Annotated in this window: 105 protein-coding genes, 1 pseudogene and 2 riboswitches (2 of these 108 only partly in view); of the genes and pseudogenes, 57 read left to right on the top strand and 49 right to left on the bottom strand. The window is 62.8% G+C overall.

All coding sequences use genetic code 11. The annotated features are described in order from the left end of the window. Together BUC08_RS06000 and BUC08_RS06005 are read right to left on the bottom strand one after the other, a co-directional pair. Window positions 1–554: the start of a tannase/feruloyl esterase family alpha/beta hydrolase gene (locus BUC08_RS06000; protein WP_037924846.1), read on the bottom strand. The gene continues 1093 nt to the left of window position 1, outside the view; only the first 554 of its 1647 coding nucleotides appear in the window; its start codon is at window positions 552–554; the stop codon falls past the left edge of the window. A 46-nt stretch (window positions 555–600) separates the two neighbouring features. Then, the gene (locus BUC08_RS06005) at window positions 601–1488 is read right to left on the bottom strand and encodes an amidohydrolase family protein (RefSeq protein WP_037924848.1); all 888 of its coding nucleotides are present in this window, start codon (window positions 1486–1488) and stop codon (window positions 601–603) included. Window positions 1489–1600: 112 nt separating this feature from the next. Here BUC08_RS06005 and BUC08_RS06010 point away from each other — a divergent pair, with 112 nt between their 5' ends. The 4 genes from BUC08_RS06010 (at window position 1601) to BUC08_RS06025 (ending at window position 5391) form a co-directional block, all read left to right on the top strand. Further along, window positions 1601–2389 carry a crotonase/enoyl-CoA hydratase family protein gene (locus BUC08_RS06010; protein WP_051694188.1) on the top strand — a complete coding sequence of 263 codons (789 nt, stop codon included), beginning with the start codon at window positions 1601–1603 and terminating at the stop codon, window positions 2387–2389. A gap of 47 nt (window positions 2390–2436) precedes the next feature. Continuing rightward, entirely contained in the window at window positions 2437–3465 is a 1029-nt protein-coding gene (locus tag BUC08_RS06015; protein WP_037924851.1) for a TRAP transporter substrate-binding protein, read from the top strand. Window positions 3466–3526: 61 nt separating this feature from the next. After that, complete coding sequence (locus BUC08_RS06020; protein ID WP_037924852.1) at window positions 3527–4060, top strand: TRAP transporter small permease; 534 nt, start codon at window positions 3527–3529, stop codon at window positions 4058–4060. Next, on the top strand, window positions 4057–5391 hold the full coding sequence (locus tag BUC08_RS06025; protein WP_037924854.1) for a TRAP transporter large permease: 1335 nt from the start codon (window positions 4057–4059) through the stop codon (window positions 5389–5391). Before BUC08_RS06020 ends, BUC08_RS06025 begins: the two co-directional genes overlap by 4 nt. 71 nt (window positions 5392–5462) lie before the next feature. On the opposite strand, the gene BUC08_RS06030 is transcribed toward BUC08_RS06025, so the two are convergent. The 3 genes from BUC08_RS06030 to BUC08_RS06040 are packed head-to-tail and all read right to left on the bottom strand — an operon-like array spanning window position 5463 to window position 8486. Beyond that, complete coding sequence (locus tag BUC08_RS06030) at window positions 5463–7232, bottom strand: feruloyl-CoA synthase (RefSeq protein ID WP_037924857.1); 1770 nt, start codon at window positions 7230–7232, stop codon at window positions 5463–5465. A gap of 11 nt (window positions 7233–7243) precedes the next feature. Further along, entirely contained in the window at window positions 7244–8011 is a 768-nt protein-coding gene (locus BUC08_RS06035) for an SDR family NAD(P)-dependent oxidoreductase (RefSeq protein ID WP_037924859.1), read from the bottom strand. 4 nt (window positions 8012–8015) lie between these two features. Beyond that, window positions 8016–8486, bottom strand: a complete 471-nt coding sequence (locus BUC08_RS06040) for a MarR family winged helix-turn-helix transcriptional regulator (RefSeq protein WP_037924862.1) — start codon at window positions 8484–8486, stop codon at window positions 8016–8018. A gap of 96 nt (window positions 8487–8582) precedes the next feature. On the opposite strand from BUC08_RS06040, the gene BUC08_RS06045 reads away from it, so the two are divergent. Further along, window positions 8583–9047: a DUF3237 domain-containing protein gene (locus BUC08_RS06045; RefSeq protein WP_037924864.1), complete on the top strand. Its 465-nt coding sequence runs from the start codon at window positions 8583–8585 to the stop codon at window positions 9045–9047. Between the two features lie 12 nt (window positions 9048–9059). On the opposite strand, the gene BUC08_RS06050 is transcribed toward BUC08_RS06045, so the two are convergent. After that, a complete protein-coding gene (locus BUC08_RS06050; protein WP_143186686.1) occupies window positions 9060–9524 on the bottom strand; it encodes an SH3 domain-containing protein in 465 nt (154 codons plus the stop codon). A gap of 152 nt (window positions 9525–9676) precedes the next feature. Between BUC08_RS06050 and BUC08_RS06055 the strand changes: the two genes are divergently transcribed. The 4 genes from BUC08_RS06055 (at window position 9677) to BUC08_RS06070 (ending at window position 16560) form a co-directional block, all read left to right on the top strand. Beyond that, the gene (locus tag BUC08_RS06055) at window positions 9677–10663 is read left to right on the top strand and encodes a 2-hydroxyacid dehydrogenase (protein ID WP_037924869.1); all 987 of its coding nucleotides are present in this window, start codon (window positions 9677–9679) and stop codon (window positions 10661–10663) included. A gap of 20 nt (window positions 10664–10683) precedes the next feature. Then, window positions 10684–12462, top strand: coding sequence for a gamma-glutamyltransferase (ggt, locus tag BUC08_RS06060; RefSeq protein WP_051694190.1), 1779 nt, complete (start codon window positions 10684–10686; stop codon window positions 12460–12462). Between the two features lie 6 nt (window positions 12463–12468). Beyond that, entirely contained in the window at window positions 12469–13872 is a 1404-nt protein-coding gene (locus BUC08_RS06065; RefSeq protein WP_037924873.1) for an FAD-binding oxidoreductase, read from the top strand. 192 nt (window positions 13873–14064) lie between these two features. Next, a complete protein-coding gene (locus tag BUC08_RS06070) occupies window positions 14065–16560 on the top strand; it encodes a GcvT family protein (RefSeq protein WP_037924876.1) in 2496 nt (831 codons plus the stop codon). A gap of 62 nt (window positions 16561–16622) precedes the next feature. Here BUC08_RS06070 and BUC08_RS06075 read toward each other — a convergent pair whose 3' ends face one another. The 6 genes from BUC08_RS06075 to BUC08_RS06095 are packed head-to-tail and all read right to left on the bottom strand — an operon-like array spanning window position 16623 to window position 20707. Further along, window positions 16623–17414 carry a glycoside hydrolase family 25 protein gene (locus BUC08_RS06075; protein ID WP_037924878.1) on the bottom strand — a complete coding sequence of 264 codons (792 nt, stop codon included), beginning with the start codon at window positions 17412–17414 and terminating at the stop codon, window positions 16623–16625. A gap of 18 nt (window positions 17415–17432) precedes the next feature. Next, window positions 17433–18497, bottom strand: coding sequence for an NAD(P)/FAD-dependent oxidoreductase (locus tag BUC08_RS06080; protein WP_037924881.1), 1065 nt, complete (start codon window positions 18495–18497; stop codon window positions 17433–17435). Then, a complete protein-coding gene (locus BUC08_RS06085; RefSeq protein WP_037924883.1) occupies window positions 18494–19426 on the bottom strand; it encodes an aldo/keto reductase in 933 nt (310 codons plus the stop codon). Before BUC08_RS06085 ends, BUC08_RS06080 begins: the two co-directional genes overlap by 4 nt. Before the next feature lie 52 nt (window positions 19427–19478). Then, window positions 19479–19673: a glutathione binding-like protein gene (locus tag BUC08_RS24915; protein ID WP_234973745.1), complete on the bottom strand. Its 195-nt coding sequence runs from the start codon at window positions 19671–19673 to the stop codon at window positions 19479–19481. Between the two features lie 17 nt (window positions 19674–19690). Continuing rightward, window positions 19691–20095 (bottom strand): glutathione S-transferase, encoded by a 405-nt coding sequence (locus BUC08_RS06090; protein WP_224769721.1) that lies wholly within the window; start codon window positions 20093–20095, stop codon window positions 19691–19693. Between the two features lie 57 nt (window positions 20096–20152). Then, the gene (locus tag BUC08_RS06095; protein ID WP_051694193.1) at window positions 20153–20707 is read right to left on the bottom strand and encodes a DUF4453 domain-containing protein; all 555 of its coding nucleotides are present in this window, start codon (window positions 20705–20707) and stop codon (window positions 20153–20155) included. A gap of 111 nt (window positions 20708–20818) precedes the next feature. Between BUC08_RS06095 and BUC08_RS06100 the strand changes: the two genes are divergently transcribed. Then, window positions 20819–21139 carry a hypothetical protein gene (locus BUC08_RS06100; protein WP_143186687.1) on the top strand — a complete coding sequence of 107 codons (321 nt, stop codon included), beginning with the start codon at window positions 20819–20821 and terminating at the stop codon, window positions 21137–21139. A 370-nt stretch (window positions 21140–21509) separates the two neighbouring features. Here BUC08_RS06100 and bluB read toward each other — a convergent pair whose 3' ends face one another. The 8 genes from bluB to xdhA form a co-directional block, all read right to left on the bottom strand. Then, entirely contained in the window at window positions 21510–22190 is a 681-nt protein-coding gene (bluB, locus tag BUC08_RS06110) for a 5,6-dimethylbenzimidazole synthase (RefSeq protein WP_037924890.1), read from the bottom strand. Between the two features lie 50 nt (window positions 22191–22240). Beyond that, a riboswitch (cobalamin riboswitch) is annotated at window positions 22241–22418 on the bottom strand. A gap of 88 nt (window positions 22419–22506) precedes the next feature. Then, window positions 22507–23580 (bottom strand): BMP family ABC transporter substrate-binding protein, encoded by a 1074-nt coding sequence (locus BUC08_RS06115; RefSeq protein WP_037924892.1) that lies wholly within the window; start codon window positions 23578–23580, stop codon window positions 22507–22509. 28 nt (window positions 23581–23608) lie between these two features. Beyond that, entirely contained in the window at window positions 23609–24529 is a 921-nt protein-coding gene (locus BUC08_RS06120; RefSeq protein ID WP_028954936.1) for an ABC transporter permease, read from the bottom strand. Then, a complete protein-coding gene (locus tag BUC08_RS06125; RefSeq protein ID WP_037924895.1) occupies window positions 24529–25611 on the bottom strand; it encodes an ABC transporter permease in 1083 nt (360 codons plus the stop codon). Before BUC08_RS06125 ends, BUC08_RS06120 begins: the two co-directional genes overlap by 1 nt. A gap of 69 nt (window positions 25612–25680) precedes the next feature. After that, window positions 25681–27195: an ABC transporter ATP-binding protein gene (locus BUC08_RS06130; protein ID WP_037924897.1), complete on the bottom strand. Its 1515-nt coding sequence runs from the start codon at window positions 27193–27195 to the stop codon at window positions 25681–25683. Beyond that, on the bottom strand, window positions 27192–28142 hold the full coding sequence (gene xdhC / locus BUC08_RS06135; protein ID WP_051694195.1) for a xanthine dehydrogenase accessory protein XdhC: 951 nt from the start codon (window positions 28140–28142) through the stop codon (window positions 27192–27194). The genes BUC08_RS06130 and xdhC overlap by 4 nt, the downstream gene beginning before the upstream one ends. Further along, the gene (gene xdhB / locus BUC08_RS06140; protein WP_037924900.1) at window positions 28139–30436 is read right to left on the bottom strand and encodes a xanthine dehydrogenase molybdopterin binding subunit; all 2298 of its coding nucleotides are present in this window, start codon (window positions 30434–30436) and stop codon (window positions 28139–28141) included. The genes xdhC and xdhB overlap by 4 nt, the downstream gene beginning before the upstream one ends. Next, window positions 30433–31806 carry a xanthine dehydrogenase small subunit gene (gene xdhA / locus BUC08_RS06145; protein ID WP_037924902.1) on the bottom strand — a complete coding sequence of 458 codons (1374 nt, stop codon included), beginning with the start codon at window positions 31804–31806 and terminating at the stop codon, window positions 30433–30435. The genes xdhB and xdhA overlap by 4 nt, the downstream gene beginning before the upstream one ends. A gap of 210 nt (window positions 31807–32016) precedes the next feature. Between xdhA and dnaE the strand changes: the two genes are divergently transcribed. Then, window positions 32017–35532: a DNA polymerase III subunit alpha gene (gene dnaE / locus BUC08_RS06150; RefSeq protein WP_037924904.1), complete on the top strand. Its 3516-nt coding sequence runs from the start codon at window positions 32017–32019 to the stop codon at window positions 35530–35532. A gap of 88 nt (window positions 35533–35620) precedes the next feature. After that, on the top strand, window positions 35621–36625 hold the full coding sequence (locus BUC08_RS06155; RefSeq protein WP_037924907.1) for a hypothetical protein: 1005 nt from the start codon (window positions 35621–35623) through the stop codon (window positions 36623–36625). A gap of 140 nt (window positions 36626–36765) precedes the next feature. On the opposite strand, the gene BUC08_RS06160 is transcribed toward BUC08_RS06155, so the two are convergent. Further along, complete coding sequence (locus tag BUC08_RS06160; RefSeq protein ID WP_028954929.1) at window positions 36766–36960, bottom strand: SlyX family protein; 195 nt, start codon at window positions 36958–36960, stop codon at window positions 36766–36768. Between the two features lie 128 nt (window positions 36961–37088). On the opposite strand from BUC08_RS06160, the gene hisS reads away from it, so the two are divergent. The 3 genes from hisS to hisG are packed head-to-tail and all read left to right on the top strand — an operon-like array spanning window position 37089 to window position 40362. After that, window positions 37089–38600, top strand: coding sequence for a histidine--tRNA ligase (gene hisS / locus BUC08_RS06165; protein WP_037924909.1), 1512 nt, complete (start codon window positions 37089–37091; stop codon window positions 38598–38600). After that, window positions 38597–39679, top strand: coding sequence for an ATP phosphoribosyltransferase regulatory subunit (locus tag BUC08_RS06170; RefSeq protein WP_028954927.1), 1083 nt, complete (start codon window positions 38597–38599; stop codon window positions 39677–39679). The genes hisS and BUC08_RS06170 overlap by 4 nt, the downstream gene beginning before the upstream one ends. Then, window positions 39676–40362 carry an ATP phosphoribosyltransferase gene (gene hisG, locus BUC08_RS06175; protein ID WP_037924911.1) on the top strand — a complete coding sequence of 229 codons (687 nt, stop codon included), beginning with the start codon at window positions 39676–39678 and terminating at the stop codon, window positions 40360–40362. Before BUC08_RS06170 ends, hisG begins: the two co-directional genes overlap by 4 nt. A gap of 65 nt (window positions 40363–40427) precedes the next feature. On the opposite strand, the gene BUC08_RS06180 is transcribed toward hisG, so the two are convergent. Next, window positions 40428–40862: a DUF1489 family protein gene (locus tag BUC08_RS06180; RefSeq protein WP_037924914.1), complete on the bottom strand. Its 435-nt coding sequence runs from the start codon at window positions 40860–40862 to the stop codon at window positions 40428–40430. 155 nt (window positions 40863–41017) lie between these two features. Between BUC08_RS06180 and BUC08_RS06185 the strand changes: the two genes are divergently transcribed. Beyond that, window positions 41018–43309 carry an adenosylcobalamin-dependent ribonucleoside-diphosphate reductase gene (locus BUC08_RS06185; protein ID WP_037924916.1) on the top strand — a complete coding sequence of 764 codons (2292 nt, stop codon included), beginning with the start codon at window positions 41018–41020 and terminating at the stop codon, window positions 43307–43309. A gap of 359 nt (window positions 43310–43668) precedes the next feature. Here BUC08_RS06185 and BUC08_RS06190 read toward each other — a convergent pair. After that, a pseudogene (locus BUC08_RS06190) lies at window positions 43669–44345 on the bottom strand (integrase core domain-containing protein); the annotation flags it as partial. Here BUC08_RS06190 and BUC08_RS24755 point away from each other — a divergent pair. Then, complete coding sequence (locus BUC08_RS24755; RefSeq protein WP_162179363.1) at window positions 44317–44595, top strand: hypothetical protein; 279 nt, start codon at window positions 44317–44319, stop codon at window positions 44593–44595. The pseudogene BUC08_RS06190 and the gene BUC08_RS24755 overlap by 29 nt on opposite strands. Window positions 44596–45028: 433 nt before the next feature. Here BUC08_RS24755 and BUC08_RS06200 read toward each other — a convergent pair whose 3' ends face one another. Then, window positions 45029–45949: a LysR family transcriptional regulator gene (locus BUC08_RS06200; protein ID WP_159436679.1), complete on the bottom strand. Its 921-nt coding sequence runs from the start codon at window positions 45947–45949 to the stop codon at window positions 45029–45031. A gap of 64 nt (window positions 45950–46013) precedes the next feature. On the opposite strand from BUC08_RS06200, the gene BUC08_RS06205 reads away from it, so the two are divergent. From BUC08_RS06205 to prfH, 8 genes are all read left to right on the top strand, one after another. After that, window positions 46014–46385, top strand: a complete 372-nt coding sequence (locus BUC08_RS06205; RefSeq protein ID WP_037924921.1) for a VOC family protein — start codon at window positions 46014–46016, stop codon at window positions 46383–46385. A 3-nt stretch (window positions 46386–46388) separates the two neighbouring features. Continuing rightward, a complete protein-coding gene (locus BUC08_RS06210; protein ID WP_037924923.1) occupies window positions 46389–47090 on the top strand; it encodes a glutathione S-transferase family protein in 702 nt (233 codons plus the stop codon). 263 nt (window positions 47091–47353) lie between these two features. After that, window positions 47354–49102, top strand: a complete 1749-nt coding sequence (locus tag BUC08_RS06215; protein WP_037924926.1) for a sigma-54-dependent Fis family transcriptional regulator — start codon at window positions 47354–47356, stop codon at window positions 49100–49102. 140 nt (window positions 49103–49242) lie between these two features. Then, window positions 49243–51042 carry an NAD(P)/FAD-dependent oxidoreductase gene (locus BUC08_RS06220; protein WP_037924929.1) on the top strand — a complete coding sequence of 600 codons (1800 nt, stop codon included), beginning with the start codon at window positions 49243–49245 and terminating at the stop codon, window positions 51040–51042. A gap of 73 nt (window positions 51043–51115) precedes the next feature. Beyond that, the gene (locus BUC08_RS06225; RefSeq protein WP_037924931.1) at window positions 51116–51889 is read left to right on the top strand and encodes an acetoin reductase; all 774 of its coding nucleotides are present in this window, start codon (window positions 51116–51118) and stop codon (window positions 51887–51889) included. Between the two features lie 26 nt (window positions 51890–51915). Next, complete coding sequence (locus BUC08_RS06230) at window positions 51916–52968, top strand: 2,3-butanediol dehydrogenase (RefSeq protein ID WP_037924932.1); 1053 nt, start codon at window positions 51916–51918, stop codon at window positions 52966–52968. A gap of 611 nt (window positions 52969–53579) precedes the next feature. Beyond that, window positions 53580–54680 (top strand): RNA ligase RtcB family protein, encoded by a 1101-nt coding sequence (locus BUC08_RS06235; protein WP_234973746.1) that lies wholly within the window; start codon window positions 53580–53582, stop codon window positions 54678–54680. Continuing rightward, a complete protein-coding gene (gene prfH / locus BUC08_RS06240) occupies window positions 54677–55321 on the top strand; it encodes a peptide chain release factor H (protein WP_037924938.1) in 645 nt (214 codons plus the stop codon). The genes BUC08_RS06235 and prfH overlap by 4 nt, the downstream gene beginning before the upstream one ends. 261 nt (window positions 55322–55582) lie before the next feature. Here prfH and BUC08_RS06245 read toward each other — a convergent pair whose 3' ends face one another. Continuing rightward, complete coding sequence (locus BUC08_RS06245; protein ID WP_037924940.1) at window positions 55583–56815, bottom strand: serine hydrolase domain-containing protein; 1233 nt, start codon at window positions 56813–56815, stop codon at window positions 55583–55585. A gap of 259 nt (window positions 56816–57074) precedes the next feature. Here BUC08_RS06245 and BUC08_RS06250 point away from each other — a divergent pair, with 259 nt between their 5' ends. After that, the gene (locus tag BUC08_RS06250) at window positions 57075–57794 is read left to right on the top strand and encodes a TetR/AcrR family transcriptional regulator (protein ID WP_081855359.1); all 720 of its coding nucleotides are present in this window, start codon (window positions 57075–57077) and stop codon (window positions 57792–57794) included. Between the two features lie 21 nt (window positions 57795–57815). On the opposite strand, the gene BUC08_RS06255 is transcribed toward BUC08_RS06250, so the two are convergent. Next, complete coding sequence (locus tag BUC08_RS06255; protein ID WP_037924943.1) at window positions 57816–58592, bottom strand: amidohydrolase family protein; 777 nt, start codon at window positions 58590–58592, stop codon at window positions 57816–57818. Window positions 58593–58673: 81 nt separating this feature from the next. Between BUC08_RS06255 and BUC08_RS06260 the strand changes: the two genes are divergently transcribed. Genes BUC08_RS06260 through BUC08_RS06275 form a run of 4 tightly spaced genes read left to right on the top strand, consistent with a single transcriptional unit; the run spans window position 58674 to window position 62333 of the window. Next, on the top strand, window positions 58674–59405 hold the full coding sequence (locus BUC08_RS06260) for a GntR family transcriptional regulator (RefSeq protein WP_037924945.1): 732 nt from the start codon (window positions 58674–58676) through the stop codon (window positions 59403–59405). 26 nt (window positions 59406–59431) lie between these two features. Next, window positions 59432–60382: a tripartite tricarboxylate transporter substrate binding protein gene (locus BUC08_RS06265; protein ID WP_037924949.1), complete on the top strand. Its 951-nt coding sequence runs from the start codon at window positions 59432–59434 to the stop codon at window positions 60380–60382. A gap of 3 nt (window positions 60383–60385) precedes the next feature. Further along, a complete protein-coding gene (locus BUC08_RS06270) occupies window positions 60386–60835 on the top strand; it encodes a tripartite tricarboxylate transporter TctB family protein (protein WP_037924951.1) in 450 nt (149 codons plus the stop codon). A 1-nt stretch (window position 60836) separates the two neighbouring features. After that, window positions 60837–62333, top strand: a complete 1497-nt coding sequence (locus tag BUC08_RS06275; protein WP_037924952.1) for a tripartite tricarboxylate transporter permease — start codon at window positions 60837–60839, stop codon at window positions 62331–62333. Between the two features lie 108 nt (window positions 62334–62441). On the opposite strand, the gene minE is transcribed toward BUC08_RS06275, so the two are convergent. From minE to BUC08_RS06310, 7 genes are all read right to left on the bottom strand, one after another. Beyond that, the gene (minE, locus tag BUC08_RS06280; protein ID WP_073194162.1) at window positions 62442–62753 is read right to left on the bottom strand and encodes a cell division topological specificity factor MinE; all 312 of its coding nucleotides are present in this window, start codon (window positions 62751–62753) and stop codon (window positions 62442–62444) included. Then, window positions 62750–63592: a septum site-determining protein MinD gene (gene minD / locus BUC08_RS06285; RefSeq protein ID WP_028954917.1), complete on the bottom strand. Its 843-nt coding sequence runs from the start codon at window positions 63590–63592 to the stop codon at window positions 62750–62752. Before minD ends, minE begins: the two co-directional genes overlap by 4 nt. Further along, the gene (minC, locus tag BUC08_RS06290; RefSeq protein ID WP_224769722.1) at window positions 63589–64374 is read right to left on the bottom strand and encodes a septum site-determining protein MinC; all 786 of its coding nucleotides are present in this window, start codon (window positions 64372–64374) and stop codon (window positions 63589–63591) included. The genes minD and minC overlap by 4 nt, the downstream gene beginning before the upstream one ends. 225 nt (window positions 64375–64599) lie before the next feature. Beyond that, window positions 64600–64968, bottom strand: a complete 369-nt coding sequence (locus tag BUC08_RS06295) for a nuclear transport factor 2 family protein (protein WP_037924958.1) — start codon at window positions 64966–64968, stop codon at window positions 64600–64602. After that, window positions 64965–65459, bottom strand: coding sequence for a VOC family protein (locus BUC08_RS06300; protein WP_037924960.1), 495 nt, complete (start codon window positions 65457–65459; stop codon window positions 64965–64967). Before BUC08_RS06300 ends, BUC08_RS06295 begins: the two co-directional genes overlap by 4 nt. Window positions 65460–65486: 27 nt before the next feature. Then, window positions 65487–65825 carry a glyoxalase/bleomycin resistance/dioxygenase family protein gene (locus BUC08_RS06305; RefSeq protein WP_037924963.1) on the bottom strand — a complete coding sequence of 113 codons (339 nt, stop codon included), beginning with the start codon at window positions 65823–65825 and terminating at the stop codon, window positions 65487–65489. Window positions 65826–65854: 29 nt separating this feature from the next. Then, entirely contained in the window at window positions 65855–66301 is a 447-nt protein-coding gene (locus BUC08_RS06310; protein ID WP_037924965.1) for an SRPBCC family protein, read from the bottom strand. A 49-nt stretch (window positions 66302–66350) separates the two neighbouring features. On the opposite strand from BUC08_RS06310, the gene BUC08_RS06315 reads away from it, so the two are divergent. Further along, entirely contained in the window at window positions 66351–66713 is a 363-nt protein-coding gene (locus BUC08_RS06315; protein ID WP_037924968.1) for an ArsR/SmtB family transcription factor, read from the top strand. A gap of 32 nt (window positions 66714–66745) precedes the next feature. Here the strand turns inward: BUC08_RS06315 and BUC08_RS06320 are convergent, their stop codons facing one another. The 3 genes from BUC08_RS06320 to BUC08_RS06330 all read right to left on the bottom strand — a co-directional run bounded on the left by BUC08_RS06320 (window position 66746) and on the right by BUC08_RS06330 (window position 70219). Beyond that, entirely contained in the window at window positions 66746–68035 is a 1290-nt protein-coding gene (locus BUC08_RS06320; RefSeq protein ID WP_037924971.1) for a capsular biosynthesis protein, read from the bottom strand. After that, window positions 68032–69474, bottom strand: coding sequence for a GumC domain-containing protein (locus BUC08_RS06325; protein ID WP_037924973.1), 1443 nt, complete (start codon window positions 69472–69474; stop codon window positions 68032–68034). The genes BUC08_RS06320 and BUC08_RS06325 overlap by 4 nt, the downstream gene beginning before the upstream one ends. Before the next feature lie 109 nt (window positions 69475–69583). Further along, a complete protein-coding gene (locus tag BUC08_RS06330; protein WP_037924975.1) occupies window positions 69584–70219 on the bottom strand; it encodes a response regulator transcription factor in 636 nt (211 codons plus the stop codon). A 245-nt stretch (window positions 70220–70464) separates the two neighbouring features. Between BUC08_RS06330 and BUC08_RS06335 the strand changes: the two genes are divergently transcribed. From BUC08_RS06335 to BUC08_RS06350, 4 genes are all read left to right on the top strand, one after another. Then, window positions 70465–71856, top strand: coding sequence for a WecB/TagA/CpsF family glycosyltransferase (locus BUC08_RS06335; protein ID WP_037924979.1), 1392 nt, complete (start codon window positions 70465–70467; stop codon window positions 71854–71856). Window positions 71857–71892: 36 nt separating this feature from the next. Beyond that, window positions 71893–72780, top strand: coding sequence for a UTP--glucose-1-phosphate uridylyltransferase (locus BUC08_RS06340; protein WP_037924983.1), 888 nt, complete (start codon window positions 71893–71895; stop codon window positions 72778–72780). A 103-nt stretch (window positions 72781–72883) separates the two neighbouring features. Further along, window positions 72884–73390 carry a putative pterin-binding protein gene (locus BUC08_RS06345; RefSeq protein WP_037924987.1) on the top strand — a complete coding sequence of 169 codons (507 nt, stop codon included), beginning with the start codon at window positions 72884–72886 and terminating at the stop codon, window positions 73388–73390. Window positions 73391–73533: 143 nt separating this feature from the next. Beyond that, a complete protein-coding gene (locus BUC08_RS06350; RefSeq protein WP_224769723.1) occupies window positions 73534–76008 on the top strand; it encodes a hybrid sensor histidine kinase/response regulator in 2475 nt (824 codons plus the stop codon). Between the two features lie 10 nt (window positions 76009–76018). On the opposite strand, the gene BUC08_RS06355 is transcribed toward BUC08_RS06350, so the two are convergent. Further along, on the bottom strand, window positions 76019–77215 hold the full coding sequence (locus BUC08_RS06355; protein ID WP_037924993.1) for a polysaccharide biosynthesis/export family protein: 1197 nt from the start codon (window positions 77213–77215) through the stop codon (window positions 76019–76021). A 215-nt stretch (window positions 77216–77430) separates the two neighbouring features. On the opposite strand from BUC08_RS06355, the gene BUC08_RS06360 reads away from it, so the two are divergent. From BUC08_RS06360 to BUC08_RS06430, 15 genes are all read left to right on the top strand, one after another. After that, complete coding sequence (locus BUC08_RS06360; protein ID WP_051694203.1) at window positions 77431–78669, top strand: oligosaccharide flippase family protein; 1239 nt, start codon at window positions 77431–77433, stop codon at window positions 78667–78669. A gap of 3 nt (window positions 78670–78672) precedes the next feature. Then, window positions 78673–79593, top strand: coding sequence for a glycosyltransferase family 2 protein (locus tag BUC08_RS06365; protein ID WP_037924995.1), 921 nt, complete (start codon window positions 78673–78675; stop codon window positions 79591–79593). Between the two features lie 19 nt (window positions 79594–79612). Next, window positions 79613–80611, top strand: a complete 999-nt coding sequence (locus BUC08_RS06370; RefSeq protein WP_037924996.1) for a glycosyltransferase family 2 protein — start codon at window positions 79613–79615, stop codon at window positions 80609–80611. Continuing rightward, a complete protein-coding gene (locus BUC08_RS06375; RefSeq protein ID WP_037924999.1) occupies window positions 80608–81597 on the top strand; it encodes a glycosyltransferase in 990 nt (329 codons plus the stop codon). Before BUC08_RS06370 ends, BUC08_RS06375 begins: the two co-directional genes overlap by 4 nt. A gap of 439 nt (window positions 81598–82036) precedes the next feature. Further along, window positions 82037–82222, top strand: coding sequence for a Flp family type IVb pilin (locus BUC08_RS06380; protein WP_037925589.1), 186 nt, complete (start codon window positions 82037–82039; stop codon window positions 82220–82222). 27 nt (window positions 82223–82249) lie between these two features. Further along, window positions 82250–83167: a Flp pilus assembly protein CpaB gene (gene cpaB / locus BUC08_RS06385; RefSeq protein ID WP_073194163.1), complete on the top strand. Its 918-nt coding sequence runs from the start codon at window positions 82250–82252 to the stop codon at window positions 83165–83167. Between the two features lie 21 nt (window positions 83168–83188). Beyond that, on the top strand, window positions 83189–84544 hold the full coding sequence (locus BUC08_RS06390; protein WP_037925003.1) for a type II and III secretion system protein family protein: 1356 nt from the start codon (window positions 83189–83191) through the stop codon (window positions 84542–84544). 2 nt (window positions 84545–84546) lie between these two features. Then, window positions 84547–85086: a hypothetical protein gene (locus tag BUC08_RS06395; protein WP_037925590.1), complete on the top strand. Its 540-nt coding sequence runs from the start codon at window positions 84547–84549 to the stop codon at window positions 85084–85086. A 21-nt stretch (window positions 85087–85107) separates the two neighbouring features. Further along, the gene (locus BUC08_RS06400; protein WP_037925006.1) at window positions 85108–86349 is read left to right on the top strand and encodes an AAA family ATPase; all 1242 of its coding nucleotides are present in this window, start codon (window positions 85108–85110) and stop codon (window positions 86347–86349) included. Beyond that, window positions 86342–87886 (top strand): CpaF family protein, encoded by a 1545-nt coding sequence (locus tag BUC08_RS06405; protein ID WP_037925008.1) that lies wholly within the window; start codon window positions 86342–86344, stop codon window positions 87884–87886. Before BUC08_RS06400 ends, BUC08_RS06405 begins: the two co-directional genes overlap by 8 nt. After that, complete coding sequence (locus BUC08_RS06410; protein WP_037925010.1) at window positions 87883–88851, top strand: type II secretion system F family protein; 969 nt, start codon at window positions 87883–87885, stop codon at window positions 88849–88851. The genes BUC08_RS06405 and BUC08_RS06410 overlap by 4 nt, the downstream gene beginning before the upstream one ends. Before the next feature lies 1 nt (window position 88852). After that, a complete protein-coding gene (locus BUC08_RS06415) occupies window positions 88853–89803 on the top strand; it encodes a type II secretion system F family protein (protein ID WP_224769724.1) in 951 nt (316 codons plus the stop codon). Further along, window positions 89800–90222 carry a TadE/TadG family type IV pilus assembly protein gene (locus BUC08_RS06420; protein ID WP_051694205.1) on the top strand — a complete coding sequence of 141 codons (423 nt, stop codon included), beginning with the start codon at window positions 89800–89802 and terminating at the stop codon, window positions 90220–90222. Before BUC08_RS06415 ends, BUC08_RS06420 begins: the two co-directional genes overlap by 4 nt. Beyond that, on the top strand, window positions 90212–91990 hold the full coding sequence (locus tag BUC08_RS06425) for a pilus assembly protein TadG-related protein (protein WP_037925014.1): 1779 nt from the start codon (window positions 90212–90214) through the stop codon (window positions 91988–91990). Before BUC08_RS06420 ends, BUC08_RS06425 begins: the two co-directional genes overlap by 11 nt. A 47-nt stretch (window positions 91991–92037) precedes the next feature. Beyond that, entirely contained in the window at window positions 92038–92844 is an 807-nt protein-coding gene (locus BUC08_RS06430; protein WP_051694247.1) for a tetratricopeptide repeat protein, read from the top strand. Between the two features lie 152 nt (window positions 92845–92996). Here BUC08_RS06430 and BUC08_RS06435 read toward each other — a convergent pair whose 3' ends face one another. From BUC08_RS06435 to BUC08_RS06445, 3 genes are all read right to left on the bottom strand, one after another. Then, window positions 92997–94070: an FAD-binding oxidoreductase gene (locus BUC08_RS06435; protein WP_037925016.1), complete on the bottom strand. Its 1074-nt coding sequence runs from the start codon at window positions 94068–94070 to the stop codon at window positions 92997–92999. Between the two features lie 4 nt (window positions 94071–94074). Further along, the gene (locus tag BUC08_RS06440) at window positions 94075–95301 is read right to left on the bottom strand and encodes an aromatic ring-hydroxylating oxygenase subunit alpha (protein WP_037925018.1); all 1227 of its coding nucleotides are present in this window, start codon (window positions 95299–95301) and stop codon (window positions 94075–94077) included. A gap of 119 nt (window positions 95302–95420) precedes the next feature. Then, window positions 95421–95619, bottom strand: a riboswitch (cobalamin riboswitch). 505 nt (window positions 95620–96124) lie between these two features. Next, the gene (locus BUC08_RS06445) at window positions 96125–96907 is read right to left on the bottom strand and encodes a DUF4394 domain-containing protein (protein ID WP_037925020.1); all 783 of its coding nucleotides are present in this window, start codon (window positions 96905–96907) and stop codon (window positions 96125–96127) included. Between the two features lie 260 nt (window positions 96908–97167). Between BUC08_RS06445 and BUC08_RS06450 the strand changes: the two genes are divergently transcribed. After that, complete coding sequence (locus tag BUC08_RS06450) at window positions 97168–97737, top strand: sigma-70 family RNA polymerase sigma factor (protein WP_051694249.1); 570 nt, start codon at window positions 97168–97170, stop codon at window positions 97735–97737. Beyond that, window positions 97734–98459, top strand: a complete 726-nt coding sequence (locus BUC08_RS06455; protein ID WP_037925022.1) for an anti-sigma factor — start codon at window positions 97734–97736, stop codon at window positions 98457–98459. The genes BUC08_RS06450 and BUC08_RS06455 overlap by 4 nt, the downstream gene beginning before the upstream one ends. Window positions 98460–98496: 37 nt before the next feature. Here BUC08_RS06455 and BUC08_RS06460 read toward each other — a convergent pair whose 3' ends face one another. The 3 genes from BUC08_RS06460 to BUC08_RS06470 are packed head-to-tail and all read right to left on the bottom strand — an operon-like array spanning window position 98497 to window position 101516. Further along, window positions 98497–99258, bottom strand: a complete 762-nt coding sequence (locus BUC08_RS06460; RefSeq protein ID WP_037925025.1) for an ABC transporter ATP-binding protein — start codon at window positions 99256–99258, stop codon at window positions 98497–98499. Next, window positions 99252–100319 carry a FecCD family ABC transporter permease gene (locus BUC08_RS06465; protein ID WP_037925594.1) on the bottom strand — a complete coding sequence of 356 codons (1068 nt, stop codon included), beginning with the start codon at window positions 100317–100319 and terminating at the stop codon, window positions 99252–99254. Before BUC08_RS06465 ends, BUC08_RS06460 begins: the two co-directional genes overlap by 7 nt. Window positions 100320–100379: 60 nt before the next feature. Further along, the gene (locus tag BUC08_RS06470; protein WP_037925027.1) at window positions 100380–101516 is read right to left on the bottom strand and encodes an ABC transporter substrate-binding protein; all 1137 of its coding nucleotides are present in this window, start codon (window positions 101514–101516) and stop codon (window positions 100380–100382) included. Window positions 101517–101669: 153 nt separating this feature from the next. Here BUC08_RS06470 and BUC08_RS06475 point away from each other — a divergent pair, with 153 nt between their 5' ends. The 3 genes from BUC08_RS06475 (at window position 101670) to BUC08_RS06485 (ending at window position 106095) form a co-directional block, all read left to right on the top strand. Continuing rightward, window positions 101670–102422, top strand: coding sequence for a class I SAM-dependent methyltransferase (locus BUC08_RS06475; RefSeq protein ID WP_037925030.1), 753 nt, complete (start codon window positions 101670–101672; stop codon window positions 102420–102422). 152 nt (window positions 102423–102574) lie between these two features. Further along, window positions 102575–104764: an NADP-dependent isocitrate dehydrogenase gene (locus BUC08_RS06480; RefSeq protein WP_037925032.1), complete on the top strand. Its 2190-nt coding sequence runs from the start codon at window positions 102575–102577 to the stop codon at window positions 104762–104764. A gap of 560 nt (window positions 104765–105324) precedes the next feature. Next, window positions 105325–106095 carry a hypothetical protein gene (locus BUC08_RS06485; RefSeq protein WP_037925034.1) on the top strand — a complete coding sequence of 257 codons (771 nt, stop codon included), beginning with the start codon at window positions 105325–105327 and terminating at the stop codon, window positions 106093–106095. Window positions 106096–106330: 235 nt separating this feature from the next. Here the strand turns inward: BUC08_RS06485 and BUC08_RS06490 are convergent, their stop codons facing one another. The 5 genes from BUC08_RS06490 to BUC08_RS06510 all read right to left on the bottom strand — a co-directional run bounded on the left by BUC08_RS06490 (window position 106331) and on the right by BUC08_RS06510 (window position 112690). Further along, window positions 106331–109384, bottom strand: coding sequence for an efflux RND transporter permease subunit (locus BUC08_RS06490; RefSeq protein WP_037925037.1), 3054 nt, complete (start codon window positions 109382–109384; stop codon window positions 106331–106333). After that, window positions 109381–110463: an efflux RND transporter periplasmic adaptor subunit gene (locus BUC08_RS06495; protein WP_037925038.1), complete on the bottom strand. Its 1083-nt coding sequence runs from the start codon at window positions 110461–110463 to the stop codon at window positions 109381–109383. The genes BUC08_RS06490 and BUC08_RS06495 overlap by 4 nt, the downstream gene beginning before the upstream one ends. Further along, a complete protein-coding gene (locus BUC08_RS06500; protein ID WP_051694207.1) occupies window positions 110460–111566 on the bottom strand; it encodes an efflux RND transporter periplasmic adaptor subunit in 1107 nt (368 codons plus the stop codon). The genes BUC08_RS06495 and BUC08_RS06500 overlap by 4 nt, the downstream gene beginning before the upstream one ends. Beyond that, window positions 111539–111979, bottom strand: coding sequence for a MarR family winged helix-turn-helix transcriptional regulator (locus tag BUC08_RS06505; protein WP_051694209.1), 441 nt, complete (start codon window positions 111977–111979; stop codon window positions 111539–111541). The genes BUC08_RS06500 and BUC08_RS06505 overlap by 28 nt, the downstream gene beginning before the upstream one ends. Window positions 111980–112123: 144 nt before the next feature. After that, complete coding sequence (locus BUC08_RS06510; protein ID WP_037925042.1) at window positions 112124–112690, bottom strand: hemerythrin domain-containing protein; 567 nt, start codon at window positions 112688–112690, stop codon at window positions 112124–112126. 228 nt (window positions 112691–112918) lie between these two features. On the opposite strand from BUC08_RS06510, the gene BUC08_RS06515 reads away from it, so the two are divergent. Together BUC08_RS06515 and BUC08_RS06520 are read left to right on the top strand one after the other, a co-directional pair. After that, the gene (locus BUC08_RS06515; RefSeq protein ID WP_037925044.1) at window positions 112919–113827 is read left to right on the top strand and encodes a lipid A-modifier LpxR family protein; all 909 of its coding nucleotides are present in this window, start codon (window positions 112919–112921) and stop codon (window positions 113825–113827) included. Window positions 113828–113939: 112 nt separating this feature from the next. Continuing rightward, window positions 113940–115004 carry a Hint domain-containing protein gene (locus tag BUC08_RS06520; protein WP_037925046.1) on the top strand — a complete coding sequence of 355 codons (1065 nt, stop codon included), beginning with the start codon at window positions 113940–113942 and terminating at the stop codon, window positions 115002–115004. Between the two features lie 53 nt (window positions 115005–115057). Here BUC08_RS06520 and BUC08_RS06525 read toward each other — a convergent pair whose 3' ends face one another. Continuing rightward, window positions 115058–115343, bottom strand: partial view of a sterol desaturase family protein gene (locus BUC08_RS06525; RefSeq protein WP_037925049.1) — the end only. The gene runs 632 nt beyond the window's last position; 286 of the gene's 918 nt are visible here — the last part of the coding sequence; its start codon lies beyond the right edge, outside the window; its stop codon occupies window positions 115058–115060.

Consider the following 115343-nt stretch of genomic DNA (forward strand, 5'->3'; position numbering starts at 1 on the left):
TAGCTGTGACCGATCTCATTGTCGTAATAGGCCTCGACGATCTGGCGGGCCAGCGGGTCCAGCACCGCGACGGCCTTGTATCCGTACATCTGCCGCGCTTCTAAATCGAAACCAAAACGCGCGCCACCGGCAAGGCCTGCGTCCGTCACCGCCTTGCCATCATGGCCCGCGTCCGAGGATACGACGGCAAAGCCGCGCGCCAGAGGTGTCTCGTCACCCGTGCCCGCGCCCAAGCCGCCGGTGGCCGGTTTGACCTCGCCGTCGTTGCCGCCGTTGAACTGATGGACGTAATCGCCGTTCCAGACATCCGGCAGGGCCAGCTCGAACTGCAGCGCATAGTCGCGCCCGTCGGTGCCGGTGCGTTCGGCGGTGACGGCGCGGATGCGGCATTGGGCGGCGGGGCTGTCCTCGCCTGCGGGCACCGGTGCGACTTCGGTAAAGGTGACGCCACTCAGCCCCAGTGCCTCGGGCGTCAAACCTTCGCATTGCATTTGTGCTGCGGCCAATGTGGCCGTGCTGCACAACAGTGCGGCCGTTCCCATTGTCTTGAACATCACAGTTTTCCTCCCAGATACTCTGTGTCTTAGTCTTGCGCGCGCCTCAGACGCTTTCTCCCAACAAGCGCATCGCATTTTCCTTCAGGATCAACGGGCGCACTTCGTCCTTGAACGGGGCGGCCTCGAAGTCGGCCAACCAGCGGTCGGGCGTGATCGCGGGCCAATCCGAGCCGAACAGCATCTTCTTTTTCAGGATCGAGTTTGCATAGCGTATGAAGGTTTCGGGGAAGTACTTGGGCGACCAGCCGGACATGTCGTAATAGACGTTGGGCTTGTGCTGTGCGACCGCCAGACCTTCTTCTGTCCAGGGGAACGACGGGTGGGCCAGGATGATCTTCATGTCGGGGAAATCGACCGCCACATCGTCCAGATACATCGGATTTGAATACTTCAACCGCATCCCCATGCCGCCACGCATCCCCGAACCGACGCCGGTCTGGCCGGTGTGGAACAGGGTGATCACCCCCTCTTCGGCGCAGGCTTCCAGCACGGTGTAACATGCCTCGCGGTCATTGGGGAAAAAGCCCTGCATGGTGGGGTGAAACTTGAACCCGCGCACGCCGAAATCGCGCACCAGACGGCGCACTTCGCGCGCACCGGCCTTGCCCTTGTGCGGGTCGACCGAGGCAAAGGGAATCAGGATGTCGTCATTCTCGGCGCAGATACCTGCAACCTCTTCGTTGGAATAGCGGCGAAAGCCGGTCTCGCGCTCGGCGTCCACCGGAAAGATCACCGCCGCGATGTTGCGTTCGCGATAATAGTTGGCGGTATCCTGCACTGTGGGCAACATGCCCTTGGCGCCTGCGGGATTCTTGAAATAGGCGGCCATGCCTGCCTGGAATTCGTTGTAACCATCATCACGGTGATCACAGCATGGCTCTTCCGCGTGCGTATGGAAATCGATCGCGCGAACGGATGCAAAGTCTACCAAGAATCAATCCTCCCTCGGGTTTTGAAGAAACTGTAGCACGAAAAACGCTATGCTGTGTAACAATTACAGTCTATAACACTTTTAACATTATTTTTACAGGAAGGGGATTCTCGTGGCCAAAGACTCAGCCAAGACGCACGTGACCCGCATCGAGATCGAAGACGACATCGCAACCATCATTTTTGACCGCCCTGACAAGCGTAACGCGATGAACGATGCGCTGGTGTCGGCGCTGGACGATTTCTTTTCCAATCCGCCAAAGGGTGTGCGTGCTGTGATCCTTTACGGTGAAGGCGGGCACTTCTGTTCCGGTCTGGACCTTTCCGAACACGAACACCGCAGCCCGGAAGAGACGGTATATCATTCGCGCAACTGGCATCGCGTGGCCGACCTGATCGAATATGGCGGCTTGCCCGTGATCGCCGCGATGACGGGTGCCGTGATTGGTGGCGGTCTTGAGATTGCCACCTCGGCGCATGTGCGCATTGCCGAGCCGTCGGTGCGTTTCCAGTTGCCGGAAGGACGGCGCGGGATCTTTGTCGGCGGCGGGGCCACCGTTCGCGTGGGGCGGATCATCGGTGCGGACCGTATGCGGGAAATGATGCTGACCGGCCGGAACTACGGCGCCGAGGACGGCCTGCGTCTGGGGCTGGCCCATTATTCCGTGGGCGAGGGCGAGGCGTTGCCGCTGGCGAAAAAGCTGGCGCGTGAGGTGGCGGATAATGCACCGTTCTCGAATTACCTGATGATTCAGGCCATCGGGCGCATCGGCGATATGTCCCGCTCGGATGGTCTGTTCACCGAAAGCCTGTCCGCCGCGATGTCGCAGACATCGGCAGGCGCACAGGAAGGTCTGCGTGCGTTCCTGGAGAAACGCCCGCCGGATTTCCACAAAAAGTAAGCCGGGAAAAAATCCGGTTCAGCGATCATCTTTAGGGAGGAAACAAGATGAAAAAACGGACACTACTGATCGGCGCGGCTGCGGCCGTTGCCATGTTGCCGGGGCTGGCATTCGCGCAAGAGGTCACATTGCGCCTGCACCAGTTCCTGCCGCCCGTGGCCACCGTGCCCGCGAAAATTCTCAAGCCCTGGGGCGAAGAGGTGACCGCCGCATCCGATGGGCGCATTGCCATTCAGCACTTTGACGCGATGGCCCTGGGTGGGCGTCCGCCCGAACTGCTGGACCAGGCGCGCGACGGTGTGGTCGATCTGGCGATGACCGTGGTGGGCTATACCCCCGGACGCTACCCGCGCACCGAGGTGTTCGAACTGCCGTTCATGATGAAAGATCCCGTTGGCACATCGCGTGCGTTCTGGGAAATGGTCGAAACCGACTTTCAGGAAAGCGAATATCAGGACGTTAAGGTCCTGGGCGCATGGGTGCATGGTCCCGGTGTGATCCACACCAAGGACCCGGTGACCAAGCTGGAAGACATGAAGGGCAAGACCCTGCGCGGCCCGACCCGTGTGATCAACGACATGCTGTCCGAACTGGGGGCCACCCCCGTCGGTATGCCCTTGCCCGCGATCCCCGAGGCGCTGTCCAAGGGTGTTGTCAACGGCACCGTGATCCCGTGGGAAGTGACCCCGTCGATCCGTCTGGCAGAGCTGGTCAGCAACCACGCCGAATTCTCGGGTGATGAGGCGCTGTACACCGCGACCATCGTTCTGGTGATGAACCGGGCAAAATACGACGCGCTGCCCGATGACCTGAAGGCCATTCTGGACGAGAAATCCGGCGCCGCCCTGTCCACGTTCGCCGCCGAGGTCATGTTTGAATACGACAAGCCGGGCCGCGACATCGCCGTGGAGAAAGGCAACACCATCGTGCAGCTGGACGAAGCCGAGGTCGCCCGCTGGAAAGAGGCCGCACAACCGGTTGTCGCCCGCTGGGTGGCCGACATGGACAGCAAGGGCATCGACGGTCAGGCCCTGATTGATCAGGCCAAAGGGCTGATCGACAAGTACTCGAACTGAGGTTCGGCGCGGCGTGCCCCCAAGGTCGGGGCACGCTGTTGCCGCGTGCGGGGCAGTTTTCATGTATGTGACACTTTATAAATTCGCCGAAGCGCTGGCGCGCTGGATGGCGTTGCTGTCGGGGCTGGTCCTGCTGGTGGTCGTGGCCTTGACCTGCGTGTCGATCGCGGGGCGGGCCTTGCTGCCGCTGGACATCGGCGTTGGTCCGATCAAGGGCATTTACGACCTGACGGAAATCGGCGTCGGGGCTGCGATCTTTGGCTTTTTGCCGTGGTGCCAGTTGCAGCGCAGCCATGCTGCCGTTGACCTGTTCCAACCGGTCTTTGGCGGTGCGCTGAACCGTGTGCTGAACGTGATTGTCGATCTGGGCATGTTGATCGCGGCGGTGCTGATCGCGTGGCGGCTGTATCTGGGCATGACCGACAAGCTGCGCTACGGCGAGACGACGTTCATCATGCAGTTGCCCGTCTGGTGGGGCTATGCCGCGAGCCTTGTGGGCGCTGTGGCCTTTGCCCTTGTCACGGCCTTTTGCCTGATCCGGTCGCTGCGTGCGCTGACCGGACAGCCCGATCCAACCGAGGAAACCACCGCATGAGCAACTTTGAACTGGCGCTGTGGTCGTTCCCGGTCCTGCTGATCCTGATCTTTATCCGTATCCCGATCGCGCTGGCGATGCTGGCCGTGGGCTTTGGCGGGTCCTATCTGGTGCTGGGCTCTCCGCTGATGATGATGAACCAGTTGAAGACGCTGACCTACGGCACCTTCTCGAACTATTCCTATTCGATCATCCCGCTGTTCTTGCTGATGGGTCAGTTTGCCACCCTGTCGGGCATGTCTGCATCATTGTTCCGCGCCGCCGAAAGCTTTCTTGGTCACCGGCGCGGCGGGGTGGCGATGTCGGCCATTGGCGCTTGCGCGGGCTTTGGTGCGATTTGCGGATCGTCGCTGGCGACGGCGGCGACAATGGGGCAGGTGGCGCTGCCGGAACTGCGCCGCTACGGCTATCCCGGATCGCTGTCCACCGGCGCGCTGGCGGCGGGGGGTACGCTGGGCATCCTGATCCCGCCTTCGGTGATCCTGGTGATCTATGCGATCCTTGCCGAGCAGAACATTGAAAAGCTGTTCGTTGCCGCGTTGATCCCCGGCATTCTGGCCGCTGCGGGCTATATGCTGGCCATCTCGATCTGGGTGCGCGTGTCGCCGAATGCGGCCACTGTGCGCCCGCGGGTTCCGTGGTCCGAGCGGATGGTGGCGCTGGGCAAGGTCTGGCCCGTGCTGACGATTTTCCTTGTGGTTGTGGGGGGCATCTATCTGGGCGTCTTCACCCCGACCGAAGCCGCCGCCGTGGGTGCGGCAGGCACCGGGTTGATCAGCGTCGCCTCGGGGCAGATGTCGTGGGACAAGCTGAAACAGGCGATCCTGTCCACGGCCTCGTCCACCGCGATGATCTTTCTGATCATCTTGGGGGCGGGCCTGTTCAACAGCTTTCTGGCGCTGACCCAACTGCCGCAACTGGCGTCGGCATGGGTGGCCGAACAGGGGTTGAACCCGTGGCTGGTGCTGACGGCGGTGCTGATCATGTACCTGGTCTTTGGCTGCATCATGGATTCGCTGTCGATGGTGCTCCTGACGGTGCCGATCATCTACCCAATTATGGTGGTGCTGGACTTTGGCATGTCGCCCAATGATTTTGGCCTGTGGTTCGGCATTCTTGTGCTGATCGTGGTCGAGGTGGGGCTGATCACGCCGCCAGTGGGGATGAACCTGTTCATCATCAACTCGATGGCGCGGGACATTCCCATTGGCCAGACCTATCGCGGGGCGATGCCCTTCGTGCTGACCGATATGATCCGCGTGGTGATCCTGACGGCGTTCCCGGCGATCACGCTGTCGCTGGTCTGGCTGATTGATTATCTGGTGCCCTGAGAGGTCCATCCTCTGAAATGCAAAACGCCGCGCTGATGAAGCGCGGCGTTTCTTTCTTCCGGGTGGACGGTTCAGGCGATCAACACGCCATCGCCACCGGCATAAAGCCGATCAACCAGCGCAGGACGCCCGGACCGCATTGCCCGCTGGTTCAACGATCCCTTTTCCGTGACCTCGCCCGCGTCGAGCCTGGGCAATTCGTCCAGCACAACGGCACGGCGGACACGGCTGGCCGAGCCGGTCGCATTGGCCGCTGCTGCACTCAGATGCTCTTGTAATTGCTGCGTCAGGTCATCGGCATCCATTGCGGCAGCCTTGTCCGACAACCACAACAGCGCACCCAATTGCGCCTGATCCTCGCCCACGATGACCGCGTCGCGGATCAACCCCTGCATCGCATCGACCAGTGCTGCACGCACAGCGCCCACGGCGACCCAAGTGCCGGTGGTCAGCTTGAAGTTCTCCGCCAGCCGTCCGTCGAAGAAGAACCCCTTGGAGAAATCATCGGGGTCAGCAGGGCGCAAGGCATCGCCAAAGCAGTAAAATCCCTCTTCATCGAAGACTTCGGCGGTTTTGGCGGCATCCCCGAAGTATCCGGGCATGATGTTCGGGCCTTTGACCCGCGCCTCGAGCTTGCCCGCGTTCGGCACCAGCTTCAGGGTCATACCGCGGGCCGGGACGCCGATGTTGCCAGAGCGGTCCTGAAGGTCGGTGATGGCCAGCGCGAAAGGCGAGGTTTCTGTCGCCCCCAACCCGGTGGCCAGCAGCACCTCGCGGCCCAGCACCTTGCGCCCCAGTGCCGACAACCGGTCCCACGTGCGTTGGGACATGCTGGCGCCTGCATAAAACAACATGCCCAGCTCGGAAAAGAAGGTGCGCGCCAGCGCGTCGTCTGCCTCCAGCGCGTCGATCAGCATGTCATAGCCGACTGGTACGTTGAAATACCACGTGCACGAGATTTCGCGCAGGTTGCGCAGCGTTTCATCGAACTTGCCCGGAACGGGGCGGCCATCGTCGATGTAATAGGTGCCGCCATTGGTCAGCACCAGATAGCTGACCTTGTTGCCAGCCGCCGTGTGGTTCCACGGTGCCCAGTCGAGGACCACGGGAGGCTGGTCGGTCAGAAAACGGTAACAGTCGCGCACCATCGCCTGGCTGGCACAGATCATCGCATTGGTGTTGATCACCGCCTTGGGCGATCCGGTCGAGCCGGAGGTGAACAGGTATTTCGCCACCGTCGCGGGCGTCAGTGCAGCGCGGGCGTTGGCCGCCCCTGCGGGGTGGTGGTCCAGAAGGGACGCAAACGATACGGCCCCCTCGACCATGTCATGGACATTGATCACTGTGCGGTCATCGGCTGCGATGGAGGCGATCGCCCCCGCATAGGCCGCACCATTATCGGCAAAGACAGCGCCGGGGTTCAGCGTGGCCGCGATGTCACGCAGTTTGCTGTGATCCTCGGACACCAGGGAATAGGCGGTGGCGACAGGCGCATAGGGCACGCCCACGTAAATTGCGGCCATCCCCAGCAACGCATGCTCAAGGCTGTTTTCCGACAGGATCAGCAAGGGCCGGTTCGGCCCCAACCCCATTTCCAGCAAGGCAGCCCCCAGCCTGCGGCACATGTCCTGTGCCAGGGCATAAGAGATGTGCCGCCAGTCGCCGCCATCGCTGCGGCGTGCGATCCATGTCTGCTCCGGTGTTTCTCTGGCCCAGTGGTCCAGGTAATCGGCCAGCAGTTGCGGATGCGCGTCCAGTGCTTCGGTCTGGCGCATCAGGATGGTGCCGTCGGGGCGGCTTTCATAGTCGAAGGTCGGGGCCCAAAAGCGCGGCATGTTCATGCGCAGATCCCTTAACGCGGTGCCATGCGGATTGCGCCGTCCAGACGGATGACTTCGCCGTTCAGCATCGGGTTGTCGACGATGTGGCACGCCAGCTTTGCGTACTCAGAAGGGTGGCCTAGACGCGACGGGAACGGGACCTGTTTGCCCAGCGAATCCTGCACATCCTGTGGAAGCCCTTCCAGCAAGGGGGTCAGGAACAGCCCCGGCGCAATGGTGCAGACGCGCACGCCCTTGTCCGCCAGATCGCGGGCCATGGGCAGGGTCATGCCGACGATGCCCCCCTTGGACGCGGAATAGGCGACCTGGCCGATCTGCCCGTCAAAGGCGGCGACCGAGGCGGTGTTGATGATCACGCCGCGCGCGCCGTCAGGTGCGACGGGGTCGGCGGCGACCATGCGGGCCGCGACCTGGCTGGCGCAGTTGAACGTGCCGATCAGGTTGACGCGGATGGTCTTGTCGAACACGGCCGGATCATGCGCTTCGCCGCGCGAGACGGTCTTGGCCGCGGGGCCGATGCCTGCGCAGTTCACCAGCACGCGGGGCGTGCCCAGTTGCGCCTGGACCGCATCCAGACCCGCGGTGACGCTGGCCGGATCAGACACATCCACGCTGTGAAACATGCCGCCCAATTCGGCGGCCAATGCGGTGCCTGCGTCCGTGTTCAGGTCGAACAAGGCCACTTTCATCCCTGTTTGGGCCAGTGCGCGCGCAGTCGCGGCGCCAAGCCCCGATGCCCCGCCGGTGACAACGGCAACGCTGTCGTTCCAAATGCTCATCTGATCACTCTCCAATTTCCCTGATCTTTTTCAGCAAATGCACAAGCTGTTCCCGCTCCTCTGCGTTCAGCATGTGCAGCATTCTGTCTTCGTGTTCGTTAATCAGCGCCAGCGCGGCCTCGTAGGCCTGCACGCCGGACTCTGTGGGCGCCAGCGCCTGAATGCGCCGGTCCTGTGGCACGGCCACACGGTTCAGATATCCGCGCGCTTCCAGTTCATCGACAATGGCCACCAGCCCCGACCGTTCAATCCCCAGCCGCCGCGCCAGATCGCTTTGCGTGAGGTTCGGCATTTCGACAACAAATGTCAGGGCGGAAAACACCCGTGGGCTGAGGCCGTGGTCGCCCATCACTGCGCGATAGTCATTTTGCAGCACGACATAGGCCCGCTTGAGATTGTATCCCACGAGCGTTTCCAGAGCCATTTCAGACACATCCATCGCGTCTGCGCGGGCTTTCCGTTGGGTCCGTGTCATGGCATCCTCATTTTATGGGGCGCGGCGCTGCCGGATATGGACAGACCACAGATCGTTTAGTAGGTTAACAATTATCGGAAGCGAAAGGCTCTGTCTATGAAATTGCTGAAGCCGGTGCTGGAACACGTCTGCAGGCTGAATGTCGAACTGGGTCCGATCCGTGAAATGGGGCAGGGCCGGGCCGGGGCGCGGCGGATCATCCCGATCATAGGCGGGACGGTTTCGGGACCGCGCCTGAACGGTAAAATCCTGAACGTCGGTGCGGACTGGCAAACGTTGTTTGGCAGCGGCATGGCCGAGCTGGACACGCGGTATGCGATGGAAACCGATGATGGTGCCGTGATCGAAATCATCAACTACGGATACCGCGACGGTCCGCCCGAGGTGCTGGCCGCGCTTGGCCGGGGCGAGGCTGTGCCGCCCGAGGATTACTATATGCGGACCCATGCGCGGCTGGAAACCGGGGATGGGCACTATGACTGGGTGAACCGCACGTTGTTCGTCGGCACCGGTGCGCGGAATGCATCTTCGGTCAATGTGGACCTCTACGCGCTGCGTTGATCGGCAGGTCGATCAGTCGCGAATCTCGTCGGGGGCCACACCCCACAGCCGCGATTTCGGCGCCCAGCCCTTGTAACCGTCGGCGTTGACCCAGCACCATTCGGGATTGCATTCGCCCAGCCGTGCGATCACGCCGTTCTCAAGCACTGCGGCCGTGGGCGCGTTCGGGTCGGGGCGGGTGTGGATCGGCATCATGTCCTGTTCGATGATCACGGTACGGGTGCCCGACAGCAGCGAATAATGCACCCAGCCGCCCAATCCGTCGCGGTCCTCGACGCGCCGCCAGTGGCCGTGTTCCGCGGTGATCTGCAGCGGCATGTCGCGCCGTTTAAACACCCAGTCGATCCGATGCGTCAGCGAGGGGCCGCGTCGGACGTTGCCCTCGGCGGCTTTCAGGGACACGAACCGGGGCAGAGGCAGGTTGGTAACCTGCCCTTTGTCCTGCGCGAGCACACTGCCGGCGGTGGTCAGCGACATCAAGAAAGCCGCACAGACCACACCTGTTTGAATTCTTTTCAGGAATCCTGCCATTGCTGCCTCATATAGTGGGCGCGGGTTCTTGTGCCTCGCGCTCTCATCGGCCACCATAGCGCGGCGCGATACTGTGCGCCAAGTCCGGGAGGTGCCGAATGGCAAAGGAACGTTTAAGTGTTGTCGTTACGCGACGGTTGCCCGAAGCGGTAGAAGCACGCCTGAGCGAATTGTTCGACACAACTTTGCGTGAGAATGACACGCCAATGACGCGCGAAGAGCTGTCCAAAGCGATGAAAAGCGCGGATGTTCTGGTGCCGACGATCACCGACCAGATTGACGCGGCCATGATCACGCAGGCTGGCGACCGGTTGAAGCTGATTGCGAACTATGGTGCCGGGGTCGACAACATCGACGTGGCCACTGCACGCCAGCGCGGTGTGTTGGTGTCGAACACGCCCGGTGTTCTGACCGATGACACCGCCGACATGACCATGGGGCTGATTCTCGCCGTGACGCGGCGGATGCCCGAAGGGCTTGCGGTGATGCAGTCCGGTACATGGGACGGCTGGGCGCCGACCGCCTTGCTGGGTGGACGCATCGGGGGGCGCCGTCTGGGAATTCTCGGCATGGGCCGGATCGGTCAGGCCGTGGCACGCCGTGCCGCTGCCTTTGGCATGCAGGTGCATTACCACAACCGCCGACGCCTGCGCACCGAGACAGAGGAAAGCCTGCAAGCGACCTATTGGGACAGCCTGGACCAGATGGTCGCGCGTATGGATGTGCTGTCGATCAACTGCCCTTCGACGCCTTCGACATTCCATTTGATGAACGCGCGGCGGCTGAAGCTGATGAAGCCGGACGCGGTTCTGGTGAACACCTCGCGCGGAGAGGTGGTGGATGAAAATGCCCTGACACGGATGCTGCGCGCGGGCGATATCGCGGGTGCGGGGCTGGACGTTTATGAAAACGGCACGAACATCAACCCGCGCCTGCGCGAGTTGCCCAACGTGGTTCTGCTGCCGCACATGGGGTCGGCCACGCTGGAAAGCCGGCTGGAGATGGGCGAAAAAGTCATCATCAACATCAAGACCTTTGACGACGGTCACCGTCCACCGGATCAGGTCGTGCCGTCCATGCTCTGAAATATCTCTAGGGGGACGTGATGCGTAAGATTCTGGCAGTGATGGCCGCTTTGGCGGCAGGGCCTGCTGTGGCCCAACAGGCCGCTGATGCGGTGCAACCCGAAGCGACCACATCGGGCGGGTTTGCCGCCATGTCCCCTCAGGTGGCCGCAGCCTTGCAGGCCAAGGAGGACGGCGTGCCGGTGCAGGGCAAGACGTGGATGGTGGCCGCCGCCAATCCCCATGCCGTGCAGGCGGGGGCCGACGTGCTGGCCGCGGGCGGGACGGCTGCGGATGCGCTGGTCGCGGTGCAGACGGTGCTGGGACTGGTCGAGCCGCAAAGCTCGGGCCTGGGGGGCGGTGCATTCCTGGTCTGGTACGATGCGGCCAGCAAGCAGCTGACCACATTGGACGGGCGCGAAACCGCCCCGCTGGCCGCGACGCCAAAGCGGTTTCTGGATGCGGAGGGTGAGCCGCTGAAATTCTACGATGCCGTTGTCGGCGGTCTGTCAGTTGGTGTGCCCGGCACGCCCGCGCTGTTGGCCACGGCTCAGGCGAAATGGGGCAAGGGTAACTGGGCCGACCTGTTGCAGCCCGCGATTACACTGGCGCAGGACGGTTTTGACGTGTCGCCGCGTCTGGCGGCATTGATCGCGGAGGATGCCGAACGTCTGGCGCGATTCGAGAGCACGGCCAGCTATTTCCTGCCACAGGGCCAGCCCTTGCAAGCGGGCGCGCGTCTGACCAACGTGGCCTATGCCGACACGCTGCGGACGCTGGCGGATGATCCGCGTGCATTCTACACAGGCGCAATCGCACAGGACATCGTGGACACGGTGAACGCCGCCGTACCTGCGGGCGGTTTGCTGTCAACGCTGGATTTCACTCTGTACGCGGCCCGCGAACGCGACGCTGTTTGCGCTCCGTTCCAAGGGCACGAGGTGTGCGGCATGGGTCCGCCGTCCTCGGGGGCGCTGACCGTGGGGCAGATATTGGGGATGCTGGACAACTACGACCTGGGCGCCCTTGATCCCGCGGACCCGCAGGCGTGGCGGTTGATTGGCGACGCCTCGCGTTTGGCCTTTGCCGACCGTGGGCGGTACATGGCGGACAGTGATTTCGTGCCGATGCCCACCGCCGGACTGGTCGATCCCACCTATCTGGCCGAACGTGCCAAGTTGCTCGGCGGTGACGATGCCCTGCCCGAGGTCAGCCCCGGCACGCCCGAATGGGACCACGCGATGCTGCTGTCCGACGACGAAAGCATCGAACTGCCCTCGACCTCGCACATCTCGATTGTGGACAGCTATGGCAACGTGGCGTCGATGACGACGACCATCGAGAACGGTTTCGGCTCGCGGCTGATGGTGCGGGGGTTCCTGCTGAACAACGAACTGACCGATTTCAGCTTTCGCACCCACAGCGACGGTGTGCCGATTGCGAACCGGCTGGAGCCGGGCAAGCGGCCGCGTTCATCCATGGCGCCCACTATCGTGATGAAGGACGGCGCCCCCGCTCTGGCCATCGGCAGCCCGGGCGGCAGCCGCATCATCGGATATGTGGCACAAGCGATCATCGCGCATCTGGCCTGGGGCATGGATGTGCAGCAAGCGGTGGCGATGCCCCATGCGGTGAACCGCTTTGGCACCTATGACCTTGAGGCCGGAACCACGGCCGCCGATCTTGAAGGGCCGCTGGGCGACATGGGGTTTGACGTGAAAACGCAGGATCTGAACTCGGGCCTGCATGCAATTGAAATAAGCGATGGCCTGAAAGGTGGCGCAGATCCGCGCCGCGAAGGCATCGCGCTGGGAGACTAAGAGACTATGGCAAAAGCGATCGACCTGCCGCGCAACGAAAGTGGCATCCAAACCGCTATGGGCGTGCTGAAACAGCAATTCGGGGACCGGTTCCAGACCAGCGCGTCGGTGCGCGAACAGCACGGGCACACGACGACGTGGATTGCGAACCAGATGCCCGATGCCGTGGTTTTTGCCAAATCGACCCAAGAGGTGTCCGACATCGTCAAGGTCTGTGCTGCCCATAAGGTGCCGGTGATCGCCTTTGGCACCGGCACCTCGCTCGAAGGGCATGTGAACGCAGCCGCGGGCGGGATCTCGATTGATCTGAGCCAGATGAACAAGATCATCAACGTGCATTCCGAAGATCTGGACTGTGTGATCCAGCCCGGTGTCACCCGCGAGGATCTGAACACCCACCTGCGGGATCAGGGTTTGTTTTTCCCCATCGACCCCGGTGCGAATGCGTCGCTGGGCGGCATGGCGGCAACGCGGGCTTCGGGGACCAATGCGGTGCGCTATGGCACGATGAAGGACAACGTTCTGGCGCTGGAGGCAGTCATGGCGGACGGCCGGATCATCCGGACTGCGCAGCGCGCCAAGAAGTCGTCGGCAGGCTATGACCTGACGCGGTTGTTGGTCGGGTCGGAGGGCACGCTGGGGATCATCACCGAGATCACATTGAAATTGCAGGGTATTCCCGAGGCGATCAGCTCGGCGCGGTGTTCTTTCCCGTCGGTGGATGCGGCGTGCCAGACGGTGATGCAGGTGATCCAGTTCGGCATTCCCGTCGCGCGGATCGAGTTGTTGGACACATTGCAGGTGCAGGCGTGCAATGCCTATTCGGGGCTGGACCTGCCGGAAACGCCGCTGCTGCTGCTGGAATTCCACGGCTCGGACGCCGGCGTGGTCGAACAGGCGGAGACCTTTGGCGCGATTGCGGAAGAGTTTGGTGGCACCGGCTATACCGCGACCACCAGCACCGAAGAGCGCAACGCCCTGTGGAAGGCGCGGCACAATGCCTATTGGGCATCGCTGGGTCTGCGCCCCGGTGCCAAGGGGATTTCGACCGATGTCTGCGTGCCGATCTCGCGGCTGGCGGAAATCGTGGTGGCGGCGCAGGAGCGGTTGGAGGAACTGGGATTCCTGGCGCCCATCGTGGGCCACGTCGGTGACGGCAATTTCCATTCGCTGGTGCTGGTCGATGAAAACAGCCCCGAAGAAATGGCCAAGGCCGAGGACTATGTCAGCTGGCTGGCGGAAACGGCGATCTCGATGGATGGCACCTGTACCGGTGAACATGGGGTCGGGCAGGGGAAAATGCCCTATCTGGTCAAGGAACTGGGCGAGGCCACCGATGTGATGATCGCCATCAAACGCGCACTGGACCCCGATAATATCCTGAACCCCGGCAAGGTTGTTACGGTCTGACCCAAAGGCCGCTGCCGCGACACTGTCCTGTCAGGGGGCGCTGCCCCCGGCGCTGGCGCGCCTCCCCCGGAGTTTGTCTGGCAAGATGAAGGACGATGGTCGCTTTTTTGCCGCGACGTGTCGGGCGGCTGACGCGGGGGAGGCTGTGGCAGAGTAGAAGAGGGCAAATTCAGCCTTGCAGGGAATCGGGTCATGAAAACAAACGTCAAAGCACTGGTGGTCGGCGGCGGAGCCGTGGGTACATCGATTGCCTATCATTTGGCCCGCGCGGGCTGGGATGATGTCATGCTGTTGGAGCGGGACGAGTTGACCTCGGGGTCGACCTGGCACGCAGCGGGCTTGCTGCCCTATTTCAACATGTCATTTGCGACGACCCATATTCACGACTATTCGATCCGCTTCTACAAGACGCTGGAAGAAGAAACCGGTCTGAACGCGGGCTTTGCCGTGGTGGGCAACCTGCGCATGGCACAGACCAAGGAACGCATGGACGAATACATGCTCTATGCGTCCACAGCCGAGACTTGCGGCGTGCCCTATACCTTTATGACCCCCGACGAGATCAAGGCCAAGTGGCCACTGATCCGCACCGAGGACCTGGAAGGCGCGCTGTACCACCAGACCGACGGCTATATTAACCCCGCAGACGTGACCATGGCGATGGCCAAAGGGGCACGCCAGCGCGGTGTGATGATCGAGCGGAAGTGGCAGGCGGATGCGTTTCACTGGAACGGTGAGGCGTGGGAAGTGACTGCGACCAAGATGGTCGAAAAGGGCGGCAACCTGGTCCCTTCGGACGAGCAGATCGTGATCACCGCCGAACATGTGGTGACCGCCAGCGGCAACCACGCACAGCGCACGGCCAAGATGTTGGGCATCAAGATGCCCGCCATCCCGGTCGAGCACCAGTTCATCGTGATGGATCAGGACCCCGAGCTGGTTGAATTCCGCAAGCAGCCTGGCAATGTCGAACACCCCGTTATCCGTGATGCGGATGCGCAATCCTATGTCCGCGAAGAGCGTGGCGGCTGGATCCTCGGGGTTTACGAGCCCAATGCGCCCGCGCGGTTCGAATATGGTGTGCCGGACAGCTTCCGCGCCGATCTGTTCCAGCTCGACCTCGACCGGATCGAAGATCAGTACATGGCGATGAACCACCGTATTCCTTCCGCCGAGAACTGCGGCCTGAAGGACGATTTCAACGGGCCGATCTGCTACACCCCCGATGGCAACCCGCTGGTGGGTCCGGCGCCGGGACTGCGCAACATGTGGCTGGCCGAAGGGTTCTCGTTCGGGATCACCGCGGCAGGCGGCACCGGCTATTACCTCGCGCAGCTGATGGTCGAGGGGGAAGCCGAGATCGACATGGCGTCGCTGGACCCCAAACGCTACGGCGACTGGATGACCACCGAGTTTGCCGCGCGCAAGAACGAAGAGGCGTATGAACACGTCTATATCCTGCACCACCCCGACGAGGAGCGGCCCGCCTGCCGCCCCCTGCGCACATCGCCCGCCTATGACCGGCAGGCCGCGAAGGGCGCGCAGTTCGGCTGGGTCAACGGCTGGGAACGCCCGAACTATTACGCGCCCGAAGGGTTCAGCGATCACGATGCGCGCAGCTTCCGCCGCGGCGGCTGGTGGCAATATGCCGTGGAAGAGGCCAAGGCGATCCGCGAGGGCGTGGGCCTGATCGACGCCACAGCATTCACCAAGCATCTGGTCAAGGGGCCCGGCGCGACACAGTTCCTGGACTGGTTCACCTGCAACAAACTGCCCAGCGTTGGCCGTATCAACCTGACCTATGCGCTGACAGGTGCCGGGACCACGCGGACGGAATACACCATCGTGCGGCTGGCGCAGGACGAATACTACCTTGTTTCGGCTGGCGCCTGGACCGCTTACGACAGCGACTATCTGCGCAAGGCGATTGCCGACAAGGCACCGGAGTTCGGCTATATCGAATGTCATGATGTGACGACCCAATGGGGTGTGTTCGCCATCGCCGGTCCGAAATCCCGCGATGTGCTGAACACGCTGGTCAAGGATGCCGATCCCGCCACCGTCCTGTCGAACAAACGCTTCCCCTGGCTGACCATGCGCCACATCGAACTGGGTATGTGCCCGGTGCGCGCGATCCGCGTGGCCTATACCGGCGAGCTAGGCTGGGAGCTGCACCACCCGATCGAGATGCAGAACTATCTGTGGGATCAACTGATGAAAGCGGGCGAGCCGCACGGGCTGAAGCTGGTTGGTGCACGGGCGCAGAACTGGCTGCGGCAGGAGAAATCCTATCGTGCCTTCGGGACCGAACTGGGCCGCGACGCGACCCCGCTCGAGGCCGATCTGCCGCGCTTTGTCGACCTGTCCAAGGAGTTCCACGGCAAGGCCGAGATGGAGGCCAAAGGCGTGCGCGTCAAATGCGTCACGCTGCTGATCGACGGGCCGGAGGATGCCGATCCGTGGGGCCGCGAAGTGCTGTACCATGGCGACGACCGCGCTGGGCGTCTGACCTCGGGTGGCTATTCGGTGGCCTTCGGGAAAAGCATCGGCATGGGCTATGTCAAACCGGAACTGGCGGTGCCGGGGACAAAGCTGAAGGTCAAGATGTTCGACCAGCTTTGGGATGCCGAAGTGACCGAGGACAGCCCCTATGATCCCAAGAACGCGACCATTCGCGTTGACGGGTAAGGGCGCAACCAGCCCTTAGGAATGGAGGGCGATGTTTGCGGACATCGCCCTTTTTCGTGGGATTACAGCTTGTGTGCTGCCAACCACGCGGTCCAGTCGGCGCGGCTGCCATTGAACACGTTCAGGTCAACTTTGCCGACGATCCCCGGAATGATGCCGGTCGCCGAGTATTGCCAGAACTTCCAGCTTTGGCCGGGGTAGGCTTCGGACACATTCCGCGCCGTGGCGCGCAGCCAGAAGTCGTAGCCGCGCAGGCTTCCCAATCCGTTTTCCGCGTAGAATTGCGGCGTGGTGTAGATGATGGGCCGTTGCCCGTAATAGGATTCAACGATCCTGATCCAGCGGCGCATCTGGTCACGTACTTCGCTGGCGGGTGGGCGGACGTGGGCGCAGGTGGGCGAAAACGGGTTCCATTCCATGTCCAGAACCGGCGGCAACATGCCCTTGGTGCGCGGCACGTTGCGGATGAACCATCGGGCCTGATCCTCGGGCGAGGTGCAGAAATAGTAGAAGTGATAGGCGCCGCGTTCGACGCCTGCGTGGCCTGCGTCGCGCCAATGGTTTTTGAACTCAGGGTCCAGCAGGTCGCCGCCTTCGGTGGCCTTGAGGAAGGCAAAGTTCACGCCGTTGCGCCGGGCGGTGTTCCAGTCGATTGACGTTTGAAACCGTGCCGCGTCAATCCCCTGCACCGGATAACGCTGTGGCGCGCGGCCACTGAAATCCACGGGATGCGCGTCCGAGAAGTTGGGGGCAAAAATCACACCGGCGGGCGCGGGCGGGGCGCTGGATCTGGGTGCGCCGCAGGCGGCCAGCGCCAGCAGGGAAAGCAAGGCAAGACGACGGGTCAGGAACATGGGCGGTCCTTTGACAGGTTACGGGTTAAAACGGGCAGGGGACAGGGATGCGACCGTGGCGACATCGATCTCGGGCGTGCGCCCGGTGACCAGATCGGCCAGCAGTTGCGAGGCAGCGGGGGCGGTCTGAAAGCCATAACCGCCTTGACCCGCGCACCAGACAAAGGCGGGATTTGTCGCATCACGGCCCAGCACCAAGGTGCGGTCGGGGGCAAAGCTGCGCAGGCCGGCCCATGATGCCTCAAGCCGGGTGACCTCGGTCGTGACGTGCTGGCTGTAGCGGTCCAGCCCCTCGGCCAGCACCATGTCGTCGGGCCATGCGTCGTGGGGCGTGGTGGCGTGTTCCTCGGCGGGCGAGACCAGCAGCGATCCCGCGTCGGGCTTGGCGTACCATGTTTCGTTGACGCCAAAGAAGATCGGCCAGCCGCTGATGTCATGCCCGCCCGGTGCGGGAATGCGCGCCATCGAGCGGCGGAAGGGGGTGATGCCGACGGGGGGCACACCCGCCATCTCGGCCAGTTGGTCCGCCCAAGCACCGGCGGCATTCACCAGCGTTGGTGCCTGATGCTCCTGTCCGCCTGCGGTGACAGTCCAAAGACCCTCGGCAAAGCGGACCTGGGTCACGGACGCTTTGGTCAACACCTGTCCGCCATTGCTGCGCACCTGTCGGGCAAAATCCTGGATCATCCGGTCGGTGTCGATGTCATAGGCTTCGAGGTGATAGGCCGCGCGGGTGATACTGTCATTCAGGACCGGGACAATGGCGCGGGCCTCTTCCACCGAAATCTCGGGGCATTTGAGCGTGGCTGCGTCCGCGTCAAACCCCTCATCCTCGCCTGCGCGCCCCACCAGCATAAAGCCGCGCGGGCTCAGGTAGGGCTGGTGATAGGCGTCGCTGGCATGGTTCAGGGCAATGACAGACGGCAGCCCGTAGTTCTTTTCGAACAGCGCCGCCGAACGGCCCGAAGCATGATAGCCAAGCGCGTCTTCCGCCTCGAGCACGGTCACTCTGCCATGCGCCGACAGACGTGCCGCCGCAGAGATGCCGGCGATGCCTCCGCCGATGACGACAAAGTCGTTCATCGGTCGTCCAGGCGGTCGGTGGCGGGGGGCGGTGTGTGCGACAGGGCGGTGATGCGGTCGTAGAGCGCGGCGTCCATGTCGAACCCTTCGGCGGCCAGCGACGGCTGCAACTGATCCACGCTGCGCGCCGAGATGATCGGTCGTGGACGGGCAGGGTGGGCCGCGGCCCATGCCACGGCCAGCGTGGCGGGGGACACGTTCATGTCGGCAGCCAGTTCTGCCAGGTCGGCGGCGGTCTGGTGCATCCAGTGCTGACCATAGCGCTTGGCATAGCGGTCGTCCGTGCTGAGCCTGCCAGTGCCACCGGCGGCGTATTTGCCAGTCAGCAATCCGCCACCCAACGGTGAATAGGGCACCACGTCGATGTGTTGATCGATGCTCATCGGGATGATCTCGACCTCGGCCTGACGTTTGACCAGATTGTACATGGGCTGGATCACGTCGATGCGCGTTTCGAACCGGGCGGCGATGGCCTGGGCCTTCATCACCTGCCAGGCGGCAAAGTTCGACACGCCGATATAGCGGATTGCCCCCTGCGCTTGCAGATGGGCCAGCGTGTCGACGGTCTCTTCCAGCGGCGTGTCGGGGTCAAAGCGGTGGATGTACAGCAGATCGACCATGTCCAGTTGCAGACGTTTGCGCGACACGTCAAACTGTTCCAGAATGTTGATCCGGCTGGCCCCGCCCGCATAGGCGACCTTGGTGGCGATCAGCAGGCTGTCGCGGTCGGGTTTGATCATGTCCGCCAGCAATGTTTCGGACTGACCGTCCGTGTACAGATAGGCCGTGTCGAAATGGCTGATGCCCGCATTGCGGCAGGCATCAAACATGGCACGCGACGCGGCGGCGTCGGCGGTGCCGCCGAACTGCATCGCGCCAAAGGTCAGGCGGCTGGCGGGGGTGCCATCGGGGGATGTAAGCTGTGTCATAGGCCGAGGGTGGCACGACCACGACAGCGGTGCAATGGTGGGCTGGCCCCCTTTAATCGGCCCCTTGCGCGGTCGCCCGCTGATAGGCGGGGCGTGCGTGGATGCGTTCGACGAAATCGGCCAGTCGCGGGAAATCCTTGGCGCGGCCCTGCATCATCGCGATCTCTGCGGGAAAGCTCAGCATGATGTCGGCAGCCGACAGATCGTCCAGCACGAAATGTCCCGACGGGCGCAGCACGTCGTTCATATAGCCAAAGTGCGAATTCAGCTGTTCGTTGATGCGCGGGTGCAGCGGTGCAGCGGTGCACCGGCTTCGCCCAGACGCCCGACATAGAGGTTCAACAGGATCGGCGCCATGGCCGAACCTTCGGCAAAGTGCATCAGCTCAAGGTGTTGGATATAGGCGGGATCATCGCGCGCGGGCACCATGTGCGGCGCATGTTTGGCGCAGATCACTTCGACGATCGCGGCACTTTCGGTGATCAGACGGCCATCCATCTCGATCATGGGGGATTTGCCCAAGGGATGAATCGCGGTCAGTTCAGGCGGTGCGAGGTTGGTTTTCGCGTCGCGTTTGTAATGTTTGACGGTGTATTCCGTGCCTGCCTCTTCGAGCAGCCACAAAATACGATGAGAGCGGGACCGGTTGAGGTGGTGCAATGTAATCATGCGTGCACGTTCGCATGGCGACGCGCGGTTGGAAACCGGTTTTGCATCCCCGTGACGTCAGGGGAGGTTTTGTGTGCAAAGCGCGGGATCAAACCCGTCGCGCAGCCAGCCGCCGCTTTTGGCCACGAACGCGCTGTCGGTCACCGTGACATAGCTAAAGCCGTTCTGCGGGCTGTGACTGAAATAGATGTTGTCGCCGGTCTGGGCCGATCCGATCACCTGCGTTGCAGTGCTGGTGCCTGCATGAAGGCGTATCTGGCCACCGGTCCAGCCGACGCAGCCCGAGGGGAACTCGTCCAGCACAGGCTGAACGGTCAGTTGCCGGCGTAGAGCCAGGTCCTCCAGTTCAATGCGGCGCGACGTGGTGTCTACCTTGCAGCCCACCTCCTTCTCTATCGCCTTTACCCGTGCCACGATTCGGCTTTGTTCCGGGGTCAAGGTGACCGTTTTGCCGGTACAGTCCGCATTGTCGAACAATGCCTGTCCCAGGTTCGAGCCGAAACAATAGCCTGCCTGGTTCATCGTCTGGTTGCGGCTGAACCACAGGTCGGCACAAGGATCGGCAAGGGCGGGGCCGCTGAAAAGCGCAAGGCACAAGGTTAGTCTTATCATGCGCCCAGACTAGCGGGAGTACGCGCAGCAGCACCAGCGGTTTTGCGCAAAGGGTTGGCAGCACAGGTGCCGCTGTTTATCAAACTGCGTTCGCGCCCCAAAGGAACCACCATGAAACGCCTGTTCGCCACAGTCTCCTGCCTTGTCCTGGCTGCACCGGCACCGGCACAGGTGCAGCCTGACAGCTGGAACGCCGAGAAATGCAGCCGTTATTCGGTGGCATGGGCGCAGATGACCGCCGGTGACATGCGCGGTATCAGCACGCAGTTCCTGAAGGATCACGCGGCCTTTCTGGCCTCGGGGTGTTTACAGGGCCGGGTCTGTCCGGTCAGCGAGGCGGAATACCGGCTGGCGGACACGCTGGCGCTGATGGCCGTGGCCGAGGGCATGGCCGGATCGTTCCTGCCGTTTTCCTGCGCGGAGTCGGAATGAAATGGCTGGCGCTGATCGCGGCACTGTGTCTGGGCGCTGCAGGGCCACCGCGTGCTGGTCTTTGCGACGCTGACCCAGGCCACCAAACGCCAGTACGGTTCGCCCGGAAACCTGACGCGCGCAGCGTTTTTGAAGGGATGGCCCGATTTGGCCCCGATTTGGCAAAGACGCTGCCCGAAGAATGAGCGTCCAAAAGGACCGGGAAAAAGCGCACAGTGAAAACTGTAAACACTATAGTGTTACGCATATAGGCACATCGCCCCGCCCACGCTGCTGGGGCGACGCAATCCCTCTATCCGCTCCTGCATGATCGCACGTCGACCGCGATGAACGCGGCGCAAGGCCGTGAGCGCGTTGGACCCGGATGCCTTCAAGCCTCACCTTGCCATTTGCCGTCAAAGATCACGTCCTCAAGCGGCAGACGGCGGGACCAGCCTTTGACCTCCAGTTCGGGGCGGTCATAGAGCTCGTCGACATAGCCCAGGCACAGATAGCCCACGATCTCGATCCGTTCGGGGATGCCCAGGATCTCGCGCAGGTCCGCGTCGTGAAAGATGCTGACCCAGCCCATGCCAATCCCCTCGGCACGCGCGGCCAGCCACAGGTTCTGGATGGCGCAGACGGTGCTGTAGACATCCATGTTCGGATTGTGCGTGCGCCCCAGAACCACCTTGCCGCCCCGCGACCGGTCACAGGTGACGCAGATGTTGACCGGCGCCTTGCGGATGCCCTCCAGCTTTAGCGCGCGATAGGTGTCGCGGCGGGTGCCCTCGAACATCTCGGCGGCTTCGGCGTTCGCAGCCTGAAAGGCGCGCCAGACCCGGTCACGGTCTTGTTGCGCGCGGATCACGATGAAATTCCACGGCTGGCTCAGGCCCACGGACGGCGCGTGATGCGCGGCCTCCAGCAGCTTTCGCAAGACCTCATTCGGCACCGGATCGGGCAGGAACTGATCCCGCACGTCGCGACGGGTGTGGATCGCCTTGTAAACGGCGTCGCGTTCGTCAGTGGAAAAGGGCGCAGCCTGCGCCAAGGCGGTGGATGTCGTCATTGTTTGGTCCCCAACAACACGTATATGCGGCCACCCTGCCGTCCACGCGGGGCACACCGTGCTGTCTGGCCGGTCTTCTGACTTGGGGTCCTCTGGCTTGCGCGCCTTCCCGGAGTGATCCAGTGGCATGTGCAGCAGGCCATCACCCTTACAGCGTTGGGCACGTGCCGGAATTTCACCGGCTTCCCGATTCTCCCGACAGGCGGGCACCAGACCCGCGCAAGATGCACGGAAAACGCAGGCAAACGAAAGCCCCGGATACGAAAAAAGGCCCCGGGCAGTGCCGGGGCCTTTCAAATCCAGAGGTCAGCGCCGCTTATTGCGGGATGTCGCCTTCGATGCCTTCGACATAGAAGTTCATGCCAGCCAGCGTGCCGTCATCGGCGGTCTCGCCCTCGGCCAGCCAATCGCTGCCGTCCTGCTTTTTCAGCGGGCCGGTGAAGGGATGGTATTCACCCGATGCGATTTTGTCCTTCATCTCCAGCGCTTCGGCTTTGACTTCGGCGGGCACTGCGTCGGAAATTTCGCCGATGCCAACCATGCCCGGGCCAATACCGTCCCATGTGTCTGTCGACGTCCATGTGCCGTCCATCACGGCTTTGGTGCGGGCGATGTAATAGGGCGCCCAGTTGTCGATGATCGAGGACACGCGCGGCATCGGGGCGTATTGCGCCATGTCGGATGCCTGACCAAAGGTGATCACGTTGCCAGCCTTTTGCGCGGCGGCCTGCGGCGCGGTCGAATCGGTGTGTTGCAGGATCACGTCGGCACCCTGTTCGATCAGAACCTTGGCGGCGTCGGCCTCTTTCGCGGGGTCAAACCAGGTGTAGGCCCAGATGATCTTGAACTGCACATCGGGGTTGACCTTTTTGGCGTGGATATAGGCCGAGTTGATGCCACGGATGACTTCGGGGATCGGGAAGGACCCGATATAGCCGATGATGTTCGATTTGGTCATCGAACCCGCGATGTGCCCCTGAATGGCACGGCCTTCGTAGAAGCGGGCCGAATAGGTCGACACGTTGTCAGCGCGCTTGTAGCCGGTGGCGTGTTCGAATTTCACGTTCGGGAATTTGGCCGCAACGTTGATGGTCGGGTCCATGTAGCCGAACGAGGTGGTAAAGATCAGATCGGCACCGTCCAGCGCCATCTGTGTCATTACGCGTTCACTGTCAGGACCTTCGGCCACGCTTTCCACGTAGACGGTTTCGACCTTGTCGCCGAATTCTTCTTCTACGGCCAGACGGCCCTGGTTGTGCTCGTAGGTCCAGCCGCCGTCGCCGACGGGGCCAACAAAGACAAAACCGACCTTGGTCTTGTCCTGGGCAAAGGCGCCCGTGGCAAGGCCCAGCGTCAGTGCCGCCGTGGCCATCAGTTTGGTGAAGGTCATGAGTGTTATACTCCCCGGTTTATTGGCCTCAGTGCGAGGCATGGAAAATGCGCCCCAGAGAACCCGGTGCGCGGGATTTGTCAGCAGACAGGATTACCAGAACGATGATCGTTACGATGTAGGGTGACATTGCCAGATACTCGACCGGTATGGCAACGCCCGCGCCTTGCAGATTCAGCTGTAGCTGGGTGATGCCGCCAAAAAGATATGCACCCAGCAAAACGCGCCACGGCTTCCACGAGGCAAAGACAACCAGCGCCAGAGCGATCCAGCCGACACCGGCGGTCATGCCTTCGGTCCATTGCGGCACGCGGATAAGCGAGATATAGGCCCCGCCCATGCCCGCACAGGCACCGCCAAACAGGATCGCAAGCGTACGGATGCGTTTGACCTTGTACCCCAGCGCGTGGGCGGCATCGTGGTTTTCCCCCACGGCGCGCAACACCAGACCGGCGCGGGTGAACTTCAATCCCGCCCAGACGCCCAGCACGATCAGCAGCCCGATGTAGACCATGGCATCGTGGCTGAACAGAATGCGGCCCAGCACCGGAATATCGCTGAGCGGGCCAAGGTCCAGGTCCGCCATACGCGGCGGTTTCACCCCGACATAGCTTTGCCCCATCAGCGCCGACAGCCCCAGCCCGAACAGCGTCAGCCCAAGGCCCGAGGCCACCTGATTGGCCAGCGCCACCTGTGTCAGGAACACGAACAACAGCGACAATACGGCTCCGCCCGCCGCCGCCCCGATGAATCCCAGCGCGGGGGAACCGGTGTTCACCGCCACGATAAAGCCCGCGATTGCCCCGACGATCATCATGCCCTCGACCCCCAGGTTCAGAACGCCCGCGCGTTCGACCACCAGCTCGCCCGTGGCGGCCAGAAGGATCGGGGTGGCCGCACTCATCAGGGCGGCCAGCAGGAGGATCGGATTGATAACAGACAGGTCCATTACGCCACCTCTGCCGCGCCAAAGCGCAGCCTGTAATTGGTCAGCACATCCAGCGCCAACAGGAAAAACAACAACATGCCCTGGAACACCTGGATGGCGGCGGCGGGCAGGCCAAGCTGCGACTGCGCGATGTCGCCACCGATATAGGTCAGCGCCATCAGTGCACCGGCCAGCAGAATGCCAATGGGATGCAACCGGCCCAGAAACGCCACGATGATCGCGGTAAACCCGTAGCCCACGTTAAAGTCGATGGTGATCTGCCCTGCAGGGCCTGCCACTTCGAACATGCCGGCGAGCCCCGCCAGCATGCCCGACGCCCCCAGACAGAACAGCACCAGCCGCGCCGGGTTCACACCGCCAAACTTGGCCGCGCGGGGCGCTTCGCCCGTCACCCGAATGGCAAAGCCCAAGCGGTGCCGCGTCAGCAACACATAGGCAAAGATCACCGCAATCAGCGCGGCCAAAACGCCCCAATGCATCCCCGATCCGGCGATGATCTCGGCGTTATGGGCGGACGCATATTGTTGCAGGTTCCGCGAACCCGGAAAGCCATAGCCTTCGGGGTTTTTCAGCAACCCCAGGGACATCGACGACAAAAGCTGCTCGGCCACGTAAACCAGCATCAGGCTGACCAGAATTTCATTGGTCCCGAACTTGACCTTCAACAGTCCCGGGATCATCGCCCACAGGAACCCGCCCAGGCCGCCACAAATGACCATCAGCGGGAAAATCCACCATGCCTCCAAGGGATAGAACGCCAGTGCCGCCGCAGCGCCGCAGATCGCACCGATGATGTATTGCCCTTCGGCCCCGATGTTCCAGATGCCCGCGCGAAACCCTAGTGCCAGCCCCATGGCGATCAGCACCAGCGGCGCGCCTTTGACCAGCAGTTGCGGGCGGTAATAAAACGCAAACTCGCCAAACAGCGGCTGCCAGAAAATCGTCAGGATCGATTGCAGCGGGTCCTTGCCCAGCACCGCAAACAGCAGCCCGCCAAAGACCATCGTCGCCAGCACCGCCAACACCGGCGTGGCCAGCGCCATCTGCCTGCTTGGCTGTGGCCGCTTTTCAAGCCGGATCATTGGCCGCCCCCATCTTCATCTTGCAAGGCAAACTCTCCCCGAAGGGCCGACTTGCCACATCTCAAAAGCTCACACATGGGCCACCTCCATCCCATGCGCGCCGCCCATCATCTGACCGATCTCGGCCACCGTCAGCCCCGCTGCCGGGCGCACCGCGCTCAACCGTCCTTCGTTCAGGGCCGCAAAGTTGTCTGAAATCTCCATCAACTCGTCCAGATCCTGCGAGATCACGATGACCGCCGCCCCGTGTTCGGCCAGATCCAGCAGCGCCTGCCGGATCGCGGCGGCGGCAGAGGCGTCGACGCCCCATGTCGGCTGGTTCACCACCAGCACTTCGGGGCGTTGCAATATCTCGCGCCCGATCACGAACTTCTGCAAGTTGCCCCCCGACAAAGACCGCGCCGCGTTGCCCGGTCCCGGCGTGCGCACGTCGAAATCGGCGATGATCTGGTTGGCAAAGCTGCGCGCCGCACCCCAGTTCAGCAGCCCGTTACGCTCCAGCCCCTGACGCGCGGCACCGGTCAGCATGGCGTTTTCGGTCAGCGACATATCGGGGGCGGCAGCATGGCCCAACCGTTCCTCGGGCGCGGTCAGCAAGCCCGCCGCGCGGCGCGCGTTCGGACCCAACCGGCCGACGTCGGCGCCCTTGAGGAAAACAGTGGCTGCGGGAACCTGAGCCTCGCCCGACAACGCTGACAACAGCTCGTCTTGTCCGTTGCCTGCCACGCCGCCAATGCCCAGCACTTCCCCCGCCCGGACCGAAACAGAAATGTCGCGCAGCGGCATCCCGAAGGCTGACGCGGGCGGCAACGACAGCCCGCGCAGCTCCAACAGCACATCGCCCACGGGGCCGGCGGCCTTTTGCGGCGGCTTCAACGCGCTGCCCACCATCATTTCCGCCATGTCCGCGGCTGACGTGTCACGCGGAATGCAATGCCCCACGACCTTGCCCAGTCGCAGGATCGTCGCCGCGTCGCACAGGCTGCGGATTTCCTCCAGCTTGTGCGAGATATACAGGATCGCCGTGCCCTCGGCCGACAGCTTGCGCAGGGTCTTGAACAGGATGTCGACCTCTTGCGGGGTCAGCACGCTGGTGGGTTCGTCCATGATCAGCAGCTTGGGCTCTTGCAACAGACAGCGGATGATCTCGACCCGCTGCCGTTCGCCCGCCGACAGATCCCCCACCAGCCGGTGCGGCGCCAGGGGCAGGCCATAGGTTTCCGACACCGCCTTGATCTGTGCCGCAAGCTGGCGCATGGGCGGCGCGTTCTCCATCCCCAGCGCGATGTTCTCGGCCACGGTCAGCGCATCGAACAGCGAAAAATGCTGGAACACCATCCCGATCCCTGCGGCGCGTGCCGCGCGTGGGTCCGCAGGAGCATAGCCCGCGCCGTTCAGCGACATCTGCCCCGCGTCGGGCTTCACCAACCCGTAGATCATCTTGACCAGCGTCGATTTGCCTGCGCCGTTCTCGCCCAGCAGCGCGTGCACTTCGCCCGGCTGAATGGTCAGGCTGACATGGTCGTTCGCCACCACGCCCGGATAGGCTTTGGTCACGCCGGAAAGGTCCAGAAGGGCAGTCATGCGGTCTCTTTCGTCAGGGCTGGCAAGGGCTTGCGCAACATTAGTAGCTGTGCGGCCACGCCTACGGCAATGGCTTGCGGGTGTTTTCCGAGGGCGGGATCGCCGATCGGGCAGGTGATGTTCTCAATGCGCGCAGGTGAATGTCCCAGCGCCGCCAGACGGCTGCGAAACCGTGCCCATTTGGTGGCCGACCCGATCAGCCCCGCAAAGGCAAACTCTCGGTTCAGCAGGTGGTGGCACAGTTCCAGATCATAGTCATGCTCGGGCGTCATGATGTAATGCGCCGCGCTGTCATCGGCACCCGCCAGTACGTCGGTGGGCACCGCATCGGTGCGGGCAATCGCACCCGGCAATTGCGCCAGCTCGCCCGCGCGCACATCGCTGACCAGCACGTCATACTGCGGCAAGGGATGCAGCACACCCGCCAGCGCGCGGCCGACATGGCCCGCGCCGTAAATGACCACTTGCTGCCGCTCTTGCCACAGGGATTCCGCCATCCAGCCACCTTGCAGCATCGCGCGCAGCGGTGCGCCTCCCTCAGCGGCCTGGGCGCAGGCGCGTTGCATCGGTGCAGGCATGTCCTCGGCACCACTGACGCGCCGCGCCCAGACGCCGTCATACTCCGTCTCGATGGCCCGAAACCGCGCCGCGTCGAACCATTCCAGCACGATCACCACGGCCCCGCCGCAGCATTGGTTCAGCGTTGGTCCCAACGCCAGTTTTTCCACCCGCGCGCGCGGCGCATCCAGCGCCAGCATCCCGCGCGCGTGTCGCACCGCTTCCAGCTCCAGCCGCCCGCCACCGATGGTGCCCGACAGCCCGCCACCCCAGACCAGCATCGACGTGCCCGCCGCGCGTGGGGCCGACCCGCGCACATCTGCCAGCACGATCCGCACGACGCGGCCCTGTGCCTCGATGGCGGTGCCAAGGGCATCCAGGTCCATCATGCGCCGCGCGCCCGGTGAATGGCGGCCAGCACCTGCTCGGCCGTGGCCGGCGCGTGCAGATCGGGATAGGCGTCGCCACAGGACGCAACCGCATCCGACAGGGCCATCAGCGTGGCGATGCCCAGCATCAACGGCGGCTCGCCCACCGCTTTGGATTTGTAAATTGTATCGGCGCGGTTCTCGCCGTCCCAAAGTGCGACGTTGAACACCTCGGGCCGGTCGCCGCAGGCGGGGATCTTGTAGGTCGACGGCGCGTGCGTGCGCAGCGCGCCGCTGTCATCCCAAACCAGTTCCTCGGTCGTCAGCCAGCCTGCGCCCTGAACAAATCCGCCTTCGACCTGTCCGATGTCCAGCGCGGGGTTCAGCGAGGCGCCGGCATCGTGCAGAATATCGGCCCTCAGCATCCGGTTCTCGCCGGTCAGCGTGTCCACCGCGACCTCGACCGCCGCAACGCCGTAAGCAAAGTAAAAGAACGGGCGGCCATGCCCCTTGATCCGGTCCCACGAAATCTCGGGCGTTTTGTAAAAGCCGGTCGACGACAGGCTGATCCGCGCCTGATGGGCCAGAGCCGCCACCTCGGCAAAGCTGTAGTCGGCGCCGCCCGCCGTCACCCGTCCGTCCTTGAACACCACATCGGCAGGCCTGCACTGATGCAACTGCGCCAGATGCAGCTCGATCCGCTCGCGGATGGTGTCGCAGGCATTTCGCACCGCCATCCCGTTCAGGTCCGACCCCGACGACGCCGCCGTGGCGGATGTGTTGGGCACCTTGGCCGTGTCCGTCGCGGTGATCCGCACAGCCTCCATCGGCACACCGAACCGGCTGGCCGCCACCTGCGCCACCTTCTGGAACAGGCCCTGACCCATTTCGGTCCCGCCATGGTTCAGATGAATCGACCCGTCGGCATAAACATGCACAAGCGCTCCCGCCTGATTAAGGTGCGTCAGCGTGAACGAAATCCCGAACTTCACCGGCGTCAGCGCCAGCCCCTTGCGGATCACACCGCCGCGCGCGTTCCACGCGTCCACCGCCGCCCGCCGCGTCGCATAGTCCGAGCTTTCCTCAAGCCGCGCCAGCATCTCGTGACCGATGAAATCGTCCACCTCTTGCCCATAGGGGGTGGTCTGTATCTTTTGGCCGGAAATATCCCCGCCGGAGGCATAAAAGTTTGCCCGCCGCACCGCCGTCGGATCGGCGCGCAGGGCATGGGCCACGTGATCCACGATCCGCTCCATCCCCAGCATCCCTTGGGGCCCGCCAAAGCCGCGAAAGGCGGTGGCGGATTGGTGGTTGGTTTTCCAACGGTGGCTGGTGATGCGCACCGCAGGCAGGTGATAGGCATTGTCGGCATGCAGCATCGCGCGGTCGGCCACGGGCAGCGACAGGTCCATCGCCCAGCCGCAGCGGGTGTCGTGGCGCACGTCCAGCGCCAGAATGCGCCCCGTGTCGTCATAGGCCACGTCATAGGTGATGCGGAAATCGTGGCGCTTGCCGGTGATGATCATGTCATCATCCCTGTCATAGCGCATCTTGCAGGGGCGGCCCGTCGCCCGGGCGGCAATGGCACAGGCCACGGCCAACGCGTTGCCCTGGCTTTCCTTGCCGCCAAACCCGCCGCCCATGCGCCGCGTCTCGACTCGTACGGCGTGCATGTGCTGACCGATGGCCTCGGCCACCTTGTGCTGTATTTCCGACGGGTGCTGGGTGGACGAATGCACATGCATGTCGCCGTTGTCACCGGGCAGGGCAAGGGCGGCTTGGCCCTCAAGGTAAAAATGTTCCTGCCCGCCGATCTCCATCACCCCCGACAGACGATGCGGGGCACTGGCAAAGCCTGCGTCCAGATCGCCGCGTGCATAGATGCGCGGGCCATCCTCGAACCGGCTGTCGGCGGCCTCGGCCTGTTCGATGGTCAGGATCGGCGTGGTCTTTTCGATCGTCGCACGGCCCAGCCGCGCCGCACGACGTGCGGCGCCGTGGCTGGTCGCGATGACCAGAAACAGCGGCTGGCCGAGATAGTGGACGGTATCAATGGCCAGCAACGGGTCGTCACGGTTTGACGGCGACACATCGTTGTCAAAGGGCAGATCGGCGGCGGTCATCACCGCGACAACGCCGGGGCTTTCGTGCACCGCGTCAAGGTCCAGCGCGGTCAGTGTTCCGGCAGCCACAGTGCTGGTGCCAAAGGCCAGATGCAGCGTGCCGCGCGGCGTCGGGATGTCATCGACATAGCGCGCCGCCCCCGTCACATGCAGGCGGGCGGCGTCGTGGGGCAGGGGCTGGGCGACACTCATGCGCGGACCTCCAGCACCGATGTTGGCGCGCCTTGGTCTTCGGACCATGCCCGCAGCAGCATGTTCTGCGCGGCCTCCATCCGATAGGCGGCACTGGCGCGCATGTCGGACAGGGGGGTGAAGTCCTGCGCCAGTGCGGCCATCGCGGCGCGCGCTGTGTCTTCACTCCACGGTTGCCCCGTCAGCGCGGCTTCGGCCATGGCCGCACGTTTGGGCGTGGCCGCCATGCCGCCAAAGGCGATGCGGGCGGTTTTGACCGCGCCCTCCGCAACCTCGATCCAGAAGCACCCGCAGACCGCCGAAATGTCCTGGTCAAAGCGTTTCGACAGCTTGTAACAGCGCAGGTGATCCGTGCCGCGTGGCAGGGTGATGTGCGTCAGGAATTCTCCTTTCTGGCGATCCTGTTTGCCGTAGTCGATGAAAAAATCCGCGATGGGCAGGCTGCGCGTGCGGCCCCCGTGTCGCAAGTGCAGGGTCGCATCCAGCGCGATCAGCGCCGGTGGCCCGTCGCCAATGGGCGAGCCGTTGGCGACATTGCCGCCAATGGTCGCGGCGTTGCGCACCTGTGCTGACCCATAGCGGCGGATCAGTTCGGCAAAGGCGGGGTGGTGTTCGGCCATGACGGGGTGCAAGTCCGACAGGGTGGTCATCGCGCCGATGGTGATGGTGTCGTCGCGGACCGTCACACCGCGCAAGCCGTCCACATGGGTCAGGAACGCGGTCTGCCCCAGATCGCGCATTTGCTTGGTCACCCACAGACCCACATCCGTCGCACCCGCGATCAGCGTGGTGTCGGGGTTGGCGGCGTACCAGTCGGCAAAGTCATCTAGGGTTGTGGGGTGGCTTGAAGCCTCTTGCGGATTGCGCCCGGAGGGCTGAGGCAGCCGGTCGTGCATGTGGTCGGGGACAGGGGCGCTTTGCGCCGCTTGGGCCGCGCGGACGATCGGGGCGTAGCCGGTGCAGCGGCACAGGTTGCCTGCCAGCGCGGTGTCATGGTCGGTGCGCCCGTTCAGGTGGTTGGCTGCCATGGTGGTGATAAACCCGGGCGTGCAAAAGCCGCATTGCGACCCGTGGTGGTCGATCATCGCCTGTTGTACCGGGTGCAGGGTGCCATCGGGGGCGCTGATGCCTTCGACGGTGCGAATGGCTTTGCCCTGTAGTTGTGGCAGGAACAGGATGCAGGCGTTCAGCGGACGGGCGCCGCTGTCATCCGTCACGATCACCGAGCAGGCCCCGCAATCCCCTTCGTTGCACCCTTCCTTGGTGCCGGTCAGGCCGCGCGTTTCGCGCAGCCAGTCGAGAAGTGTCGTCGTGGGAGAGACATCTGTCGCCGTGACGTCCTCTCCGTTCAGACGAAAAGACACGTTCATGTGGTTCTGACCTGCCACCCTACCAATGCCCGACAAGGCGCGACGTCGATGTGGCGTAGACGGCGCGCGGGCGTGTTGACGATCAGCCTAGGCGGGCAAAGCCTTGCATTGCAAGAGTTTTGGCGCGCGACCCTGAATCAGGTGCCGTAAAGTGGCGCAAAATGCGTCATCGCTCTGGCAGGGGATGCTGGCCGGGGTTAGGGTTGCGCCATGTCAAATGATCCCCGATTCATTCACCTGCGCACCCATTCCGAGTATTCCCTGCTGGAGGGTGCGCTGCGGCTGAAAAAGCTGCCTGACCTGTGCAAAAAGCACGATATGCCCGCGCTGGCGCTGACCGACACCAACAACATGTTCGCGGCGCTGGAATATTCGGTGACCTTGTCGGGGGCAGGCATTCAGCCGATCATCGGCTGTCAGGTGGATGTGACTTGGGTCGAAACCCGTCCCGGCGACCGCCCGCGCCTGCCTGCGGGGCTGGTGCTGCTGGCGCAGAACGAGACGGGTTACGAAAACCTGATGAAGCTGAACTCGTGCCTGTACCTCAAGGGCGATGGCCAGTTGCCACAGGTGACGCTGGACGAGCTGGAGGCGCTGTCCGCCGGGTTGATCTGCCTGACCGGGGGGCCGGAGGGACCCGTGGGCCAGCTTCTGCGTGCGGGCCAGCAGCCTGCGGCACAGGCGATGATGGACCGGCTGGCGGCGGCCTTTCCACAGCGACTGTACGTCGAATTGCAGCGCCACCCCGGACCGGACGGCCAGCCCGACGCCGAGAAACTGACCGAGCGGCCCTTTGTCGAGATGGCCTATGCGATGGAGTTGCCGTTGGTCGCCACCAACGACGTTTATTTCCCTGCCGCCGATATGTACGAGGCGCACGACGCGCTGATCTGTATCGCCGAAGGTGCCTATGTCGACCAGCAGCAGGACCGCCGCCGCCTGACCAACCAGCATTACTTCAAATCGCAATCCGAGATGGTGACGCTGTTTGCCGACCTGCCGGAAGCGGTTCAGAACACGGTGGAAATCGCCAAACGCTGCGCTTTCATGGCCTATCGCCGTGATCCGATCCTGCCAAAGTTCGCCGACGACGAGGTGGTCGAACTGCGCCGTCAGGCCAACGAAGGCCTGCAGGCGCGTCTGGCGGTGATCCCCCATGCGGCGTCGGTGGAAGAGTACCAGAAGCGGCTGGATTTCGAGCTGGATATCATCGAAGGTATGGGGTTCCCCGGCTACTTCCTGATCGTTGCCGATTTCATCAAATGGGCCAAGGACGAGAATATCCCCGTCGGTCCGGGCCGTGGGTCGGGGGCGGGCAGCCTCGTGGCCTATGCGCTGACCATCACCGACCTTGATCCCCTGCGCTATGCGCTCCTCTTCGAGCGGTTCCTGAACCCCGAGCGGGTCAGCATGCCCGACTTTGACATCGACTTTTGCATGGACCGCCGCGAAGAGGTGATCCGCTATGTGCAAAGGAAATATGGCCGCGACAAGGTGGGGCAGATCATCACCTTTGGCGCGCTGTTGTCAAAGGCTGCGGTGCGCGACATCGGGCGGGTGCTGCAGATGCCTTACGGGCAGGTCGACCGACTGTCCAAGCTGATCCCCGTCGAGGGGGTCAAACCCGTGAGCATCGCCAAGGCGCTGATCGACGAGCCGCGCCTGCGCGACGAGGCGCGCAACGAAGAGGTGGTCAAACGGCTGCTGGATTACGGCCAACAGGTCGAGGGGCTGTTGCGCAACGCCTCGACCCACGCCGCCGGTGTCGTGATCGGGGACCGCCCGCTGGACGCGCTGGTGCCGCTTTATCAAGACCCGCGTTCGGACATGCCCGCAACGCAGTTCAACATGAAGTGGGTCGAACAGGCCGGGCTGGTCAAGTTCGACTTTCTGGGCCTGAAAACCCTGACCGTGATCCAGAACGCCGTGGACCAGATCCGTGGCGCGGGGCGCGACCTGCACACTTCGGCCGACGGCACGCAGCTATATGAACCCGCGCCGGGGACCGAGAACGACATCAATGCCATCCCGCTGGATGACGAAGCATCCTACAAGCTTTACGCCGCCGCCAAGACCGTGGCCGTGTTCCAGGTGGAATCCAGCGGCATGATGGACGCGCTGAAACGGATGAAACCGACCTGTATCGAGGACATCGTGGCCCTTGTGGCGCTCTACCGTCCCGGTCCGATGGAAAACATCCCGACCTATTGCGAAGTCAAGAACGGCCAGCGCGAACGCGAAAACCTGCACCCGACCATCGACCACATTCTGGACGAAACCCAAGGCATCATCGTTTACCAGGAACAGGTGATGCAGATCGCGCAGGAAATGGCGGGCTACAGCCTTGGCGGCGCCGACCTGCTGCGCCGTGCGATGGGTAAGAAGATTCAGGAGGCGATGGACGCCGAGCGGCCCAAGTTCCTGGAAGGGGCGAAGGCCAATGGCGTGGACAAGGACAAGGCGATGGAGGTCTGGAACCTTCTCGACAAGTTCGCCAACTATGGTTTCAACAAATCCCACGCGGCGGCCTATGCGGTGGTCAGCTATCAAACCGCATGGCTCAAGGCGAACCATCCGGTCGAGTTCATGGCTGGTGTGATGAACTGCGATATCCATCTGACCGACAAGCTGGCGATTTACTTCGAGGAAGTCCGCAAGGCGATGGACCTGCCCTGGGTGCCGCCTTGCGTGAACCGCTCGGATGCGACGTTCAAGGTGGTCGACGGCGCGCTGGTCTATGCGCTGGGCGCGCTCAAGAACGTGGGCGTCGAGGCGATGAAGCTGGTGACCGAAGGGCGCAAGGTGGACGGCGTCGACAAGCCCTTTGCCACGTTGTTCGATCTGGCGCGGCGGGTTGATCTGAAACGTGTGGGCAAGCGTCCGCTTGAGATGCTGGCGCGCTCGGGGGCGTTTGACCAGCTCGACAACAACCGCCGCCGGGTGTTCGATGCGCTGGACGCGCTGGTTCAATATTCCGCCGCGATCCACGACCAGAAGAATTCCAATCAGGTGTCGCTGTTCGGCGAGGCAGGCGACGACCTGCCCGAACCACGGATGATGCCGGGCGATGACTACATGCCCGCCGAACGGCTGAGCGAAGAGTTCAAGGCCGTGGGCTTTTACCTGTCGGGCCACCCGCTGGACGACTACGCCGGTGCGTTGAAACGCAAGGGCGTTCAGACGCTGGACGAGGTGCTGGCCGATGTGGAACGGCGCGGCACCAAGAACGCCAAACTGGCGGGCGTGGTCGCGGGCTGTCAGATCCGCAAGTCGGCCAAGGGCAACCGCTTTGCCTTTGCGCAACTGTCGGACACCACGGGCGCCTACGAGGTGACGCTGTTTTCCGAAGCTTTGGAAAAATCTCAGGATTTTCTGGTGACGGGGGCCAAGGTGATCATCACCGCCGAGGCGACGATGGAAAGCGATCAGTTGAAGCTGTTGGCGCGGTCCGTGGCCCCGATTGACGCGGTGGTGGCGGATGTGGGCGGCATGGGGCTGCGCGTGTTCATCAACGATGCGGGGGCAGTCGGGTCGATTGCCACGGTGCTTGAAGGGGCGGCGCAAAGCCAGCGTTCCATCGGGCGCGGACCGGTGCAACTGTGCCTGATGGGCGCCGGGCTGAACGGCGAAGTTGACGTGGAGCTGGGCGATGATTTCCCGGTGAACCCGCAGATCAAGGGTGCGATCAAGAGCCTGGGCGGCGTGGTATCGGTCGAAGAGATCTAGGCACGCGGCTGCCCGTTTGCAGCGACTTGGTGGACAGCTGCGTGAACCTTACGTTAACACTTGCGCATCCAAATGCAGGAGGTGCGGCGTGTACAAGGCTTTGACAGGATTGACGTTTGCGCTCGCGATTGCGGGCTGCGGTGATCCGCTGGACAAGGTCGAACACCTCGGCGACGTGGAACTGGCCGATGATCAGGGCACCGCTGCCGCCTTGCCCTCGCCCGAAGAACTGGCCCGCGAGGGTGGCATTTTCGCAGGACTGTTCAAGGCGAAAGACACTGCATCTCCGGAAGAGGTAGCAGCGGAAAACACGAGTGCCGAAGGTGGTTCCGGTGACGCGCCGCCAGTCGCTGAAACCGAAGCCCAGGCCACCGGGGCGGAAACAGCGAAAGCCGAGCCAGTGGTCGAGCCGGAAAAACGCCGTGGGTTGTTCGGCCTGTTCCGTGCCGACGGTGCGACGCAAGACAGCGCCGCTCAAACGCAGGTGCAAACCGCATCGCTGTCCGCAGAGGTTCCCGACGCGACTCCGCAAGCAAGGGTCGCGCCGGAAAAGCGTCAGGGACTGTTCGGCGGGGGCCGCACGGCGCGCACGTCCGGACCGGACCAGATGGACGTGCCGCTGGGCGCGGTTCTGCCATATGGTACCATCGCACGGGTGTGTGACGCGAACCCTGGCAAGTTGGGCACAAAGATCGACAAGGCACCTGCGCGGGGCAACGGCTTTGCGCTCTATGACAGCAACCCGCAAAGCACGGCGGCGCGTACATTCTATGTCACCGGGTTTTCCGACGGCTGTGCGCGCCAGTTTACCGCCGCACTGGCCATGTTCGGCGCGCCGTCGATGCACGAACAGCTGCGCTATGGACAACCTTCCGAAGAATACCCCTACAGCGACACGGACAAGGCCTATGAAAAGGTCAAATCGCAAGTGTGCCGCGTCGGCAAACGCAAACCCTGCGGCAGCGCCATCGGACGGCTGGAGCGGGATACGGTTTTCATCAGCACTTACGAACACTTCGGCAACAACGCCCGCTGGTCCGACATCCTGCTGCACGACGGTCAGGTGATGGCGGCGGCGATCAAAACGCCCTGAGCGAACGCGCGCCAGCCGACCCTCCGGGGGGATTTTCTAAACCAGAGACGCCATAAAGCGGTGCTTGCACGCGCGGCCACTGCTTCATCTTGCCCGATAAACTCTCCCCGAAGGATCGGGCCGCCACTGGGGCGAAGCCGTCAGTAATGCGGCGGACGTTCGTCGCCGATGACGGTGCCGCCTGTGGTCTGGGATTCGCGTTCACCCTCGCGCTGCATCAGCATGTGAACGCGGCGGGTCAGCGTGGCGATCTCGCCTTCCTGGCGGGCGACAACATCCGACAGGTCGTCGACGGTGCGGATCAGGTGGGCGATCTGTTCTTCGAGCTGTTCCATGCGGGATCTCCTTGTTGGTGCCCATGTGGGCCATCCTGCCACTGCTTGCAATGGGGCGCGAGGTGCTTGCCCCCATCTGGCCCATATCGTAAGCCCATGCGCGAACGCTGACCCGATCGGAGCCTGTCATGGCAAAGCCCAAAAAGACCCCACGCCCCAAGTCGGAAACGCCCAAGGGCTTCCGCGACTATTTCGGACCCGAGGTCACCGCCCGGACCGAGATGCTGAAAGCGATTGCCGGGGTCTATCATCGCTATGGCTTTGACGCGCTGGAAACCAGCGCGGTCGAGACGGTCGAGGCGCTGGGCAAGTTCCTGCCCGACGTGGACCGCCCTAACGCGGGCGTCTTCGGCTGGCAAGAGGACGGCGAGGGCGACAAGCCCGGCGACTGGCTGGCGCTGCGCTATGACATGACCGCGCCGCTGGCACGGGTCTATGCCCAGCACCGCAACGATTTGCCCAACCCCTATCGTCGCTATGCGATGGGTCCGGTCTGGCGCAACGAAAAGCCGGGGCCGGGCCGGTTCCGCCAGTTCTACCAATGCGACGCCGACACCGTCGGCAGCGCCAGCATGGGCGCGGACGCCGAAATTTGCGCGATGCTGGCCGACACGCTGGAACAGGTCGGCATCCCGCGCGGCGACTACATCATTCGCGTCAACAACCGCAAAGTGCTGAACGGCGTGATGGAGGTCGCGGGCGTCCTGGACCCCGCCAACCCCGAGGCGATGGAACACGAACGCGGCATCGTCCTGCGCGCCATCGACAAGCTGGACCGTCTGGGCGTGGACGGCGTGCGCGCGCTGCTGGGGGCAGGGCGCAAGGACGACAGCGGCGATTTCACCGATGGCGCGGGTCTGAGCGATGCGCAGGCTGACGTGGTCATGGGCTTCATGGAGGCCAAGCGCGAAAGCGGTGCGGCCACCGTGGCGCGGCTGCGCGAACTGGTCGCGGGATCGCAAACCGGCGAGGCCGGCGTGGACGAGTTGGAAGAAATCGCGGCGCTGTTGGCAGCGGGCGGCTATGGCCCTGACCGCATCGAGATCGACCCCTCGGTCGTGCGCGGCCTTGGCTACTACACCGGCCCCGTCTACGAGGCCGAGCTGACCTTCGAAATCTTTGACGAAAAAGGTCGCAAGCGGCAGTTCGGGTCAGTCGCGGGCGGCGGGCGCTATGACGATCTGGTCAAACGCTTCACCGGACAGGAAGTGCCTGCAACCGGCGTATCCATCGGCGTCGACCGTTTGCTGGCCGCCCTGACCGCCAAGGGACGGATGGAGCGCGCCGTGCAAGGCCCCGTGGTCGTCACCGTGATGGACCGCGCGCGGATGGCCGATTATCAGGCAATGGTGGCCGAGCTGCGGCAGGCAGGTATCCGCGCCGAGGTTTACCTGGGCAACCCCAAGAACTTTGGCAACCAGTTGAAATACGCCGACAAACGCGGCAGCCCCGTGGCCATCATCGAAGGTGGCGACGAAAAGGAACGCGGCGTGGTGCAGATCAAGGATTTGATCCTGGGGGCCAAGATCGCCGAAACCGCCACCCACGAGGAATGGAAAGACCGGCCCAGCCAGTTCGAAGTGCCCCGTGACCAGATGCTGGCCAAAGTGCACGAAATTCTTGAAGGACAAGACACATGATCACCCGCGAAGGCCGCGCCAAAGCGCTCGCTTTGCGTGACCGTTTCGAGGCCGCAGGCGCGCAGGTGGTCGAGCCGCCGATGCTGCAAAGCGCCGAGTTGCTGCTGGACCTCTACGGCGAGGACATCCGCGCCCGCGCCTATGTCACCAGCGACGCGCTGCGCGGCGAACAGATGCTGCGCCCGGATTTCACGGTGCCGGTGGTGCAAATGCACATGGCGCACGGGGCGGACCCTGCGCGCTATACCTACGCAGGCGAGGTATTCCGCCGGCAAGAGGACGACCCCGACCGCGCCAACGAATTCCTGCAAGTGGGGTTCGAGGTGTTCGACCGCGCCGATCCGGCGGCGGCGGATGCCGAAGTGTTCGCCCTGATGGCCGAGGCGGTGGCGGGGCTGAACCTGCGCGCGGCCACCGGCGACATCGGCATTCTGACGGCCGCGGTCAACGGGTTGCGCACGACCGAGGCACGGCGCGCCGCCCTGCTGCGCCACATCTGGCGGCCGCGCCGGTTCCGTGCGCTGCTGGACCGCTTCGCGGGGCGCACGCCCGTGCCTGCCAGCCGCAAGGCGCTGTTGGCCAACCCGCAGCCGCGTCTGGGGTCGGCCCCGCTGATCGGTCTGCGCACCGATGATGAGATCGAGGCGCGCATCAGCGCGCTGCACGCCGACGCCGCCGCCAAACCGATCAGCGACGGCGAGATGGACCTGCTGGATACGCTGCTGAACGTGCGTGAAACCGTGCCCTTTGCCCTGTCGCACCTGCGCGACCTGACCGTGGACATGCCGTCGATTTCAGACGCTGTCGAAGGGCTGGCCGCGCGGTCCGATGCGCTGGTGGCGCGGGGCGTGGACGTGGATACGCTGGATTTCGAGGCCAGCTATGGCCGCACGTCGATGGAATATTACGACGGGTTCGTGTTCGGCTTTTACGCCGCAGGGCGCGCCGATCTGCCCGCGGTGGTCAGCGGCGGGCGTTATGACGCGCTGACCCGCAGACTGGGCGGCGGCGCGGAAATTCCGGCGGTGGGGGCCGTGCTGCGCCCCGGGCTGATGGCCGAACTGGAGGCAGGCGCATGATCAAACTGGGCGTGCCGTCCAAGGGGCGGCTGATGGAAAAGACATTCGACTGGTTCGCGGCACACGGCATCCGGCTCAGCCGCACAGGGTCTGACCGCGAGTATGCGGGCGCCGTCACGGGCATAGACGGCGTGTCGCTGGTGCTGCTGAGCGCGGGCGAGATCCCGCGCGAACTGGCGGCGGGGCGCATTCATCTGGGCGTGACCGGCACCGATCTGGTGCAGGACAAGCTGCCGCTGTGGGAACAGCAGGTCGAACCGTTGGAAGAGATGGGCTTTGGCGAGGCGGACCTGATCGTCGCGGTGCCGCAGGCCTGGGTTGACGTGGACACGCTGGACGATCTGGACGCGGCAGCGGCGGCGTTCCGGGCGACTCACGGTCACAGGTTGCGGATTGCCACAAAGTATCACCGTCTGGTGCGCGAATTCCTGCGCGATGCAGGCGTGGCCGATTATGCCATCGTCGACAGCCAGGGCGCCACCGAGGGCACCGTCGCCAATGAAACCGCCGAGGCGATTGCCGACATCACATCCAGCGGCGAGACGCTGCGGGCCAACCACCTGAAGGTCTTGTCCGACGGGTTGATCCTGCGGTCGCAGGCGACGCTGTGGCGGTCGCGGGTGGCCGATGTGGCCGATGAGGATCGTGCGGCAATGGCCGAGGTGCTGGCGCGTCTGGGCTGAACGAGGCGAAACTTGCCGGGGGCAGGGGCCTGCGGCGGGGACACTTGCAGCCAGATAAAGGCTGATTACAGCACGCCGATCTCAGCAAGTGCGCGGTTCAGCTCGACAGGCAGCGGCTCTTCCGACTCGCGGCCCTTGGGCAGGTCGGCCGGTGCGTCGGCGGGTGTCAGGTAACGCCAGCCCTGAAAAGGGCGGCGCAGGCTGGTCTGGGTGCGGATCAGCTCGGGGTCCAGCACGATGGCACAGCGGCGGATGCCGTCGCCGCCAATCACTTCGTCAAGGCGCAGGATGTGCTGGCGGGCCTGAATGACGCCCTTGATGACCCAGTAGATCGAGCCGCCGTTGAGGATTTCATCGACCCGCTTGGGGAACATCCGAGTGATATGACGGGGTTGGCCGTCGGCGGTCTGCGCGCGTTTGCTGGACTGCCATGCGATCAGGTCGTCGACATTTTCGGTGCCAACGCTCAGCTTGATCAGGTTTACACACGGTTTGTTCACAGACTTACCCACAGAATCATATCCCCCACACTCTATGATGTGGCGCTTGTCGCGCGGACTTCAATGGGTAGTGGTCGGCTGGCAGATCAATGGTTGTGATTTGAGGACGGTTGCGTCATCTTGGGTATCTTTCCATTAGCCAGAGAATCGACGCCATGACACGCTTTGCCGCCCCGATCGCAGAACAAATTTGGGATATGAAGTACCGGTTCAAGGCAGCCGATGGCACGCCCAAGGACGTGACGGTCGAAGACACCTGGCGCCGCATTGCCCGCGATCTGGCACAGGTCGAAAAAGACCCCGCCACATGGGAAGAGACCTTCTATGGCGCACTGGAGGATTTCCAATACCTGCCCGCCGGGCGCATCACCGCGGGCGCCGGCACAGCGCGCAAGGTCACGTTGTTCAACTGCTTTGTCATGGGCACCGTGCCCGACAGCATGGGCGGTATTTTCGACATGCTGAAAGAGGCCGCGCTGACCATGCAGCAGGGCGGCGGCATCGGCTATGATTTCAGCACCATCCGCCCCAAGGGCGCGGACGTGCACGGCGTGGCCGCAGATGCATCCGGCCCGCTGTCGTTCATGGACGTCTGGGACGCCATGTGCCGCACCATCATGTCCGCAGGCAGCCGTCGCGGTGCGATGATGGCCACCATGCGTTGCGACCACCCCGATATCGGCGATTTCATCACGGCGAAATCCGACGCCGCCCGTCTGCGCATGTTCAACGTCAGCGTCCTGATCACCGATGCATTCATGGAGGCCGTCAAGGCCGATGCGTCATGGGATCTGGTGTTCGATGGCAAGGTCTATAAGACCGTGCAGGCGCTGGACCTGTGGAACCAGATCATGCAGGCGACCTATGACTATGCCGAACCGGGCGTGATCTTTATCGACCGGATCAACGCCGCCAACAACCTGAGCTATTGCGAAACCATCGCCGCCACCAACCCTTGCGGCGAACAGCCCCTGCCGCCCTATGGCGCCTGCCTGTTGGGCTCGATCAACATGGCGCGGCTGGTGGCCGATCCGTTCGGCGCAAACGCCGGTCTGGACGAGGACAAGATGACCCGTCTGGTCGCCACCGCCATCCGCATGATGGACAACGTGGTGGATGCGTCAAAATTCCCGCTGCCCGAACAGGAACGCGAGGCACAACAAAAACGCCGTATCGGTCTGGGCGTCACCGGTCTGGCCGACGCGCTGCTGATGGTCGGCCTGCGCTATGGCTCGGACGAGGCTGCGGCCCAGACCGAAGCGTGGATGAAAGCGATTGCGCGCGCCTCCTACCTGGCCTCGGTCGACTTGGCCAAGGAAAAGGGCGCTTTCCCGCTGTTCGACGCCGAGGCCTACCTGGCATCCGGCAACATGATGAACATGGACGAAGACGTGCGCGACGCCATCCGCACCCACGGCATCCGCAACGCGCTGCTGACGTCGATTGCGCCCACCGGCACCATCTCGCTCTACGCGGGCAACGTCAGCTCGGGGATCGAGCCGGTCTTTGCCTATGCCTACACCCGCAAGGTGCTGCAAAAAGACGGATCGCGCACCGAGGAAGAGGTGGTCGATTACGCGGTGCAGATGTGGCGCGACCTGAAAGGCGACGCCGAACTGCCCGACTATTTCGTCAACGCCCAGACGCTGGCCCCCGCCGACCACGTCAAGATGCAGGCGGCGGCGCAGAAGTGGATCGACAGCTCGATTTCCAAAACCATCAACTGCCCCGCCGACATCAGCTTTGACGCGTTCAAGGATGTCTACATGCAGGCGTGGGACACCGGCTGCAAAGGCTGTACAACCTACCGCCCGAACGATGTGACCGGCAGCGTGCTGAGCGTGTCGGAAGACAAGCAAGCCCCCGAGGTCATTGCCAATTCCGACGCCGAACCGATGCAGCCGCACGGCGACGTGATCTACATGGCCGACCCGCTTGATCGTCCCGAAACGCTCGAGGGCAACACCTACAAGGTCAAATGGCCCGACAGCGAGCACGCGATTTACATCACCATCAACGACGTGGTGATCGGTGGCCGCCGCCGTCCCTTCGAAGTGTTCATCAATTCGAAGAACATGGAGCATTTTGCCTGGACCGTGGCGCTGACACGGATGATCTCGGCAGTTTTCCGGCGCGGGGGCGATGTGTCCTTTGTGGTGGAAGAGCTGAAAGCCGTCTTCGATCCGCGCGGTGGCGCCTGGATGCGGGGCAAATACATCCCGTCCATCCTAGCCGCGATTGGCGGCGTGATCGAACAGCACATGATCGTCACCGGCTTTATCGCGGGTGAGGGGATGGGCCTGAAAACCGACCCCACGGCAAAAGTGGTCGAACTGGAAAACGCCGCCCCACGCGGCAAGGCGTGTTCCTCCTGCGGCAGCTATGAATTGCGTATGGTCGAGGGCTGCATGACCTGCGCGTCCTGTGGATACAGCAAATGCGGGTGATGTTTGCGGCTGAGGTGTAGCCAGAGAAACCTGATGAATGCGCAAACCGAAGGGTAAGTCTGCGCAAGGGGTGTCAAAGGCGAAGCGTATCGTCCGGTGCCCAGTAGATGATTTCTGACAGAAGGTGAGCGGCGCCGGGGTGGATGCACCGGCGCCGTTGCATGTCGAGGCGATGGGCGGTTGTTGGAACAGGCCTGGCGGCCCCGCCCACAGCGATTGTGTGATGTCCTTGTGGAACCTTTGCCTGGCGCTGCGGTGCAGAGGTTGGGCAAGGCCCGAACGCTTGTCCCTACGGACACGCTGTCTGGTGCCCGTCATCGCGACCTGCCTTAACAATGACGCCATTGTTCATTGCAGTGCTATCGGAAGTGTCCCCGCCTGGCGCTAGATTTTCCGCCATCACACCACACAGACGTGCTGGATGCGTCTGGCAATTTCACGAGCGCCGCCGGAAAGTCGTTCCCGATCGCGCTGTGCGGTCTTTCTTCGTTGTAGCCTCTATGCCAAGCCCCAAACTTTTCGGCGGCATCTTCAGGGCCCATGAACCAGTGCGGATTCAGGCACTCTGCGTGGAACCGGCCGTTGAATGCTTCGATGAACGCATTTTCCCTCGGCTTTCCGGGTGTTGAGAAGTCCAACACGACACCGCGCTGACAGGCTCAAAGATCCATGTCGCGCGCGATAACTTCGCTGTCCTGGTCGACGCGGATCGTTTTGGGATAGCCGATTTGACCGCAAAGGCGATCCAGGGTCGCCAGCACGTCCTCACCACGCTAGCTGAACCGCGGGTCGAGCATCGGGACATAGCGTGAGAACATGTCGACAACAGTTGGGATGCGGATTTTGCACCCCGTCGCCAATTGGTCATACACGAAGTCCATTGCCGAACATCGCTCGGCCCGACTGCGTTCCTGCGGTCGTCCCGCAACTTTGCCTTCCCGCGCCGCTTCGGTGTCTTGTTCCTCAGCTGCGTACCAAACGTCTTGTAAATTCTGTTTGTTTTCCTGATGTTGATCTCCCAGCCCTCACGCCGCAACGTGGCGCTCTGCGATGATGATCGGGCGCAGCCACCGGACCAATCTGCCGACAGCGTGCTGAAGAAGTGCCTTGAAGAGATTGCAGATCCCACTTGGTCCGGAAAGCAAGGCCGCTGGGCAGGCCTCGCACACCGCCTGTGTGCGGCGTTAGCGCTCAGGTTTTCAGCAGCTCAATATCCAGAGTTTCTTGCATTTCATCCGATCCTTCAATTCATCAATTATTGTGATGTAATTCGCAAAAAATATTAGTTTGAATGAAGTGTGGCGATGCACCAGTTTGGAGATAAGAGAAATCCAAAAGGGAATGCTACCTTGAATGCGCTTACATCGGCCGGAGCCGTGCTCATATTCGGAGGCATGATCGCGCTGTCAGCTTCCTTGTCTGACGGGCGGGCAAAAAATCATCCCTGCATGAGCCAGCAGGATATAACTTGGCATCAGGATCGCAGCAGAAACGGTGTCTCGCTGACCTGCACGCAGGATATCATGTTGCGCAACCAACGTGAGAATGGGGAGCGGTGAGGACTGTTGAGTTCCGCAAGGAATTGACCCGACTTTCCGAAACGCCATGATATCAACAATTCCACCCACGTTTCATGAGGTTATCCTGTTTCATGATGGGTCAGCACCGAATGAACGAATGCATCAATTCGACACGAAAATCAGCACTCCAACGTATCTGTCACCGCTTCCAATAAGGGTCCTGCCGGAAAGCGTTCGACAGGAAAGCCATGATCAGAGAAATCCGGCGTAACCCACGTAAATCCGGATGGGTCAGCGCCCAAAGACAGTTTTGGGGTGCCCGCGAATAAGTGAAACATCGCATCAATTCGGGGCGGCGCATGTCATCGGGTAGCAAGGCCACACCGTGACCAGCCGCAGCAAAGCTCGCGATGGTCGTAAGGTCGTCACACCGCACGGCCGTCAGGGGCTGCTTTTCGGTCAGGATAGACTGAAACGCAGGATGACGTGCCAACATGCCCGCAGGCGCAACCAGATTGTGCCGCGGCAAATCTTCCATCACTTCAAGAGGATCATGTGTCGTTAGATAGGACGAGCTTGCATATACAGCCCAATCGATGCCCAGCACCCGTCGCCCCCAAAGATGACCCGGCGGGGACTGGGCGACACGCAATGCGACGTCTGCGCTGCGGTCGGACATGTTGACCTCCTGATTGGAAACCAGCAGTTCCACCAGAATGTTCGGATGAGCGGTGGCAAATTCGGCGAGATAGCGTGGCAGGACCGTGTCGGAAAAGCTACGCGGCGCTGTCAGGCGGACCGTACCCTGAGCGGTTTCGTCCCGGCCCGCGACCCGGCGGTCAATCTCTTCGAAAGAGCTGACAATGCCGCCACTGATGTCGCGCATCTCGGCTCCTGCATCTGTCAGCACGTAGCGGCCCTTGACACGATCAAACAGACGGGTGCCCACTTGCTCTTCCAGCGCCGACATATGCCGAAACACTGTCGCATGGCTAAGTCCAATACGCTCTGCCGCCCTGACCAGAGATCCTGTTTCACTAACAGCAACGAATACTTTGATCGCGTTCCAATCCATTTCGTCCATTTCAAATTTGCAATATCGGATGTCAGTACTGTCCATATTCATCCTATTTGCAACAGGGTATCGATTGCGCACCGCACAACGAAACATCTGGAGATCAGCGATGATTGGATACACTTCACTTGGTACAGCAGATTTGGCGCGCTCAGTTGCGTTCTATGACGCCTTGTTTGACGAACTAGGGGCAAAGCAGGTCATGGCATTTGACGACTTCATCGTCTGGGGCGACGACACCGGGGGGGCTGCTTTTTCGATCCATGTTCCCGAGAATGGAAAACCCTATTCAGTCGGCAACGGTGTGATGATCGCGTTGAAAGCCAGGAACAAAGGCCAGGTTGATACTGTCCATGCAAAGGCATTGGAACTGGGTGGCAGTGACGAAGGCAAACCCGGCTTTCGTGTTGACGGATTTTACGCGGCCTATTTCCGTGATCTCGACGGCAACAAACTTAATATCCACCACGTTGCGGGGTAAGCTATGCCGACGCAACGCTACAAGATCGTGGGGCACAGATTGTGCCCCTACGTTCAACGGGTGGTCATTGTGATGCTGGAGAGAGGCATCGCCTTTGACCGCAGGGATATCGACCTGGACAACAAACCACAGTGGCTGAGCGGGATTTCCCCAAGCGGTCAGGTCCCGGTCTTGCAAGTTGGTCACGATAGCTGGTTGTTCGAATCCGGCGTCATCGCACGCTACCTGGACCGGATGTCGGGCAATCGCATGATGCCGGCCGACCCGCTTGCCTGCGCACGGCACGAGGCGTGGATGAGCTATGCAGACGGCATGCTGAACATTGTCGCGCGCATCATCTACCGCGAGGCCAATGCCAAAGGGGTCCGTGATGCAATGACCGATCTGGTCAGCAGACTGAAGATTGTTGATGCCCGCTTTTCCCCGAATGGCTATTTTTCTGGTTTGGAATTCGGCCTGGTCGACGCGGTATTTGTCACTTTGTTTCGCTATTTCGCTGTTCTTGACTTGGTGTCGGACGTGAAGGTGCAGGCAGAGCTTTCTGATAGCCTGCGCGGATGGTGGAATATGGTTCGCACGCGCCCCTCCGTTTCCGCTGCAGTACCCCGTGAATATGATTCCGAACTGATGGAGTTTATCGCGGCAAAAAACAGCCATGCCGGTCGTGTACTGGCGCGCACTGGGCTCAGGACTCCCGGCCGATAAATGACGCTTGCAGCGCATCGCGCCTGACAGGACTTCCCTGAAAAAGATCATATTCATCGATGCCCATTTCACAGGTCCAAACGTACACGAACTCTGCTTCTCACGCCGCTTCGAATCGTACGTGCGAAAGCACCGCGCGCTTGGGGCGTTGCCGCGCCTGCCGCGCAAATCAGGCTGATGCGCGCCGAGTAAACCCTCAGACCAAGGTCCCACATTGTGCGAGTAGGTTTTGTTTGTACTATCGTGATGGGGAGGAGGAACTCATGGTTGAGCATCATCACGTCGAGGAGATCGCGCAGGTTCTGGACGGTCACCCATCTGGACGAGACAGCTACGTGGACGCCTCCTGGCGTCGATGTGTTGAACTTTACGGCATGGACCCGACGCGCAGTGACCCGGCGCACATCGTCACCGATGCCGAGTTTCGCGCGCACCGCGAGCAAGCCGACTGGATGATCGGGGCGGCGCGCTCGGGCCTTCAAAGTCTGTTCCGGCAGGTTGCAGGCCAGAATTACGTGCTGTTGCTGACCGATGCCAAAGGTGTCTGCGTCGACTTTTTCGGGGATGACCTGTTTCTGGACGAGTTGCGCAGGGCAGGGCTTTACCTCGGGTCGAACTGGTCCGAGGAGCTTGCCGGGACCTGTGGCGTCGGCGCCTGCATCGTCACCGGCGAGCCGGTCACCGTTCATCAGGATGACCACTTTGGAAACGCGCATACGCTGTTGTCGTGCACCTCGGCGCCGATCTTCGACAGCCTGGGCCAGCTGGCGGCCGTACTCGACATTTCGCTGTTGCGCTCGCCGTCCCCGAAAAGCAGCCAGAACCTGGCCATGTCTCTGGTGACGGCGGCGGCCAGACGTGTCGAAATGGCGAACCTCATGGCGGCCAGCCGTCGCGAATGGGTCTTGCGGTTTTCGTCCAGCCCCGAGTTTCTTGACGTGGACCCGGAAGCGGCGGTGTCGCTTGATGGGTCGGGACGGGTGATCGGGGCCACCCGTGCCGCGACACAGATGCTGTCGCGTGGCGACAGCCTGATCGGTCGGCGGATCGACACCCTGCTGGGGCTCAGCGTCGATGACCTGCCTGATCTGATGCGCGACCGTCCGACGGAAGAAAGGGTCGTGGCATTGGGGGATGGCGGTGCCGTCTTTGGCCATGCGATCGCGCCACAGGCCCCGCGCAGGTCGCAAACCAACCAAGGATCAACATCCAGACACGCGCGCGGCGGCGTCCTGTCTGCCCTGGCGGGCAGCGATCCGACCATGGGACGCCTGTTGGCACAGGCAGAGCGGCTCGCGCCGACACATGTGCCGCTCCTGATCTGCGGCGAAAGCGGCAGCGGCAAAACCAAGCTTGCCCGCGCCATTCACATGGCCTCCCGGCGTGGCGGCTTTGTCAGCGTGGATTGTGCCGGCGCGCAGCCCGAGGATTTGCGCCAGGCGCTTGCGGCTCAGTCGGGACCTGGAACGCTGCTATTGCGCCATATCGAGGATTTGCCCACGGACACCGCGCGGGTTCTGGCGGGCCTTCTGGATGCCCATCCCGACCTGCGCCCGATTTCAACCAGCGCAACAGAGCCTTCCGACCTCGTGTCGCAGGAAAGACTCCCGGCAACGCTGTATTTTCGGCTGTCGGGGTCCGTGCTGGACATCCCGCCCCTGCGCGAAAGGCAGGATCTTGGCTGGCTGCTCGAACGATTGCTCCGACGCCATTGCGGAGGCGAGATGCGTCTGACACCTTCGGCACGCGCCGAGTTGCTGGCGCGAGAGTGGCCCGGAAACCTGCGCGAACTTGGCAATGTGCTGGACGTCGCCTGTGCGCTGGCGGAAAGCACGGTCATCGACTTGCCGGATCTTCCCGACGTCACCGAAACGCGCGATAAAGAGCAGGATCTGGAGGCGATTCTGGACGCCTGCGACTGGAACATGGCCCGTGCGGCCCGTCGATTGGGGGTCAACCGGTCAACAGTCCTGCGACGCATCCGCAAACAGGCGTTGCGCGCACCAGACTGACATGTTGCGCGGCGTTGCGTATGCAACATGCTGCATTGCGGCAGCGTGCTGGAGAGAGATTTTCGACAGATTTCCGTGGAGGCGACACAGTTTGTTTCGCCACTCTCTGCCCATCACATTGCTGATGAGGAGGAACCGCAATGCTCGACTCGACAGTCACCACGCAAGTGCAAGAGACGCTCGACAGCCTGAACACCGCCCTTGAGGACGGCGATGCACGGGCCGCAAGCGCGCTTTTTGCCACCGACAGCTATTGGCGCGATCTGGTCGCCGTGTCCTGGAACCTGAAGACGGTTGAGGGGCCGTCTGGTGTTGAGGACATGTTGACGGCGCAATTGAAGCACACCAAGCCACGCGGCTTTGCAATTCAGGATGGCGAAGTGCCAGAAGAAGATGGCGGCGTCGTCACCTCATGGATCACCTTCGAAACAGCCGTGGGCCGGGGCTGGGGCCTGATGCGTCTGAAGGATGGGCGGATCTGGACGCTGTTGACCGCGCTTCAGGAGTTGAAGGGCTTTGAAGAAAACAAGGGCAAGCGCCGCCCGATGGGGGCGGAGCATGGCGCCGCCAAGAACCGGAAATCGTGGAAGGAGAAACGCGAGGCGGAGACGGCAGAACTCGGGTATTCCGAGCAGCCCTATACAGTGATCGTCGGCGGCGGTCAGGGCGGCATCGCCCTCGGTGCGCGTCTGCGCCAGCTGGGCGTGCCGACGATCGTTCTGGACAAACACGACCGGCCCGGCGACCAGTGGCGGTCGCGCTACAAGTCGCTCTGCCTGCACGATCCGATCTGGTACGATCATCTGCCCTACATCAAGTTCCCGGACAACTGGCCGGTGTTCACGCCCAAGGACAAGGTGGGCGACTGGCTGGAAATGTACACGAAGATCATGGAGATCAACTACTGGTCCCGGTCCGAGGTTCAGAGCGCAGAGTTCGACGAAGACAGCGGGACCTGGACCGTCAAGGTGAACCGCGACGGCGAAGAGGTCACGCTGCACCCGACCCAGCTTGTGCTGGCCACCGGCATGTCCGGCAAACCCAACATGCCGGACTTTCCGGGCATGGACAGCTTCAAGGGCACAATCCAGCACTCGTCGCAGCACGAAGGCCCGGATGCCTGGACCAGCAAGAAGGTCGTCGTCGTGGGATCGAACAACTCCGCCCATGACATCTGTGCCGCGCTTTGGGAAGCGGATGCCGATGTGACCATGGTGCAGCGGTCGTCCACCCATATCGTGCGGTCTGACACGCTGATGGAGATCGGCCTCGGCGCGCTCTACTCCGAAGAGGCGGTGGCCAGTGGCATGACGACGGAAAAGGCCGATATGGTCTTTGCCTCGCTGCCCTACCGTATCATGCACGAATTCCAGATCCCGCTCTATGACCAGATGCGCGAACGCGATGCGGAGTTCTATGCCGGGCTGGAGAAGGCCGGGTTCGATCTGGACTGGGGCGACGACGGGTCGGGCCTGTTCATGAAATACCTGCGCCGCGGCTCGGGTTATTACATCGACGTGGGGGCCAGCCAGCTGATCATCGACGGCGAGGTGAAGCTGGTCAAAGGCCAGGTCGATCATTTCGACGAGACCGGCGTGGTGCTGTCGGACAGCACGCATCTGGATGCCGATCTGGTGGTCATGGCAACGGGCTACGGCTCGATGAACGGCTGGGCCGCCGATCTGATCAGCCAGGAAGTCGCGGACAAGGTCGGCAAGGTCTGGGGCCTCGGCTCTGACACGACCAAGGACCCCGGCCCCTGGGAAGGTGAGCAGCGCAACATGTGGAAACCGGTCCAGCAGGAGAACCTGTGGTTCCACGGCGGCAACCTGCACCAGTCACGCCATTACTCGCTGTATCTCGCCCTGCAACTGAAGGCGCGGATGGAGGGCATCGACACCCCCGTCTACGGCCTGCAAGAGGTGCATCACCTGTCGTGATGCAAAGCGCGCGCACTCGGTCCCCGCTGAGCGGGTGCGCGCAGGATTTCCCGATTCTCGAAGGAGTAGAGACGTGTCTCTCAAAGGAAAAACCGCACTCGTTACCGGCGGGGCGCGCGGCATTGGTCTTGGCATTGCCGAACGGCTCGCCGCAGATGGCGCCCGGATCGCGCTGGCGGACCTCAACGCCGACCAACTGGCCGAGGCCGCCGGAAAATTCGCCGACGGTTCTGTGATCACCATTGCGGCGGATGTCACCGACCGCCAGCAGGTCATCGACGCAATCGACCGCACGGCTCAAGAGCTGGGCGGCTTCGACATCATGATCAACAATGCGGGCATCGCACAGGTGCAACCCATCGCCGAAATCACCGAGGCCGAAATGGACAAGGTGTTCGCGGTCAACGTCAAGGGCGTGCTCTGGGGCATCCAGGCCGCCGCCGCGCGCTTCAAAAAGGATGGCACCAAAGGCAAGATCATCTCCGCCGCATCAATCGCGGCGCATGAGGGCTATCCGATGCTGGGGGCCTATTGCGCGACCAAATTCGCGGTGCGGGCGCTCACCCAGGTCGCGGCCAAGGAATTCGCCGCCGATGGCATCACGGTCAACGCCTATTGCCCCGGTGTCGTGGGCACCGACATGTGGGTCGAAATTGACGAGCGTTTTGCCGAAGTTACCGGCGCGCAAAAAGGCGCGACCTTCGACGCGTTTGTCGATTCCATCGCGCTGGGCCGCGCACAGACCCCGCGCGATGTCGCCAGCCTGGTGTCCTATCTTGCCGGCCCCGACAGCGACTACATGACCGGCCAGTCGATCGTTATCGACGGCGGCATGGTCTACCGATAACCCCATTTAAGGAAAGGAAAATACAGATGAAAACAGCACGTTGGCATGGCGTGAAGGACATTCGCGTCGAGGACATCCCGGAACCGAAACCCGGCAAGGGCGAGGTGAAGGTCAAGGTCGCATGGACGGGGATCTGCGGCAGTGACCTGCACGAATACCTTGCCGGGCCTATCTTCATCCCCGTCGGTGAAGACCATCCCCTCAGCCACGATCAGGCCCCGATCACGATGGGGCATGAATACTGCGGCACCGTCTCGGAACTGGGCGAGGGCGTCACGGACCTTGCGGTGGGCGACCGCGTCGCCATCGAGCCGATCTTTGCCTGCGGCGACTGCCCGGCCTGCCTTGAGGGCAAATACAACCTCTGTGACACTCTCGGCTTTGTCGGCCTGTCCGGCGGGAATGGTGGCTTTGCCGCGTCCAGCGTTGTGCCCGCCCGCATGGTTCACAAGATGCCTGACGGGATTTCAATGGAACAGGGCGCGCTGGTCGAACCTGCCGCCGTTGCCCTGCACGCGGTGCGTTTGTCCAAGATCAAGGCCGGCGACAAGGCGGCCGTCTTCGGCGCGGGTCCGATCGGCCTTTTGGTGGTCGAGTCGCTGCGCGTGGCCGGCGCGTCCGAGATCCATGTGGTGGAGCCGTCAGAAGTGCGCCGCCAGAAGGCGCTGGACCTTGGCGCGACCTCTGTGATCGACCCGACGACAACGGATGCCGTCGCGGCGATCCGCGAGACGACGGGCGGTGTGCACGTGGCCTTTGAGGTGACCGGCGTGCCGCAGGTGCTGCCGCAATGCATCGACGCCACCCGCCACGAAGGACAGGTCCTCGTGGTGTCGATCTGGGAAAAAGAAGCGTCCTTCCAACCCAATACCGTCGTGCTCAAGGAGCGTCAGTTGCAGGGAACGATCGCCTACCGCAATGTCTACCCGGCGGTCATGGCGCTGATGACCCAAGGCTATTTCAGCGCTGAACAACTGGTCACCAAGTGGATCGCCCTGGATGACATCGTCGCCGAAGGTTTCGAAGCGCTTGTCGCAGAGAAGTCTCACGTGAAAATCCTCGTCGAAGCCCCTGACTGACAATCCAACGCCCCGACATTCCGGCCGTCCAGATGCGTCAGGGTGGCCGGAAACCCCATTCGGCTTGCGGCGCGACAAAGCCCCACCAGAGGCCTGAACCGCCGCGCGACAGGCGCGTGATATCCGTTTGCCGACACCCGCGATTGATCCCGCTTTGCGAGGATGCGTATCGGCGCGCTGCAACCTGACGTTTGCGACGCAACGAAGCACCGCAATCCGCCCTTGCTGTTGGCCGACACTGCCGACCCAAAGCTGACCTTCACTGTGTTTGCACGAACGATCAGTCTTTCGATGGCACCGGGAGTTAATAAGAACAGGGTGCCGCAGGTCGCAGCCAAAATGTCACACCTGCTGCAACTGGCATATTTCAGTTTGCAGGAATCGACGCCGCCAATTAGGTCACGCGCATCTGTGGTCCATAAGACCCATCTCGTAACCCCAGCCAGGAAAGGGCAACACATGTCTGTTCATCGCACCGCCCTTCAGGGGCAGATCACCAAGTAGGCCTGCACGCGCCAAACTGTGATCCTACGCGCTGACCCTAACGTCGGCACATCTACATTACGAAGTTTGGGTATTACTCCATGGGCAATTCTGTCTTGGGTGGTCGCTTGTCTGCTGGTTCCAGCGGCGGCACCATCACAAAATTCTATACATCCACCGCGTGGATCGAGGGCCGCGCCGAGGCGCAACTTGATCACGTTGCAGGCTGGGACGGGGTGCGGCACATCGCGGCCTTCCCCGACCTGCATCTCGGTAAATACGGCCCCGTTGGCTGTGCAGTGCTGGCCGACCGCATCTATCCGCAGCTGATCGGCAACGACATTGGATGCGGTATGTCGCTGTTCCAACTCGACCTGCCTGCACGCAAGCTGAAGCTGGAAAAGGCGCTGCGGCGCATACGGGTGCTGGACGATGCGGTGCATGTCGACCACGGCGAACGCCTTGGCGAGGTGGGCCTGCCTGCCGATACGTTTGCGCAATCGCTGGGCACCATCGGCGGCGGCAATCACTTTTGCGAGGTGCAAACCCTCGCGGCCTGCGACGCGGATATGAAGCTGGACAAGGCCTTGACCTACCTGCTGGTTCATTCCGGTTCTCGCGGTCTTGGCAATGCGGTGTTTGGCGACCTGCCATCAGGGGCCTTTTCGGGTATGACACCTGATGACGCCGCGCAGTACTTGCAGGGCCACGACCATGCGGTGCGGTGGGCCAGCCTGAACCGCCGGATCATCGCCGAACGCGCCGCCGAGGCATTGCGCGCCGACCTTTGCCTGATCACGGATGCGCCACACAACTTGCTGGAGCCGCGCGACGGTGGCTGGCTGCACCGTAAAGGTGCCGCAAAAGCCGACATGCCGTTGGTCCCTCTGGCAGGCTCTCGCGCGACGGCAAGTTATCTGCTGCGCCCGGTGGCTCATGAAAATGCGCTGGCCTCTACCGCCCATGGGGCCGGGCGGCGCTATGATCGCAGCTCGATGCACGGTCGGGTGCGTGCGAAACGCTCTGATATCGAGGCCATGCAGCGGACGCCTTTCGGGGGGCGTGTCGTTTGTGAAGATCGCGACTTGCTGATCGAAGAGGCCCCGCTGGCCTACAAATCCTCGCAGGCCGTGGTCGCCGATCTTGAGGCAACCGGGGCGGCAACGCCCGTTGCAACGTTTCATCCCCTGCTGACCTTCAAGAAAACGCGGACGGAGAACCGGACATGAGCAATTCCACCGAAGTCCGCCTTCTGATCACCAGCGGCAATGGTCCCGGCGAATGCCAGCAGGCCGTTGCGGGTGTCTTGCAACGGATGCAAGACGATGCCGACGCAGCGGGGCTTGATCTGGACGCCAGTAAAACGCCAACGCGCCACGGCCTCAAATCTGCAGTGGTGGTGCTGCATGGCGCGGGGGCGGCCACGTTTGCCGCGCGCTGGTGTGGCTCTATCCAGTGGCGCGCCAAAAGCACGCTGCGGCCGCATCACAAAAGGGCGAACTGGTTCATCGGTGTCTTTGCGTTGAAAGACGCCAAGACCCAGGGGGCCACTATCCAGCCCCACGAGGTGACTTTTGAAAGCTTCCGCGCAGGTGGCCCCGGTGGTCAGCACCAGAACACAACCGACAGTGCCGTGCGGGCCACCCACCGGCCCACGGGGCTGACGGCGACTGCCCGCGAAATGCGGTCGCAACATCGCAACAAGGCACTGGCCATGGAGCGCCTTCATGCCTTGATGTCAGCTCAAGCCGCCGCAGACGACGAAGAGCGAAAAGGCGATCAGAACCAGCTTCACAACACGCTGGAGCGCGGCAACCCGGTGCGCTGTTTCAAGGGTCCCGCCTTCCGCGAGGAGGGGGCAGGTCGTTGATGGACTTTTTCAGCGCGCGGCGGTCGCCTGCGATGCGGAAAACCGGAGGCGAGGATAGCACTCAGACGCCTTCGTGTCACAGCTTCTGCAGCCCCGTGAAATTTAGGGGCGGCAGCATGCCGTACCGGGCCTGTTTGTGTTTCAAATCGTGGAACGCCTCGGTGTGATCGAATGGGTCTGGCCCGCCTCGCACGGGCCGCGTGTCCCGGAGTTCTGTCGAAAAACAAGCGCGACCCCGCAGGAGCAGGGTCGCGCCAGGGCTTATTGCGTCAGGCGCGCGGTGATCTGGGCAAAGAGTTCTTCGTTCTCTTGGTCGCGCCCCACCGGTTCCGTCGTATGGCTGATCTTGACGATGACGATCCGGTTGGTGGGGTCCACGCGGATGAACTGGTGGTGCAGGCCGAGCGCCATGAAGACGTCGCTGCGCGCATCGGTCCACCATTGGTATTGATAACCCACCGGAGAGCCGGGCTCGGTCGGCTCATAGCCGTCGTCCGGCACCGTGGCCTCGCGCACCCACGCCGCTGGCACCACCTGTTTGCCGTTCGCCATGCCGTCTTGCAGGAACATCTGGCCAAAACGCGCGTGGTCGCGGGCGGTCGAGGCCAATCCGGCTCCAAAGAACTCGCGCCCGACGTTCTCTGGTCCGTCCATGATCCAATAGGCATCGTATTCGGCGCCCATCGGCTGCCAAAGCTTTTCGCTCATATACTCTGCGCCAGTGCGCCCGGTCACCCGTTCCACGATGCACCCCAACACGCTGGTGTCGAGCGTGGCATAGTTGAACGCAGCATCCGGTGCATGCGCGCCGGGCTTGGATTCATTCGCCGCGTAGTCACACCAACGGTAGCGATAGGCCACGAGAGAATTGTCGTGGACCTGGGTCAATTGCGTTTCGCTGCCGAATTCATAGTGCTCTTCCCAATCCACACCAGAACGCATCCGCAGGACGTCCCGCACGGTCGGGCCGTCGTAGCCGGAACCTTCCATCTCGGGCAGGTATTTCGTGACCTTGTCGTCCAGACTGTCGATCAACCCGTCCTCCAGCGCAAAGCCGATCAGGGTCGAGGTATAGGACTTGGCGACCGAAAAGGTCAGGAACCGCGTGTCGGGACCGCTGCCATTGCGATAGTGCTCATAGACAATCGCACCATCTTTCAGCACGAGCAGTGCATTCGCCTGGGTGCGTTCCAGGGCGCCTTCAAGATCATAGGTCTCGCCCAGGATCGTATAGTCGCCATCAAGTGACATGGGTTTCTCGGGCAGTTCCCAGGTCTCGGTGCCCTTGGTGACAGCGCGCGTGGCGAACATCTGGTCCATGTGCTGGAACGTCAGATAGTTCAGCGACGGCATGAACATGCTCGCGCGCGCGTCGATCATTGTGGGGGTCAGCCACCGGTCCGGGTCTGTTGACTGGGCTTTGGCGACACTCCCAAGGCTCATCAGGGTGGCCGAGGCGGTCAGGATTGCCCCAAGACGTTTCAAAGGTATCATGCGTTTCTCCTCATATGCATGGAACAGTATCGACGACAGTCTTTCGCTCGTATTTGCCTGCAACCCAGCCCTTGCCCGCCGGTCGTTCTCTTGCGAACCACCGACATCTCGTCTGGCGGACACCGTGTTTCAGGCGTTACAATTCGGACCACACAGCAACAGGGGCGGAAACCTCCTCAAACTGATCGATACGCATCATTGCTATTGACTGAATGTTTTTAGTCAATAAAAAATTATACTGAGTAAAGAAAGTTTTCCGATGGACAGATCAAAGCTCACGCCCTCAACGGTTGATGAAACAGCCGAAGACACGGGCACATCGGGTGCCACGGGTCTAAGGGCACGGCAAAAGGCGAAGCGACGGGAGGTGATCCTCGCTCAGGCCAAGGCGTTTTTTGCGGAAAAGGGCGTGGATGCCGTGACGATGGCAGAGATTGCCGAGGCAGCCGGAGTGTCGACGCCAACTGTGTTCAATTACTTCGGAAACAAGGACGGCATTCTGATCGCCTTGATCACCGAGGGCACACGCAAGGCGCGCGACAACAGCAAGGTGCTGCGACCGCGCACGGATGTCGATTTTGTCTCCACGCTTCTGGCAATCTTCATCGATATCTCGGTCGAGACGATGGCAATCGCGAGCAAGCGCATCTGGCGCTATGCCCACGCAGCATCAACCCGCCATCCGACGACCGAATTCGCAAAGACCTTTCAGGAGGTGGACAACGCGCTGCTGGATCTGACCACAGGTATTCTGTCGCAGTACAGCCTAAGGCTCCACGACGGTACGCAGGGCGAGGCGCGCCATATTGCGCATCTGTTCTTCGATGTATGGCTCAATACGTTTCAGGATTTCATCCGGTCACCCGATATGACGATTGAGACCCACGGCGAGCAACTGCGCGCCCGTTTCGCCCCGCTGTGCTGGATGATCTTTGCGCCGGACTTTTTGGCCGCGCCGACGCTGGCGTCCGCCAGGTGACCCTCGGCAGGTGCGTGTCACTTATCCGGTAAGGCCGTACAAACGCTTTACCGCTTCACGATCCGACATCTTCGCCCAATGCGTGCTGAGCGCATGAACGTTGTCGTAACTGGCGCAGGTTTCATGTTGTGTGTGGGGCCAATCGCTGCCCCATACGACGTGGTTGTCGTCTAGCAGGGTCATCAGTTCCTGCGCGTGCGGCTGGACATCAAATGGCACGCGGTAATGGGCGGCGAACTTGAAAAACAGGGCGCTGCGATCGGACAGGCCGCGAACCGCGCGGATCATCGGATCGGTCCGTGGTTGCGGTTCGGAGGGCAGGCCGAAATGATCAATCACCAGATCGATCCCCTGATCCGTCAACCCGGACAGCAAGGGCGCAAGGCGTGGGCCTTCCAGGTGAACTTCAAGGTGCAAGCCCCTGTCTCGCAGTTTGCCGAGAAAGCGTTGAACCGGACCTGTGTTCAGGTCAGGCACAGCCGCCCCGCGCACCAGGTTCCAGCGGACACCGCGCATTCCGGATCGGACCAGCCGATCCAGTTCCGCGTCGTCCACGTCAATTGGCACCACGCCGACACCCGCGAAACGGCTGCTGTCCAGCTGGGACAGGGCATCGCACATTTGCGAATTGTCCGCGCCCAGAAAGCTGACCTGCACGATCACACCGCCGCGCAAACCCTGTGCCGCCTGAAGGGCCAGCCAATCTGCAAGGGGGGCAGGAGACCCCGGAACATAACGCGCGCCGTCAACTGGCGTCACCGTTTCGTAGACATGCGCGTGACAGTCGAACTCTATCATGGGGCCTCCTCGTTAATTCATATATATGACTAGTTGACTAAATGGGTCAATATGCATTAGGAGTCATATCGGGAGGACAAAATGACCAGCAGTTACGCGACAACTGATTCCAGACTTCCGGCCTATGTCCGTCTGCGGGATACGCTGACGGCACGCATTGGTGCGGGGGATTGGACGCCCGACCAGCCGATCCCGTCCGAGGCGCGCCTTGCTGCCGAATTCGACGTCTCCGTCGGCACGGTTCGCAAGGCCGTTGATGGCCTTGTCGATGAGGGTTTGCTGGAGCGGCGGCAGGGGTCCGGCACATTTGTGCGTGCACCCTCGTTCAATGCGACGCTGTTCCGGTTCTTCGCGATCCGCGAGTCAGATGGGGCGCGTCCTTCGATCCCGTCCAGCAACGTGATCCTGCGCAGCATTGCCAAGGCCCCCAAAGAAGCAGCAGACGCGCTGGGCACCGACAGCACGATCAAGATCGTCCGCTTGCGCAGCCTTTCGGACCAGCCGGTTCTGTCCGAAGAAATCTATATTCCCACGTCGAGATTCGCAGGCTTTGAACAACTGCCCGACGCGGCCTTTGGTCCGTTGTTGTACCCCGTCTATTTTGAACGGTTCGGGGTCATGGTCAAACGTGCCGTGGACGAGGTGTCCTTTGGGCAGGCCTCCGAGGCCATCGCGAAACAGCTTGGCATCAACATGAATGACCCGCTTGCGGTGATCCGCAGAACCGCCTTCGACGTCGAAGGCAAGCCGGTCGAATGGCGCATCGCCAGCGGCAGCGCCACCGGGTTCCGCTATCGCAGCGAAATCAACTGACAGATCAAATCACTGGGAGAGAGACTATGACACTTAAGGCAACTTTCATCGGCTTGACGGCCGCAGCGGCAATGGCGGCACCCGCCTTTGCAGAATACCCCGACCGCACCATCGAACTGACCATCCCGGCCGGAGCGGGCGGTGGCACCGACACCAGCGCACGCAAGCTGGCGCTTCTGCTCGAAGAAAAGCTGGGCACCTCCATCGCCATTCTGAACGTCGGTGGCGGCGGTGGCTCGGTCGGCGCATCACAATTCATGCAGGCCAAACCCGACGGCTATGCGTTGTTTGCCACATGGAACAGCCCCTTGACCACTGTTCCTCAGGTCCAGGATGTGGCCTATTCGCTCGACAGTTTCACACCCATCGCGTCGACTTCGGAAACCGCCTATACGCTCTGCGTCAAGGCCGATTTCCCCGTGACCACCGGTGCCGATTTCCTGGCCGAGCTCGAAGCCAATCCCGGCAAGTACACCTATGGCAATGACGGGATCGGCGGCACCATGCAATTGGCAGCCGAGCGTATTTTCCAGGCCAAGGGCATCGACGCCGTTGCCATTCCTTTCGGTGGCGCGGGTGAAACCCTGCAGAACTTTCTGGGGGGTCACGTGGACATCTACGGCGGGTCGATCTCGACCGTGCTGCCCTATGTCGAAAGCGGCGAGGCCAAATGCCCTATCGTGACATCGGCCGCCGACGTTCCGGCACTTGAAGGCGCATCCGGTCTTGAGGCCCTTGGGCTGGCCGACAAGGAAACCTTGCTGTGGCGTGCGATCCTTGGCCCCAAAGATATGGACCCGGCGGTTGTCGAGATGCTGGCGAATGTCATCGACGAGGCCGTCAACGATCCCAGCTATGTCGAGTTTCTCGCGACAAAGGGCGAAGTGCCGAATGTCGTGAAGGGCGATGCGCTCGGTGCGCGGCTGCAATCGGAATACGACGCACTTGCCGAAGTGTCCAAGGCTCTGGGCCTGTAACCAATGGAAAAGCGTCAGGACATCGTGCTTGGGTTGATCTTTGTCGGCATCGGCATTTTTGCGGCCTGGATGGCAACGAGCTACAAGGGGGCCAGCGGAACCTATCCGATGGTGCTTGGCCTTGTCCTGACGCTCCTTGGTGCAACTGTTTCGATCAAGGCGCTGCGGCAACCCACGGATCAGCCGCGTGCCTTGGTCAATGCGCCTGCGAAACTGGGCACCGCTGCGCTGGTTTCCGCAATCTACGTGGCGTTGGTCATTCCCCTGGGGTTTTACACCGCGTCTTTTCTCCTGGTGCTGGCCATGCCGCTGGCGCTGGGGTTCCGGCGTCTGGTTTACGCGCTGACGGTCGCGGCGGTGTTCATGTCGCTTATCTATCTCGTGTTCTCGGTCCTGCTTGAGAAACCGTTGCCGCGCGAATTGATCCTGTCCCTGAACGCCGTGGGAGGCTGAGATGGAGTTTTATACCAATGCGCTTTCCCACGTCCTGAGCTTCGGCCCGCTGACGGCGATGATCGGGGCCACGCTGTTGGGCGTGTTCATCGGGGCGTTGCCCGGTCTGAATCCGGTCATGGCCATCGCGCTGCTGTTGCCGCTGACCTATTCCATGGACCCCCTGGTCGCGCTGGCCATGGTTGCCGGCATCTACAACGGGTCGATGTACGGCGGTGCAATTCCCGCGATCCTGCTGCGCATTCCCGGCACACCCGCCTCGATCGCCACCACCTTTGACGGCTTTCCCATGGCCGACCGTGGCGAGGCCTCGAAAGCGTTGAAAATCGCCTGCTGGTCGTCGGCCATCGGCGGGATCGCAAGCGCCATTGCCCTGATGACGATGGGGCCGATGCTGGCGCGGGTGACCCTGTTCTTTGGACCGGCCGAGTATTTCTGGATTGCGATTTTCGGCATGGCCTCGGTGGCCGTCATGGTCGGTTCCGATCCGGTCAAGGGCATCATGGCCGCCGTGCTGGGCCTGTTGATCGGCACGATCGGGATCGACAACCTGTCGGGGCAGGCGCGGTTCACCTTTGGGCAGACATGGCTTTTGGGCGGTCTTGACCTGATCGTTGTGCTTGTCGGCCTCTACGCGCTGCCCCCCGTCCTGCAACTGGCAGAGAAATGCGATCTCAAGGGGCTTTCGGCGGCGCAGTTGAAGCTGGCTGACGTGCCCTTTAAAAAAGGGGAAATCCGGGGACTGATCCCAACGTGGCTGCGCGCCTCGGGCATTGGCATCGGCGTCGGTATCCTGCCGGGGGCGGGCGGAAATATCGCGGCGTTCCTCAGCTATAACGCGGCCAAGAATGCCTCGGACGACCCGTCAAGCTTTGGCAAGGGCAACCCCCAGGGCGTCGCCGCCGCCGAATGCGGCAACAATGCCGACAACGCGGCGTCGATGATCCCGGCACTGGCTTTGGGCATTCCCGGCAACGTGGTCGCAGCACTGGTGCTCAGCGCGCTGACGATCCACGGCCTGCAACCCGGCCCGCAGTTGTTCCACCAGAACCCGACCCTTGTGGGGGGCTTCATGATGGAGATGCTGATCACCTCGGTCCTGATCTTTGCACTGGGCGGTGCCGTGGCGACCCGCGTTTTCGCGCAGTTCCAGCGGTTGCCGGGCGTTCTGCTGGTGCCGACGATCCTGATCCTGATGTGCGTTGGCGTTTACGTCATCAATGGACGCGCGATTGACCTTTGGGTGATGCTGGCCGCGGGCTTTGCCGGGTACTTTCTGGAAAAAGTCAACTTTCCACTGGCGCCCGTCATCCTGGGGATGATCCTGGGTCCGATGGCCGAGCAAAGCGTGCGCCGCGCGCTGCTCATCAGTCGCGGTGATATGACCGAACTGGTGACGCGTCCGATCTCTGCCGTTCTGGCTGCGGTGACCGTGCTGGTGATTGTCTGGCCGCTGGTCAAAATGGTGCGCCGCCGCCGCAAACCCGCTGAACAGTAAGGCAGCCGTGTTGGCGCTGGACCGGTCACCGCGCACCATGTCGCGGTGGCCGGTCTTTTGTCAGCCCCGGACAAGGGCGCAGCGTCCTTCAGGACCAAAGCCGTTTGGTCACCCCAACCCGGCTCTTTTGCGCAGAGGCGTGGAGGTGACAGATTTTTCACGTCCGGCTGACGGTATCTCGATATTGATCTCAAGGCTGGATACGTCGTCGTTCCGCTCCATCTGGATGTCGACTTCGTCTTCCTTGATCTCCATGTACTTGCGGATAACCGCGAGAATATCGGCCTGCAGCATCGGCAGGTAATCCGGCCCCTCCGACCCATCACTGCGCTCGTGGGCAAGCAGGATCTGCAGCCTGTCCTTCGCAGTCTTTGCGGATTTGGCGCGGCGCGGTCTGAACGAGAATCCAAACAGGCTCATGCTGGCGCTCCAAAGAGGCGGCTGAAAAAGCCGGGTTTTTTATCCCGCTCTGTCTGCGTATCGACCTCTTCGCCCAACAGCCGCGCCACGGCGGCCTCGTAGCCCCGGCTTGCGGCTGAAGGCTCGTCCAGCACGATGGGCATGCCGACGTTCGAGGCGCGCAAAACCGCCGTGCTTTCTGGAATGACGCCCAACAGCGGAACGGCCAGGATTTCCAGCACATCGTCGATCGTCATCATTTCGCCAGCGTCAATCCGGCGCTGGTCAAGACGGGTCACAAGCACTTGCGCCTTGACCTCTGCGCCCTCGTCTTCGGCGCGTTTGGTCTTGCTTGCCAAAAGGCCCAGAACCCGGTCGCTGTCGCGCACGGACGACACTTCGGGGTTGGTCACCACAACGGCTTCGTCGGCGAAATACATCGCCAGCTGTGCGCCGCGTTCGATCCCTGCGGGGCTGTCGCAAATGATGTAATCGAATTGCTCTTTCAGCTCATTCAGAACCTTCTCGACACCTTCCTTGGTCAAGGCGTCCTTGTCGCGGGTTTGCGAGGTTGGCAGAATCCAAAGCGTATCAAGCCGCTTGTCCCGGATCAGGGCCTGTTTCAGGCGCGCTTCGCCCTGAATGACGTTGATAAAGTCAAAGACGACCCGGCGCTCGCACCCCATGATCATGTCGAGATTGCGCAGGCCCACGTCAAAATCGATCACGACTGTCTTGAAATCGCGTTTTGCCAATGCTGCGGCAATCGCCGCAGCAGAGGTTGTCTTGCCTACGCCACCCTTGCCCGAAGTGATGACGATCACTTTGCCAAGGGGCGCTTTGTCTTTCAGCTGTGTCATACAAGTCTCTCAATGTGGAGTGTTTCGTCTTCGAGAAAGGCCTGAACGTTGCAACGGCGCAGGTCCGGGTGGATCGTCTCGCTCGTCTTGAAGAGCCCCGCGATGGCAAGAAGCTCTGCCTCAAGCTTGCTGCAGAAAATCCGGGCGTTCGTATCGCCTTCCACGCCTGCCATGGCACGGCCGCGCAGGGTGCCGTAGATGTGGATGTTGCCAGAGGCCAGGACTTCTGCACCTGAGGCAACCGACCCGATAATCGTAAGATCGCCGCGTTCCGCCACGACCAGCTGACCGGAACGGACATGCCTGTGTATGACCTTGTTCCCCGGCTGCGCCACAAGGCGCGACCGCCGGGGCGAGACGGCGCGCGCCTGCTGGACGGGCGTGTCCCGGCCGACCAGAACCTGGATCAGGCCAAATTCTTCTGCCAGGGCCTGCTGCTCCGGCGTGGCGTTCTGCACCCCGAAAAGCAAAAGCCCCTTTGCGCGGATGGCCCTGACCAGTTCGCCCAAGTGATCCCGGCTTGCGAATCCCGGCACCTTTTCGAAATCCAGCAGGATAGGGGCCCCCACCATGAGGTTTGCAGCGCTTCTGATCTTTTCATCCAGCGCCGCAAAAAAGCTTGCGTCCGGGGTATCGACCTCGATCCGGATCGCGATTGCCGTCAGAAAGCGACCGCGCACCTGAATAGGCTCGGCTCGCACCGCGCCACCTGTCGGCAATTGCCTTGCGTCATTATCCTGCACAGAAAAACTGCACTCCTGCTCTTTGAGTCTTGCGTTCAAGCCTGCTGTTTTTTGTCCCGCTTCTACGGATGCTGCCCGACTGCGCCACAGGAATTTGTCATTGCGGCGCGCAACGGCAAGCCTTCGCCGTCAATGGGCGGGTTTGCTCCGCTGGCAAGTTTTCGCGCATCTTGCGTCGGTTTCGGCGGAAAATGGAAAGTCTCTCAAGAAGACAGGCCACCAGCCGCAACGCGTGCCGCAAGCAATATTGCGGCTGGTGGGATGTCAGCGAAAGCTCTTGAGGGTGGCGACAGTTGTGGCCTTGCTGTTTGTAAAGGTCAGCACGTGGCTGAAGCGGCGCCTGTGGCCGTTCGCCATGATCGTTTCCCCGGTCGCGGCTCCAACCCGCCCGTGTGAAATGGCGTGTTCGATCACAACCTTCGTCGGCACTGACCTGGCTTCAATCGCCTCGATCAACGCCGTTCGCCCTTCGATCCGGTCGGTCGCGGATGTGTCCCACGTTACCGTCGGTGCAAAGCTTTCCGGATCGGCCTCGCCTGTCTCCAGTGCAATCGCGATTGCCTGCACAAAAGCATTCTTCGGAGAATTCCCACAGTCCGCGCTTTTGATGATTTCGGTGCGTTCTTTCTTCATGTCGGTGTCGCGCCCCGCAATGCAGCCTCGATGTCTGAAATCTCGATCTTGCGCATCTGCATCATGGCGGCCTGCGCCCGCGCCGATGCCGCAGGGTCCGGATGCGAGAGCGCGTCCATCAGGATGAGCGGGGTGATTTGCCAGCGATACCCCCAGCGATCCTTGCACCAGCCGCACATGATCTCTTCGCCGCCATTGCCCGTGATGGCAGCCCACAGCCGGTCGGTTTCGGCCTGATCCTCGGTATAAACCTGCAGCGAATAGGCGTTGTTGGGTTGAACATCTGGCCCCGCGTTAAGCAGGACGTAGGGCAGTCCCAGCAATGTCATTTCCACCAGCTGAGCGGTTCCCGCCGGGGCGTCCGAGACGCCCTCGCGGATGCGGATGACCTTGTCCACATGGCTGTCGGGGAACGTCTCGGCATAAAAGTTTGCCGCGGCTTCGGCCTCGGTGTCGAACCACAGAAATACAGCGGCCTTGTTGCGGATCATTGGCTGTCTCCTAGGTCAGGGTTCAGGTCATCCCATCTGTTCACGACGCAGCAGGATTACAGTGCCTGCCGGGTCAGATGTCCAATGCCCGGTCACGTCGGTCAGCGGTTCCAGCGCGTCCCGGCAGGGGCTGCCAAGACGCGACAGCGCGGCTGTCGGATCTTCGTCGAACAACTCGATCCAGACATCTGTCTGACTTTGATGTGGCACCCGGTCGATCCACAGCGTCATGCCGCCAAAGTCGAATCCCGTGCTGTTGTCCAACGCGCGCCTGACACGCAGGCCCACCTTGTCGCGATAAAAGGCCACGGTCTCTTCCCAGCGATGCAAAGGCACCTTGATGGCAATGTTTTTACCCGGTTGCATGTGATGGCGCTCCTTCTGGGGTGTTCGAACTATTTGTAGAACCCGTCGCGCAGATTGATCCCGTGCTCCATCCAGGCCTTCATCGCGCACAGCATCCCGGTCCAGCCTTCGCAGTTGCCCAGGCAGGCGCCCAGGCCCGCCTCGGTCTCCGGCCAGCCATGTTCGCTGATCCGTACCAAGGTGCGGTTCCCGTCCAGCGGGGTGAATTCCATGGTCACGGTGGTCCATGTGGCGGTTTTTTGGTCCGCCTCCCATTGCAGCACGATTTTTTCGTTCTGCACGACCTCCTGCACGAGAACGGGAAAGGCACCGGGAAAGTCATGGAAATCCCATGTCACTTCGACACCGGTTTGCAGGCGTCCCTTTGCGCCACCGGTGGTGAAATACTGTGACAGGCTGTCAGGAGAGACCACGGCTTCAAAGACGTCATCAACCGGTTTGGATATGCGCCCTGCCACTGAGAATTTTAACTCCATGATGCGAATCTCCTTTGCGTTGCTGTCTATCATGTTATAAAATTATAACATGTCAAATGAAGATAAATATGATGCCCTGTTCAAGGCGCTCGGCCATCGTGTGCGGCGCCGGATTCTTGATATGATCAAGGATCAGCCGAAGACGACCGGCGCGCTCTGCGCGGTGATGACGGATATGGATCGCTGCACGGTGATGCAGCATCTCTCGGTGCTTGAAAAAGCGGGCCTTGTGGTTGTCGAACGGCGCGGCCGGGAACGTTGGAACCACCTCGACGCGCTCCCGATATATGACGTTCAGAAACGTTGGATCGAGCCATATGCCGCGCATGCGGTTTCGATGCTGGGAGAATTGGAGGCGCTGGCCGCGCCCGACGCATCAGCGCAGGCTCCTGTTGAAACACATCAAGGCTGACGGACCGCAAACCGGCATCCGGCGCAGGGTTGTCATTGCCCCGGTTGCAGGTCCGCTTCGCCCTTGATGTCCCGTGCCACCTCGCGCAGATGCACGCCCAGCAGTGTCAGCCCGGGCCACAGCATATAGGCCTCGATTTCCAGGTTCTCGCCAAAGGACAACAGAACGATGGTCATCAAGATACCCATCGGCAGCCGTCCACGCGGGTGTCGGGCGGCATCCAGCATTGCGAAACAGGTGTGCCAGACCATCGGCACCAACAGGGCTGCAAACCCCACCAGGCCCTTGACGAACAGCAATCCGAACCACGTGTGGTGACTGCCGATGGGCATATACTCCACCGCGTGCGATCCGGGGTGAATGGTGCCGTGGCCGAACCAAACCGCCTCGTTCTGCCACCGTTCATAGGCAATGCGTTGCAGCGTCTCGCGCACCCGCGTGCTGTCGGCGCGCGCGCCCTTGAACGTGGCAACTGCGTCCTGCGCCAATGCGACCAGCGCCGTGCCCAGCACCGCCAGCGACGCGGTCAGGGTGGCCGTCACATGCCACGCCCAGCCTTTCAGCAGCAGCGGCATCATGCGCGGCGCGATGGTGCAGGCCACCAGCCCGACCAGACCCATCCGCGACTTGGACGCAAGGATCATCAGGATACCCGCGCCGACACCGGCCAGCATCCATTTGCGGTCTTTCTCCTCAAGCGCAAAAAGCACCATGACCACACCCAGCAGCGCGGCAAAGGGCGACCAGGGCGCATAGAACTGCCACCGAGGCGTCCAGCTCGCCGGATCGTAAGTGAACAGGAACACCGAGAAATATTCAGGCCCCGGCCCGCCCACAGCCTTGAGCGGCGAGGTAAAGATGCGCTCGGGCAGGCCGACATAGGGCGCGATCAGCAACAGCGGGGCCAGCACCAGCGTCCACGCGCCGATCACGCATTGCCCCCGGATCAACAGCGACCGCCGGACCGGCAGCACCGCCCCCACCAGCGGGAACAACGCCAGCAACGCCCAGCCCTTGGCCCAGCCGATGGACGACTTGATCGTCTGTTTCAGCCCCAGCCCCCAGTCCAGATGCCCCACCCACAGGGCCACCAGCATCACGAACATGCCGATGAACCAGCACCAGACCAGCGGCGGCACCGATCCCGTCGCACGCAGGTCCGCGCGCATGGCAGGCCCCAGGTACAGCGCCAGCGCCGCCATGCCGCCCAGCACCCAGGCCAGCACCGGCCCGACCACGTACAGCGCGCCCACCGCGTACAGCGGCCAGGTGTAGACCATCGCGCGGTACACCATCCGTTCGGCGGGGTTCTGCGGTGTCATGCTGCACCCTTGCGCAGGCCGATCAGCCGCCCGATCAGCGCCGAGCGCATCCAGCCCAGCATCAGGCCCAGCAACATCATCATCGTCGCAGCACCGCCCGCAGCCACCGCCAGCTTGCGGTTGGGCGACGACGGGCGGTCGGGCAGGGACGGGTTTTCCAGCACCTGCACCAGCGGATAGGACGCATAGACATCGGACTTGGTCGACTGGGTGCGCGCGATGGCGGTGGCAAAGACCGCCTCGGCCACCGAAAAGTCGCGTTGCAGGTCTTGCAACCGCGCCGCCGCCGCCGCAAGCCCTTGCTGCTTGGCCATATCCTCGGCCAGCCGGGCCGACAGGGTGGCGTGCTGTTGCACGATGCCTGCGCGCTCCGCATCCATCCGCACCAGTTGCGCCAGCAGATCGGCCCGCGCGCCTGCGGGTGCCAGATCAAGCCCCTTAAGTTGCTCGGGGTCCAATCCCGTCACCGCAACCGCCTGCCGCAAGGCGGCCCCGGTGGCCGCCGCATGGGCCGCGCGGGCATCCTGAACCTTTGGGTGACCTTCCCCGAATTGCGACCGCGCCTCGGACAGCTTGGCCGCCTGTGTGCCGACCTCTTCGGTCAGCGTCAGGAACTGCGCGTCGGCGTATACCTTCAACGTGGCCGCCGCCGCCGTGGCGGGCAGGCCCAGCGTGGCCTCCAGCGACGCCACGCTCTGGGTCTTTTCGCTCAGCGTCGCCGCCAGATCCTGAACCCGGCTTTGCAACAGGCGGGTGGTTTCGACCATGGCATCATATTGCTCGCTGGACACCAGCCCCGTTTCGTCCTGCAACCGCGCGATATCCGCACGGGTGGCCGCGACCGAATTGCGATAGTCGGCAATCGCAGCCAGCCCGCTGTCCTCACGGGTGTTCTGTTCATCGGCCCGCAGCGCGTCCAGCTCGGCAAAGAACGCCGCCAACAGCGCGTCACCGCGCGCCTGCGCATCCTCGGCACTGCCGCCGGTCATTTCCAGATGGATCAGGCTGGTCTGGTCCACCAGGTTGATGCGCGGCTTGCCAAACGCCTGACGGCTCAGCCCCATCGACGTGGCCGCCGCCGCCAGAATTCGGTCCGCGCCGATCAGCCGTTTGTAGGTCTCGGTCGGGCTGACCGAATTGCTGGAAAAGGCCGAGTTGGCATAGGACGACGCCTGTCCGATCCCGTTCAGGTTAAGCGAAGCCGATGCGCCCGAGCCGGGCAAAATCAGCGAGGTCTGCGATTTGAACGACAACGGCGCGGTGCGCAGGTAGCCGGTGATTGGCGCCCAGATCAGCGTGCCCCCCATCAACGCAAAGGCCAGATAGCGCGGGAAACGACCCAGGTCGCTGACACGGCCACCCAACAGGATGCGGCGCATCGAAATGCGGCGTTTGGCGGGGGCAGGGGGGGCGAATGCTGTGGCGTCTTGATGTGTCATCGGGCGTCTCCTTTGCCCGTGACATTAACCAAGTTTTAACTGTACCGCGCGCACGCGCATGGCTGGGCGCGGGGGCATTGGGGGCACCGGCCCTATCCGTCGGGATAGGTCAGTACAGCCCCGCCTCGCGCGCGATCAGCCCCGCCTCGCGCGCGATCAGCGCCGCCTGCGTGCGGTTGGCGGCCCCGACCTTGCGGTACAGCGTCTTCATATGCAGCTTCACCGTGGGTTCGGTGATGTCCAGATCGCGGGCGATTTCCTTGTTCGACTTGCCCTCGGTCAACCCTTTCAACACCTGCAACTCGCGCGGCGACAGCTTTTCCGCCAGCGGGTGTTTGGCGGTTTCGTCGACAGCGGTCATAAAGTCGATGGGGGCGTATTGTTCGCCCATGGCCATGAACTTGACCGCGTTGATCATGGATTTCGCCGGCAGCGTCTTGGGCACGAAACCGGCGGCCCCTGCCTCCAGCGCCTGCTCGGCGATCTCGCGCGTGGCCTCACCCGACAGCAGCGCCACCCGTTGCCCGCCATCCAGAGCCAGCGCATGTTTCAACCCGGCCAGCCCGTTCATGCCGGGCATGTTCAGATCCAACAGCACCAGATCAAACCGGTCCTCGTTCGTGATCAATTTGCAGGCTTCTTCAAGGTCGGCGGCCGTCCGGGTTTCGATGTCACCCTGCGCTTCGAGAAACAGCACAAGCGTATCGCGCAGCAAGTCGTGGTCGTCCGCAATCAAAACACGCATGTCGTTCTCCTTTAAGTAGCACAATGTCTAAACATCTATTGCGGACCTTGCACGCTGAAATTCAGGCAAATTTGTGACCGCTCCACAGCGCAACCGGATAGCCTCCTGTCCAACCGGATAGGGCTTTGTCCCACTGGTAACGGTTCGTTAACCAAAGTGGCGCGCGGCTGTCCGTCCGCTCCGTTGAGCGGCAACAGCGCATCGGCGACCTTGAGGCAACTTCTGCAACCTCAAGGACTTGCCCGATGAAACACGCTGCCTTCGCCACTGACACCACCGCTTACATGCCTGCCGTCCCTGCACGGATCAGCACCGCCCATCTGTCCGCTTTGGGGCTGGATCTGGTCAATGCAACCCAGACGCAGGCCATCGCGGCGCTGCTGGCTCCGGGCCGTCGCCGCGCCTATTTCATGAACGCGCATTGCTGCAACATCCGCCGCCGCGACACCGCCTATGCACAGGCTGTTGCAACCGCCGATATGTTGCTGCCCGACGGCATCGGGGTGGAACTGGCGGGTCGCATGACCGGCAAACGGCTGGCGGCAAACCTGAACGGCACCGATCTGGTGCCCGCGTTGCTGGCACAGGCAGCCAGCATGGGCAAATCGGTCTATCTGTTCGGCGGCACCCCCGGCACCGCACAGGCCGCCGCCAACCGTCTGGTTAACACCATCCCCGACCTGCGCATCGCCGGCACCCGCGACGGCTTTGCCGGCGCTGCGGACACCGACGCGGTGATCCACGACATCAACGACAGCGGCGCCGACATCGTGCTGGTGGCGCTGGGTGTTCCGATGCAAGAGCTTTGGCTGCACGCAAACGCCCACCGGATCGACGCACCGCTGACGCTGGCCGTGGGCGCGCTGTTCGACTTTCTGGCAGGCACCGTCGTCCGCGCGCCCAAGGCTGTCCGCCGCGCGCGGCTGGAATGGGTCTGGCGTCTGGCTCAAGAACCGCGCCGCATGGCCAAACGCTATCTCGCGGGCAATGCCAGCTTTCTGGCACATGCCGGTATCAAGGCCCTGCGCCATCTGCCCGTCGCGGATGTGCAGCGCCGCTTTCTGGACGTGACCGTCGCAGGCAGCGCTCTGGTGCTGCTGTCGCCGCTGCTGGCGCTGACCGCGCTGGCGATCAAGGCCGACAGCCGTGGCCCGGTCCTGTTCAGCCAGACCCGCGTGGGCCGCGACGGCAAAGAGTTCCGCATTTTCAAGTTCCGCTCGATGACCACCGACGCCGAAACACGCCGCGACGCACTGCTGGCCTCGTCCGACCGCGAAGGCGTGTGCTTCAAATCCCGCCACGATCCCCGCGTCACCCGCGTGGGCCGCTTCATCCGCCGCTTTTCCATCGACGAGCTGCCGCAAATCCTGAACGTGCTGCGCGGCGAAATGGCCATCGTCGGCCCGCGCCCCGCACTGCCGTGCGAAGTGGCCGCGTACCCCGCCCGCGCGCTGGGCCGTCTGGCGGTCAAACCCGGCATCACCGGTGTGTGGCAAGTGTCGGGCCGCGCCACCATCGGCTTTGACCAGATGGTCGAGATGGACCTGTCCTATGCCGACAGCCGCACCCTGATGCTGGACCTGATCCTGATCCTGAAAACCTTTGGCGCGGTCACCTCGGGCCGCGGCGCCTACTGATCCCCCCCCTGAAATACGTACAAAAGGACCTGAAATATGTCACACATTCGCAAAGCCGTCTTTCCCGTCGCAGGCATGGGCACCCGTTTCCTGCCCGCCACCAAATCCATCCCCAAGGAGATGCTGCCGCTGGTGGATCGCCCGCTGATCCAATACGCCGTGGACGAAGCCCGCGCCGCAGGCATCGAAGAGTTCATATTCGTGACCGCCGCAGGCAAGGGCGCATTGGAGGACTATTTCGACACCGCCGCGGCCCTTGAACAGCGCCTGACCGCCAATGGCAAAACCGCAGCCCTTGCCGCATTGGACCGCACCCGCATGGCCGAAGGGGCACTGTCCTTCGTCCGTCAGAACAACCCGCTGGGTCTGGGCCACGCCGTCCGTCTGGCCGCGCGCTTGATCGGCAACGAACCCTTTGCCGTGCTGCTGCCCGACGACGTGATCCGCAGCCCTCAAGGCGCGCTGAGCCAGATGGTTGCCGCCCATGCCGAGCATCGCGGGCACATGGTCGCCACGATGGACGTGCCCCGTGCTGCGACCTCGTCCTATGGCATACTGGACGTGGCCAACACCCGCGGACGGCTTGCGCAGGCACGCGGCCTGGTGGAAAAACCACGCCCCGAAAATGCCCCCTCGACCAGCGCCATCGTGGGCCGCTATATCCTTGAGCCGTCGATCTTCGACCGTCTGGCCGACATCGGTCCGGGGGCGGGCGGGGAACTGCAGCTGACCGATGCGATCAGCGCGGACCTGAACCGCACCGGCGTCACCGGGTTCCGCTTTGACGGTACGCGATTCGACTGCGGCTCCGTGCAGGGCTTTGTGCAGGCGACCGTCGCCTTTGCGCTGGACCGGCCCGAATTGCAACGCGAACTGGGCGCGTTTCTGAGCGACTGTACCGCCCCGATGTCCTGCGCTGCCTGAACCGACACCTACCCCTTCGGATAGGTGCCTATCCCTCTGACCTGATGCAGACGGCGCAGTTTTCCGTCATAAAGGTCTCAACACCACTCACGGGACGTTAACCATGCTTCGCCATATCACTCTCGCAACAGCCGCCCTCGCACTCAGTGCGCTGCCGCTTCTTGCGCAAGACCTTGCAGCGCCCGAGGGCGATGTGATCCTGACCGTTTCGGGCCAGATCGCCACCACCAACGTGGACGATACCGCGCAGTTCGACCTTGAGATGCTGGAAGACCTCGACGCCACCACGTTCGAGACCTCCACCATCTGGAGCGAAGGCACCCAAACATTCCAGGGTGTGTCGCTCAAGGTGCTGGCCGACCGTCTGGGCATAGACGGCGCCACATTGCGCGCTACGGCAATCAACGACTATGCCGTGGACATTCCGCTGACCGACGCGGTCGAGGGCGGTCCGATCATCGCCTACAAGATGGACGACGCCACCATGTCCGTCCGCGACAAGGGGCCGCTGTGGATCGTCTACCCCTATGACAGCGATGCGGCCTACCGCTCGGAAGTGATCTATTCGCGCAGCATCTGGCAACTCGACCGGATCGAGGCATTGGACTAGACTTGCCTTAACCGGCGCGTTGCACTCTGACGTCCTTCAACAACGGGAACATCGCTCTGCACCTCTCGAACAACAAGGGATACCGCGCACGGCTGATCGCCTTCCTCCTCCTGGGGGCGATTGGCCTTGCCGGTATCGTCTTGTTGTCCAGCAACGTCACCCGCGACCTGAAGCTGTTGAACTCGGCCAGCTCGGACAACGTGCAATGGACCCTCTCGCAGGCCGAGGTGGAATTCCTTGAATTCCAGATGCACCTGACCGAATCCACCGCCGAACCTGTGCCGGACCTCAAGTCATTGCGGCGCGAGTTCGATATCTTCTACAGCCGGATCAGCACGCTGGGACAGGCCTCGATCTATGCCAGCCTGCGCGACCTGCCCGAATTTTCCCGCAACCTGCGCATCGTTCAGACCTTTCTGAACAGGTCGATCAGCGCCATCGACGCCAGCGACCCGGACCTGATCCTTGCGCTGCCCGACCTGCTGGAGCGGACGAACGCGGTGCGGCCCAACGTGCGCAAGCTTGCGAATTCGGGCCTGAACTTCTTTGCCCTGGACTCCGACCATCGCCGCAACAGCATCTCGGTCACCCTGACGCAACTGGCCGCTGGCGTGACCTTTCTCATGCTGGTCCTGGTCTTTCTTGCCGCCTATCTCGGGCGTCTGAACGCCCAGAACGTCAAACGTCGCGCCGAGGCGATAGAGGCGGGCGCGCGTATGAACATCGTCACCGATACGGCTCTTGATGCGGTCATCGTCAGCGACGCGCAGGGCCGTATCCTGGTGTTCAACGCCGCGGCCGAGCAGATGTTCGGCCACAAGGCCGAAGATGCCATCGGCAGCGATCTGGGCCAACTGATCGTGCCCGACCATCACCTCGCCGCCCACGAGGCCGGGATGCGGCGCGTGCGCACAGGCGGCGCCCGCAACGTGGTCGGCAAGGGCCGGGTAAAGCTGGAAGCCAAACGCGCCAACGGTGATATTTTCCCGGTCGAATTCGCAATCCAGGCCGCCAGCACGGACGAGGGTGAAATTTTCATCGCCTTCCTGCGCGACATTTCCCAACGCGTGCAGTCCGAACGCGAACTGGTCGTCGCCCGCGACCGCGCATTGGCCGGCGAAAAGGCCAAGACCGATTTCCTGGCCACGATGAGCCACGAAATCCGCACCCCCCTGAACGGTCTTCTGGGCAACCTGACCCTGCTGCGCGACACCCGGCTGAGCGCGAAACAGGCACGCTATATCAAGAATATGGACACCTCGGGCAAGCTGCTGATGAGCCATATCTCGGACGTTCTGGACATCACCAAATACGACGCGGGCAAGCTGCGCCTGCGGCCCGTGGTGATGAACTTCAGCGACCTGCTGCAAGATATCATCGACAACCAGAGCGGGGCGGCATTGGCCAATGACACCACGCTTGAGTGGGGGTGGACGGGCGCCCGGACCGACTGGATACGCGCCGACCGCGACCGCATTCAGCATGTCCTGATGAACGTGATCGGCAACGCGGTCAAATTCACCCGCAATGGCCGTGTTTCGGTGGACACCGAGGTTGCGAACGACCCGTCCGTCGGGCCGATCCTGCAGATCACCGTCAATGATACGGGCATCGGCATGGATGCCAACCTGCAGGCGCAGATCTTTGACGATTTCATGACCGGTGACAGCTCTTATGACCGCGATGTGGGGGGCACGGGGCTGGGGCTGGGCATCGCGCAACGCTTCGTCAAGGCGCTGGGCGGCACGATTACCGTGGAAAGCGAAAAGGGCAGGGGCAGCACATTTGCCATCCACCTGCCGATCGAACCCGTGGCACCACCCACGGATGTTCAGGACCAGCGGGCGACACAGGCCAATGTCCGGCCCAGCGATATCCTTCTGGTGGAAGACAATGAAATCAACCGCGTCGTCGCCCGCGAGATGCTGCTGTCCGCAGGGCACAAGGTGACCGAGGCGCACAACGGCCAGATCGCCGTGGACATGGCGCAGGCACACAGGTTCGACCTGATCCTGATGGACATCAGCATGCCGGTGCTGGACGGACGCGGCGCCACCCGCGCCATTCGCGCAGGCACAGGCGCCAGCGCCAGCACCCCGATTGTCGCCCTGACCGCCAATGCCATGGCCGACGAACAAGAGGCCTTTCTGTCGGATGGCATGAACGACATCCTGACCAAACCGCTGAGCCGCGAGGGGTTGATGCGCGTAATCGCCAATCAGGTGGTCTCTGGCAAGGAAACGCCCGGCGCGGCGGGCGAGGGGGCGGGCGCTGTCGCCTTTGCCTATCTGGACGACCTGCGCGACACGCTGGGGGTCGACGCGCTGGCCAATCTGCTGGCGCGCTATGCGGCCGAGGTTGCGGAGGTTATCGCCTACCTGCAAGACCACGCAAACCATTCAACCGAAGAGATCGCCCAACGCGCCCACCGCATCGCGGGCAGCTCTGCGGCGCTGGGGGCCGTGGACCTGCGCGCCGCCTTGATCGCGGTCGAAACAGCGGCCAAATCGGGCGACACCGCGCAGATGGTTCAGGCCATCGACCGCCTGCCGGATGTCTGGGCCGCCACGCAGCCGCAGATGAGCGCGGAGCGGCGCGGCAGCACGCGCGAGGCCTAAAGCCCGCGCGTCACAGCGCGAGTTGTCCCAGAACCCGGCCAACCTCACCGATGTTGGTGATCGTGCTGTCATAGCAGGCGATGGAATCCCCCGGCAGCAGGTAGGGGTCATAGTCATCCCGGTCCGCCCGCCGCAGCAGGTTTTCAATGTCACGCTCGATCACCACCGACACCCCCGTCACCGGATTGCGCGAGAACAGCACCGACGACCGGTGCGCGCTGGTCGCCCGTGCGCCACCCACGCAGTTGGTGTTGATGACCGCCTGGAGATAGCGCGTGCCATAGGGGATTTCGCGCACGTCGCGCCCCACGGCAGACAGGGCATTGCCCGCGGCGGGCTGGGTCAGGTTCGACAGGAACAGCGAAACCCCCGGCGGGCTGATCGGGCTGGGGCGCATCAGGTCCTCCTGGAAACATCCGCGGCTGGGCACCGACACTTCGTCACCGGTCAACAGCATGATGTCGACGGCATTCTGTCCCTCGAACACGCCGCGCATGTCCAGCACGTACATCTGCCCGCCGCGCCGCACCTCGACCGCGGAAATATCCGCATCAGGCCGCACACCGCCCGCCGCCCGCAAGGCCGCCGACAGGTTGCGCGCCTCGGTCGAGGCCCCCAAGGCCCCCTGACGGCGGCTGTCCACCTGATCACCGGGCACGCCGCCGATCTCGACGGTGCGCGGTTCGAACACGGCGCCGGACACGCCCACGGTGACCGAGGCGAAATCAGCCACCCGCACCGAGATGCGCGGGCGGTCCACAAAGAAATCCCCCGCGATCAACTGGCTTGCAATGTCGCTTTCAATCTCGCTGGTCAGGCGCCCCTGCGCGCGGATCGGCGGCAGGAACGGCAGTTTGATCGTGCCGTCACGGGACACCACGTAATCGCCGTTGAACGTGTCATCGTCGCCGACGCGCACATCGACCAGATCGTTGCGCGTGACCCGCTCGCCACGCAGCGCACTGGCCGCCATCCCCGAACCCTTGCCCGCAATGCCGCCCTTGGGCGGGCGGCACTTCTGCGCGTTGATCGCCTCGGATCGCAGGAATTGCGCATTGCTGCGACTGACATCGGGCGCACGGTACTGCGCCTGATAGCCGTCGCCTGCGGCAATCGGCTCAAGGTTGTCCGGCGTATCCAGGCCCGCGCAATTGCCCAGAGCCATCGTGGCCATCAGAACCGATCCAAATCCGAAGCTCTTATTCATCGTCACGCTCAATCACTATCCTTGGGCACTATCCTTGAGTTGAATCATTGATATGCACTTCGCGTCAACGGGTCGAGGGTGCGTTGGCGTCAGGGCACCTATCCTTTCGGATAGGGTTGCCATTCTGTTGCGCCATTTTCCTCTCCTGTGGCGTCCAAGACAGCGGGCAATCGTCAACGATAAAAAGGGTTCAACAGATTTGATTGGACCCCGAAATGCCCACAGCGACCCCCAAGACCACCCGCATGGCACAGAACCTTTTTGCCTATGGCGCCTCCGAAGTGGCGGCCAAGGCATCGCGGTTGCTGGTTGTCGTGGCGGTGGCCCGGTCGCTGGACCTGGCCCAGATCGGCCTGGCGGCGGCGGCACTGGCGGCAGCGGACATCCTCAAGGCGCTGACCGAAAACGGCGTGGGTCAAAAGATCATCGCGGCCCCCGAGGCCGAGCTGCCGCAAACCTGCGCCACCGCACATCGCATCTTCTGGGTCTGGTGCGTGGGCCTCTTCGTGGCACAATCCGCCATCGGCCTTGCGCTCTACGCGGCCAACGGCAACGCGGTCCTGCTGGCGCTGATCCTGCTGCTGGCGGGCGAATACCTGTTCATGCCCGCGGGGCTGGTGCAAACCGCGCTGGCGATGCGCGCGGGCAAATTGCGCCAGACGGCGGCCATTTCGGGCGCGCAGATCGTGGGTGCCAACATCCTGTCGACGCTGTTGGCGCTGGCCTGGCCCTCTGCGCTGGCGCTGATCCTGCCGCGTCTGCTGACCGCACCGTTCTGGCTGATCGCCATGCGCCGCCTGCACCCCTGGACGCTGGACCTGTCGCAGGGCCGCGCGCCGCTGCGCCCCTTCCTCAGCTTTGGCTGGGCCGTGTTGGGGGTCGAACTGGTCAAGGCGCTGCGCCTGCAAGCCGACAAGCTGATCGTCGGCACATTGATGGGGGCCGAGGCACTGGGCCTGTATTTCATGGCCTTCAACGCGGGCCTCAGCCTGGCCAACTCCTTCTCGGTCGCCTTTTCCACGGTGCTGTTCCCGCATCTTTGCGCCAGCACAGACAAAAACATGGCCTTGCGGCAAAGCATCCTGCTGGCCATGGGGCTGATCACCCCTGCCGTGGTCGCCCAAGCCCTGCTGGCGCCCTATTACGTGCCGGTCCTGTTCGGCGCGGGCTGGTCGGGCATCGACGACATCGTGTCGATCCTCTGTCTGGTGGCGATCCCCACAACCCTGTGGTCCGCCACCGCAGGCTGGCTGCGCGCCACGGGCCGTGCCCACCGCGAATTCTGGGTGACCGCTGCCATGACCGCCGCCCTGATGCTGAACACAGCCGCCCTCGCGCCCTTCGGCCTGGTCGCCGTGGCCACGGGGTACGCCATCACCGCGACCGTCCTGATGGTCGGCGCCTCGCTTCCCGCCCTGTCACAGGCCTTTGGCCCACAACTTGCAAAGGCTTGATCCATGCCACTTTTCTCAATCATCATCCCTTGCTTTAACGCGGAAGAGACCATCGCCCAGACGCTGGCCAGCCTGACCATGCAGAGCTTTCCTGACTGGGAAGCCATCTGCATCGACGACGGCTCGACCGATGCCACCGTCGCGTTGATCGAAGCAGCGGCGCGTCAGGATGCGCGCTTTCGTCTGGCGCGCAACACCGGCAAAGGCCCCAGCGCCGCACGCAACGCCGGCGTGAACGACCATGCAAACGCGGGGCTGATCGCCTTTTGTGACGCCGATGACCTGTGGCAGCCGCACAAGTTGACCGAACTGGCCCTGATCTTTTGCGATCAAGGTATTGACGGAGTCTATGGTCAGGTCGGTTTCTTCCGGAACGTGCCGTCGGACGCACAGGCGATGTCCAACGTGCCCAACCGCGATCTGTCGATCAAGACATTGCTGGGCGAAAACCCCGTGTGCACCATGTCCAACCTGACCGTGCGCAAGTCCGCCTTTGTGCGCTGTGGCGGCTTTGACTCGCGTATCGTCCACAACGAAGACCTTGAATTCCTGATCCGTCTGGTCGGCTGCGGTGCACGCGTGGTTCCGACGCCGCTGTTGCAGACATGGTATCGCACCAGCATCGGCGGGCTGTCCACCGATCTGGACGCGATGCAAAAGGGGCGCAGACAGGCCATCACCACCGCCGCCAGGTTCGGGGTGCGCCCCAGCGCCGCCAACCACGCCGTGCACCACCGCTATCTTGCACGCCGCGCCCTGCGCGTTGATCGCGGACGCGGCAAGGCACTGCGCCATGCGCTGATCGGTCTCGCCCATTCCCCCGCGGGCTTCATGTCGCCCGTCAGTCGCGGCGTGATGACGCTGGGTGCCGCCATCGTGGCAACCATCCTGCCACGCAAGCTGCGCCTTTACCTGTTCTCGTAACTTTAACGAAAGCCCTGCCATGACCTTTGCATCCATCATCATGCCTGCCTTCAACGTGCAGGCGACCATGCGCGAAACGCTGGCAGCGCTGCTGGCCCAAACTTACCCCGATTTTGAAATCATCATCGTCGATGACGGTTCGACCGATTGCACACCCGGAATTGCCGCCCAATTTGCCGCCGACCCGCGTGTCCGCGTGATCCGTCAGGCCAATCGCGGCCTTGCCGGTGCGCGCAACACCGGCATCGCCGCCGCGCGTGGTGACGTCATCGGCTTTTGCGACGCCGACGACCTGTGGGAACCGCAGAAACTGGCCCGCCACGTGGCGCACCTGAACGCCAATCCACACGTCGGCATCAGCTACTCCGGCTCGGCCCTGATGGACGACAACGGCACGCTGACCGGACAAGCACAGCGCCCGCGCCTGCACGATGTCACCGCCAGCCATATCTTCAAGCGCAACCCCATCGGCAACGGCTCGGCCCCGGTGATCCGCCGCGCGGTGCTGGACCAAATCGCCCATCGACCGCACCACGAGACCCTGCGCGACTGGTACTTTGACGAAACCTTTCGCCAGTCCGAAGACATCGAATGCTGGCTGCGTATCGCGCTGACCACCGATTGGGCGTTCGAGGGCGTGCCGGGCCTGTTGACCCGCTACCGCATCAACGCAGGCGGCCTGTCCGCGGCCACCGACCGCCAGCTTGCCGCGTGGGAGCGGATGGTCGAAAAGCTGACGCCGCTGAACCCCGCGTTCTTCACCGTCAACACCCCCGCCGCCCGCGCCTATCAACTGCGCTATCTGTGCCGCCGCGCGATCAGCGATCTGGACGCACCGCGCGCGCAGACCCTCAGCCGCGCTTGGGTCGCACAGTCCCGCCTGCCATTGGTCGAAGAGCCGGTGAAATCCATTGTCACCCTCGCGGCCAGCGCGGCACTCTCCGCCTTTGGCGGCAGCGCGCTGCGCAACGCCATGATGCTGGCGCGCAGGTTTCGCCCGACGGGCACGGTTCAATGACCCGGCTGCGGGTCCTGCACCTTGTGGATGACACCACGGCCGGCGGGGTGATGCGCGTTCTCGACCACATCCTGACCGCGCCCGCATTGGCGCAACAGGCAGACCACAGCCTGCGCTGCATCAAACGCGGCAGCCTGCTGACCGCGCGTCTGGATGCCGATGTGATCGTGTCGCATCTGGCCATCAGCTGGCGCGCGCTGGCGATGCTGGTGGCCTTGCGCCTGATGCATCCGCGCACCCCGCTGATCCATGTCGAGCACAGCTATACCGACCATTTCACCCGCCACAACGTGACCCGCAAACGCCGCTTTGCCACGCTGCTGCGCACCGCCTATGCGCTGTTCAACCACGTGGTTGCCGTCAGCCACGCCCAGGGCGCATGGCTGGTGGAAACCGGCGCGGTCAAACCCGCCGCCCTGTTGGTGATCCAGTCCTGCGTGGACCTGTCCGCCTTTCGCGCATTGGCGGCGCCTGTGGGCCCGGTGCGCGTGATCGGCGCGATTGGCCGGCTGGACGATCAAAAGGGGTTCGACATTCTGGTGCGTGCGTTCCGCCGGACAACCAACCCCGGCATCGCGCTGCATATCTACGGTGAGGGCGCGCAAGAGGGCCGTCTGCGCGCATTGGCGGAAGACGACCCGCGTATCCTGTTCAAGGGGTTCGCCCCCGACCCGGTCGCCGCCATGGCCGCCGTTGACGCCGTCGCCATGCCCTCGCGCTGGGAGGCCTACGGCCTGGTCGCAATCGAGGCACTTGCGGCGCAACGGTCCCTGCTGGTCAACGGCATTGACGGGCTGTCAGATCATGTGCCGAACGGGGCACGGCAGGTGGCTGGCCAAGATGTCCAAAGCTGGCAGGAGGCGCTGGAAACCCTGACGGATGTGAACGCGCCAGCCAGCCGGACCTTGGCGGAAAATTCCGCGTCACCCGAGCGTGCTTTCGAAACCGCATGGGTCGCGCTTCTGAACCGTGCCCGATTGGGCTGATCTTCGTTTCGGGTGGCGGTTGGGTGACGTTTGATCGCATGATTTCCGCCCCTCCGCATCCGATCAGCCGCCGCCGCGCACGGGCAGGGGGGGCTGGCAAGGTTGCCCAGGACGGAGTTTGAAGGTGACACAGTTTAATTCCTATTTTCGCTGCAGATCCTTAGGAATGCGCAAATCGCGCTCAGAAAGGATAATCCTTTAGATATAATGAAATATACTTAAGTATAATTATATTTTATACTTAAGTATATTAAGAAGATGTAAAGCCGCGTGAAAGAAATCAAAAGTCTGTATTTTTTTGATTGTGACAACATTAGTTGTTGCGATACCGTTTAAGTTGTGCATTTAGTTGGATGAGCGGGGAATTGCCGACATGCAATAAGCATCCGAATTGGAATTGTCCTGCTTTGAACGCATGAGAAATGTGAGGTTAATGATCATGACGGATTTTAACTTTATTAAAAAGTTCGCACGCGACGAAGACGGCGCGACCGCAATTGAATACGGTCTGTTCGCTGCTTTGATTGCGGCAATACTTGTGGCGACTGTTCAGGCCCTTGGGCTGCAGGTCCTTTCCGGGTTCGCAACGGTATTGACTGCATTGGGGGGCACTGCTCCGTCTTAACGGGTTTGAGTGCCCAAGGAGAGAGATATGCGCGTTTTTGTCGTTATTTTTACCTCTCTTGCAATCGCATCCGGTGTCGCATGGGTCGGCGTTCAGGCGAACAATGCGCCTGAACCAACGCCCCCCAGAGCGGTCGCTGCAACGGTTGTTCCCGTTGTGCCGAAAGAGGTCTATTTGTTCTCAAATCGAACAATAGAATTGGGGGCCTCTATTTCCGCAGATATTTTAATACCTGTAGAAATGGAAATAGGTCCGGCTGGAAAAGACCTTATTGCAGACACGCCAGAAAACCGCGCGGCGTTGGTGAAGGTTGCCACCAATAGGACCATTCCCGCAAGCACACCATTCGTCAAAGCGGATCTTCTACCTATAGAGGAAAAACCCGCTAAGGTTGCGCCAGAACAGATCGTCACAGCGATTGAACCCGCCAGCCCGTCAGGATCTCTTCGACCGGGCATGCGCGCGATCTCTTTGCCATTGACCGGTGAAACGGCTGTTGCGGGGCTGATTGGCGTTCAGGACAAGATTGACGTGATGGTGTCCTACAACAGCTCTGATGGCGTCCGCGCCGTCCGCACGGTTTTGCGCAATGTGCGCGTGATCGGCACGGACCAGCCGGCAGGTCAATCCACCGCCCTGCCGCGTGCGATCACGCTGGAGCTGCACCCCGAGGGCGCAAAAATGCTGACCCTGGCCAGACACACCGGCGATCTCATCCTGGTGCTCAGCGATCAGGGCAACGACGACATGCCGGTGATCGTCGACGATGCACCCATGCTGTCCACACAGATTTCCGGCCTCCCGGCGCAACGCGCCGCCCCGCCACCCGCGCCGCCCAGCGTCCGCATCATTCGCGGCAGTTCGGGCCGCAAGGATCAGATCATTTCATTGCAGGACCCCGTCCCGCAAAACCTTCCTCCCGCTGCTGCAGGTACAGATCCGTAGCTTCATTTCATCAGGACCCCCATGCTGTCACGAGTGCTGCCCACACCCGCCAAGTTTTTAACGATTTTCCTTTTGGGGTCCGCTGCCCTTGCCCTGCCCACCGCAACGCCCGCCCAGACACTGATCGAAGCCACCGGCCGCCCGGTCAGCTTGTTTGCCGGCGAGGGCAAGCTGCTCAAGCTTGACACTCCGTCGCAAACCGTGTTCCTGGCTGACCCCGAAATCGCGGACGTCGAGATCAAATCGTCCAACCTGCTGTACATCTACGGCAAGGCCATGGGCGAGACGACCTTGTTCGTCATCGACGACAATGACGAGGTGTCGGTCGCCAGTTCGGTCAAGGTTTCGACAAATGTCAAAGCGCTGAACAGTGCCGCCCACGCGTCGGTGCAAGGCGGGGCTTTTTCGGTTGTCGAGGTCGATGGGGCCTTGGTCCTGACCGGTCGTGTCGGAACCATCAGCGATGCGGAACAGGTTCAGAACGTGGTGCAACGGCTGGCAGGCGATGCTGTGCCGGTCGTCAACGGGCTGTCGCTGAACACGCCGCCTCAGGTCAACCTTCAGGTCAAGATTGCCGAGGTCTCGCGCACGGTGACCGAGGATCTTGGCACCGACTGGACATCGCTGTCGGGCAACGGGCTGACCGGGGGCACCTCGGTGGCGGGGGGCTATTCGCTGGCCTCGCAGTTCACCGTGGGCAGCACGCTTCAGGGGGTGACGCTTGAGGCGCTGATGAACGAGGGGCTGGTGACCATCCTGTCCGAACCGAACCTGACCGCGCGCTCCGGTGACAAGGCATCCTTTCTGGCCGGCGGGCGGTTTCCCTATCAAACCCAGTCGGGCGACGGCGAGGTGCGCGTGGTCTTTGAACCTTTCGGCGTCGAACTGGACTTTGAGCCGGAAGTGCAGCGCTCGGACAAGATCAAGCTGGTCGTGAACACCAAGATCCGCGAGCTGGACTTCTCCAAGGGCAGCACGACCGACCTGCAGAACCTGCCCCTGATCCTTGAACGCAGCGCCGCCACCACGATCGAGGTCAGCAGCGGCCAAAGCTTTGCGATTGCGGGCCTGTTCAAGGCCACGTCACAGCAGAACATCAAGCAGATCCCGGGTCTGGGCGAAATTCCCCTCTTGGGCGCGCTGTTCCGGTCCACCAGCTTTCAGAAGGGAGAGACCGAACTTGTCATCATCGTCACCCCCTATCTGGTCACCCCCGGCGCACCGGGCAAGTTCAAGACACCGCTGGACAAATTCGCACCTGCGGACCGGGTAAGCCGCACCATCGGGGGCGAGCTGACCTTTGGTTCACCTGACGATGGCCGGGGTTCGGTTTCGGTCAAGGGCATCAACGGCAAAGCGGGGCTTCTCCTTCAATGATCATGCAATTTTCCCGCCGCGGCGTCGCAATCGCCCTCTTGGCCGCAACCACCGTCCTGTCGGCGTGCAGCACGCCCCAGCCAAGTGTCGGTGTCGTTGACAGGTTGTCCGCCCCCTATGTCGAGGCGCAGCATCAGTACCGCTTTGCCGCCAAATCCGCGTCCCTGTCGGGATCGGAACGCGCCGCCATCAACAGCTTTCTGTCCCGGAACGCCTTGCGCGGCGGGGATGCGGTGATCGTGACCATTCCCACCAGCGGCTCGCCCAAGACCGACGCGGGGCGCGTCCAGACCATGCACGCCGTCTTTGCGCGCGTCCCGTCGCGTATCCGCATCGGCATGGACCAGAGTTTTTCGACACATCCGACCGTGCGGCAGCAAATTGGCCTGATCCGCGTGGTCCGCGCCAAAGGGGTCCGCGTCGAATGCCAGCCGGGTGTCGAGGATCTGGGCTGTGCGAACGCGATCAACCTTGCGGTGATGATCCACGAGCCGGGCGATGTCCTGGCTCCGGCGGAAACCGCCAGGCTCGCGCCGCAATGACGCCCGAGCAAGGAGAGTGATGTGAACCGCCCCCTGACCACAGTTCTCACCCGCAACAGCGCCACCAGGGTCGAGGCTTTTATCAGTTCCACAGAAGCCAAGGCGGCCCTGGACCTGATCCAGCGCCAGGTCGGGCGCGACTGTTTCGTCAACTGCCATTCCGGCACGCTGGCCACAGCGGCGCGGCTGGTGGGGATGACGGGCTTTGGCGATATCCTGGTGGCGGAACTGGGGTCCGAGGACAAGGCGGCCAATCTTGCGGGGATCACCGAGTTGACCGCCGAAGGGGTCCGGCTGATCCTGTTGGGGCGTCAGAACGACGTTGAAACCTACAGAAGTTACATCGGGGCAGGGGCACGCGATTATCTGGTCTTGCCGGTCGAGGCGGAGACGCAGGTGGCCCTCGGGCTGGGACAAACCCAAGCGGCGCGCACGCCGACGGTGGCCAGTTCGCGGGTCATCGGTGTGTGCGGGGTCACGGGCGGGGTGGGGGCCAGTGTTCTGGCCACCAATCTTGCGGTCAGCTATCTGGACCGCGCCGCTGCGGGCACATTGGCACGCGACAATCACGGCAACGTCGCGTTGATCGACGCAGACCTGAGTTTTGGCTCCCTGGCGGTTGATCTCGACATCGACACCACGCCGGGCCTGCTCGAGGCGCTGCTGGCACCCGAGCGCGTGGACCACACGTTTCTGAACGCAACGATGGCCCTGCCGCTGATGGGGCTGTCGGTCTATTCCGCCGAAGCCAGCGAAGCGGGGCGCGTCCCGACCTATGAGGCGGGCCTGCCTGCCTTGCTGCAAAAGATCAGGGCAGACTATCCCACCGTGATCATCGACCTGCCCCGCACGGTTCTGGCGCAAAATCCGGGGCTGGCTGACGGTCTGGACGAACTGGTTCTGGTGCTGGGTCCGGGCTTTGGGTCGATCCGCAGCGGCAGCAGGTTGATGCACCGGGTCGGGGACAGCCCCGGCGCTCCGCGTTTGTCCTGCGTGATGTCCCAGACGCGGCGCGATGCGGGCCTGCGCAAATCCGAGATTTCCACCGCACTTGGCAGGGAGATCGACCTGGTCCTGCCGGATTGCGCCGCCGATCTGGCGCGCGCTTCGGTCAAGGGCAAGCCCCTGCAAAGGCTCTCGGCCCGGGGCAGCTATGCCCGTGCAGTTGCAAAGCTGCTGACGCGGCTGGAAACACCCGCGTCCCAGCCCACCGAAACCAAGCGCGGCTTCTGGCGCAGGAAAAAGGTGAGCCCGGATGTCTGAAGGCGTGGTCCTCCCCCTGATCAGCCCAAGCCGTCTTCGCACGAGCATCGAAGAGCGGCTGTCCCAGCTTGCACTGGGCGGCGGACCCGTGGGGCTTCATGAAATCAGCAGCGCAATCGACTGGTACGAAACCCAGACCGGCCAAACCGTACCGCGCGAGATGCAGCGCGAACTCTTGAAGCATTTCGCACCCGCCACACAGGCCGAGGGGCTGGCGCCACCCCTCACGAACGAACGTATCGCCAAGACCAGCTATATGCCGGGATTTGCCAAACGTCTGAACGCGCTCAGCCGCCTGATCCTGCCCGAGGCCCTGACATTGCTGGACCTTCAGGCCCTGTCCGCGCTGCCCCAGGAGGCACAGCGCGACACCATCCGCGACGCGGTTCTCAGCATCTGCGCCCGGCAAAAGCTGGAACTGAACGGCGCGGAAAGCGCCGATCTGGTGGGCTATGTGGTCGACGACATGATGGGCTTCGGCCCGCTGGAACGTCTGCTGGCGGATGATGATGTTTCGGACATCCTCGTGAACGGGCCGCAAAAGGTCTACGTCGAACGCGGCGGCAAGCTCGAGCTGACGGACGTGTCGTTCCGCGACGACCAGCATGTGATGAACATCGCCAGCCGTATCGTGTCCGCTGCCGGGCGGCGTGTGGACGAAAGCACGCCCCTTGTCGATACGCGCCTGGCGGATGGCAGCCGGATCAACGTGACCATTCCGCCGCTGGCGGTGGACGGGCCGACCATCACGATCCGCAAGTTCCCCAAAGAGGACCTGACGCTCGCCGATCTGGCCAGCCGCAACACCCTGTCGCCGCAGATGGCCGAGCTGCTGAGGATCGCCGCCTACCTGCGGCTGAACATCCTGTTCTCGGGCGGCACAGGTGCCGGCAAGACGACGATGCTGAACGCCGTGTCGCGCGAAATTCCGGCGAACGAGCGGATCGTGACCATCGAGGACGCCGCCGAACTGCGCTTGCAACAGCCCCACGTCGTGCGGCTGGAAACCCGGCCGCCCACGCTGGAAGGCACGGGCGAGATCACCATGCGGCACCTGTTTCGCAACGCCCTGCGGATGCGGCCCGACCGGATCATCATCGGCGAGGTGCGCAGCGACGAGGCGCTGGACATGCTGCAAGCGATGAACACCGGCCACGACGGGTCGATGAGCACGCTGCACGCCAACACCCCGCGCGAGGCGCTGACGCGGATGGAGAACCTGATCGCGATGTCGGGCGTGCAGCTGTCGACCGATTTTGTCCGCGACCAGCTGAAAGAGGCGCTGCACCTGGTTGTCCAGATTTCGCGGATGCACGACGGGGTGCGGCGGGTGACCTCGATTGCAGAAGTCGTGGGCATGGAGGGCAACACCATCAGCATGCAAGAGCTGTTCGTGTTCAAACGCGCCAACGGGCGGGTCGGCGAAGACATCGTCGGAGAATTCCAAAGCACCCGCACCATGCCGCATTTCATCGACCGCGCCAAAGAACACGGGCTGGACGAGGCCATCCGCGACATTCTGGTGGGCAACGGATGAGCCCCGTCACCCTATATTTCGTGCTGACCTTCCTGATCTGCACCAGTCTGGGGTTCACCGGCATTCTCCTGCTCGACCGGTCCCGCCGCATCCGGCGCGCGCGGCTGGTGCGGTTCAGCACCGACCACCCCGGCAGGCCCTCTGCGCGGGTGATGCGCCGGATCGAGGCTGTGCAAGCCGCCGACAAGGCCGGACTGCGCCGCACGCGGGGCGGGGTCATGGGCCTGCTCGAGATGCGGTTGCAAGAAGCCGGGGTCGAAATCACGCCCGCCGCTGCCATCGGTGTGATGGTGCTGATCGCGGCGGGGGTGGCCTTGGGCGTCTGGCGCATCGGGCTGCTGCCCCCGCCGCTGGCTGTGGTCGTAGGGGGCGGTTCCGGCTGGTTCGTCTTTAACGTCTTTCTCGACATCCTGAGCGCGCGGCGCGTGCGCCGGTTCAACGAAGCCTTGCCCGACTGCCTGGACATTCTGGCACGCGGCCTGCGCGCGGGCCAGCCGATCCCTGCCGCCCTGAGCGTTGTGGCCCAGCACGCCACCGGAATCGCACAGGACGAATTCAGACGTTGCTGCGAAGAGCTGAAGCTGGGTGTGCCGTTGATCCGCGCGCTGACCGGCATGGCAGAGCGGATCGGCTCGCCCGAGGCGCATTTCGTCACTGTCGCCACCAGCTTGCAGGCCGAAACGGGCGGCAACCTGGTCGAGACACTGGAAAACCTCGCCGAACTGCTGCGGGAGCGTAAAAAGCTGCGCAAGAAGGCCGCCGCACTGACCGCCGAGATCCGCGTCAGCGCGGTGATCCTGTCCAGCCTGCCTTTCGTGGTGGCTGTCACGCTGTATTTCATGAACCCCGGCTATCTGAACCCGCTGATCACGGACCCACGCGGACAGATCATGGCGATGGCGGCCCTCGCCAGCCTGGGTATGGGCATTTTCAGCATGTACAGGTTGTCGCGCATCGATGTTTGATATGCCCCCCCTCCTTCTGCAGATCGCCCTTGCCGTACCGGTGCTGACCGCGCTTCAGCTGCTTGTGCTGAATCTCATCGACCGCAATGCCCGTGCGGCACGGATCGGGCGGACGCTGGGGCGCTTGCCCGTGCGCAGCGCCGCCGCCCGCCAGAGCCTGACCGAGAGGATCACCCGGAAATTCCGCCGCATCGCGCAGATGACGCTGGAACGTGTCTCGGTCATGCGCGGAGGCGAGGCCGAAGCCTCTGCCGCGCTGCTGCGCGCGGCAGGGTTTCGCAGCCGCGATGCGGTGTTGATCCATGCATTTCTCAAGCTGGTCCTGCCGGTCGTCGGCCTGCTTCTGACGATCTTGTGGTTCGTCATCGCACGCGATGATGCGACACGCCTGTGGGTGATCATGATCTGGTCCTGTGGCGTGGCCCTCGGCTTTTCCATGGCGCCTGACCTCATCCTGACCCATCTGCGCAACCGGCGCTTCAAACAGGTGCGGCGCAGTTTTCCCGACATGCTGGAACTGTTGGTGATCGCCAGCGAATCCGGGCTCAGCGCCAATCCCTCGCTCAGCCGTGTCGCCACCGAAATCCGGGCCTTCTGTCCGCCGCTGGCCAGCGAACTGCAGCAACTGGTGATCGAGCTGAGCATCCTGCCCAGCCGGGAAACCGCATGGCGCAATTTCAGTGAACGCCTGCCGATGAGCGAAATCACCATCTTTTCCAACGCGCTGATGCAGGCCGAACGCTATGGCACCCCCTTTGCCGGCGCCATGCGCACCCTGATGCGCGACGAACGCGCGGGCCGGTTGCTGAAGATCGAGGAACAGGCCGGCCGCGCGCCCGCCCTGATGACCGTACCGCTGATCCTGTTCATCATGCCCCCGCTGTTCATCGTTCTGGTCGGCCCGGCGGTCCTGAGCATCCTCGACAATATCATGGATGGAGGCTTTGGATGAAACGCCCGATCCGCACATTCATCACGGACGAAACCGGTGCCACGGCGGTCGAATTCGTGCTGGTCCTGCCGATATTGCTGTCGATGGTCTTCGGCATCATCTGTTTCGGCCAGTACTTTGCCATCGCCAACAGCCTGCAACAACTGGCCGCCGAGGCCGCGCGGTCATCCGCCATGGGCATCAGCACGGCCGAACGCCAGACGCTGGCCGCCTCTTTCATCACCAATGCAGGCGCGCGGTTTACCTTTCTGGGGCCCGACAAGGTGGTCCCCACCATCACCATGCTGTCCGAGACAGAGCCGCACGGCATCCAGGTGTCGCTGTCCTACGACCTGCAAGGATCTGCCGTGGAGCTGGCGGGCGGCTTCATCGGGTTCGAGGTCTCGACCCTGACGCGGAGCAGCTACCTTGCGTATTAAGCATCAGTTACAAGACTTCTGGGCCGACGAGCGGGGTGCCGTCATCATCATCTTTGCGCTGGTGCTGACCGTCATGCTGGGCTTTGTCGCCCTGGGCGTCGATCTTGGCGCGCTCTATTTCCGGCAGAAAACACTGCAAACCCATGCGGACCTTGCCGCGATCAGCGCGGTGAACAACCTCAGCACTCAACCCGCCGACCATGCCCTTGTGACGGTTCTGGGCAACGGGCTGGACGCGGGCGCGATGACCAGCGTGACCTTCGGCCACTACCAACGCGACCTCTCGGTCCCGATCGATGACCGGCTGACCGACCGCGCACTGACCGCGCCGGACGTGAACGCCGCAACCGTCCAGTTGCAGGAAGCCGCCCCGCTGTATTTCGCCCGCACCTTCCTGCAACAGGACACAACGCAACTGAACGCCACGGCGACGGCGGCACGGTTCGATCTGGCGTCCTTCAGCCTGGGGTCGCGCCTGCTGTCCCTGGACGCCGGTCTGCTGAATGCCCTGCTGTCCGAGGCCACTGGCAGCACAATCGCCCTCTCGGTGCTGGATTATGAGGCGCTGGCAGATGCGGATGTTGATCTTTTGACGTTTTCGGACGCGCTGGCCACCCGCGCCGACCTGACCGCGCTGACCTACGAAGAGCTGTTGTCCAGCGACATCGAACTGCTCGACATCGCAGGCGCGCTTCTGGACACCGGCGTCGTTCAGGGATCAACCGCGGTTCTGGACGCGATCCTGGCCTCGCTCACCGTGGCGACGGTCGATGCCGAACGGCTGATCGCGATTGCCGGTGATGACGTGGGCGTTCAACTGGATGACGTGCTGCCCACGGTTACGGTTTCGGCACTGGATGTGTTGATGTCAGCGGTCGATGTGGTCACCGCCAACCACTTTATCGAAACACAGCTTGATCTGGGCATTCCGAATCTGACCGCCACCAAACTGCAACTGATCGTCGGCGAGCGCCCCGCCTGGATCACCTTTGCCGAAAAAGGCGCCACCGCCCACACGGCGCAGGCACGGCTCAAGCTGGACCTGACAATGGACACCGGCATTCTGGCAGGAGTGGCGACCGGGTTGAACATCCTGGCCGTTGAACTGCCCCTGTACCTGGAGATCGCAGGCGCGACGGCAACCCTGACAGGACTGGACTGCGGGGCAGGCGACACCGAACCGCTGGTCACCTTTGACACCGGCACCGACCCGCTGACGGGGGTCACCGGAACCCATGTGGCCGAGCTGTTCCTGGGCAATTTTCCCGCCCCCACGTTCGAAGACAACACCACCCCGCTGGATCAGAGCGCCCTGACAGATGCCAAGCTGCTGGGGCTGAACGTCGTCGTCACGAACCTCCTGGGCCTTCCGATCAACCTTGGCACGGACGTCATGGTGAAATCCCACGCCTCAGTTGGCGTGTCCGAAACGTCGCAAACCACCTTTATCCGCAGCGAGGAAGGCACGACCAAGAATTTCGGCTCCGGCGGGCTGCTGAATTCGACCGTCAGCACGCTCGTCGCCAATGCGACTGTACGTCTCGCGCCCAAACAGGGCGTGGTGAACCTGCTTTTGGGCACTGTCGTCGCCGTGCTGAACAATGTGCTCTCTATCGTCACAAACCTGCTGGCGCCCATCCTGACTGCGCTTTTGACCCCGGTTGATACCCTGCTGGACGGCGTTCTGGACATGCTCGGCATCGGCATCGGCGAGGCGGACCTGACCCTTCACAAGGCCCACTGCGGGCGGATCGTGCTGGTTCGATGACCGCGCTGTTTTCATACCCTTCCACACACTCTGAACGGAGCCTGAATTTGACCTCTCTGCTTTCCCACATCCGTCGCGCCTGCTTGCTGGTTGCCGTTGTCAGCCTCTCTGCCTGCTCGGTGCCGACCGCCCAGGAAGGCAATCCGAACAACCGCCCCGAAGCGGTCTCAAGCACGCTGCGGCTGGCGCAGGCCACGGCGGAATCCGGTGATCATGTGAATGCCGCCCGCCTTTATGAGAAAGTGCTCGCAAGCGACCCCGAGTCCGTCGAGGCGCTGAAGGGGGCAGGCGACAGCTACTCACGGATGGGACAGCACGGGCGGGCGGAAACCGTGCTGTTGCGCGCCCATGAACTGGCGCCCGGAAATGACGACGTCCTGAACATTCTGGGCCGCGTGAACCTTTCGCAGAAACGCCCCGACGAGGCGCTGAAATATTACGACAAGGCGCTGCGCCTCAACCGCAAGAACATCTCGGCCATCACCGGCAAGGGCGTCGCCCTCGACACCATGTCCCAGCACCTGAAGGCACAAAAGGTCTATGAGGATGGCCTGTCGATCTATCCCGCCAACTTCATCCTGCGCAGCAACTACGCGCTGTCGCTGGCGTTGACCGGCAACTCGGCCAAGGGGATCAGCATCCTTCAGGAACTGGTGCGTGACCCGAATGCCGCCCCCCATGTCCGGGACAACCTGGCGCTGGTCTACGGCCTCGCCGGTCTGGAAAACGAGGCACGGGCGACGCTCACGCTGGATATGAATGCACAGGAAATAGAGGAAAACATCGCGATCTATGCCGCATTGCGCCGGATGATGCAGGACGGAAATCCAATCGGGTCGCTGGTGTTCGCCTGATGTCGAACGTCCCAGCGCCTGCCAGACACTGAAAAGAGCGGCGCGCGCAGGATTTGCCCGGAAAACAAGGCCCGCCGCACGCGGGCCTTGTCACGTCATGTCATGTCAGGGGGGCTTTCATGACCTTCTCAGCCCGTGGCCCTGCATGTCCCTTAAACCTCGACGACAACCTTGCCGATCGGGTTGGAACAACAGGCAAGGATATAGCCGTCGGCGATATCATCCTCTGATATCCCGCCATTGTGGACCATGTGAACCTCGCCCTCGGTCTTGCGGATCTTGCAGGTGCCGCAGATCCCGAAGGTACAGCCCGACGGAATGTTCAGCCCGCTGGCCTTGGCCGCCGCCAGAACGGTGTCGGTCTGCGCAACCTTGGCCGTGACGCCCGAGGTGGCAAAGGTGATCTCGGCGCTGGTATCCTCGTCGGGCACGATGTCGTCCAGCGCGGGGGCTTCGGCCTCGTTCGGGGTCGGGGCCTGGAAATCCTCCTGATGGTAGCGGTCCATGTCATAGCCCAGACCCTGAAGCGCCTCGCGCACGGCCTGCATGAACGGGGCAGGGCCACAGCAGAACACTTCGCGTTCCAGGTAATCGGGTGCCATCAGACCCAGCATCAGCTGGTTGATCTGGCCGCGGTATCCCGTCCAGGGCGCATAGCGGTCGGCGGATTCCACGATCCAGTGCAGGTCGATGCCCGGCACACGGCTGGCCATGTGCTCCAGCCGCTGGCGAAAGATGATCTCGGAGGGGCGGCGCGCGCAATTGACAAAGACAATGTCAGGCTCGGTGCCCAGGTCGAACATCCATGTCGTCATCGACATCATCGGCGTGATGCCCGATCCGGCCGAAATGAACAGGTATTTGTCCGCCGGGAAATCCGTATGGGTGAACCAGCCCGCAGGCCCCGTCGCTTTCAACTGGGTGCCGGGCACAAGGTGGTCCAGCATCCAGCGGGTGCCGATGCTGTCGGCCTGCGCCTTGACCGTGACCGAAATAGACCGTGGCCGCGAGGGCGACGATGAAATCGTATAGGTGCGGTGCACGGTGCCTCCCGGCACCGGCAGTTCCAGCGTCAGGAACTGGCCGGGCCGAAAGTCGAACAGCGCACCCGAGGGCGCGCGAAAGGTGAACGTGGCGGTGTTGGCCAGTTCGGGAATGACCGACACGCATTCCAGCGGCTCGTCGCTTTGCCAGAATACACCGGCCGGGTTGATGATATCCTTCATCGCCTTACTCCGCTGCCATCCGTGTCGTGGCCAGCCGCCGCGACATCGTGTTGCAATACCAGTCGACAAAACCCATCACGCCGGTTTCATGGATCGGCGAATAGGGGCCGGGCTGGTAGACCGGCGAATTGATGCCGCGCTGGTTGTCCTCGACCACCTGCCGGTCCTCGTCATTGGTGGCGATCCAGACCTCGGTCAGGCGCTGGATGTCGTAATCCACCCCTTCCACCGCATCTTTGTGCACCAGCCATTTGGTCGTGACCCGCGTCGTCGTTGCCGTCAGCGGCGTGACGCTGAAGACAATCGAATGATCCGGCAGAAAGTGGTTCCACGTGGTGGGATAGTGGTACTTCAACAACGTGCCGGCCGTGTCATCCTTGACCCGTCCCAGGAACGGCGTCACCGCCGGTTTCAGATCCATGGTAAAGCTCTTGGCCCCCGGCAAAAGCGGCATCCGCGCAAGGCGATACTGCATGTCCTCGGCCATGCGGAACTGCGACGGATAGCCCTGCGCCTCCAGCCGTTCGAAATGCGCCTGCAGATGCGCCGGTGTCTCGCCTTCCTCGATGCCGGTGACGGTGGGATCATCGGTATAGGACCGGCACAGACCGGGGTGGTTGCCACCGCAATGATAGCACTCGCGGTTGTTCTCCCAGACCAGCTTCCAGTTGCCGTCCTCGATGATGCTGGTCTCATGCGCGACCTTGGCATCGCGCAGGTCGTGCACGGCAAGATAGGGCTGGGCAAGGCTGGCAAAAGCCTCGAAATCGGGCGCTTCATCGGCAAGGCAGATATAGATCAACCCTTCGAGATCGCGGCAATGGACCGGCTTCAGTCCGTGCTGCGACGGGTCGAAATCAGGCCCCATATCGCGCGCCCACAACAGCTTTCCGTCCAGGTCATAGGTCCACTGGTGATAGGGACAGACCAGCTTGGGCGAGACGCCCTTTGCCTTGTTGCAGATCACCGACCCGCGATGCCGGCACGAGTTGTGAAAGGCGCGGATCACGCCATCGGCACCGCGCACGATCACCACGCCGTAGCTGCCGACCTGATGCGTGACATAGCTGCCGGGCTTGGTCAGTTCGCAGGCCGGAATGGCAAACAGCCAGTCGCGGTAGAAAAGCGTTTCCATATCCACGCGAAAGATTTCGGGATCGGTGTAAAAGGGCCGTTCCAGCGCATAGCCGGTGCGGCGCCGTGCCAGCAAATCGCTGATCTGGTAACTCATTTCGTGGTCTCCTGCCGCGCCCCGCGGACTGATAGAGGCAGGTCACGGCACAAGACGCTGTTGGCCCGCAATGCAAGGAGGTGCCGCGTGCCGTTCCAGCGTCATGACCGCCACCCGCGGTTAAACATCTTTGCCAAGGCTGGTTTCCGGACTTGATCGCGGCCCGTCCGGGCCCCAGCGCAACGCCTTCCCGGGCTCCTCCTGCCCAGTGGCCGCTGTTGCGCCCCTCACGATCTTACCGTTGCGGGGGCAGTGCCGGATTTTCGCCGGCTTCCCAATTCTCGGACCGAAGCCCGCACCTTGCACCGTGTTGATATGCGGGGCGCATGTTTCGTGAAGGGATGTTTGCGACCAAAACAAATGCGGAAAAGACGGGCGGCGGATTTTATCGAGAGCACAGCTCGCTTCCTGCCCCATCACGCCCCGCGTCTCACCCAGATTCGGACGGCACGCCTGTGCATCAGCCGGGCAGGGGGGATGGCAAATCCACCAGGCCCCGGCCCGGCGGACAACCGGTCCGTGGAAACGGTCACGAATGCCCTGACGGTTTCACCGGAAGAAGGTGCAGGCAGCGGTGGAAATATCACAGAGAGCCAAAAATCTATAATTGTTTTAAGGGGATAACGGCGTGAAGAACGCTCACGCATTGACCTGACTGGCGATGGGACAAGCCCCGTCAACCGTCCTTGCACAGAACAGCCACGACGGGCGTTTCTGGGAATCACCGCTGCTCGACCCCGCGCCTGTGAAACCACGAACGCCGCCGATCTGCCGATGCCCGGTGCGGCAAAGGCCGCCGCACCGGGCCGGTTTTCAGGTCCGCTTACATCGCGGGCAGGATCGTGATGTCGCGAATGTCGCCATCGACACCTTCGATCATGCCGACACCGGTGGCCGCACCGGTTTCCAGGTCGACCGAATACAGCATGTTGCCATTCACCAGCCAGGCCATGTTTTCCATCGCCTCGTTGGTCTGCACGTCAAAGGCATAGGTGTCTGCCGGATCGTCGATGCCCAGCTTGCCAATCGCGCCCAGCGTGCCGTCGTTGGGCGAGACCTGCTGGATCACGGCGACGATGGTCGCGTCGATGTCATACATCTTGGTCGCTTCGGGCTTGCCATAGCTGTTGATATAGGCAGCAGCCACGATGGCGGTTTCCTCACCGACGTGCATGTCGCCTTCCTGCCAGTTCAGGCTGCCATCCACGGTCACGGCACCGGTGTCGACATCAACGCGGTGGTTGGTGGTGCCGGTCATGAACCGCAGCTTGTCCGCCGCAGGGTTGAAATCCACGATCACGGGCGTGTCCCCCAACGGCAGCGCGGTGTCCATCTTGGACATTTCCGTGGCCTCGCCGCTGGCGGGGTCGATGCTGACGATGCGCATGTCGGGTGTCACGCCAATCAGCGTGCCATTCGAGGGACGCAGGTCGATGCCAAGCAGGCTGTCGACACCGGACACATCCATCGTGCCCGAAACGGCAAGCGTTTCGGTGTCGAACATGACCAGCGTCTTGTCCCCGACAAGCCCGACAGCAGGGGCTGCGACGGCGGCAGAGAGGGAAAGACCAAGGGCGGTGGTTGCAGAGACAGCGGTACGAAGCATGAGAAATTTCCTTTGTTTCAGTTTGCAGCGGTACGGCGCCATTCGCCGCCCATAGCCCGAAGACACCGCACAGGCGCGAATGGATGCAGGACGCGCGGAAAAAAATTGCATCCGTTTGCCGCCGCGCCGTGTCTTTGCTTTTGAAAGGCATCAAAATGCGACATCAGGGGTTTGTAAAAGACGCGAACAGCGCGGTCCATGCGATGAACATGCGCGACCGTGGTTCAGCGCGGTTATGCCGGCTTGGGGAGTTGCGACATATGAAAGACCGGCAAACCGCACATGACCGCTCGGCGCGGCTGCGGCAGGCTCTGGACCAGTGCGCCGACGGCGATGACAGCGGCATTGCCGCGATCCTCGACATCGAAGGGCGACAGCTCTTGGGCGTGGCCTTTCGCATGTTGCAACGCCACGACCTCGCTGAAGAGGCGCTTCAGGATGCGATGGTGCAGGTCTGGCGCAAGGCGGGCACGCAACGGGCGGACAGCGGATCGGTACGCGGCTGGATCTATGCGATCCTGCGCAACCGCTGCCTGAACATCCTGCGCGACGGCAAACGGCTCAGCACGCTGGCCCCTGCCGATCTCGCGCTTGTGCAGGAGGCCCGCCAGCAGATCGTCCCCACCGAAGGCTGGGAAATCCTCGCCGGATCGTCAAAGCTGCGCACCTGCCTTGACGGGCTGGACGCGCCGGGCCGTCAGGCTATCCTGCTGGCCTATGTGGCAGGCTTCAGCCACGGCGAGATCGCGGCACGCCAGAACATGCCGCTGGGGACGGCCAAATCCCTGATCCGCAGAGGGCTGAGTGCCTTGAAGGAGTGTCTGTCATGACCGGTCTTTCCGACGATATCCGCGACCTTGCTTCGGATTATGTCCTGGGGCTTATGCCCGAGGGCGAGATGCGCCTGTTCGAAGAGCTGATCCAGCGCGACCCGGAACTTGCGCGTCACGTGGGTGACCTGCGCGACAGCTTGCTGCCGCTGGACCTGTCCGCCACCCCGCGCGACCTGTCCGAGGGTTTCGCCGAAAGCACCCGCGCGCTGGTGCAGGCGGACGCGGCGGACGGACCGGCCGCACCGGGGCCAGCAAATCCCGCGCCACAGCACGCCGCGAATATCACGCGCCCGCCGTCGCGGCGCATGACCGGTCTGGCGGCGGCCGCTCTGGTCGGGATTGCCATCGGTTTTGGCGCAGGCGGGCTGCGACCGCAACCCGAACCACAGGTCATTGCCGTGCTGCTGGACGATCAGGGCGTTCCACAGGCCGTGGTCGAGGATTACGGCAACGACACCGCAACGGTGCGTTTCGTGGCCCAGATCGACGTGCCGGCCGACCGGTCCCTGCAGGTCTGGACCTTGCCCACGCCCGAGATCGGGGCGACCTCGCTGGGGGTGCTGGACCGCACCGCGCCGACGCGGCTGACCTTTGACGATCTGCCCGGGCCGATGGCGCAACAGCTCTACGAGGTCACGCTGGAACCCGCCGGAGGCTCGCCCACAGGCCGGCCCACCGGACCGATCATCGGCAAGGGGTACGCCGCACCCCAGGTGTAACTGCCCCGACCTCTGCGGGCAGGGCGCGGACCGGACCCTATGCGGTCCCCGCCATCACCGGCCCGTCCACGATCATCACCGGACACCCGCGCGAACAGCGTTCAACCCGGCTGTCGATGCCGTAAAGCCTGCGGATCAGGTCAGGGGTCAACACTTCCAGCGTGGGACCAAAGGCCAGCGTGTGCCCGTCCCCCAGCGCCATGGTCTGGGTACAACAGCGCATCACCTGGTTCAGGTCATGCAGCGCCAGAATCATCACGGCCCCGGTCTCCTCGGCATAGACCCGCAGCGATTCCAACACCTCGTATTGCCGGTTAAGGTCCAGCGCCGAGGTCGGCTCGTCCATCAGCACCACCTTGGGACGGCTCACCAGCGTCTGCGCAATCGAAACCGCCTGCCGCTGCCCGCCGGACAGTTCCGACAACTGGCTGTCCGCCAGATGTGTGATGTTGAACCGGCGCACGGTGTCGTCCACGGCGCGCAGCTCTTCGGCGCTCAACCGCCAGCCCCCAGCGCCCTGTTTCAGCGCCAGGATGATCGATTCGTATACGGTCAGCGCCGCATTCATACCGGTGTCCTGCGGCATATACCGCAGATCGTCCGCACAGGCCCCGTCGATCCGAACCGCACCGGTGCCCCGCAGATGCCCCGCGATGCGGCGGAACAGGGTGGATTTGCCGGCGGCATTCGCCCCCACCAAAGCCGTCAGCGTACCGCCTTGCAGCTGCGCCGATGCATCCGTCAGAACCTGCCGCCGCCCATAGCGCGCGCCGATGTGCTCCAGTGTCAGGCTTACCATGACTTGCGTCCTTTCGTCAGGATCAGGGCGGCAAAGAACGGCACACCGACCAGCGCCGTGATGATCCCGATGGGCAGCACCGCCCCCGGCAGGATCGCCTTGGACAGAACCGACGTGGCCGACAGGATCACCGCCCCCGACAGCATCGCACCGGGCAGGAAAAACCGCTGGTCCTCGCCCAGCAACAGCCGCGCCACGTGCGGGCCGACAATGCCGATGAACCCGATGGTCCCGACAAAGCTGACCGGCACCGCCGCCAGAACCGACACCAGCACCAGCGCCTCAAGCCGCAGGCGTTTCACCGGCACACCCATGGCAGCCGCGCGCACTTCGCCCAGCCGGATCGCCGTCAACGCCCAGGCACGGCGGGCAAACAGCGGCGTGCAGATGCACAGGATGATCGCGGTGATCGCAACCTTGCCCCATGTCGCCTTGGTCAGGCTGCCCATGGTCCAGAACACCACCGCCGACAGCGCCTGTTCCGAGGCGAAATATTGCAGCAGCGCCAGCGCCGCGTTGAACGAAAACACCAGCGCGATGCCCAGCAGGATGATGGTTTCCGTGGTCACGCCGCGCAGGGTCGACAGGCCAAAGATCAGCATCGACGCGGCCATCGCCATGGCAAAGGCGTTGACCGGCACCATCAGCGCCACCGCGCCGGGAAACAGCGCCACGCCCAGCACCATCGCCAGCGCCGCGCCAAAACTGGCCGCCGCCGACAGGCCCAGCGTGAACGGGCTGGCCAGCGGGTTCGCCAGAATGGTCTGCATCTGCGCCCCCGCCAGCGACAGGCTGGCCCCCACGGTCACCGCAAGCAGCGCCATCGGCATACGGATGTCCCAGACGACGACACGCATCTGCACATCGGCGGTTCCGGGCGCGAAAATCGTCTGCAACACGTCCCACACCGCATAGCGCGCAGGCCCCAGCGACACGTCCACCGCCACCGACAGCACCAGCGCCAGCGTCAGCCCGCCCAGGATCGCGATACGGCGGGTCACCAATCCGCGATAGCTTCGGGCGCTCGCGGTCTCGGATGCATGTAGCTCGGCGGTTGTCATGATCTCTCCAATGGCAAAAGGCGGCCCATCGCGGGCCGCCGTGTTCAGGTGCAAACGACCTCAGTTGGTCGCGGTATCGTCCAGCGAGACCCAGTAACCGGGGCTGTAGTCCACCGGCAGGAAACGTGCGTGCAATTCTTTCAGCGTCGCTTCGGGATCAAGATCGGGGAACAGCTCGGGGTGCAGCCACGTGGCCAGCCGCTGCACGGCGACAAAGCTGTAGGGCGAGTTGTAGAACTGGTGCCAGATACCGTGTACCTGACCGTTGTTCACGGCCTTCACGCCGGTATAGGCAGGGCGTTCCATCAGGCCGGCCAGCTTGCGCTTGGCCTCATCCATGTCCGATCCCGGCCCCATGCCGATCCACGCACCACCGGGCACATAAGCGTCCCAGTTGCCGCCCGTCACCACGATCTGGTCAGGGTCCGACGCGATGACCTGCTCGGCGTTCACGGTGCCAAAGGTGCCGGGGATGAACTCGGACCCCATGTTGGTGCCTCCCGCCAGTTCGACAAAGCGGCCAAAGTTGCCGTTGCCAAAGGACATGCAGCAATCCTCGGTATACCCGCCTGCTCGCTCGACAAAGACCAGCGGGCGCTGCAAATCCGTTTGCGCGTCGATCACATCCGTCACGCGGGCGATCTGCTCTTCGTAAAAGGCCTCGAACTCCGCGGCCTTGTCTTCCTTGCCGAACAGCTCCCCGATGATCTCCATCGACCGCGCCGTATGCTCGAACGGCTTTTCACGAAAATCGACATAGACGATCGGGATGCCGACCTTGGCCAGCTTTTCCTCGTAACCGGCCTCGTCGGTCGCGGCCTTGGATTCAAGGTTCATGATCAGCACATCTGGGTTCAGCGACACCGCCTGTTCAATGTCGAACGACCCGTCCTTGAACCCGCCAAAGGTCGGGATGTCCTTCATGTCCGGGAATTTCTCGGCATAGATGTCATAGGTTTCCGGTGACGCTTCCTGAAAGTCGTCACGCCAGCCGACCACCCGCTGAAAGGGGTTCTCGGTGTCCAGAACGGCGGTAAAGAACACCTGCCGTCCTTCGCCCAGGATCACACGCTCAACCGGTGCGTCGACGGTGACTTCGCGACCGGCGATGTCGGTCACGGTGACGGGATCGGCTTGCACAAGGCTGGCGGCGAGTAGGCTCAGCGCGGCGGCGCCAAAGAAGGGACGAAGGGTCATGCGGTGCTCCTGACAAGATGTCTCTGGGCCCCGCCTATTATTTCCGAGTTTTTCAGTCAATTAAAAAGTTGACAGTTTCGCTCTACTACATGAAACCGCCCAAGACGACAACGGCCCGCACGACAACGGCCTGCACCCATACGGAAAGACACCATGACCCAGAGCAACCGGGACTTGCGCGACGACATCCGCGACTTCTGGTCCGACCGCGCCGCCACCTTCGATGACGATCCGGGGCACCGCATCCACGACGGGGCTGACCTGGCGGCATGGCAACGGCTGTTCCGCCGCCATCTGGGCGACCCCGAGGGGCGCGCACTTCTCGATCTTGCATCGGGCACGGGCGAGATTGCGCGGCTCTGTCAGTCTCTGGGTTTTGCGGTGACCGGGCTGGACTGGTCCGAGCCGATGCTGGACCGCGCCCGCGCCAAACTGCCCGGTGTCACCTTTGTCCAGGCCGACGCCGAACGCACGACGCTGCCCTCGGCCAGCATGGACGTGATCGTCACGCGCCATCTGGTCTGGACGCTGGTCGACCCGGTCGCGGCCTTTGCCGAATGGTTCCGCGTGCTGCGGCCCGGCGGGACATTGCTGGTCGTGGACGGCGATTTCGTATCGCGCAGCCTCCTGGGCCGCATCGTTCAGTTCATGTCGCCACCCGCGCCGCAGACCAAGATCGCCGCACGTCACAAGGACATCCTGTCCCGCGTGCATTTCAGCGCAGGCGCGCGCGCCGATCATGTGGCCGCGCTCTTGCACACAGCCGGATTCGACCGGATCGACATCGACACGGACCTGGCACCGATCCACCGCGCACAGCGCGCCCAACTGGGCTGGCGGAAATCCCTGCTGCGCCGGTCCGAGCACCGCTATGCCATCAGCGCGACCAAACCGCTGGAAAACTAGGCGCGCCGGGCAGTCGTCCGGGCGGCGATGATGCGTCCCATGCCCACGATCCGCCACGACCCGCCAGAATGCTCTGTATGCAAAGGTATACTGTCGACCTCGGCAAACGGGCCGGCTATGAGAGGGGCAAATCCAATCTCAAGGAGATTCCCATGTCCGATATCATCTATACCAAAGTCGACGAAGCCCCCGAACTGGCGTCGGCGTCCTTCCTGCCCATCATCCAGAAATTCGCCGCCGCCGCCGGTGTGTCCGTGGGCACCAAGGACATCAGCCTTGCGGGCCGCATCCTGGCAACCTTCCCCGAGCACCTGAAAGAAGACCAGCGCCAGTCCGACGATCTGGCCGAGCTGGGCCAACTGGTCAAAACCGCCGACGCCAACGTGATCAAGCTGCCGAACATCTCGGCCTCGGTGCCGCAGCTTGTCGCCGCGATCAAGGAATTGCAGGCGCAGGGCTTTGCGCTGCCCGACTACCCTGAATCCCCCGCCACCGACGCCGAAAAAGAAGTGCGCGCCAAATACGACACCATCAAAGGTTCTGCCGTGAACCCCGTCCTGCGCGAAGGCAACTCGGACCGCCGCGCCGCCAAAGCGGTGAAAAGCTTTGCCCAGTCCAACCCGCACCGCATGGGCGACTGGACAGCCGACAGCAAAACCAAGGTTTCGGCCATGTCGGGCGGCGACTTCTTCTCCAACGAACGCTCGGCCACGCTGGACAAGGACACCACAGCCAAGATCGTGCTGGTCACCGACGCAGGCGAAACCGTGCTGAAGGACGGCCTGTCCTATCCCGCAGGCACCGTTGTCGATGCGACCTTCATGAGCGCCGACGCCCTGCAAAGCTTCCTTGAAGAGCAGATCGAACAGACCAAAGCCGACGGCACCCTGTTCTCGCTGCACATGAAAGCCACGATGATGAAGGTCTCGGACCCGATCATCTTCGGCCACGCGGTCAAGGCGTTCCTGGCGCCCGTGTTCGAAAAGCACGGCGATGCCATGCGCGATCTGGGCGTGAACCCCAACTCGGGCCTGGGCGACCTGCTGGCACGGGTCAAGGACAACGCCGCGATCATGGCCGACATCGATGCCACCATGGCCGCGCGTCCGCCGATGTACATGGTGAACTCCGACAAGGGCATCACCAACCTGCATGTGTCGTCCGACGTGATCATCGACGCCTCGATGCCCGCGCTGATCCGCGCCGGCGGCAAGGGCTGGGGGCCGGACGGCAAGGAACACGACACCAACTGCGTGATCCCCGACAACTCCTACGCGCCGGTCTATGACGAGACGATCAAGTTCTTCAAAGAAAACGGCAAACTGAACCCCGCCACCGCAGGCACCGTGCAAAACGTCGGCCTGATGGCGCAAAAGGCCGAAGAATACGGCAGCCACCCCACCACCTTTGAAATCGCCGAAGCGGGCACCGTCAAGATGATCCTCGACGACGGCACCGTGCTGCACCAGCACAAGGTCGAAGCAGGCGACATCTGGCGCTCGGCCTCGGCCCGCAAGGCGCCGATCGAAGACTGGGTAAACCTGGCCATCGACCGCCAGAAGGCCGAAGGATGCAGCGCCATCTTCTGGCTGGACGCCGCCCGCGCCCACGACGCGGAACTGATCGCCTATGTCAAACCGATCTTGGAGGCCAAAGGCGTGGCCGACAAGTTCGAGATCATGGCCCCCCGCGAAGCCACCCGCCGCTCGCTCGAGATCATCACCGAGGGCAAGAACACCATCGCCATCACCGGCAACGTGCTGCGCGACTACCTGACCGACCTGTTCCCGATCCTCGAACTGGCGACTTCCGCGAAAATGCTGTCCATCGTCAAACTGATGAACGGCGGCGGCCTGTTCGAGACCGGCGCGGGCGGCTCGGCCCCCAAGCACGTCCAGCAGCTGCAAGAGGAAAACCACCTGCGTTGGGACAGCCTTGGCGAATTCTGCGCGCTGGGTGAAAGCCTGACGTTCCTGGCCGACAGCAAGGGCAACGAAAAAGCCCGCGTTCTGGGGCAGGCGGTCGATGCGGCAACCCAGGGCATCCTGGACCACGACCGCTCTCCCTCGCGCAAAGTCGGCGAGCCGGACAACCGCGCCAGCCACTACTGGTTCGCCCGTTACTGGGCCGAGGCACTGGCGCAGCAGAACAGCGACGCCGATCTGGCCGCGCATTTTGCACCCATTGCCAAGGCGCTGGCCGAAGGCGAAGAGGCGATCCTGTCCGAACTGGCAGAGGTGCAGGGCGCGCCGGCCGATCTGGGTGGTTACTACCACGCCGATCCGGCCAAAACCGCCGACGTCATGCGCCCGTCCAAAACGCTGAACGCCATCATTGGCTAAGCTGTTCATGACAGCCCGATCCAACGGCCCCCGCATCACGCGGGGGCCGTTTTTCGTTTCAGGCAATGGTGTGTGATGGACCACCAAGCCGCGCATCGACGGGCCGAGGTGCGGCGATCCAACCGCAGTGCTTGCCACTTAATGGCAGCCAAACACATCCCACCGACCTGTCACGCTCAACAGCAACCAAATCGCCGTGCCGTGGGGCGGCCCGTCATGTCGAAGACATGCCTAAGGCATGATGCGCGGCGGCCTGCGGCCTTGTTCCGCGCGGGTGACATGCGGAGATGACCAATAGCTGCCCTTCGCGGCGGTCTGCCAGGATGTCTGGTTGGCGGACTTAGCACTATTTCGCCGCAATCTCGCCAGTATCGACATCATTGAAGCCGTTCTGAAGATGTTCATTTTTGGAGCAGGTGAAAAACCACTCCGATTGACGCAGCCAGAAACTCCGTTCAAATGCCAGTGCGTTTTGTAAGTTTCTGCATCTTTCTACCTTAGATCAGTCCATGGTAGAATATGTGAATACTTACAGCCCATAATAACTAGTAGGAAATATGATGTTTGACGGAATCTTTGCCTGGTTATCGGGGGTCGACGGGAAGCTGTCGGTGTTCGTAATCCCCCTTAATCAACCCCAAACAGGCTTGGATTGGTCAACCATCGTCTCTGGTGTTGTGGGAGGTCTTGCTACTCTCATCGCTGCATTCTGTGTTTTTTTGTTAGGCAATCGGAGAGAGCGAAAAACGAGAGAGTTCGAAGAAATGAAGGCAGGGGCAGCGAATGCTATGTCTGGTTATTTCAAACTCGCCAAATGGTGCAATCTCATTGCAAACATCAACCTTCATATCGACAAAAGCTATCAGGCCGCAACGGAGCACGGCCTATCTTCAAATGAAGCATTTGCCTTTGTCGGTCCGTCTGCAGGCACGTTCGCCGAACCTGAACGGCTCCACGCAAGTGAGTTCAGCTTTCTACTCACCAAAGAGAACTTTAAGATTGTTGAAGATGTGGGTTTGGTTGAAGATCGTGCAATCAACTTGCATCACCTTTTCCAACAATATTCGGAACTGCATTTAGAGTTTCAGACGTGGCTTGATACTATCCTAGGGTTTAGCCGCAAACTTGATGGACCCATCGCATCAGACCAGCTTCCCATTGAGTACAAGGATAGGTTTGAATACAGGGCCGCACAGCTCAATCAAATCATTGGTGGGATAGTAGGTGGCTTGGAGGAAGATATGGCATTCTCGATCGACACAACCCAAAAGTTTATTATGGCCGCGCATGAACGCTACAAACCACACTTCCCCAAATTAGACTTTGGATGATATTGATTCTTATTTTCTAATGAGGGCTGAGAAGATGAGTTTTCCGTCCTCAACTTGCCACCTTTGGCGGCGACTAGCAAATAGAGAAAAATTGCCCACAACCAATTGCCGACGTTGATACATCTTGCAGGATCTGTGTACTTGGCCTCAAACTGGAATATCACCGCACCCCCACGCGAACAACCGCTTCCCCACCGAAGTCACCTAACCCCCCAAAGACCAAAGCCCCCCAACATCACCCCTCACGCGCCTCCGCATCCGGCTTCACATTGAACACCGCCAGATACAGCGCCGGCACAAACAACAGCGTCACAATCGTGCCCACGATAATCCCCCCCATCATCGCAAAGGCCATCGGCCCCCAGAAAATCTGCCGCGAGATCGGGATCAACGCGAGGCTCGCCGCCGCCGCCGTCAGCAGGATGGGACGCGCGCGGCTGTCGCTGGCCTCGAAAACGGCAGCCCAGGCCGTGCGCCCCTTTTCGCGCAGCACTTCGATTTCATGCACCAGGATGATCGAATTGCGGATCAGGATACCGACCAGCGCCAGCACACCCAAAATCGCCACAAAGCCCAGCGGCGCGCCCGACAGCAACAGCGCCGCCACCACACCGATCAGCCCCAGCGGGGCCGCGCACAGCACGACAAAGCTCAACCGGAAGCTTTGCATCTGGATCATCACCAGAACCAGCATCAGCATCAGCATCAGCGGCATGACCGATGCAATCGGGCCCTGGCTTTCCGCACTGGACTCAACCGACCCGCCAACAACCACCGCATAGCCAAAGGGCAGGGCGGCACGGAAGGCTTCCACCTGATCGGACAGCGCGTTGACCACCGTGGCCGGTTGGTCGTTGGTGGAAATCGCACTCATCACGGTGACGGTCGGCATCCGGCCCCGCTGGTACAGCACGGGTTGCTCGGTGTCATATTCGAACGTGGCCACCGATTGCAGCGGTATCCGCACGTTGTTCGACGTGTTCAGCTGCAACTCGCGCAGATCCTCGACGGACTGGCGGGCATCGTCATCGCCACGGGCAACGATGTCGATCAGATAGGCCTGATCGCGCAATTGCGTGACCCGTGCCCCCACATAGATCGCATTCAGCGCCGATGCGATGTCCGAGGACGACACCCCAAGCTGGCGTGCCTTGTCCTGCAACAGGTTCACCCGCACCACCCGCGCCGGTTCGTTCCAGTCCATGACCGTCCCTTGGGTGCGCGGATCGGACGACACCAGCGCCGCCAGCTCGCGGCCCAGGTCCCGCACGCGGTCAATGTCCGGCCCGCTCAGGCGGTACTGCACGGGGCGGCCAACCGGCGGGCCAACCTCCAGCAGTTTGACAAAGACATCGGTGCCGGGGAACGCATCCTTGGCATAGGTTTCGATGTCACTGCGCAGCGCGTCCCGCGCCGCGACACCCGGCGTCTGGATCACGATCTGCGCGGTGTTCGGGCTGGGCGTCACGACGTCATAGGCCAGGATGAACCGCGGCGCGCCACGTCCCACATAGGACGAATGGAACAGCACGTTGTCGTTGCCCTCCAGATGCGCCTCCATCTTCTCGACCTGCGCCTGTGTTTCGGCAATCGACGTGTTCTGCGGCAGCGTCATGTCGACGATCAGCTCGGGCCGGTCCGAACTGGGGAAAAACTGGTTCTCCACCGACCCCAAGCCCACGACCGACACGCCAAAGACCACCACCGTTGCAACAATCGTCACCCAGCGAAACCGCATCGCCCCGCGCAGCACCTTGTGAAACGCGCCCCGCACGCGGCCCGGTGTCTCGTCGTGGTGCTTCCATTTCGACGGCAGAAAGGTCACGCCCAGCAGCGGCGCAAACAGCACCGCCACGATCCAGCTGACCAGCAGCGACACGGCAATCACCACGAACAGCGAAAAGGTAAACTCCCCCGCCGACGACGAATTCAACCCGATGGGAATAAAACCCACGACGGTGACCAGCGTGCCCGACAGCATCGGAAAGGCGATCGAGGTCCACGCGTAAGACGCCGACTTCACCAGCGTCTCGCCCCGTTCCAGCCGCGAAATCATCGTCTCGATGGCGATCATCGCATCATCCACCAGCAGCCCCAGCGCAATGATCAGCGCGCCCAGCGAAATCCGTTGCAGGGTAAAGCCAAGGTAGTTCAGGATCACGAAGGTGATCGCCAGAACCAGCGGAATGGTCAGCGCCACGACAAACCCCGCGCGCATCCCCAGGCTGACAAAGCTGACCGCCAGAACGATCAGGATCGCCTCGACCAGCGCCTGGATGAAATGACCCACGGCCTCGTCCACCACATGCGGCTGGTCCGCGACCTGGTGGATCTCGATCCCCACGGGCAGGTCAGCCTGCGCCTGTGCGATGACCTTGTCCAGTTCCGCGCCGAAATCGACGATATTGGCCCCCGACCGCATCCCCACCGCCAGGCCGATGGCCTCTTGGGCGTTGTAATGGAACAGCTCGGACGGCGGGTCCTCATAGCCCCGGTGAATGTCCGCCACATCGGTCAGCCGGAAAAACCGCCCGTCCACCCGCAGGTTGATGTCCGCCAGGCTTTCGGCATCCGTAAACTGCCCGCCGATCCGCACCATCACCCGCTCGGGGCCTGCGTCGATCACACCGCTGGGCAGGATCGCGTTCTGCGCCGCCAGCGTCGATTGCACCGCCTGCTGGTTCAGCCCAAGGGCGGCCAGCCGCTCGGTGGAATATTCCAGGTAAACCACCTCGTCGCGCGTGCCAAAGATCTCGATCTTGCCGGAATCGTCCAACTGCTGAATCGCGCGCCGCGTCCGTTCGACATAATCGCGCACTTCGCGCGGACTGAACCCGTCCGAGGTAAAGGCATAAAGGTTGCCGAACACATCGCCAAAGTCGTCGTTGAACTGAAACCCCGAGAACCCTTCCGGGAAATCGCCCCGGATGTCGGCCATCATGTTGCGGACCTTCTGCCAGGTCTGCGTCAGCTTCTCGCCGCGCACCGTGTCCAGCAGGTTGACATAGATGATCGCCTCGCCCGGTCGGGTCACGGACCGTGTGAAATCAAGCTCGGGCAGGTCTTCCAGCTTTTTCTCGATCCGGTCCGTGACCTGAAGCCGCGTTTCCTCGACATCGGCACCCGGCAGGGATGTGGCGATCACCATCGTCTTGATGGCAAAGTTGGGGTCTTCCTCGCGGCCAATGGTGGTATAGGCAATCGCGCCCGCAACGATCGACACGATCATCAGGAACCACACGAATGACCGGTGTTGCAGCGCCCAGTCGGACAGGTTGAAACGGTTCATTGGGACACGCTTGGGCCAACGGTCTGGCCCTCCTTCAAAGAATGGATACCTTTGGTGATGATCTCGTCACCGGCCGTGATGCCACCCGTGACGCGCACACGTGGCCCGAATTGCTTGCCCAGTTCCACCGGCGTGCGGTGTACCGTTCCGGTGGCCCCATCGGCGGCACGGGTCACGGTCCAGACGGCGGGGCTGCCCTTGGGGTCCAGAATGGCGCTGGCGTCCAGGATGATGTCCAGCCGCGCCGTGGTGGCCGGGGCAATATGGACCAGCGCGCCCAGCCGAAAGCCGTCGGGCGGGTCCTGCAGGGTCAGATGCACCCGGCGTGTCCGCGTCGAGGCGGCCGCGACCGGATCAATCCGGCGCAACGAGGCCTGCGCGGTCACATTGGGGTTGGCGGCCAGCGCCACGTCGAACAACAGCCCCTCGTTCAGCGCGGCGGCATCCCGTTCGATGACATCCAGCGTGATCTCGCGCATCTCGGTGCCCGCCAGAACCACGACCGCCTCGCCTGCGGTGACCGACGCACCGGCCTCGGCATTGGTCTGGATGATGACACCGTCCTGCGGCGCGGTCAGCGTGGCAAAGCCGCGAATGTCCTGCGCCTGTGCCAGCGCGGCACGCGCCTGCTCGACGGCGGCGATGGCGGCGGTCAACCCGCGTTCGGCGTCTTCCAGACGGGTGGCGCTGTCGGTCCCGCGGCTCAGCAACTCGCGGGCGCGGTTCTCGGCGTCGCGGGCGGCCCGCAACTGCGCGTTGGCCACTTGGACGCCTGCTTCGGCGGCCCGCACGTCGGCGTCCAGATCCTCGGGGTCCAGCCGCGCCAGAACCGCGCCCTTGGTGACCAGGTCGCCGGTCTCCACCGGACGCTCGGCCAGGGTGCCCGCCAGCAGGAACCCAAGGTCGGTTTCCGTGCGCGCGCTGACCTGCCCGACAAAACGGTTCCGGTAGCCCGCGCGTTCATTCACCACCTGTGACACCACCGGGCGGGGCGTGTCCTGCACAAGGGCAAGCTCATCACTGGCAAAGGCGGGTGCGGCCAATGTGGCCAGCACCGTCAGGACAAGGGGCAGTCTCATTGGGGCTCTCCTGCGGCGCGCACGATCCGTCCGGGATACAGCAACTGCGCCCCGCGCGTGACGACCTGTTCGTTCTCTTCCAGTCCACCCGACAGGATGATCCAGCCGGTCTCGTAACGCTCGACGGTGATCGGACGCAGCGACACCGCCATCGTGTCGGGATCGACCACCCAGACCGCAGGCCCCTCCGCCGTGGCCGACATCGCGGTATAGGGCAGGGTGATGCGCGGCGCGTCGGTCACCGTGACCGTGCCGCGAATGGCGTCGCCATAGGTCAAATAGGGGTGGGAATCGTCGACCGTGATCTTCACCGCCACCGTGCCCGCCGCCGCATCCACCAGCGGCGACACCTCGCGCAGCGTGCCGGTGAAATGCGTGTCGGGCCGGTCGATCAGCGAAAGGTCGATGTCGCCGACGTCATGCGGCGTTGCCATCAGCACCTCGGGCATGTCGAACACCGCGTCAATCTGCCGGCCCAAGGCCAGTTCCAGAACCGGCTGCGCGGCCCCCACCACCTGGCCCGGCTCCGCCAGGCGCTTGATCACCGTCGCATTCGTCGGCGCGGTCAGCGTGGTGTCGTCCAGCGCACGCTGGGCGCGGTCCAGATCGGCGTTCGCCTGCGTCAGCGCGCCCTCGGCAATGCGCAGCGCGTCCTCGGCACTGTCGCGGCTGATCCGTGTGGTCGCGCCGCGCTCCAGCAGCGTGTCCTGACGGTCAAGGTCCTCGATGGCCTGCGTGTGATTGGCCTGCGCTGTCGACAGTCCCGCCTGCGCCGCACGCAGGGCCTGCGCCTGTTGCACGCTGTCCATCTGCGCCAGCACCGCGCCGCTTTCCACGTGATCGCCTTCTTCGACCTGCATCTGCGCAATGCGCCCGCCCGAAGGGAAAGAGGCCCGCAAGGTATCACGCGCCACCACCTCACCCGTCAGCGAAAAGGTCAGCGTTTGCGTGCTGCGCGTGGTGGTGAACAGCTCGACCGGCAGCGGCTCCTCTGCGTGGGCAAAAGGTGTCGCCAGCATCAACGCCGCACAAAGCGTCACCGCGTTCAGACCGCGCCCGACCCAGCCGTTCCCGATCATGGCGTCACCTCCCCAAAGCAGCATTCGCCCGTCATATTCTTCATCACCTTCTGCATCAGATTTACGAAAGTTTCGATGTCATCGGCATTCAGCCCGGTCAGCTCCTGGAACCCTTCGGTGGCCATCGTCCGCGCCTGCGCCTGCATCGTGCGCCCCGCCTCGGTCACCTCCAGCAACCAGGCGCGGCGGTCCTGGCGGTCGCGGTGACGCTGCAACAGCCCGCCCTGTTCCAGCCGGTCCGCCACTGCGGTCAGGGTCGAGCGCAGAACCTGAAGCTCCTCGGCCAGCGCGCCCATGCGCTTGGGCTCTGTCAGATGCATCAGAACCTTGATGTCATGACGCGACAGGTCCACCTGCGCCTCGAACGCCTGAACCCGCGCCTCAAGCGCCGCATTCAGCGTGCTGACGCTCATCATCAGAAATATCTCGTTCGACATCTTGATGCCTCGGGCAAGGGCGGACAGGTCCGCGCCGGTGAATATAGTTCAGCAAATGAAACTTTTTTCTTCGAAAGTAAATGGGTCAACCCGCCGACAGTGCCAGAATGTCTGTCGGCGGGCCGTTTTTTCAGCAGATGCCGCTTATCCGCGCAGCGCGTGGTGCAGGATCACCGGCACGGCCAGATCCTCCTCATCGCCCAGATGACGGTCAAGAAACGCACGGATCGCGCGGGTCTGGGTTTCCAGAATCCCCGCTTCCTCGCGGGCGGCAGTCTCGTCCAGTTGCACCAGCTTGATCACCCGGCTCCCGGTGCGCGAGAAATTCTCCAGCACCTGGTCCAGCGCCGCGTGGTCCTTTTCGAGGATCTCCAGCCCGACGTCAAAACGCGGGTCGGCCGCCGACAGTTCGGGAAAGAACGAACGGTCCTCGAAATGGTGATGCCCGTGCAGATTGCGCACCAGCGCCGTGCCATAGCGGCCCAGATGGTCGGCAAACCCGTCTGGATCGACGCCGCGATCCAGAAATCCCGTGGTCTGCGCGTGCAGGTGGTCCGACAGCACCCGGAACTTCTCATGCGCGCGCATCCACTCGCGGGTGGACTTGGCAAAATGCGGATTGGCCGCCCAGGCGTCACGTGGATACGCGTGCAGCAACGCAGTCATCTCGGCGGGCATATCGGTTGTACGGATGGGGATGAGATCGGTCATGGCGGTCTCCTTTCCCGACACCAGATAGGCAGGGGGCGGGTGATTTTGACCTGCACAGAAACGCACACAGACGGCGCATTGCGCGCACGCATCTTCGCGCCGACTGCGACCTTCAGGACACGGAAACAGTCTGTCGCGCAGGAAACGCCCCCACAGGCGTTTTCACGGGCGGCGGCTTTGCCTTAGAGGATAGACCAGCCGTGGGGGCACAGATGACGGGACGACACCATGTTCAAACACGCAGCTGCGGCGCTGATCGCGCTGTTGCCCCTTGGCGCCCACGCGCAAGACCTGACGCGGCTGGGCTACGGCTATCTGCTGACCAATGACTTTATCGGCGATGGCCAGGACCGCTGGCGCACCGGCTCGATTGCATCCTCGCGTGTCTGGGGCAGGGACTGGAACGGCGCGCGCCCCGCAGGGTTTGGCGACCTGATCGAACTGCGGCTGGGGGCCGAAATCATCGCCCCCGACAATCTGGAAAACCCCGATCCCGCAGACCGCCCCTATGCCGGTGCGCTGTCGGTGGGCCTGCACAGCCACTTCCAAAACCGCGGCCTTGACCTCAGCGTCGGCGGCGATCTGGTCTTCGTCGGCCCCTCCACGGGCCTCGACGGGGTCCACAACGCCCTGCACAGCGCCGTGGGCGGCCCCGACATCTCGGACGCGGCGCGCGACGGCCAGATCGGCAACGGCATCTATCCCACCGTGGTGGTCGAGGCGGCGCGCAGCTTTGGATTGGGCGACAGCGTCCTGCGCCCCTTCGTCGAAGGACGCGCCGGGGCCGAAACCATGGTGCGCGCGGGCTTTGACATGCGCTGGGGCGGACTGGAGCAGGGGGCGCTTCTGGTGCGTGATCCGGTCAGCGGCCAGCAATACCGCGCCATCGACGGCGGAGCGGCGGGCCTTGGCTTTGTGCTGGGGGCGGACGTGGCCCATGTCGCCGACAGCGTGTTCCTGCCCGACGACCGCGGCTATGACCTGCGCAACACACGGGTGCGGGCGCGCGCCGGGGTGGAATGGCGCAATGACACCGGCGGCGGGGTTTTCTACGGCCTCAGCTACCTGGGCGAGGAATTCGAAGGGCAGGGCGAAGGCCAGTTCGTCGGCAGTTTTCGCGCCCACTTCCGGTTCTGAATGAGGTTGATCCTGCAACAGTCTGCAACACAACGAAAATAAACCCTATGCGGAACGAATCAGTTTTGATAGCCTGCCTTCAATAAAAAACGAAGAGGCAGGCAAGCAGGCAATGGGAACGGGCTTTCGTGGCACGTTTGTCATCTCCTGGTCGCAAACAGAAATAGACGGTCTTGAGGCCGCTCCGATGCAGTCCCTCAACGTAGGGGCGGCGTGGTCATGGTGTGGCGATCCCGTGCGCGTGGATGGGCCGTCGGATATTTTGCGACTGGACGGTGCAGACGGTTCAGAGAATCTGCGCAAGCGGGCGGCACGTATGGTGCATCGGCTCGTGGGCGCAGCTTTGGATTACACACCAGCAGACAAGGTCGCGTGGGACGATGCCGCGCCGCTTCTGGACAGCAGTTTTGTTGTCACGGACGGCGCCCGCACCTTCACCGTCACGCTGATCGAAGTGGGACGCGGGGCGCAGCCCTTGCTGATGTTCCTCAACGACATTCCTCCGCGCAACTCTGACCTGTGGGTGGTCCACCACACGCTGGGCGCCAACCGGGGCAACCCCACGGGACGCGATGCAGGCGGGGTCATCTGCTTTACCCCCGGCACCCGCATCAGAACACCCGACGGCCCGCGCCTGATCGAGGACCTGCGCGAAGGCGACCTGGTCCAGACCAAGGACAGCGGCGCGCAGCCCATCGAATGGGTCGGCAGCCGCCCCATGACCGGCGCACGCCTGTTCGCAATGCCGCACATGCGCCCCATCCGCATCCGGGCAGGGGCGCTGGGCGTCGAACGCCCCGACGACTCGCTTCTGGTCTCGCCCGAGCACCGGATGCTGTTGCAGGGCGACGTGGCACAGGCGCTGTTCAACACCTCCGAAGTGCTGGTCGCCGCCAAGGACCTGATCAACGGGCGCACCATCACCGTGGACTTGCAGGTGCCGAACACCACCTACGTGCACCTGATGCTGCCCAGTCACGAAATCCTGTGGGCCAACGGGGTTGAGACAGAAAGCTTCCACCCCGCCAGCACGGCCCTGACCACGCTGGCCTCGGATGACCGCGCCCGACTGCTGGAACGGTTCCCCGATCTGGACTACGACCCGCACATCTATGGCCGCTTTGCCCGGCGCAACCTGTCCGCATCCGAAGCGGCAATCTTGCGCCACGCGGCCTAGGCGGGCGCGCTCCCCCCTGTCCCCCCGGGATATTTACCGGCCAAAAGAACGGCTCAGGAGAACCCCGGGGTGCCTGCGTCATCGGGGCTGCGGGCAAGGTGCTTGGCCTTGATCGCCTGCGACGTGTCGCGGCTGCCGTCGTGGCTGTAGCCGGGGGCGGCAAAGGCGTATTTCAGGCGCTCTGAAACCGTCAGGCCGGGTTGGGTCACATCACGCCAGATGCCGATCCATTCGTGAAAGGCCACGCGCAGCGGGTTGAACGTGCCCAGGTTCTGCACCAGCCCATAGTCGGGCCTGTCGCTGTCCAGCTCGGGCACGAAGGTGCCGAACATCCTGTCC

The organism is Pseudosulfitobacter pseudonitzschiae, assembly GCF_900129395.1.
Lineage (GTDB): Bacteria > Pseudomonadota > Alphaproteobacteria > Rhodobacterales > Rhodobacteraceae > Pseudosulfitobacter > Pseudosulfitobacter pseudonitzschiae.

Coding starts and splice junctions, on each gene's coding strand:
- BUC08_RS06305 (WP_037924963.1), bottom strand. CDS start 65,825: ATGCAACCGGGTAAAAACATTGCCATCAAGGTGCCTTTGCATCGCTGG.
- BUC08_RS06515 (WP_037925044.1), top strand. CDS start 112,919: ATGTTCAAACACGCAGCTGCGGCGCTGATCGCGCTGTTGCCCCTTGGC.
- BUC08_RS06500 (WP_051694207.1), bottom strand. CDS start 111,566: ATGCTGCTTTGGGGAGGTGACGCCATGATCGGGAACGGCTGGGTCGGG.
- BUC08_RS06380 (WP_037925589.1), top strand. CDS start 82,037: ATGACGGATTTTAACTTTATTAAAAAGTTCGCACGCGACGAAGACGGC.
- BUC08_RS06275 (WP_037924952.1), top strand. CDS start 60,837: ATGGAGTTTTATACCAATGCGCTTTCCCACGTCCTGAGCTTCGGCCCG.
- BUC08_RS06505 (WP_051694209.1), bottom strand. CDS start 111,979: ATGTCGAACGAGATATTTCTGATGATGAGCGTCAGCACGCTGAATGCG.
- BUC08_RS06475 (WP_037925030.1), top strand. CDS start 101,670: ATGACCCAGAGCAACCGGGACTTGCGCGACGACATCCGCGACTTCTGG.
- BUC08_RS06185 (WP_037924916.1), top strand. CDS start 41,018: ATGACACGCTTTGCCGCCCCGATCGCAGAACAAATTTGGGATATGAAG.
- BUC08_RS06250 (WP_081855359.1), top strand. CDS start 57,075: ATGGACAGATCAAAGCTCACGCCCTCAACGGTTGATGAAACAGCCGAA.
- BUC08_RS06420 (WP_051694205.1), top strand. CDS start 89,800: ATGAAACGCCCGATCCGCACATTCATCACGGACGAAACCGGTGCCACG.
- BUC08_RS06445 (WP_037925020.1), bottom strand. CDS start 96,907: ATGCTTCGTACCGCTGTCTCTGCAACCACCGCCCTTGGTCTTTCCCTC.
- BUC08_RS06415 (WP_224769724.1), top strand. CDS start 88,853: ATGCCCCCCCTCCTTCTGCAGATCGCCCTTGCCGTACCGGTGCTGACC.
- BUC08_RS06160 (WP_028954929.1), bottom strand. CDS start 36,960: ATGGAACAGCTCGAAGAACAGATCGCCCACCTGATCCGCACCGTCGAC.
- BUC08_RS06310 (WP_037924965.1), bottom strand. CDS start 66,301: ATGGAGTTAAAATTCTCAGTGGCAGGGCGCATATCCAAACCGGTTGAT.
- BUC08_RS06450 (WP_051694249.1), top strand. CDS start 97,168: ATGAAAGACCGGCAAACCGCACATGACCGCTCGGCGCGGCTGCGGCAG.
- BUC08_RS06170 (WP_028954927.1), top strand. CDS start 38,597: ATGATCACCCGCGAAGGCCGCGCCAAAGCGCTCGCTTTGCGTGACCGT.
- prfH (WP_037924938.1), top strand. CDS start 54,677: ATGAGCAATTCCACCGAAGTCCGCCTTCTGATCACCAGCGGCAATGGT.
- BUC08_RS06360 (WP_051694203.1), top strand. CDS start 77,431: ATGCCCACAGCGACCCCCAAGACCACCCGCATGGCACAGAACCTTTTT.
- xdhB (WP_037924900.1), bottom strand. CDS start 30,436: ATGAGTGTCGCCCAGCCCCTGCCCCACGACGCCGCCCGCCTGCATGTG.
- BUC08_RS06410 (WP_037925010.1), top strand. CDS start 87,883: ATGAGCCCCGTCACCCTATATTTCGTGCTGACCTTCCTGATCTGCACC.
- BUC08_RS06395 (WP_037925590.1), top strand. CDS start 84,547: ATGCAATTTTCCCGCCGCGGCGTCGCAATCGCCCTCTTGGCCGCAACC.
- minD (WP_028954917.1), bottom strand. CDS start 63,592: ATGACACAGCTGAAAGACAAAGCGCCCCTTGGCAAAGTGATCGTCATC.
- BUC08_RS06045 (WP_037924864.1), top strand. CDS start 8,583: ATGAAATTGCTGAAGCCGGTGCTGGAACACGTCTGCAGGCTGAATGTC.
- hisS (WP_037924909.1), top strand. CDS start 37,089: ATGGCAAAGCCCAAAAAGACCCCACGCCCCAAGTCGGAAACGCCCAAG.
- BUC08_RS06210 (WP_037924923.1), top strand. CDS start 46,389: ATGCCGACGCAACGCTACAAGATCGTGGGGCACAGATTGTGCCCCTAC.
- BUC08_RS06035 (WP_037924859.1), bottom strand. CDS start 8,011: ATGAGCATTTGGAACGACAGCGTTGCCGTTGTCACCGGCGGGGCATCG.
- BUC08_RS06485 (WP_037925034.1), top strand. CDS start 105,325: ATGTTTGACGGAATCTTTGCCTGGTTATCGGGGGTCGACGGGAAGCTG.
- BUC08_RS06015 (WP_037924851.1), top strand. CDS start 2,437: ATGAAAAAACGGACACTACTGATCGGCGCGGCTGCGGCCGTTGCCATG.
- BUC08_RS06090 (WP_224769721.1), bottom strand. CDS start 20,095: ATGATTACATTGCACCACCTCAACCGGTCCCGCTCTCATCGTATTTTG.
- BUC08_RS06480 (WP_037925032.1), top strand. CDS start 102,575: ATGTCCGATATCATCTATACCAAAGTCGACGAAGCCCCCGAACTGGCG.
- ggt (WP_051694190.1), top strand. CDS start 10,684: ATGCGTAAGATTCTGGCAGTGATGGCCGCTTTGGCGGCAGGGCCTGCT.
- dnaE (WP_037924904.1), top strand. CDS start 32,017: ATGTCAAATGATCCCCGATTCATTCACCTGCGCACCCATTCCGAGTAT.
- BUC08_RS06075 (WP_037924878.1), bottom strand. CDS start 17,414: ATGTTCCTGACCCGTCGTCTTGCCTTGCTTTCCCTGCTGGCGCTGGCC.
- BUC08_RS06440 (WP_037925018.1), bottom strand. CDS start 95,301: ATGAGTTACCAGATCAGCGATTTGCTGGCACGGCGCCGCACCGGCTAT.
- BUC08_RS06245 (WP_037924940.1), bottom strand. CDS start 56,815: ATGATACCTTTGAAACGTCTTGGGGCAATCCTGACCGCCTCGGCCACC.
- BUC08_RS06270 (WP_037924951.1), top strand. CDS start 60,386: ATGGAAAAGCGTCAGGACATCGTGCTTGGGTTGATCTTTGTCGGCATC.
- BUC08_RS06230 (WP_037924932.1), top strand. CDS start 51,916: ATGAAAACAGCACGTTGGCATGGCGTGAAGGACATTCGCGTCGAGGAC.
- hisG (WP_037924911.1), top strand. CDS start 39,676: ATGATCAAACTGGGCGTGCCGTCCAAGGGGCGGCTGATGGAAAAGACA.
- BUC08_RS06205 (WP_037924921.1), top strand. CDS start 46,014: ATGATTGGATACACTTCACTTGGTACAGCAGATTTGGCGCGCTCAGTT.
- BUC08_RS06200 (WP_159436679.1), bottom strand. CDS start 45,949: ATGGACAGTACTGACATCCGATATTGCAAATTTGAAATGGACGAAATG.
- BUC08_RS06295 (WP_037924958.1), bottom strand. CDS start 64,968: ATGAAGAAAGAACGCACCGAAATCATCAAAAGCGCGGACTGTGGGAAT.
- BUC08_RS06300 (WP_037924960.1), bottom strand. CDS start 65,459: ATGATCCGCAACAAGGCCGCTGTATTTCTGTGGTTCGACACCGAGGCC.
- BUC08_RS06455 (WP_037925022.1), top strand. CDS start 97,734: ATGACCGGTCTTTCCGACGATATCCGCGACCTTGCTTCGGATTATGTC.
- BUC08_RS06490 (WP_037925037.1), bottom strand. CDS start 109,384: ATGAACCGTTTCAACCTGTCCGACTGGGCGCTGCAACACCGGTCATTC.
- BUC08_RS06220 (WP_037924929.1), top strand. CDS start 49,243: ATGCTCGACTCGACAGTCACCACGCAAGTGCAAGAGACGCTCGACAGC.
- BUC08_RS06345 (WP_037924987.1), top strand. CDS start 72,884: ATGCTTCGCCATATCACTCTCGCAACAGCCGCCCTCGCACTCAGTGCG.
- BUC08_RS06085 (WP_037924883.1), bottom strand. CDS start 19,426: ATGACACAGCTTACATCCCCCGATGGCACCCCCGCCAGCCGCCTGACC.
- BUC08_RS06050 (WP_143186686.1), bottom strand. CDS start 9,524: ATGTCGCTGACCACCGCCGGCAGTGTGCTCGCGCAGGACAAAGGGCAG.
- BUC08_RS06370 (WP_037924996.1), top strand. CDS start 79,613: ATGACCTTTGCATCCATCATCATGCCTGCCTTCAACGTGCAGGCGACC.
- BUC08_RS06025 (WP_037924854.1), top strand. CDS start 4,057: ATGAGCAACTTTGAACTGGCGCTGTGGTCGTTCCCGGTCCTGCTGATC.
- xdhA (WP_037924902.1), bottom strand. CDS start 31,806: ATGAACGTGTCTTTTCGTCTGAACGGAGAGGACGTCACGGCGACAGAT.
- BUC08_RS06115 (WP_037924892.1), bottom strand. CDS start 23,580: ATGACCTTCACCAAACTGATGGCCACGGCGGCACTGACGCTGGGCCTT.
- bluB (WP_037924890.1), bottom strand. CDS start 22,190: ATGACGACATCCACCGCCTTGGCGCAGGCTGCGCCCTTTTCCACTGAC.
- BUC08_RS06510 (WP_037925042.1), bottom strand. CDS start 112,690: ATGACCGATCTCATCCCCATCCGTACAACCGATATGCCCGCCGAGATG.
- BUC08_RS06130 (WP_037924897.1), bottom strand. CDS start 27,195: ATGACTGCCCTTCTGGACCTTTCCGGCGTGACCAAAGCCTATCCGGGC.
- BUC08_RS06470 (WP_037925027.1), bottom strand. CDS start 101,516: ATGACCCTTCGTCCCTTCTTTGGCGCCGCCGCGCTGAGCCTACTCGCC.
- BUC08_RS06125 (WP_037924895.1), bottom strand. CDS start 25,611: ATGATCCGGCTTGAAAAGCGGCCACAGCCAAGCAGGCAGATGGCGCTG.
- BUC08_RS06315 (WP_037924968.1), top strand. CDS start 66,351: ATGTCAAATGAAGATAAATATGATGCCCTGTTCAAGGCGCTCGGCCAT.
- BUC08_RS06520 (WP_037925046.1), top strand. CDS start 113,940: ATGGGAACGGGCTTTCGTGGCACGTTTGTCATCTCCTGGTCGCAAACA.
- BUC08_RS06330 (WP_037924975.1), bottom strand. CDS start 70,219: ATGCGTGTTTTGATTGCGGACGACCACGACTTGCTGCGCGATACGCTT.
- BUC08_RS06375 (WP_037924999.1), top strand. CDS start 80,608: ATGACCCGGCTGCGGGTCCTGCACCTTGTGGATGACACCACGGCCGGC.
- BUC08_RS06255 (WP_037924943.1), bottom strand. CDS start 58,592: ATGATAGAGTTCGACTGTCACGCGCATGTCTACGAAACGGTGACGCCA.
- BUC08_RS06390 (WP_037925003.1), top strand. CDS start 83,189: ATGCTGTCACGAGTGCTGCCCACACCCGCCAAGTTTTTAACGATTTTC.
- xdhC (WP_051694195.1), bottom strand. CDS start 28,142: ATGATGGACCTGGATGCCCTTGGCACCGCCATCGAGGCACAGGGCCGC.
- BUC08_RS06465 (WP_037925594.1), bottom strand. CDS start 100,319: ATGACAACCGCCGAGCTACATGCATCCGAGACCGCGAGCGCCCGAAGC.
- BUC08_RS06405 (WP_037925008.1), top strand. CDS start 86,342: ATGTCTGAAGGCGTGGTCCTCCCCCTGATCAGCCCAAGCCGTCTTCGC.
- BUC08_RS06070 (WP_037924876.1), top strand. CDS start 14,065: ATGAAAACAAACGTCAAAGCACTGGTGGTCGGCGGCGGAGCCGTGGGT.
- BUC08_RS06320 (WP_037924971.1), bottom strand. CDS start 68,035: ATGACACCGCAGAACCCCGCCGAACGGATGGTGTACCGCGCGATGGTC.
- BUC08_RS06365 (WP_037924995.1), top strand. CDS start 78,673: ATGCCACTTTTCTCAATCATCATCCCTTGCTTTAACGCGGAAGAGACC.
- BUC08_RS06030 (WP_037924857.1), bottom strand. CDS start 7,232: ATGAACATGCCGCGCTTTTGGGCCCCGACCTTCGACTATGAAAGCCGC.
- BUC08_RS06265 (WP_037924949.1), top strand. CDS start 59,432: ATGACACTTAAGGCAACTTTCATCGGCTTGACGGCCGCAGCGGCAATG.
- BUC08_RS06495 (WP_037925038.1), bottom strand. CDS start 110,463: ATGAGACTGCCCCTTGTCCTGACGGTGCTGGCCACATTGGCCGCACCC.
- minE (WP_073194162.1), bottom strand. CDS start 62,753: ATGAGCCTGTTTGGATTCTCGTTCAGACCGCGCCGCGCCAAATCCGCA.
- BUC08_RS06095 (WP_051694193.1), bottom strand. CDS start 20,707: ATGATAAGACTAACCTTGTGCCTTGCGCTTTTCAGCGGCCCCGCCCTT.
- BUC08_RS06120 (WP_028954936.1), bottom strand. CDS start 24,529: ATGGACCTGTCTGTTATCAATCCGATCCTCCTGCTGGCCGCCCTGATG.
- BUC08_RS06055 (WP_037924869.1), top strand. CDS start 9,677: ATGGCAAAGGAACGTTTAAGTGTTGTCGTTACGCGACGGTTGCCCGAA.
- BUC08_RS06435 (WP_037925016.1), bottom strand. CDS start 94,070: ATGAAGGATATCATCAACCCGGCCGGTGTATTCTGGCAAAGCGACGAG.
- BUC08_RS06260 (WP_037924945.1), top strand. CDS start 58,674: ATGACCAGCAGTTACGCGACAACTGATTCCAGACTTCCGGCCTATGTC.
- BUC08_RS06215 (WP_037924926.1), top strand. CDS start 47,354: ATGGTTGAGCATCATCACGTCGAGGAGATCGCGCAGGTTCTGGACGGT.
- BUC08_RS06040 (WP_037924862.1), bottom strand. CDS start 8,486: ATGACACGGACCCAACGGAAAGCCCGCGCAGACGCGATGGATGTGTCT.
- BUC08_RS06325 (WP_037924973.1), bottom strand. CDS start 69,474: ATGACACATCAAGACGCCACAGCATTCGCCCCCCCTGCCCCCGCCAAA.
- BUC08_RS06340 (WP_037924983.1), top strand. CDS start 71,893: ATGTCACACATTCGCAAAGCCGTCTTTCCCGTCGCAGGCATGGGCACC.
- BUC08_RS06080 (WP_037924881.1), bottom strand. CDS start 18,497: ATGAACGACTTTGTCGTCATCGGCGGAGGCATCGCCGGCATCTCTGCG.
- BUC08_RS06460 (WP_037925025.1), bottom strand. CDS start 99,258: ATGGTAAGCCTGACACTGGAGCACATCGGCGCGCGCTATGGGCGGCGG.
- cpaB (WP_073194163.1), top strand. CDS start 82,250: ATGCGCGTTTTTGTCGTTATTTTTACCTCTCTTGCAATCGCATCCGGT.
- BUC08_RS24755 (WP_162179363.1), top strand. CDS start 44,317: ATGTTGATCTCCCAGCCCTCACGCCGCAACGTGGCGCTCTGCGATGAT.
- BUC08_RS06065 (WP_037924873.1), top strand. CDS start 12,469: ATGGCAAAAGCGATCGACCTGCCGCGCAACGAAAGTGGCATCCAAACC.
- BUC08_RS06100 (WP_143186687.1), top strand. CDS start 20,819: ATGAAACGCCTGTTCGCCACAGTCTCCTGCCTTGTCCTGGCTGCACCG.
- BUC08_RS06335 (WP_037924979.1), top strand. CDS start 70,465: ATGAAACACGCTGCCTTCGCCACTGACACCACCGCTTACATGCCTGCC.
- BUC08_RS06355 (WP_037924993.1), bottom strand. CDS start 77,215: ATGAATAAGAGCTTCGGATTTGGATCGGTTCTGATGGCCACGATGGCT.
- BUC08_RS06020 (WP_037924852.1), top strand. CDS start 3,527: ATGTATGTGACACTTTATAAATTCGCCGAAGCGCTGGCGCGCTGGATG.
- BUC08_RS24915 (WP_234973745.1), bottom strand. CDS start 19,673: ATGAACGACGTGCTGCGCCCGTCGGGACATTTCGTGCTGGACGATCTG.